Genomic DNA, 113,585 nt, shown 5'->3' on the forward strand with positions numbered 1-113,585 from the left:
TGCTGAAGGCCTACGGCATCCCCTCTGCGCCGGTGATGCACGCGCGCGATGCGCACGAGGCGATGGACCTGGCGCAACCGCTGCTGGAGCGTGGTGCCACCGTCGCGCTGAAGATCCTGTCGCCCGATATTCCGCACAAATCCGAAGTGGATGGCGTGCGCCTCAATCTGGCAACGCTGCCTGCGGTGCAGAGCGCGGCCAAGGCGATCCTTGCCCGTGCACGGCAGCTGCGGCCGGACGCCCGCATCGACGGCCTGCTGGTGCAGCCGACCATCGTCCGCCCGAAGGCGCGCGAGCTCATCGTCGGCATCGCCGACGACGCCACGTTCGGCCCGGTGATCGTGGTCGGTCGTGGTGGCACGGCGGTGGAAGTCATCAACGACAAGGCACTGGCACTGCCGCCGCTGGACCTGCGCCTGGCCCACGAGCTGATCGGCCAGACCCGGGCCTCGCGCATCCTCAAGGCCTACGGCGATGTGCCAGCGGCCGACGAGCGCGCACTGGCGCTGGCGCTGGTCAAGCTGGCGCAGCTGGCAGCAGATATTCCCGAAGTGCGCACGCTGGACATCAATCCGCTGCTGGTCGACAGCAAGGGCATCCTGGCGCTGGACGCGCGCGTGGCGGTTGCGCCGTCGCGCATCCTGCACAAAGGGCGTGGCCATCCACGCTTCGCCGTGTTCCCGTATCCGAAGGAATGGGAGCGCACCATCGAACTGTCCGATGGCGGTCGCGCCTTCGTACGCCCGGTGCGGCCGGAAGATGACGCGTTGTTCCGCGCGTTCTTCGCGCGCGTCAGCGATGAGGATCTGCGCCTGCGCTTCTTCCAGTCGGTCAAGCACTTCAGCCACGAGTTCATCGCCCGCCTGACCCAGCTGGACTACGCGCGCTCGATCGCCTTGGTGGCTATTGAGCCGCGCACCGGCGAGATGCTCGGTGCGGTACGACTGCATGCCGATGCGGACTATCACCGCGGTGAGTACGGCATCCTGATCCGTTCTGACCTGAAGGGCCATGGCATCGGCTGGCGGCTGATGGCGATCATGATCGAGTACGCCAAGTGGCTGGGCCTGGACGTGGTGGAAGGCCAGGTGCTGCGTGAGAACAGCACCATGCTGGCGATGTGCCAGAGCCTGGGCTTCAAGACCCGGCTGGACCCCGACGATCCGACGGTGGTGATGGTGACGTTGCCGGTGCAGCAGGTGGAAGTACCCGACGTCCCAGTGTGATCGACACCTCGTTCATTTCACCTTGGTGCTTCTACTGGAACCAGAACTCCTCGATAACCTTGCTGCACGACTGATCCAGCTCCAGATGGAACGATTTGCGTTCCTGCGTGGACAGAGGATCTGCAAGATCGTCCTGATGCAGCACGGCAAAACCGCGGCCGCCGGATACGGGGGGCGATGTGGCTACGAGATACGTCGTCTTATTCCAAGCCCTGGTACGCCGGACGTAGGCCTCCACGACACGTACGCATTCGGGCTGCTTCTGCGCAGCCAGTATGGTGGCTCTTACCGCCGCAGGCAGCGCGGCCAGACCATCCCTGGCGGAGGCAACACCTGAGGAGGGAGGGCAGGCCAAGCAAAGGAACAGCACAATCGTTGGCACTCTGGACATCACTCGCCTCGCAGGGACGGTAGATCCTCACATCCATCATGGCAGGATTTTCGTGGGTTATCGCAGCGGCTCGACCACCACCGCCGTGCCATAGCACAGCACTTCGGTCAGCCCGGTCATCACGTCGGTGGCGTCGTAGCGCATGCCGATGACCGCGTTGGCACCCAGCTGCCGCGCGTGCTTGACCATGTCGCGATAGGTTTCCTCGCGTGCCTGCTCGCACAGCTCGGTGTAGATGGTGATGTTGCCGCCGAAGATGGTCTGGATGCCGCCAAGGAAGTTGCCCACGATCGAGCGCGAGCGCACGGTGATGCCGCGCACCACGCCCAGGTTGCGCTCGATGCGGTAGCCGGGCAGCTCGAAGGCGGTGGTCACCATCGAATCATCGAAGCGCGCTGCGGAGGTGGTGGGAGTGCCACTGTTGTAGGGATCGGCCATGGGTGTCTGGTCGTCTTGTGGGTTTGAAGGCGCCACAATACCGCCATGACCGACCGTATTCCCCTGCTCCTCCTCCCCGGCCTGCTCAACGATGCCGAACTCTGGCGCGCACAGCTGGCCGACCTGGCCGATATCGCCGACTGCAGCGTGGGCGACCAGACCCGGGGCGAGACTTTGCAGGCGGTGGCCGAGGACGTGCTGGCGCAGGCGCCCCCGCGATTCGCGCTGGCCGGTTTCTCACTGGGTGGCTTCGTCGCCCAGCAGATCCTGCGCACCGCGCCGGAGCGCGTGCTGCAACTGGCCCTGATCGACACCTCGATCCATGCCGACTCCCCGGAACGCGCCGAACAGCGGCGCAGCCAGCGTGCCAGCGTGCGCCTGCCGGGGAAGTTCCATGGCTTTGGCGATGTGCTGATGCGCAGCTACATTGATGCCTCGCGGCTGGACGACTACGTGCTGGTGCAGCGCGTGCGCGACATGACCGCGCGGTTGGGTGCGGAGGTATTCCTGCGGCAGAGCGCACTGGAACGGAGTGACGGCCACGACGTGCTGGCCGGCTACCGCGATCCGTTGCTGATCGTCTGTGGTGCGAACGACCGCATCACGCCCTTGGCGGTGAGCGAAGAGATACACGCGCTGGTGCCGCATTCGCAGCTGGTGGTGGTGCCCGATTGTGGGCACCTCGCGCCGATGGAAAAGCCGGAAGAGGTGAGTGCAGCGATGCGGGCGTGGCTGTTGCAAGGCGAGGATTGAATCCACGCTTCTGGTAGGTGCCGACCTTGGTCGGCACGGTGTTTCATCAATCGATCAGAGGAAAGCGCCGACCAAGGTCGGCACCTACCGGTAGCGCCGGGCCATGCCCGGCGGCTTTTGCTCAATCCCAGGCCGGCGCAATGCCTTCCGGATTTGCCAGGCGATGGCCGCGGTCCAGCTTGGCGATCTGCGCCATGTCGTCCTCGGTCAGGCGGATCGCTGCCGCTTCCAGGTTGCTGGCCAGGTTCTCACGCTTGGTCGACGACGGAATGACCGCGTAGTCCTGCTGCAGCGCCCACGCCAGCGCGACCTGTGCCGGGCTGGCCTGATGGCGGCCGGCGATGGCCTGGATCACTGGGTCCTTGATCACCTCGCCGTAGGCCAGGCTCATGTACGCGGTGACGCGGATGCCGTTGTCCTGCAGGAACTTCACCAGCAGGCGGTTCTGCAGGTACGGATGGATCTCGACCTGGTTGGTGGCGATGGCATCGGCACCGAGGATCTCAATCGCCTTGCGGGTCTGGGCGATGGTGAAGTTGGAGATGCCGATCTCGCGGGTCAGCCCCTGCGCCTTGGCTTCAGCCAGCGCGGTCAGGTACTCCTCCATCGGCGTGTCGACCTTGTCGTTCGGCGACGGCCAGTGGATCAACGCCAGGTCGACATGGTCGGTGCGCAGCTTCTCCAGGCTGGTGCGCAGGCTCGCCAGCAGTGCATCGCGCTTGAACTCGGTGATCCACACCTTGGTGGTCAGGTAGATCTCGTCACGCGGCACGCCGGACTCGGCGATGGCCTGGCCGACCTCGGCTTCGTTGCCGTAGATCTGCGCGGTGTCGATGGCGCGGTAGCCGACGTCCAGTGCGTTGCGCACCGAGTCGATCACGGTCTGGTCTTTCAGGCGGAAGGTGCCAAGGCCGAAAGCGGGGACAGTCATGGGGAACTCCAAAGCGGGGGAAGGAGGTGATTGCAAAGGGTAGGGCAGGGGCCGTGTGCATGCCGGCAACGGTGCATTGCGCTCATCAATGCGCCGCCACCGTGATGCCGTCGGCGCGATCATCGATGCCGTCGCGACGGTCCAGACGGCCACTCAGCACGGTCAGGCCATACGCGCCGACCACCACCAACGCGCCCAGCCACGGCGTGTGCATCAGGCCGATGTGCTCGACCACCAGGCCGCCCAGCGACGCACCCAGCGCGATGCCGATGTTGAAGGCGGCGATGTTCAGGCCTGAGGCAACATCGGTGGCCTGCGGTGCGTAGCGCTGTGCCTGCTTGACCACATACACCTGCAGGCCGGGCACGTTGCCGAATGCCACCGCGCCCAGTGCCAGTACGGTCAGCAGCATCAGCCAGGTGTTATGGGCGGTGAAGGTCATCACCAGCAGCACCACGGCCAGCAGCGCGAAGATGCGCTTCAGCGCGGGCACCGGGCCCATGCGGTCGGCCATGCGGCCGCCCCACAGGTTGCCGATCGCCACCGACACGCCGTACACCAGCAGTACCAGGCTGACCGCGTTGGCCGAGAAGCCGGTAACGTCCTGCAGGATTGGCGTCAGGTAGGTGAAGGACAGGAAGGTGCCGCCGTAACCGAGTGCGGTGATGGCGTAGACCATCAGCAGGCGCGGCTGCGCAAGCACGCCCAGCTGCTGGCGGAAGGTGGCCGGCGCGCTCTGTGCCAGGCCGCGCGGTACGAACAGCAGGGCGCCCAGCAGCGCGATCACGCCCAGCCCGGCCACCGCCAGGAACGTGGCGCGCCAGCCCAGGTGCTGGCCGATGAAGGTACCCAGCGGTACGCCGGTTACCAGTGCCACGGTCAGGCCGGTGAACATGATGGCGATGGCACTGGCGGCCTTCTCCTTCGGCACCACGGCGGTGGCGATGATCGAGCCGATGGAGAAGAACACTCCGTGGGCCAGGCCGGTGAGGATGCGGGCGACGATCAGCGAGGTATAACCCGGTGCCATCCACGCGATGACGTTGCCGAGGGTGAACAGCACCATCAGCGCGACCAGCAGGGTCTTGCGCGGTACGCGGCCGGTGAGTGCGGTCAGCACCGGTGCGCCGACGGCCACGCCGAGCGCATACAGGGAGACCAGCAGGCCGGCCGACGGCAGGCTGACCTGCAGGTCGGCGGCGATGGTCGGGATCAGGCCGACGATGACGAACTCGGTGGTGCCGATGGCGAAGGCGCCGAGGGTCAGCGCCAGCAGGGCGAGCGGAATGCCACGGATCATGACAGTGTCCAGAGCGAAGGAAGAGGCGCAGTGTGCGCGGCCGACCTTTGCCGAAAAACCGGTCTTCACGCCAATCACTCTTGCCTGGTGGTCAATAATGGCGCCATGAAAACCACCCTCGACGAAATGCAGGCCTTCCTCGCGGTGATCGACAGCGGTTCGATCAGCGCCGCTGCCGAGCAGCTGGGGCAGACGCCTTCAGGCGTGAGCCGCGCGCTGGGCCGGCTGGAGGACAAGCTGGGCACGACCCTGCTGACCCGTACCACCCGCCGCTTGCACCTGACCGCCGAGGGCGAGGCCTACCTGCGTCATGCGCGGGCGATCATCGATGCAGTGGAATCGGCCGAGGAACAGATGGCCGCGCGCCGCGAGCGCCCTGCTGGCCGGCTGCGGGTGGATGCGGCGATGCCGTTCGTGCTGCACGTGATCGCACCGTTGGTGGCCGGCTACCGCGCGCGCTATCCGGACGTGCAGCTGGAGTTGAACAGTTCCGAGCGCTACATCGACCTGCTGGAACGGCGTACCGACCTGGCGATCCGCATCGGCCCGCTGGCTGATTCCACCCTGCATGCACGGCCGCTGGGGCGCTGCCGGCTGCAGGTGCTGGCCAGCCCGGGCTATCTCGCCGCGCACGGCGAGCCGGCCAGCGTGGCGGCGCTGGGCCAGCACACGCTGCTCAGCTTCAACGAACCGGAATCGCTGAACCGCTGGCCGCTGCCGGGCGATGCCGACGGGCAGTTGCTGGTGCGCGCGGATATCGCGGTATCCAGCGGCGAGACGCTGCGCACGCTGGCGGTGGAGGGCGTGGGCATAACTTGCCTGTCCGACTTCGTGACTGAACGCGATCGCGCGGCCGGCACGCTGGTGCCGGTGCTGGCCGCACAGACGCTGGATGTGTACCAGCCGATCCACGCGGTGTACTACCGCAACACGGCCGTATCGGCGCGGATCAGCTCGTTCCTGGATTACCTGGGTGAAGCGATGGCCGCATCGGATTACCTGCGCTGATGCATTGTCTGGGTTGCCGGCCAGCGGCCGGCACTACCGGTAGTGCCGGCCGCTGGCCGGCACACGACACAATCACGCCGCGCGCGCCAAGGCACCCTTCGCCGTCGCCGTGGTCGACAGATCGAACACATCCACCGAGTCGATCAACCGGTTCGCCTGCTGTTCCAGGCTGCGCGCCGCCGCACTCGCTTCTTCCACCAGCGCGGCATTCTGCTGGGTGGTGCCATCCATCTGGATGATGGTCTGGCTGACCTGCTCGATGCCGGCCGACTGCTCCTGCGAAGCAGCCGAAATCTCGGCCATGATGTCGGTCACGCGCTGCACCGAAGCGACGATCTCGGCCATGGTGTCGCCGGCCTGGCGCACACGCTGCGCACCGTGGCCCACCTGTTCCACCGATGCCTCGATCAGCGATTTGATTTCCTTGGCCGCTGCCGCCGACCGCTGCGCGAGCGTGCGCACTTCACTGGCGACCACCGCGAAGCCGCGGCCCTGCTCGCCGGCACGCGCCGCTTCCACCGCCGCGTTCAGCGCCAGGATATTGGTCTGGAATGCGATGCCGTCGATCACGCTGATGATGTCGGCGATCTGCCGCGAGGAGCCTTCGATCGCATCCATCGTCGCCACGACCTGGCCGACCACTTCACCGCCGTGCGAGGCCACGCTGTGCGCACCGATCGCCAGCTGGTTCGCCTGCCGCGCATGCTCGGCGTTCTGGCGCACGGTGGAGGTCAGTTCTTCCATCGATGCAGCGGTTTCTTCCAGGTTCGCCGCCTGCTGTTCGGTGCGGCGCGACAGGTCGTTGTTGCCGGCGGCAATCTCGGCGGCGGCGGTGTGGATGTTGCCCGAGGCGTGCTTGATGTCGGTGACGATCGTGGCCAGCTGTGCCGCCGTGGTGTTGGCATCGCCGGCAATGCGGGCGAACACGCCCTGGAAATCGCCGTGCATGCGTGCCCCCAGGCGACCATCGGCAATGGCACGCAGCATCGTCGAGACGTCGCCGAGGTTGTGTTCGGTGGTCTGCATCAACCGGTTCAGGCCATCGACCATCGCGCGGAAATCATGCTCGAAGCGCGCGCTGTCGCCGCGCTGGCTGAAGTCGCCTGCGGCAGCGGCTTCGGCCAGGTGACGAATCTCGCTGTTGATCGCGCCGAGGTTGGATTTGACCGCATCCAGTGCCTGGGTGATCACCGCCTTTTCGCCCGGCAGACGCTCCATGTCCAGGCTGAGGTCGCCCACCGCATAGCGGCCCATGATCGCGATCGCGCGCATCTTCACCTGGATGTGCGCATCGACCAGGGTGTTGGTGTCGGCCACCATCGTGCCGTAGGCACCGGGGAAGGCGCTGCTGTCCATGCGGTGGCTGATCGTGCCGGCGTCGTGTGCCTTGGCCATCGCAGTCTGCGCGTCGAGCACGCCGCGCACGGTGCTCTGCACGGCCTGCATCGCCTGCGCCAGGCGGCCGATCTCGTCGCGGCTGCGCACCTGCACGTGGTAGTCGAGATCGCCGGCAGCGACCGCACGCGCGGCCGCTTCCACGGCCAGCACCGGCTGCACTACGGCACGCCGCAGCCACCAGCCGAGGCCGATCAACAGCAGCACGGCCGCACCAATGGTCAGCGCGGCGCACAGCAGCAGCGTCTGCCGTGCCTGCTGCGAACGCGCGGTCACCGCGGCTTCGGCCACCTGGGTGGCCTGCGTACCCAGCGCATCCAGCGCGGTCGCCACCGGTCGGTCTTTGCCACGCACCAGTGAATCGCCGGCCGCAGGATCGTAGTCGGCTGCAGCGAAGGCCTGCAGTGCCGCGTGGTAATCCAGCTGCAATTGAGCATGCAGGCCGGAAAACGCTTGAGCCAGTTCACGCGTGCGCGCATCGGGGCTGGCGGCCAGGCCTTTGGCCAGTTCGGCAACGAGGCGGCCTTCGCTGTCGAAGGCCTGCAGGTGGTGCTGGCGCAACGCGTCATCGTGGCCGCGCAGCAGCACGTTCTTCCATTCCTGCACCTGCCCGCGGAACTCACGCTGCAGGCGCTCGGCGTCGCGGCTGTGGGCGACCTCCGGGGGGACTTCGGTGGACAGCTTCAACCAGGCAGATGCCAGGCCCGCCAGGGCACACACCAGGACAACGGCCAGACCAACAGAAACGGCGCCGAGCAGCTTCGACTGCAGCCGCGGCGCATGGGAAGAGGCTTTCATGGGACGAGATCTCGGAAGGGGTGCGATGCGGTATCGACCATCCTTTAGGTCTCTGAAGTGCGATGCGTGTCACATTCCCGTTCTGTTTAGTGATGTGAAGAATGTGTTTCATAGGACAAATGTGTCCATATGGAACGAAAGCAGACCCTCGACAGCTGGTTTAAATGTAACTATCGTAGTTACATGAAATCCGCGAATCCGCTCTCCGATGCCCTGCACGTGATGGCCCATCTGGTCGGCCAGCCCGGGCCGCGAACCTCCGAACAGCTGGCCACCTGCCTGCCGACCCATCCGGTGGTGATCCGCCGCCTGCTGGCGCAGATGCACAAGGCTGGACTGGTCCGCAGCACGCGCGGCCACGGTGGCGGCAGCCAGCTCGCCCGCGATGCGGCGACGATCACCCTGCACGACGTCTACCAGGCCATCGGCGCGCCGCCGATGGTCCAGGTCGGTACCCGCGAAGGCAGGGGCGGCTGCCCGATCCAGCAGCTGGTCAACCAGGCCCTGCTGGAGAGCGCCCGCGAAGCGCAGCGCCTGCTCGAGCAGCGGCTGCAGGCAACCACCCTCGACCAGCTTGGCGCCGACTTCGCCCGCCATCTTGCCCATCACCGTTCCCTGGAAGCTCACCATGAATCCTGATGTCCTCATCGTCGGCGGCAGCTACGCCGGCATCGCCGCCGGACTGATCCTGGCGCGTGCGCGTCGGCCGGTCACGATCATCGACGCGGGTTCACCGCGCAACCGCTTTGCCAGCCATTCGCACGGCGTACTGGGCATGGACGGCATCAGTGGCGCCGAGTTGCTGAAGAGCGCACGCCAGCAGTTGCTGGATTACCCGACCGTGCGCTGGCTGAATGCCGAAGCGGTGCGGGCCACGGCCAGCGCCGAGGGTGTGGAGGTGCATACCGCCGACGGCCAGATGCTGACCGCGCGCAAGCTGCTGCTGGCCACCGGCATCGCCGACCAGCTGCCCGAACTGCCCGGCATGGCCGAACGCTGGGGCAGCACCGTGCTGCACTGCCCGTACTGCCATGGTTACGAAGTGGGTGGCGGTTCGATCGGCCTGCTCGGCGGCCATCCGATGTCGGCCGGCAAGGCGCCGTTGTTCGCCGATTGGGGCAACGTCACCTTCTTCAGCCAGGGCTTGCCGATCAGCGACGAGGAACTGGCCGCCATGCAGCAGCGCGGCGTGCAGATCGAAACCACGCCGGTGGTCGGCGTGCACGGCGAACAGCCCACATGGCTGGAGGTCGAGCTGGCCGATGGCCGCCGCATCGCCCAGCGTGCGCTGTTCGTGCCTGCCGGGCAGGCGATGGCCACGCCGCTGGTGCAGCAACTGGGCTGCGCGTTGGTGGAAAGTCCGCTGGGCGTGCTGATCGAGGTGGACATGATGAAACAGACCTCGGTGCCGAACGTCCATGCGGCCGGTGACGCGACCACGGTCGGCAACATCACCCTGGCCATGGCCGAAGGGGTGCGCGCGGGTATCGGCGTGCACCATGCGCTGGTCGGCGAAGACAGCCTGCCGCGTTGAGCTGCTGCATCCACGCGTGGCGTGGATCTACTGAACGGTGCCGACGTTGGTCGGCACCGTCCTTGCTCAACCTTCCACGCTGGCCGCATCCAGCTGCGCCACGTCCTGCACGCTCAACGCGACGTTCGCCGCCGCCAGCAGGTCGTGCAGCTGTTCCACGCTGGTGGCGCTGACAATCGGTGCGGTGATCGACGGCCGTGCAATCTGCCAGGCCAGCGCGATCTGCGCGGCAGTGGCGTTGTGCTTGCTGGCCACATCATCCAGCGCCTGCAGGATGCGCAGGCCGCGCGGGTTCAGATAGCGCTTGACCACGGTTGCGCCACGCGCGCTGCTCTTGCCGGCATCGTCCGGCGTGCGGTACTTGCCACTGAGGAAGCCACTGGCCAGTGCGTAGTAATTGATCACGCCGATCTGCTCGCGCTGCACCAGCGGTTCCAGCTCCTTCTCGTAGCCGGCGCGGTCGTACAGGTTGTACTCCGGCTGCAGGGTTTCGTAACGCGGCAGCTTGTAGTCGGTGGACACCTTCAGTGCTTCGGCCAGACGCGTGGCGCTGTAGTTGGACGCACCGATCGCACGCACCTTGCCTGCCTCGATCAGGCGACCGAACGCAGCCAGGGTGGCTTCCAGCGGCGTGGATTCATCGTCCTCGTGGGCCTGGTACAGATCGATCACATCGGTCTGCAGGCGACGCAGCGAATCCTCCACCGCTGCATTGATGTTGTCCGGGGTTAGGCCGGGCCGCTCGGCCCACTTGGCTACTTTGGTCGCCAGCACCACCTTGTCGCGCTTGCCGCTGCGCGCGAACCACTTGCCGAGCAGGGTCTCCGACTCGCCACCCTGGTTGCCCGGCACCCACGCCGAGTACACATCGGCGGTGTCGACCAGATTGAAGCCGGCATCGACGAAGGCATCCAGCAGGGCGAAGCTGGCCTTCTCATCGGCGCTCCAGCCGAATACGTTGCCACCGAAGGCGAGCGGAGCTACATGCAGGCCGGAACGGCCCAGTTCGCGGATTGCCGTCATGGGCACGGACTCCTTGGGGGAAGTCCTTCAGGATAGAACGCGATGTGTGACCGCGCTGCGGCGCTGACCACAAAACTGTGTTCCGCGACGCGCACGCGGCTAACGTTTTGTGAACACCTGCGGCGCGGCGGCTGCTAGTCTCGCCGCATCTTCCGCTGGAGTCGCCCCGATGATTGCTGCCTCATCCCTGCGTGGTTGCCGCGTGCTGCTTGCCTCGGCGCTGCTGGTCGCCGTTCCCGCATTCGCTGCGCCGGCCACGGTCGCACCGGCAAAGATCCAGGTGTCGCCGGCGATCGATGCGGCGGTGAAGGCCTCGACCCGCGACCCGGCCAACGTCAAGCGCGACGGTTTCCGTCATCCTGCGCAGACGCTGGGCTTCTTCGGCGTGGCGCCGGAAAAGACCGTCATCGAGATCACGCCCGGCAATGGCTGGTACTCGGAAATCCTGGCGCCGCTGCTGCGCGACAAGGGCCATTACATCGCTGCGGTGGTCGATCCGCAGGCCGTGGCGGAAGGCCGCGGCCGCGACTACCAGCAGCGCAGCCGCGACAGCCTGGAAAAGAAGTACGCCGCCGCACCGGCACAGTTCGACAAGACCGCCGTGGTCGCCTACGACCCGGCCAAGCCGGTGTTCGGCGCGGCCAACTCGGCCGATGTGGTGCTGACGTTCCGCAACGTGCACAACTGGCGCAAGGCAGGCCAGGCGCAGGGCATGTTCCAGGGCTTCTTCAACGTGCTCAAGCCGGGCGGCGTGCTCGGCGTGGTCGAGCACCGCGCCAAGGCCGACGTGGCCGACGCTGACGACACCGGTTATGTGGGCCAGCAGCAGGTGATCGCGATGGCCGAGGCCGCCGGTTTCAAGCTGGATGCGCGTACCGAGGTCAATGCCAACCCGCGCGATACCAAGGACCATCCGAATGGCGTGTGGACCCTGCCGCCGACCAACCAGCATGACAAGGCGGACGACGCCAAGTACCAGGCCATCGGTGAAAGCGACCGCATGACCCTGCGTTTCGTCAAACCGTAAGCCGGCACATCGTACTGCCAGCGCGGATTCCCCACTGTAGAGCCGAGCCCATGCTCGGCTCATCGCGCACAGCGCGACGGAACGCAACAGGAGCCGAGCATTGGCTCGGCTCTACAGGTCGGTTGCACGACGCGCGGCGTGGGACAATGCCTTGCCCGCCGCCTGCCGTGCCCGTAATGCTGATTGCCTTCAACAAGCCGTTCAACGTGCTCTGCCAGTTCACCGACCGCAGCATGCCGCCGCGGCCGACATTGGCCGGCTTCGGCTTGCCGCCGCGGGTCTACGCTGCCGGCCGCCTCGACCACGACAGCGAAGGCCTGCTGCTGCTGACCGACAACGGCACGCTGGCGCACAAGCTGACCGACCCGAAGCACAAGGCGGACAAGCTGTACTGGGTGCAGGTGGAAGGCACGCCCAGTGACGAGCAGCTGCAGCAGCTGCGCGATGGCGTGGTGCTCAACGATGGTCCGACGCTGCCGGCGAAGATCGAGCGCCTCGATCCCGCGCCTGAGCTGTGGCCCCGCGATCCACCGGTGCGCTTCCGCAAGACGGTGCCCGACAGCTGGCTGGCGATCACGATCCGCGAAGGACGCAACCGTCAGGTGCGGCGGATGACGGCGGCCGTGAACCTGCCGACGCTGCGCCTGGTACGCGCTGCGATGGGGCCGTACCGGCTGGATGACCTGCAGCCGGGCCAGTGGCGGCAGATCGACTGAAAGAAAAGCTGAAAGAAAAAAGGCCGGAGGCCTTGCGGCGTCCGACCCTCGTGCAGCGTCATGGGGTCAGAGCCCTTCCTGCGGAAGAGATCCGACCCCGGCCAATCAGGCGTCGCTGCCGATATCGCTGTGCTCATCGACCACGGTGTCATTGCGGCGATCGCGCGCATTGATGCGCTGGGCCTGGCCGTTGACCACATGGCCATTGGCGGCCTTCTTCTTCTGCTGTTTGCGGTACAGCGCATAGCCCAGCAGGCCCACGCCCACGGCAGCTGCCGCGATGGTCACCGCCGGATTGCGGCGGGCGAACTTGGTGGCGACTTTGCCGCCGGTCTTCACCGCGCCGAGCGCAGCGCCGGTCTTGATCCAGTCGCTGGCCTGCGGGCCGAGGTGACGCAGGCTGCCGCCAGCGCTCTTCAGGCCATCGCCCGCGGTATGGGCCAGGTCGAGGGCGCGCTCCAGGGCGCGGTCGGTGATTACGGTCAACTTGCTCATGCGGGGGTGTCCTTGCCTCGGGTCGAAGTCCAGTGTCGCCTGTTGCCCGTAAACGGTATGTCAGTCAGGCGGGCGCGTGGTGTGACTCTACCGCAGCCATTCAGGAACGGGCGGGCTGGGGTCGGATCCCTTTCCGTTGGGAAAGGGCTCTGACCCCGGCGCGCATCCTTGGGGTCAGAGCCCTTTGCCATGCAAAGGGATCCGACCCCGCCACTCAGGTCCCGCGCGGCTTGGCCCGGTGGGTCGCCGTGGCCGTCCACGGATCGTCCGGCCAGGGGTGGCGCGGGTAACGGCCCTTCATCTCCTTCTTCACCTCGGCGTAGGTGTTCTCCCAGAAATTTCGCAGATCCTGGGTCACCTGCAACGGCCGGCCACCCGGTGACAGCAGGTGCAGGGTCAGCGGCACCCGGCCATCGGCGATGCGCGGCGTGTCGGCCAGCCCGAACAACTCCTGCAGCTTCACCGCCAGCACGGGCGGCAGCGGCTCGCCGCTTTCGCCGTCCAGCGCGTAGGTGATCGGCCGCTCCAGCCCCGACGGTACGGTGATCCGGGTGGGCGCGTGACGTTCGACCAGCTGCCGCTGCGACCACTCCAGTGGCGACTTCAGCGCTTCGCCGAAACTGGCCTCGTCCAGCGCATCCAGACGTGTCCTGCCAGCGAATGCCGGCTGCAGCCATTGCGCACGGTTGGCCAGCAATGCGACGTCACTGCAGTCGGGCAGGCCCAGCTCGGGCATCCAGCGCCGCAGCGATTCCACCCGCGCCTGCCACTGGCGCAGACCCTCGGTCCATGGCAGTGCCTGCAGGCCGAGCTCGGCAACGGCGTCAGTCAGCGCCTGCGCCGCCAGCTGCGGATCAACCCGGCCGGCCGAACGGCTGTCCATCACGATGCGGTCGAAGCGTGTTTCGCGCAGCGCGACCAGGGCGCGGCGCGTGTCATCCCAGCGCACCGCGTCTTCGGTCACGAAGCGGTCGGGCCAGCTCCTGCGCAGATAGCCTTCATCCACCGGTGCGGCGCGCAGCAGCAGCGCGTCGCGTGCCTCGAAACGCAGTTCGCTCGCCACCAGCCACGGTTCGCCCCGCAGGTCGCTCAGTTCATGCAGGCGGGCGCTGCGGCCGTTGGCCAGCAGGTAACGCAGCGGGTCGTTCGGATGCTGGAAGGCGATGCGGTCGGGGAAGGCGTGCGCCAGCAGGTCGCCCAGTTCGTGCGCCTCGATGCTGGCCGGTGGCGCGGCCTCACAGCGCAGGCGACGGCGCCACTGTTTGGCAGCGGCATCGATGGCGGCCAAGCCGCTGCGATTGGCATCGGCGGGCGCACGGCCATTACGGAAGGCCGCCAGTGCACGCCAGCGCGCGGCCAATGCATCACCGCCCTGGCGCAACGGGTCGCGGGCTTCCAGCAATGCGGCAAGATCGGCGGCCAAGGCCTGTGCGCGGGCATCGGGTGCGGCCAGCAGCATCGCGGCCATCCGCGGATGGGTGCCCAGCGCCAGCACGCGACGGCCGAGTGCGGTGATCGCGCCGCTGCTGGACAACGCACCCAGGCGCTGCAGCAGTTCGCGTGCGGCGGCCATCGGCCCGCTCGGTGGCGGGTCGAGGAAGCGCAGGTCACTGCTGCCCCAGGCGGCCAGCTCCAGCGCAAGCCCGGCCAGTTCAACCTGGTCGATCTCGGCGCGACGCTGCGGCTCCAGCCGTTGCGACTGCGGCCACAGCCGCCAGGCCACGCCCTCGGCCACACGCCCGGCACGGCCGGCGCGCTGGTCGGCCGAGGCCTGCGCGATGGCCACCACGTCCAGGCGGGTGAAGCCACTGTTGGGGTCGTAGCGTGGCTCGCGTGCCTGACCGCTGTCGATGACTACACGCACGCCGGGCAGCGTCACCGAGGATTCGGCCACGTTGGTGGCCAACACCACGCGGCGGCGGCCGTCGCTGGAGGCCTGCAGCACGCGCGCCTGCTGTTCCACCGGCAGTTCACCGTGCAGGGCCAGCACGTCCACCGCAGCGCCATCAAGATTGTCCTGCAGGCCGGCCTGCACGCGTGCGATCTCACGCTGGCCGGGCAGGAACACCAGCAGGTCGCCGGGGTGCTCGGCCAGCGCCTGCTGTACCGCGCGCCGCACCTGCAGCTCCAGTGCCTCGTCACGCCGCGCCGGGAAGTGGCTGATCGCCACCGGATAGCTGCGGCCCTCGCTGCTCAACCGTGGTGCATCGAGGAAGCGGGCCAGGCGCTCACCGTCCAGCGTCGCCGACATCACCAGCAAACGCAGGTCGTCGCGCAGCTGCGATTGCACATCCAGGGCCAGCGCCAGGCCGAGATCGCCACTGAGGTGGCGCTCGTGGAATTCATCGAACAGGATCGCGCCGACGGTTTCCAGCATCGGGTCGTCCTGCAGCATCCGGGTCAGGATGCCCTCGGTGACCACCTCGATGCGCGTGCGCGCCGATACCTTGTTCTCGAAGCGGATGCGGTAGCCGACGGTGCCGCCGACCTCCTCGCCGAGCTGGCGCGCCATGAACATCGCGGCACTGCGCGCAGCCACCCGGCGCGGTTCCAGCAGGATGATCCTGCGGCCCTGCAGCCAGGGCGCATCGAGCAGCGCCAACGGCACCTGGGTGGTCTTGCCGGCGCCGGGCGGGGCTTCCAGCACCAGCCGCGGGTGTGCGGCCAGGTGCTGCTGGATCTGCGGCAGCAGCGGGGAAATGGGGAATTGCGGGGCATTCATGTGCAAAGGATAAGGGGCCATGACGGGCACGGGTACAATGCGCGGGTTTTCCTGCCCCTGCTGCCCCCATGCATCTGATCGATATCGGCGCCAACCTGACCCACGACTCCTTCGACCGCGACCGCGATGCCGTGCTGGACCGCGCACGGCAGGCCGGTGTGGTGCAGATGATCATCACCGGTGCCAGCCGCGAGCATTCGCCGCTGGCCCTGCAGCTGGCGCAGCAGCACCCCGGCTTCCTGTACGCCACCGCCGGCGTGCATCCGCATCACGCGGTGGAGTACACCGATGAGTGCGATGCGGAGATGCGTGCGCTGCATGCCCACCCTGAAGTTGTCGCAGTGGGCGAGTGTGGGCTGGACTATTTCCGCGATTTCTCGCCGCGCCCGGCGCAGCACCGCGCGTTTGAACGCCAGCTGCAGCTGGCTGCGGACAATGGGAAGCCCTTGTTCCTGCACCAGCGCGATGCGCATGCCGATTTCATGGCGCAGATGAAGAACTTCGAAGGCCACATCGGTCCGGCCGTGGTGCACTGCTTCACCGGCGAGCGGCAGGAGCTGTTTGATTACCTGGACCAGGACTGGTACATCGGCATCACCGGCTGGCTGTGCGACGAGCGTCGTGGTGGGCACCTGCGCGAGCTGGTGAAGAACATTCCGGCCAACCGGTTGATGATCGAGACCGACGCACCGTACCTGCTGCCGCGCACCCTGAAGCCGATGCCGAAGGACCGCCGCAACGAACCGGTGTTCCTGTCGCACATCGTGGAAGAGCTGGCGCGGGACCGTGGCGAGGATGTGCAGACCACGGCAGCGAACGCCACGGCCGCCACGCGTACGTTCTTCCGCCTGCCCGACGCTGCCTGACCGGCACTACCCGTCAGCCGGGAACGCCCTGATCCGGTAGCGCCGGGCCATGCCCGGCGAGCGAAGCGGCAAGATCCGTCAGCCCTTCGCGATAGCTCGGAAACCGCGGTGTCCACTCCAGCGCCTCGCGCGTGCCGCGGCTGTCGATGCGCTTGTTGCTCTGGTAGAAGCGCCGCAACGTCGCACTGAGCGATGGATCATCCCAGGCCACTGCGGGCGGCAGGGCAAAGCCCCCCAGCTGCGCGGCGAAGGCCAGTACATCCTGCGACGGCGCCGGCTCGTCATCGCTCGGCAGATACAGCGCATTGGCCATGGGGCGGCGCATCGCGGCGATCACCACCGTTGCCAGGTCTTCGACATGCAGGCGATTGAACACCAGCCCTGGCCGCACCACGTGCCGCGCGCGGCCTTGGGACAGCTGCAGCAGCGCATTGCGCCCGGGCCCATAGAGGCCCGGCAGGCGAAATACCGCCGAGGCGATGCCGCGCGCATCCGCCAGCGTACGCCATTGCGTTTCGGCGAGTTGACGCTGCATGCCCGTGGGTTCTGTGGCATCGGCAACGCTGCTCTCGTCGATCCAGCCACCGTCACGGTCGCCATAGACCGAGGTCGACGACAGATAGCCAAGCCAACGCAATGACGCGCTGTCGCGCAACGCGTCATGCAGCAGGCGCAGTGCCGGGTCGCCCTCGGCATCGGGTGGCACGCTGCACAGCACCGCGTCGGCGTGTGTGATTGCATCGAGCAGGGCGGGTGAGCGCGCAGCGTCGGCACGCAGCTGAAAACGCTGCAGGCCATCGTCAGGCGCCGACGCTGGATCGCGCACCGTGCCTTCCACCTGCACGCCCTGGGCCTGAAGGCGCGCAGCCAACACGCGCCCACTCCAGCCCATGCCGATGATCAGTACCCGCTTCGGCAACGGGCCAGGCGTGTTCATCGGATCACACCGCGCGCTGGGCCTGGTAGGCCTGCAGGCTGCTGTAGGCCACCTGCAGAAGCAACGCTTCCTGGCCCGCGGCGCGCGCACGCGCCAGCATGTCGCCGACGATCTGAGCGGCTTCCACCTGCTGGCTCGCTTCCAGGTCGCGCAGCATCGACGCCTTCAACGCCGAACCCGCCTGGGTCAGGGTGCCACGCGCGGTGTCCTGCGCAGCGTCCGGCACGGGTTCGCCCGCGGCTTCGGCCACCGCCAGGCATTCGTCATAGAGCCCGCGCACGATGGCGTCGCCGTCGTCGGTGGCGACGATGGTGCCGATGTCCGCACGCAGCAGGCAGGTAGCCGCCGCCAGCGCGGTGAGGAACGTGTACTTGATCCACTGTTCCTGGCCGATGTGTTCGCTGGCCAGATGATCGAGATTCGCCTGTGCGCAGGCTGCAGCGAATGCCTGCACGCGCGCGGAGACCGCACCGCCATCGCGTTCGCCGAAGGTCAGCTTGGCCGGCTTGCCCAGGTGCAGCACGGCACCATCGGGCGCCTTGGTCGCACTGATGAAGCACAGCCCCCCGAGCACTGCCTCGCGACCGAAGCGCGCGTCGAGCGCGTTGTAGTGATGCAGGCCGTTGAGGATCGGCAGCACGGTGGTGCTCGCGCCCACGGCCGGTGCGATGGCATCGATCGAGCTGTCCAGGTCGTAGGCCTTGCAGCTGAGGATCACCAGATCGAACGGCGTGTCTGCAGCCAGCGTCGCCAGGGCATCTGCGGTGACATGCTGCACCGGGAACGTGGCGTCACCCACCGGGCTGCGCAGCACCAGGCCATCGCGATCCAGTTGCGCGGCGCGGGCAGGGCGCACGAGGAAGGTCACGTCCACACCCGCCTGGGCCAGGCGACCACCGAAGTAACCGCCGGTACCGCCGGCGCCGAGGATCAGGATACGCATTGCACGCTCACTGCAGTTGGGGGATTCACTGCTGTGATTGTGCCGGAGTTTGCGGCCAACGGCTGCGCCCCTCGTGGTGGTTCGCGCAAAGCGCTGTTCATGAGGTTGGCCGGGTGGGTAGGTTGCGCAGGGGGCGCCGTAAATACGTCCTTGTAGGCTCGGTCGCCGCATCCATGCGGCTCACGCCCCTGCGCAACCTACCCACCCGGCCACGGACGTGTTCCGTGTGCGTCCACCACGGAAAACAAAGAAGAAAATCAAAAGCAACAGCGGGTCGCTCCGCTCGTTTCTCGTGATCATCTTTCCAATGGATCCACATCCATCAGATCGCAAACAAAAAGAGCCGAGCATTGGCTCGGCTCTACATGATCTCCAGCCATCCACGCATGGCGTGGATCTACCGTGTCGACCAAGGTCGACATCCACCAACAGCAGCAAAGACCGCCGTTCCAACAGCATCGGGAAATTGTCGAAGGCGGGGTGGTGTCGGGTTGCGGGGTGTCCGCGCCATGGATGGCGCGGCCAAGCCTACAAGGACGTACTTGCGGCGTCCCCGCCACCCGACACCACCCCGCCACCCCACGGATAGCTAGCGTTTGACGTTGACGTTGACGTTGACGTTGCTGTTGCCGGCCAGCGGCCGGCACTACCACCGCGGGTGCAGGGCCGCAGGCCCTGCAGGACATCCTCAGCTGCGCATGCCCACGCCACGCTTCAGCAACCACAACGCCAGCGCCGTCAGCACCACCACGAAACCGATCATCAGCGCATACGCCACCACCACCGGCACGTCGCTGCTGCCCAGCAGGCCATAGCGGAACGCGTTGACCATGTAGAAGATCGGGTTCGCGTGCGTGGCCGCCTCCGCCCATGGCGGCAGCAGCTTCACCGAATAGAACACGCCGCCCAGGTAGGTCAGCGGGGTCAGGATGAAGGTCGGCACGATCGCCACGTCATCGAACTTCTTCGCATACACCGCGTTGATGAAGCCGGCCAGCGAGAAGATCGTCGCGCCCAGGATCACCGTGGTCAGCGTCACCAGCGGATGCGGAATGCGCACCGGGGTGAAGAACATCGCGATGATCAGCACGATCACGCCGACCATCAGCCCGCGCAGCACCGCACCGGCCACGTAGCCCCACAGGATCACCCAGTTCGGCATCGGGCTGACCAGCAGTTCTTCCACGTGGCGGCCGAACTTGGCGCCGAAGAACGACGAACTGATGTTGCCGTAACTGTTCTGGATCACGCTCATCATCACCAGGCCCGGCACGATGAACTGCATGTAGGTGTAGCCGCCCATGTCGCCCACGCGCGAGCCGATCAGGCCGCCGAAGATCAGGAAGTACAGGGTCATGGTGATCGCCGGCGGCACCAGGGTCTGGCCCCAGATGCGCATGATGCGGGCGACTTCGCGGCGCACGATGGTCATCAGTGCGATGCGGTTGCGCTGGCCGTCGGTCAGGACCGGGGTCGGGGTGCTGCTCATGCGGACGTCTCCTGGTTGCCGGTGAGGCGCACGAACAGTTCCTCCAGGCGGTTGCTCTTGGTACGCATCGAACGCACGCGGATGCCCGCTGCGTTCAGTGCTTCGAACACGCGGTTCAGATCCATCGCGCGCGGCATGTCGATGTCCAGCGTGTGGCTGTCGGTGGCGATCAGGGTCGCACGCTCGATCACCGGCAGCTGCGCGGGCAGGGCGCCGTCGATGTCCAGCAGGAAGCCTTCCACATCAAGCTTGGCCAGCAGTTCGCGCATCGGGCCCTGGGTGACGATCTGGCCATGGTCGATGATGGCCAGGTTGCGGCACAGGTGCTCGGCCTCTTCCAGGTAGTGGGTGGTCAGGATGATCGTAGTGCCGGCGGCGTTGATCTCCTTCAGCACCCGCCACATGTCGCGGCGGATCTCGATGTCCACGCCGGCAGTCGGTTCGTCCAGGATCAGCAGGCGCGGCCGGGTCATCATCGCGCGGGCGATCATCAGCCGGCGCTTCATGCCACCGGACAGGGTGCGGCTCATCACCTGCGCCTTCTCCCACAGGTGGGCGCGCTTGAGCTCGACCTCGGCCATCTGCTCGGCTTCCGCGCGCGGCACGCCGTAGAAACCGGCGTAGTTCATCAGGATGTCGAAGGGCTTTTCGAACAGGTTGAAGTTGATCTCCTGCGGCACCAGCCCGATCAGGCGCATGGTGGCGCTGCGGTTGCGCACCAGGTCGCTGCCGAACACGTCCACCTGGCCCTCGCTGAGGTTGACCAGGGAGCTGATGATGCCGATCAGGGTGGACTTGCCGGCGCCGTTCGGGCCCAGCAGGGCGAAGAAGTCGCCGGGGGCCACTTCCAGCGAGACCCCTTTCAGGGCCTGGGTGCCGTTGTCATAGGTTTTACGCAGGTCGCGCACGCGCAGGGCGGGCGCCGTATCGTTCTGGGAAGCCAAGCTCGAAGCCTTCGCGCCCATGGGCTGGCGCTGGAGAGGGGCGGGGAAGGTCTATTATAGAAGACCCCGAGGGCTTGCCCCGGCTACACACTGTCCCGAAAAGTCGTGCCTGTCCAATTCCCCATCAAACTGGTCGACCGCCGCATGCTGGCGCCCTCCATCGGCCATTACCAGTTCGTGCGTGACGACGGCCAGCCGCTGGATTTCCAGCCCGGCCAGTTCATCCAGGTCCATTTCAGCTACGCCGATGGCACCGAAACCAAGCGCAGCTATTCGCTGGCGACCATCCACGATCACGCGCTGGGCCCGGGCGAGGCGGTGGATATCGCGGTCAGCTTCGTCCCCGGCGGCGCCGCCACGGCCCTGTTCGAGGCGCTGGACATCGGCGGCCAGGTCAGCGCGTCCGGCCCCTACGGTCGGTTCTGCCTGAATCCGGGCGACCACAACGGCCGCTACCTGCTGATTGCCACCGGTACCGGCGTCACCCCGTACCGCTCGATGCTGCCGTTGCTGGCAACGGCGATGGCCGAGCGCGGCGTGCAGGTGGTCCTGCTGCAGGGTGCACGCAGCCCGGGCGAGCTGCTGTACAGCGAAGACTTCTACAGCTTCGCCGAAAAGCACCCGAACTTCCGGTATGTGCCGTGCCTGTCGCGGGAACTGCCGGCCGAGCCGCACCCGGATGTACACCATGGCTACGTGCAGCAGGCGCTGGCGGAATTCACACCGGACCCGGCCACCGACATCGCCTACCTGTGCGGTAACCCGGACATGGTCGACGCCTGCGCCGAAGCGCTGAAGGCGGCGGGCCTGGGCAATCCGCAGATCCGCCGCGAGAAGTACGTCAGCAGCAAGTAAACCCAAGGGTAGTGCCGGCCGCTGGCCGGCAACCCCACGAACCCGGGTAGTGCCGGCCGCTGGCCGGCAACCTCATGAACCGGAGGCGGCACCCGGCCGCCCCTGGACCATGCCTCAGTACGGCACCCAGGCATCGCGCCAGGCCGAGCCCACGCCCGGCCGGTACGCCTCGGCATTGACGTTGCACCACGCGCCTTCCGGGAACGGGCGGCAGGCGTAGAGCTTGCCGTCGCTGCTCTTCACCACGGTCTGCCCGGGCACGTAGCTGCCGATGCCGGCCGGATAGATGAAATCGAAGTCGCCCGGCGGCTGCACCGGATCGGGCACCTTCGTATCCAGCTGGAACCGATGCCCCTGCGCCAGGTAGACGCGGTTCGCCGTTGCTGAGGCAATCGGCGTGATCACACCATTCTCCAGCAGGCCGATGCGGGCATGCCGCGCGCCTGCATTGACCGCACGGGCCAACGTCAGCGGCCACTGCGTTGGCAGCGTCTGGCCAGTGGTCAGCGTGGTGTCGATGCGTTCCAGATCATTGCCGTTCGCGTTGAACACGCGCAGGGTGAGGGTCGTACCCGCATCCAGGGCTCCGCGCGCGGTGACAGGGCCGGCATCGTGCCATTGCGGCGGCGGCGTTACACCACCGCCACCCTCGAAACGCACGTCCATGCAGGTGTAGAACGCCTCGGCCGAATCCGAGCGCTGCCAGGTGTTGTAGATCAGATGCTGGCCGGTGCGCTGGGGCAACGGGCAATCCAGCTTGTAGACACCACCTTCCGACAGCGGCACGTTGCCCAAGGTGCAGAACTCCTGCAGATCCGACCAGCCCACGGGCGAACCTGGCTGCCATCCTTCGCGCGTCACATAGAACTTCCAGTCACGGGTGGCATGCGGGGCGGGCGCAAGAAATTCAAAGGTGTAGCGGCCGTTGCCATCGGCGCGGATCGGGGTGGTCGACCAGTCGGACCGATCCAGATCCAGGCCGCGGTACTTGCTGTTGCCACCGCTGCACAACTGTCCGTCCGGCACCACGGCCTGGTGATTGCCGTTGGCATTGGCCTGGTTGATGCCGGACCAGTCATAGAAGGGCTGTGCACCGCCGATCGCTTTTGCGGCGGCGCACGCCGGATTGGTCGGGTTCTCCGGATTGCCCTGGTAGCAGGCATAGACCCGGCTGCTGGGTTTGGACATGGTGCCGTGTGCCAGCGCACTGGCAGAGACGCCCAGGCCGGCGATGGCAGTCATCGCGAGAGCGAGTCGATTGAGCGGTTGCATGGTGGGGATCCTGTGAACGGTGGAAGGACCAGCGAGTCTCCACACGATGCACAGCGCCATCCATTCAACGATTCCGAAAAGCTGCAGGTTGCGACGCAATGTGCATTGCCTGCGCGAACGGGTTAACACTTCATGTTGTACCCGCGGGTCTGCATCTGCCCGATTGCAGAAGCGGGGCGGCACGTGCGCGCCGCTCCCGCTCCATCTCTCACTCACTCAGTACGGCACCCAGGCATCGCGCCACGCCGAGCCCACGCCCGGCCGGTACGCCTCGGCATTGACGTTGCACCACGCACCTTCCGGGAACGGGCGGCAGGCGTAGAGCTTGCCGTCGCTGCTCTTCACCACGGTCTGCCCGGGTACGTAGCTGCCGATGCCGGCCGGATACACATGGTCGAAGTCGCCGCCGGGCGACGGCGTGCCCGGGTCCGGCACCTTCGTGTCCAGCTGGAAGCGGTTGCCGTCCTTCAGGTACACGCGGTTGTCGGTGGCCGAGGCGATCGGCGTGATCGCGCCGTTGCTGAGCACCCCCACGCGCGCATGCTGGGCACTGGCATTGACCTTGCGGGCCAGCGCCAGCGGCCACTGCGCTGGCGCGGTCTGGCCTGCGGCGAGCGTGGCTTCCACACGTTCCACATCGTTGCCGTTGGCATTGAACACACGCAGCGCCAACGTGGTGCCGACCGGCAGCTCGGTACGCGCGGTGACCGGCCCGGCATCCTGCCACTGCGGTACCGGCGTGGTACCGCCGCCGCCTTCAAAGCGCACATCCATGCAGGTGTAGAACGCTTCGGTCGAATCCGAGCGCTGCCAGGTGTTGTAGATCACATGCTGGCCGCTGCGCTGCGGCAGCGTGCATTGCAGCTTGTAGGTGCCATCGGCCGACAGCGGCGTATTGCCCAGCGAGCAGAATTCCTGCAGGTCGGCCCAGCGCAGCGGGCTGCCCGGCTGCCAGCCGGCGCGGGTGACGAAGAACTTCCAGTCACGCGTGGCATGCGGGGCGGTGGCCTTGAACACGAAGGTGAACCTGCCGTTCGCATCGGGCTGGATCGGCGTGGTCTGCCAGTCACTGCGATCCAGGTCCAGGCCGCGGAAAGTCGGGTTGTTGCCGCTGCACAGCTTGCCGTCGGGCACCACGGCCTGGTGGTTGCCGTTGGCGTTGGCCTGGTTGATGCCGTTCCAGTCGTAGAACGCCTGCGAACCGGCCACTGCCTTGGCGGCCGCGCAGGCCGGGTTGGTGGGGTTTTCCGGGTTGCCCTGGAAACAGGCATAGACGCGGCTGACCGGGGTGATCATCGTGCCGTGTGCGGCCGCGTTGCCGGCAACGCCAACACCGGCGCCAACGAAGACGGTAGCCAACAGCAAGGGGGTGTATCGCAGAGACATGGCGCATCCTTGTGGTCGTCGAAGAGAGCGGTGACCGCAGCACCCGCGCTGTGCCACGCGACGGACGATGAGCGGTACCGCCGCGAGTATCGAGCGGCGATGCACAGCGCGAAACCTCGTCAACACCGATCCGTGACTGCGCGTGTGAAGCCTTTCCCGCAGGCTTCACGCCACACTGAACGAATGCGTTGGCGGTCACGCCTGCATCGCGGCAACGATCACGTTCGTGCGTACCTTCACGACCGTTGATTTCCTGCCCGATCCACCTGGCACGAAAAGCATCCATGCCCTGCGTTGTGCAGTTGCACGAAGGCCACCGTCGCATCGGCGAATAACCGGTCCAGGTGCGCAGCAACCTCGTTGCCCTGGCATACCAAGCCGCTCAGCATGAAGTCCGCGCTGTCATAGGCACGCACTGACATCAGCCGACGGTGCACGTAGGCAGGTACCACGCCTGCCGGCAGCACGCAGCGGGTGGCACCACGCTGCACGAAGATCGGGCCCGAGGCGCGGTAGGGCGAATGCGAGGCCAAGTGTGTGTATGGCAGCAGAAGCAGTTCCGCACCCGCAGGCGCGTCGGTCAGGCTGACCCTGCAGGGGTAGCCACCACTGTCGCCGGCGCGTCGCCGCACGATTCCCCGTGCGGCCAAGGTGTCGTCGCTGGTTTCGAAAAGCGCTTCGAACGGCTGGTGGTCGATGCCACTGAGTTGCCACGAATGCATGGAGTGTCTCCCGGATTTCCGCGCATTCTGTCGGCGCCATGGGCCGCGTGCTCGCCGTTTTCCGCCACCGGATTCGATGGCTCGCCTGGCCCTGCCCAGGTGCAACGGTCCGTGCGGCCGCCGCAAGGCGCTAAGATGCGCGCGCCGCCCTTCCTGCAGCGCCGCATGTCCCTGGATTTCCCCACCGTCGCCGTGCTTGGCTTCCTGCTCTGCGTGGGCATCGCGCTGGGGTTCTCGTTGCTGCTGGTGGTGTTGCGCGGGCAACCGGTGCTGCGGCTGTGGACGCTCAGCCTGTGGGCCCTGACCCTGGGGGTGACCCTGCTGGCGCTGCGTCCCTACCTGCCGCAGGTGCCGGCGATTCTGGCCGGCAACGCAGCGATGGCTGCCTGCGCGGTGCTGCTGCTGCGTGGCATGGCCCTGCATCTGGACCAACCCCTGCCGGTATGGCGACCGCTGTTGCTGGTAGCTGCGTTCATGGCCGGCATCTTCCTGTTCCTGGTGCCGTGGCCGAACCTGGTCGTGCGCCTGCATGTATTCAGTGTGTTCGCTGCGATCATCGACGGCTGGATCGCCTGGCTGCTGCTGCGCCAAGCCCCGCCACAGCAGCGCACCAGCTGCAGGCTGGCCGCTGCGGTGTTCCTCGCCGAGAGCCTGCTGTACGTGGTGCGCCTGTTCCTGCCCGTGGCTGCCGACGCCGGCGAGGACATCATGCGTACCGGCACGCCGATGTTCGTGACCTACCTGGCCGGGGTGATGCTGGAGCTGGCCCGTTGCTTCGCTCTGGTGCTGCTGATGGTCGAACGCATGCTGGTGGAACTGCGTCGGGCTGCGCGGATCGATGGTCTTACCGGCCTGCTCAATCGCAGCGCGGTGCTGGCGGATGGGCAGCTGCAGCTGGAACAGGCGCGCCGGCACGGTACGCCGTTGGCGCTGCTGTTGCTGGATGTGGATCATTTCAAGCAGGTCAACGATCGCTGGGGTCATCTGGCGGGTGACCACGTGCTGCAGCATTTCACCGGGGTGCTGCAGCGCTGCGCGATCGGCCGCGTGCATCTGCTCAGCCGCTATGGCGGCGAGGAGTTCCTGTTGCTGCTGCCTGGCAGCAGCGGCAATGAGGCGACGGCGCTGGCCGACGCGATCCGCCACGGCCTGCAGCAGCGTCCCGCCCTGCTCGATACCGGTCCGGTGGCGGTGACCGCCAGCATCGGGCTGGTGCTGGACGACGGCCGGACCGATCTTTCCGGCTTGATCGCGCTGGCCGACACCGCCCTGTACCGGGCCAAGGCCGAGGGCCGCAACCGCCTGGTGGCGGTGCCGACGCCGGCCTAGGACATCCGCCTGTCGCCGCCAGCGCCCGGCGCGTGTAAGTTGGGTCACATCTGTTTGGTCACATCTGCCGCGGCACACCGTCGTGGTGGACAGGAACATTCCCAGGGGAATCACGCACGATGCAACGACACCATTTCGCGCGGGCCGGATTGCTGGCCAGCATGCTGATTGCCGGCTGCAGCGCACCGCCGCAGGCAGGGTCCGACGGCGCAGGCGATACGCCCAGCCGCCGCTACGGCCAGATCGATTTCCATCCCTGCACGCTGGCCACTGAAGGCGCCAGCGCGAACGTCGAGGCGCAGTGCGCGACATTCCAGGTGCCGGAAGACCGGAGCAAGCCGGAGGGTCGCAGGATTGATCTGCGCGTGGCTTGGCTGGAGTCGGGCAACAGCGGTTCCGGCCTGCCGGACCCGGTGTTCTTCCTGGCCGGTGGCCCTGGCCAGGCGGCCAGCGAGGTCGCCGTCATCGTCGATACGGCACTGCGCCAGGTGCGCAAGCAGCGCGACATCTTCCTGATCGACCAGCGTGGCACCGGTGGCTCCAACCCGCTCAGCTGCCTGGGCGCGGATGGCAAGGAGCTGCCGATGGATGAAGACGCTGCGCCCAGCGAGGCGCTGCTGCGCGAGTACGCGGAGCGCTGCGCCGCGTCGCTGAAGGGCCGTGCCGACCCGCGCTTCTATACCACCGCCGAGGCCATCGCCGATCTGGACGCGGTACGCCAGGCGCTCGGCGCCGATACGCTCAACCTGGTTGGCGGCTCGTACGGCACCCGCGTTGCCCAGCGCTACGCTGCGGCCTATCCGCAGCACACCCGCAGCATCGTCATCGACGGCGTGGTGCCGAACGATCTGGTGGTCGGGGGCGAATTCGCCAATACCTTCGACAACGCCATCACCCTGCAGTCGGCGCAGTGCCGCAAGGATGTTGCCTGCAGCAAGCGCTTCCCGGTCGATACCCGCGCACAGCTGCGCAGCGTTGCGGACACCCTGCGCCGCACGCCGGTTACCGTCGAGTACCGCGATCCGGGCACGAATGCGCCGCGGAAGGATGTGTTGACCCCGGACAGCGTGGTCGGCCTGGCGTTCGCCTTCTCCTACGTACCGCAGTATTCCTCGCTGCTGCCACTGGTGCTGGACGAGGCCGCGCAGGGGCGTTATGCGCCACTGGCCTCGCTGGTACGCGGTGCGACCCGCAGCATGGATTTCCAGATCAACCGTGGCATGCAGTGGTCGGTGATCTGCAGCGAAGATGCACCGCGCTACCAGGCGCCGGCGGAAAGCGGAGACGCGCTGTTCGGGCCGGAAGCGGCGCGTGCGTTCTTCGCCGCCTGCCCGGTGTGGCCGCATCAGCCGGCGCCGGCTGATGCGGCAGCGCCACTGCGCAGTGATCTGCCGGTGCTGCTGCTGTCCGGCGAACTGGACCCGGTGACGCCGCCGCGTTACGCCGAACAGGTGCTCAAGGGGCTGCCGAAGGGACGCGCGCTGGTCGCCCGCGGGCAAGGCCACGGCACCCTGGCCGCCGGTTGCATGCCGCGCCTGCTCGGCCAGTTCATCGACACCACCGATGCCAAGGCGCTGGATGCCAGCTGCCTGGACACGCTGAGCTACGTGCCGGCGTTCACCTCGTTCAACGGATGGGCCCCATGATCGTCGCCGACAACCTGCACAAGGCCTTCAACACCCGCACCGGCCGTATCCAGGCGGTGGCCGATGTCGGCTTCCGCGCCGAGGATGGCCGCATCACCGGCCTGCTCGGGCCGAACGGGGCTGGCAAGACCACCACCATGCGCATGCTGTACACGCTGATGACGCCGGATGAAGGCAGCATCACCGTCGATGGCATCGATGCCGCCCGCAATCCGGTGGAAGTACGTCGTCATCTCGGCGTACTGCCCGACGCGCGTGGCGTCTACAAGCGACTGACCGCGCGCGAGAACATCGCTTACTTCGGCGAGCTGCATGGCCTGTCCGCGTCGCGCATCCGCGAACGCATCGAAGTGCTGTCGCATGCGCTGGACATGGGCGACATCCTCGACCGCCAGACCGATGGCTTCTCGCAGGGCCAGCGCACCAAGACCGCCATTGCCCGCGCGCTGGTGCACGATCCGCGCAACGTGATCCTCGACGAACCCACCAACGGCCTGGACGTGATGACCACCCGCGCACTTCGCCGCTTCCTGCTGGGCCTGCGCGAGGAAGGGCGCTGCGTGATCCTGTCCAGCCACATCATGCAGGAGGTCGGTGCGCTGTGTGACCACATCGTGATCATCGCCAAGGGCACGGTGATGGCCGCCGGCAGCGCCGATGAACTGCGTGCGCAGTCCGGCGAACCCAACCTGGAAGATGCGTTCGTGAAACTGATCGGCAGCGAAGAGGGCCTGCACGCATGAGCATGATGTCGACCATGATGACGGTGATGCGCAAGGAACTGCGCGACCTCTCGCGTGACCGCCGCACCCTGATGCTGACCCTGCTGTTTGGTCCCCTGCTGTACCCGCTGCTGATCCTGGGCATGGGCAAGCTGGCCGAAAGCCGTGTGCGCATCCAGATTGAACAGCCGCTGCAGATCCCGACCATCGGTGCCGAGAATGCGCCGAACCTGGTGCGTTTCCTGGCCGCGCAGGGGCTGAACACCGCGCCGGCGCCCAAGGATCTGGCCGAGGCGATCCGCTCGCAGGAGATCGACGTCGCGCTGCGCATCAGCCCCGATTTCAGCAAGGACTGGGCCGACGGCAAGCCCGCGCTGGTGGAAGTGATCCGTGACAGTACCCGGCGCGCCGCCGAGGTACCCAGCGCCCGCCTGCAGGCGGCCCTGGCGACCTACAACGGCCAGGTCGGTGCGCTGCGGCTGATGGCACGTGGCGTCGACGCACAGGTGGCGCGGCCGCTGGAGGTGGCTACCCAGGACATGGCCAGCGCCGAGGCCAAGCGCGGCATGATGCTGTCGATGCTGCTGCCGGTGCTGCTGACGCTGACCTCGTTCATTGGTGGCGCCTATCTGGTGATGGATGCCACCGCCGGTGAGCGCGAGCGGCAATCGCTGGAGCCGCTGCTGGCGACCCCGGGTTCGCGCAGCGCCATCGTCAGCGGTAAGATCGCCGCCGCCTGCGTGGTCGGCTTCGCCTCGTTGCTGCTGACGTTGATCGCGTTCAAGGCCAGTGCGCAGATCGCGCCCGGCAATGTCGGCCGGCAGCTCAACATGAACATCGGCTCGATGTTGCAGATGCTGCTGGTGATGGTGCCGATGCTGCTGATCGGCACCTCGCTGCTGACCTTCCTCTCGGCCGCGGCCAAGAGCATGAAGGAAGCGCAGAGCCACATGACCTGGCTGGTGCTGCTGCCGATGCTGCCCGGCTACGCGCTGATGGCCTACCCGGTGAAGAGCGAGCTGTGGCAGTACGCAGTGCCGTTCCTGTCGCAGAACCAGATGCTGTTGAAGGTGATCCGCCACGAGGCGATCAGCCCGACCATCTGGGCGGTCTACCTCGGCGCAAGCCTGGGTCTGGCCGCAGTGCTGTGGTTTGCTGCCGTGCGTCGTTACCACAACGAACGCCTGGCGATTTCCGGCTGAGCGGAACCGGTAGCGCCGGGCCATGCCCGGCGGATGCAGAACGAGGCCCGGCAATCCCGGGCCTCGTTGTTTTCAGGAGCGCGCTGCCTGCCAGGTGGTGAAGCGCTGGGCAATCACCGGCGCCAGTCGATCAAAATTTTCCCAGGTGTCTGCCGCGTGGTAGATCGAAGGGAGGTCATCTGCGAGCAGCTCGATGTAGTCATCCGGGTAAAGACAGTCATCAGCCTGGTAGTACTCCAGCGTAAATGCGTTCGCCTCGTCGTTGATCATGTCGTCCAGGAACTTGCCGTCGCACACCAGCAGGAACTGAGCGGGTGTCATGGTGCGCTGGGTCAAGGCATGCAGTTCGTCCTTCATGTCATCGACCAGTTCTTCTCCGGCCATACCCTGCAGCAACAACCAAGCCACGTACATGCCGATGTGCGTCGCACCGGCCTCGGGTGCAAGGTCGGCGGGAAAATCCCCGTCGGAATGCCAGCTGGCGTCGTCGTACTTCATCTGCCTTCCTCTTGAAATCGACAAGCAGCTTAGGTCGCGAAGAGGTACGGCGGGAGTGTTGAATGCGTCAGCCTCCCCCATAACGCGCCGGCGTCACTCCCATCTCGCGCTTGAACACGGCGATGAAGGAACTGGGCGTGTCGTAGCCCAATGACAGTGCGACGGTGGTGACCGGCTCACCGGCCAGCAATCGCGGCAGTGCCAGCAGTACGCGCAGGCGCTGCCGCCAGTGGGTCAGGGTCATGTTGGTCTCGGCCTGCCAGCGGCGGGCGAGGCTGCGACTGGACAGGCCGCTCGCTGCGGCCCAGCCCTCGACGCTGCGGGTGTCATGCGGCGCGCGAGCCAGGGCCGAGGCGATGCGACGCAGGCGGCGGTCACTGGGTTGTGGCAAGGCCAGCGGCAATGACGTGCTGGTGACAATTTCATCGGCGATTACCGCGGCCAGGCGTTCTTGCATCGCATCCAATGGCTGCCCGGACCACTGCAGTGCCCGCGGCACCGCCACCCGCAGCAGGTCGCTGGGCTGGAAGATGCGTGGTGCGCTGGGCAGGCCGGTGCAGGCCTCCTTGCTGAAGTACAGGCTCCACCCATCGAAGCTGCCGACGCTGCAAAGCGCGTGCGGGTGCTGCGGCGGAAGCCATGCCACGTGTCCGGCAGGAAGCAGCCAGTGGATGTCGCCCGCCTCGATCCGCAGCAGGCCCGTGTGCGCGCCCAGCAGTTGCCCGCGCGCGTGCTGGTGGCGGGCAGTGCGGCGTGAACCCGGCATCGCCAGCTGCGTGCCGAGCACGGCCGGACCCGCGCTGGCATCGGCCAGTGCAGGATCGATCAGGGGTGTCTGGACTGTCAGTTCTGCCATATTCATTGGCAGTTATACGGCAGAACGGTCGGAAGCGAGCGTCGACACTGGTCCTCCATTCCCCTGGAGCACGCCATGCAACCGCAGGACATCCTTCCCGATGACCAGAACGACGTGCAGGTGAACGGACTCACCGTGCGCAAGGGCAGTGTCGGCGCCTTCCTCGCCAGCGTCCGCGACTGGCAGGACCCGGCCGGTAATGCCACCACCCGTGCCGCCGCCGAAGCGGATCTGCGCAGTCTGCTGCCCGGGCTGCACGCACTGGGCCTGTTCCAGGTGCTGGCCGCACGTGATCCGGCGCTGCAACGGTTGATCGACGGCGCAGCCTGAAACGGGCAAGGCCCGGACATGCCGGGCCTTGCTTCAGAACCGCTGGGCGCGACCCGGCGCTACCGCCTTGGACATCAGCCGCCCGGTGCGAACACCAGCGTGCGGCGGGTGGTGACCGGGGCATTGACCGGCTCGAAGCGCCAGCGCTTGACCGCGTTGAGTGCTTCGCGATCAAAGACGCGCGAGGGCGTTGCACGCAGCACGCGCGCATTGGTCACCGAGCCGTCGGTGCCGACGGTGATTTCCACCAGTACTTCGCCGGAAGTGCCCGAACGCAGCGCATCGGCGGGGTAACGCGGTGCCGGCGTGCTGACCGGGCGCAGGCTTGGCGCGGCGGCGGTCGCTGCCTGGCGGGCGGCGTTGGCCTGCTGGGCAGCGGCCTGCTGCTGCTTCTGCTCGGCATCGCGGCGGGCGGCGGCCTGGCGCTCGGCTTCCTGGCGCTCGCTGTCACGACGGGCAACATCCTGCTGCGCGGCAATCTGCTTGGCCGCCTCGGCTTCCTTGGCGCGCTGTTCGGTCAGGCGCTGCTGCTCGGCCAGCTGCTTGGTGCGGTCCTCAGCGTCCTTCTTGACCTTCTCGGTCTCGTCTTCGGTGCGCTTGGCTGCAACCTGCATGCCCTTGCTCAGGCCTTCCTTCAGGCGCGGCAGGGCCGGGGCCGAGGCGTCGACCTTTTCGATCAGGGCGACCAGCCGCTGCGCTTCGGCGAAATCTTCGCGGCCCAGGTGCTGCTCGGCGGCGATCAGGGTGTAGGGCAGCAGGTCGGTCAGCGCGCTCTTCACCGAGGCGTCGTCCGGCGTCTTGTCACGCAGTGCCAGGTAATACTCGATGGCGTTGTCGCCGGCCGGGGCGTACATGCGGTTCTCGCGCAGTGCCTGGCTGGCCGATTCGCGCAGCTGTTCGGTGCCCATCGACTGCACCTTGGCGGCCACGGCCGGTGCGGCTGGCGCCGCAGCGACGGGGGCGGCGGCACCCGGCGCGGACGGAGCCGGTGTTTCTTCCTTGCCCGAGCAGGCAGCCAGGGCCAATGCCAGAGCGACCGGCATCCACCGGCGCGCGGCAGCGATCATTGCGACGTGCGACATCCTGCTCCCCTCTAAGAAGACGACGTTACGAAAAACGTAGATACGCATGGCCGGGACCGAAGGTCCGGGCGTGGCGGGGGACGTTTCCCAGCGTCACCGTCGCCTGCAGCGAGGGTGCAATCTAGCATCCCGGCCACCCATGCGTACAAGGGCCGGGAGCGGAGCCGGCAGCGGCAGTCGTGCCGCCACCGGCGTTGGCGTCAGTGCGCGGCAGCCTTGCTATGGCTGTTGGACATCAGCTTGTCGGTCCAGGCGATGCCGATCGCCGACAGGATGAACACGCAGTGGATGATGGTCTGCCACAGCACGCCGTCGGGGGTCAGGGTCGTGCAGGTATCGGGGCCGGCGTTGTAGAAGCTGGCCGATGCCGACGAAGCCGCCGCCGCCCATTGTTCCGGCTTGCACAGCGGCAGGCCGTTCAGCGGGCTGGCTGCGATGAACGTCTTCAACAGGTGGATCGAGGAGATGCCGATGATCGCCATCGCCAGCTTCACCTTCAGCACGCTGGCGTTGACGTGGCTCAGCCATTCCGGCTGGTCCGGGTGGCCTTCCAGGCGCAGGCGCGAGACGAAGGTTTCATAGCCGCCGACGATCACCATCACCAGCAGGTTGGAGATCATCACCACATCGATCAGGCCCAGCACGATCAGCATGATCTGCTGCTCGCCCATCGACACCGAGTGCGAGATCAGGTGCCACAGTTCCTTGCCGAACAGGAACACGTAAACGCACTGGGCAACGATCAAACCCAGGTACAGCGGCAGCTGCAGCCAGCGGGTAGCGAAGATCAGGCTGGACAGCGGGGACAGTAGCGGACGGTTTGCACTCATGCGGAGGATGCTGCGTTTCGGGGGAGAGGCGAGGTTACCGGCCCGCCATGACGGTGCCAAGCCAACGCACGCACTAGACTTCAGGTTCCTTTCCGTACCCCAGAGCCGCCGCCATGATCGACCTGTATTACTGGCCTACCCCGAACGGCCACAAAGTGACCCTGCTGCTGGAAGAAGCCGGCCTGGAGTACCGCATCCACCCGGTCAACATCGGCTCGGGCGACCAGTTCAAGCCGGAATTCCTGGCCATTTCCCCCAACAACAAGATGCCGGCCATCGTCGACCACGCCCCGGCCGACGGCGGCGCCCCGCAGAGCGTGTTCGAGTCTGGCGCGATCCTGCTGTACCTGGCCGAGAAGACCGGCCGCTTCCTGCCGGCCGACCCGCGTGGCCGCGTCACCACCCTGGAATGGCTGTTCTGGCAGATGGCCGGGCTGGGCCCGATGAGCGGGCAGATGGGCCATTTCAATGTGTACGCGCCGGAGAAGATCCCGTACGCGATCGAGCGCTACGACAATGAAGTGCGCCGCCTGCACGGGGTGATGGACAAGCGCTTGGCCGAGCACGCCTTCCTGGCCGGCGAGGACTACACCATCGCCGACATGGCCAGCTACCCGTGGGTTGGCGCCTACGACAAGCTGCCGGCCGACTTCGACGCGTTCCCGAACCTCAAGCGCTGGCACCAGGCCATCGCCGCCCGTCCGGCCACCCAGCGCGCCTATGCGCTGCGCACGCAGGTGAACCCGGACGCTGGCAAGCCGCTCAGCGACGAAGAGCGCAAGCACCTGTTCGGCAAGCGCTGAGGATTCAGCGCAGGCCGCTGCGCTCGCCGGGCATGGCCCGGCGCTACCATCCTTCGGTGGGGGTAGCGCCGGGCCATGCCCGGCGGATGTGCCGCGCGCGCCCTTGCATGGGCAGAAGGTCATGCTGTCTTCCCGCACCGGCTTGGTTAGGATGGAGGCTGACCGCCCCGCGCCCGCCGCGGTGACGGACCTGCCGTTTGCCGGGATCCTCCATGCGCCATCTGTTCGCCTCGCTCGCCCTCATGCTCGCCACCAGTACCGTCGCCCACGCTGAAAAACTCACCCTGGAAGCCATCACCGGCCCATTGCCGTTGTCCGGCCCGACCCTGATGAAGCCGAAGGTGGCGCCGGACGGCTCGCGCGTGACCTTCCTGCGCGGCAAGGACAGCGACCGCAACCAGCTGGACCTGTGGAGCTACGACATCGGCAGCGGCCAGACCCGCCTGCTGGTGGACTCGAAGGTGGTGCTGCCGGGTACCGAAACCCTCAGTGACGAAGAAAAGGCCCGCCGCGAGCGCCAGCGCATCGCTGCGATGACCGGCATCGTCGATTACCAGTGGTCGCCGGACGCGCAGCGCCTGCTGTTCCCGCTGGGCGGCGAACTGTACCTGTACGACCTCAAGCAGGAAGGCAAGGCGGCAGTGCGCCAGCTGACCCAGGGCGAAGGCTTTGCCACCGATGCCAAGCTGTCGCCCAAGGGCGGCTTCGTCAGCTTCATCCGCGGCCGCAACCTGTGGGTGATCGACCTGGCCAGCGGCAGGCAGATGCAGCTGACCGCTGATGGCAGCACGACCATCGGCAACGGTATCGCCGAATTCGTCGCCGACGAGGAGATGGACCGCCATACCGGTTACTGGTGGGCGCCGGACGATTCGGCCATCGCCTACGCCCGCATCGACGAAAGCCCGGTGCCGGTGCAGAAGCGCTATGAAGTCTATGCCGACCGCACCGATGTGATCGAACAGCGCTACCCGGCCGCGGGCGATGCCAACGTGCAGGTGAAGCTCGGCGTGATCTCGCCGGCGGAACATGCGCAGACGCAGTGGATCGACCTCGGCAAGGAGCAGGACATCTACCTGGCCCGCGTCGACTGGCGCGATCCGCAGCACCTGAGTTTCCAGCGCCAGTCGCGCGACCAGAAGAAGCTGGACCTGGTGGAAGTCACCCTGGCCTCGAACCAGCAGCGTGTGCTGGCCCACGAAACCAGCCCGACCTGGGTGCCGCTGCACAACAGCCTGCGTTTCCTCGACGACGGCAGCATCCTGTGGTCGTCCGAGCGCACCGGTTTCCAGCATCTGTACCGTATCGACAGCAAGGGCAAGGCCACCGCGCTGACCCAGGGCAACTGGTCGGTCGATGAACTGCTGGCGGTCGATGAAAAGGCCGGTCTGGCGTACTTCCGCGCCGGTATCGAATCGGCGCGCGAAAGCCAGATCTACGCTGTCCCGCTGCAGGGCGGCCAGCCGCAGCGCCTGTCGAAGGCGCCCGGCATGCACAGCGCCAGCTTCGCGCGCAACGCCAGCGTGTACGTGGACAGCTGGTCCAACAACAGCACCCCGCCGCAGATCGAACTGTTCCGCGCCAATGGCGAGAAGATCGCCACCCTGGTCGAGAACGATCTGGCCGATCCCAAGCATCCGTATGCGCGCTACCGCGAGGCGCAGCGCCCGGTCGAATTCGGCACGCTGACTGCCGCCGACGGCAAGACGCCGCTGAACTACAGCGTGATCAAGCCGGCCGGCTTCGATCCGGCCAAGCGCTACCCGGTGGCGGTGTACGTGTATGGCGGCCCGGCCAGCCAGACCGTCACCGACAGCTGGCCCGGCCGTGGCGACCATCTGTTCAACCAGTACCTGGCCCAGCAGGGCTACGTAGTGTTCTCGCTGGACAACCGCGGCACCCCGCGTCGTGGCCGTGATTTCGGTGGCGCGCTGTATGGCAAGCAGGGCACGGTGGAAGTCGCCGACCAGCTGCGCGGCGTGGCGTGGCTGAAACAGCAGCCGTGGGTGGACCCGGCGCGCATCGGCGTGCAGGGCTGGTCCAACGGCGGCTACATGACCCTGATGCTGCTGGCCAAGGCGTCGGACAGCTATGCCTGCGGCGTGGCCGGCGCACCGGTCACCGATTGGGGCCTGTACGACAGCCACTACACCGAGCGCTACATGGACCTGCCGGCGCGCAACGATGCCGGCTACCGCGAAGCACGCGTGCTGACCCACATCGAGGGCCTGCGCTCGCCGCTGCTGCTGATCCACGGCATGGCCGACGACAACGTGCTGTTCACCAATTCGACCAGCCTGATGAGCGCGCTGCAGAAGCGTGGCCAGCCGTTTGAACTGATGACCTATCCGGGTGCCAAGCACGGCCTGTCCGGTGCCGACGCACTGCATCGCTACCGCGTTGCCGAAGCCTTCCTGGGACGTTGCCTGAAGCCTTGATCATCATCCGGGAAGGAGCCCGCCCATGACCCTGCCGCCGCCGATTCCTGCTCCCTCCAACCTGGCCTCCGGCTGGTGGTGCCGGCATTGGCGCTGGGCGATGCCGCTGGCGGTGCTGCTGTTCCTGGCCGCCCTCGGCGGTGCCATCGCCTGGAGTGTGCTGCGCTGGACCGAGGCCGCGCACGACAGTGCGCCGATGCGCGAGGCGATGCGTCGCGCCGGCTGCAGCGTCGAACTGGTGCAGGTGTTCGGCGAACCGCTGCAGGCCGGCACGCTGCCGCTGGGCAGCATGCAGACCGCCATCAACGGCGAGCGCGATGTCGGCCTGACCGTGGCGCTGGAAGGACCGCATGCGCATGGCCGCCTGTTCGTGAAGGGCACCCGCAGCGACGACGTGTGGGATTACCCGGTGATGTACGTGCTGGCCGAAGACAAGCAGACCTTCGACCTGAGCGCGCTGGATGATGCCGAAGCGGCCGGCGAATGCGAACTGCAGGCCTGTCGCGCGCGCGGAGACTGTGCGCTGACGGTCGCGCTGTAGAGGGCGTGACCTCCGGGCGATTGTCGCCACCGCCATGAGCGCGTAGGGTGCGGGCAACCCTGTCCTGGAGTGCTCCATGAAGCCGATCGCGCTTGCCATCGCCCTGGCCCTGACCGCCGCCCCGCTGCTGTCGGCCCCACCGGCCCTGGCCGCACCGGCCGCCAAGGCTTCTACGCCGGCCAGCCCGGCCTGGGTCGCGCGCAGCAACGCGCTGGCGCAGATCCTGCTGGATGCCCAGGGCCCGTTCCAGCCCGAGGAAACCGGCTTCTTCGGCGTGCCCGGCTACGACGACAAGGTCGCCGACCTCGGCCCGGACAACGACCAGCGCTACCGCGCCGCGATGGCCAAGGCCCGCGACGAGCTGAAGGCGAAGCTGGCCAGCGAGAAGGATCCCAACGTCCGCCAGGACCTGGAGATCATGATCGCCGCCGCCAACCAGAACATCGAAGGCAGCGAGCTCAACCAGAAGTACCTGCTGCCGTGGCGCGATGCGCCGCAGAGCGTGTTCAGCGGCCTCAACCTGCTGCTGTCCGATCAGGTGCCGGCCGAGCGCCGGGCCAAGGCGGTCGATCGCCTCAAGGCCTACGCGGGCCTGCAGCCGGGTGGCACCGCGTTCACCACGCTGGCCCGCCAGCGCTACGAAGAGCGCCTGAAGGACAGCACGCTGCTGCAGCCGACGAAGATCGAAGTGCAGCAGTCGCTGGACAATGTCGAGACCTACATCACCGGTATCGAGTCGCTGCTGAAGAAGTACCAGGTCGCTGGTGCCGACGACGCGATGAAGGCGCTCGCCGCTCAGATGAAGGAGTACGCCGCATGGACCCGCAAGGAGGTGCTGCCGAAGGCACGTGCCGATGCGCGCCTGCCGGCCCCGCTGTACGCGTATCAGCTCAAGCAGGTCGGCATTGATATCGACCCGAAGCTGCTGATGCAGCGTGCGCAGCTGGAGTTCATGGAAACGCGCTCGGCGATGCGCCAGCTGGCACCGCTGGTGGCGAAAGATAAGGGCCTGAAGGTCAGTGATCCGAGCGACCCGGTGGCGGTGATCCGCGCGCTGAAGAGCGAGAAGATCGCCGATGACCAGCTTGAAGGCCACTACCGCAAGGTGATCGATGCCATCGATCCGCTGATCCGCGAACATCGCATTGTCGATGTACCGCAGCGTGCGATGCAGATGCGCCTGGGCTCGGCCGCCGAAAGCGCTGCCAGCCCGGCACCGCATTTCCTGCCTGCGCCGCTGGTCAACAACACCGGGCAGCAGGGCACCTTCGTGCTGCCGCTGGGCAACCCGGCGGCCGGTGCGGGCGCGCAGTACGACGACTTCAACTTCGGTTCGGCGGCCTGGACGCTGAGCGCGCATGAAGGCCGCCCGGGCCACGAACTGCAGTTCACCGCGATGGTCGAGCGCGGCGTGTCGCTGGCGCGCACGATGTTCGCGTTCAATTCGGTGAACGTGGAAGGCTGGGCGCTGTACGCCGAAGCGGAGATGGTGCCGTACGAGCCGCTGGACGGGCAGATGATCGCGCTGCAGTTCCGCCTGCTGCGTGCCGCCCGCGCGATGCTCGACCCGATGCTTAATCTCGGCCTGACCGACCGTGCCAACGGCGAACGCGTGCTGATCGAGCAGGTGGGTCTGTCCAAGGCGATGGCCACCCAGGAACTGGACCGTTACATGGTGCGCATGCCGGGCCAGGCGGGCAGCTACTTCTACGGCTACACCCGCATCCTCGAACTGCGCATGCAGACCGAGCTGGCACTGGGCGCGAAGTTCGACCGCCTGGCGTTCAACAACTTCCTGCTCGACCAGGGCCTGCTGCCGCCGGACCAGCTGGCCGAAGCGGTGAACCAGGTGTTTGTGCCGAAATACCAGAAGAAGTAACGGTAGCGCCGGGCCACGCCCGGCGAGCGCAGCGGAAGGGAAGAGACGCCGGGCATGGCCCGGCGCTACCCGCGGTGACCCGTGCGGGTCACCGCTGCGGTTGCGGGGTGATCGTCTGCGTCGGCAGGCGTGCCGGCGGCGCCGGGTTCGGCACCCAGATCGCCACGCCGGCCGCGCGTTTCTGCGTGGTCGGTATGCCGATGCCCACGCCACCGCCCACGTGTGAGCCGTAACTGCCGGCACCCACCGACATGCCGACCGGTGAGCCACTGCTGCCCACGCCCATCAGGATCACGCCGTTGGCACCGAGCGCAGCGGCTTCGCGCTTCAGGCGCGCCACGGCGGCATCGGTCTGGCCCTGCGTGCCGAAGCCCACCGCCGAAGACGACTCCAGCTGGGCGATTTCCTGCGAACCGGCGGGCGGCGTCGAATAGATCTGCACCTGGGCCGGATCGATCGGCGCACGGGCGCGGCCCAGCATGACCTTGGAGGTGCTGGCGCAACCGGCAACGGTCAGCAGCATGGCCGCCAAGGCGACCCAACGGATGTTCATGGCGTATACCCCTGTAGGACTGGTTCGGATCATCAGCCGGGCACTCTGAATCGGCGCCAACATCGGGGCTCGACCCATGGCCGCACGCTAGCACGGCGCCGGTGAGGTTGACGGCAACGGCGGTAGGCGGCGCTGCCGGGAACGGCTATGGTTGGGAGCACGAACAACCACGGGAGCGCGCTATGGGTGTGATCAGTCTGTTGTGGGGCGTACTGGCCCTGTTGTGGATGATCCTGGCGTTGATACCGCTGCTGGGCTGGGGCAACTGGTTCCTGATCCCGTTTGCTGCGGTCGGCGCGATCATCGCCGCGCTCGGCATCCTGTTCACCCACCCCAGCAAGCGCGGCCGGGCCTGGACCGGGCTGATCCTGAACGGCATCGTGGTGGTGGTCGGCATCCTGCGCCTGGGGCTGGGCGGCGGCGTGATCTGAGTCGGCCCCAGCCGGTGCGACAGGGCGTCGCAGGGACACGGCCGCCGGCCGGGCAGGGAGTAGAATGGGCGGCTGCGCGAGCCCCCCGCGTGCCTGTCGAACCGCGCGCCGCGCGGCTGCTCCCATGATCATTCGTTCCCGTCCCCACGGCTGGCAACTGCTGTACATCCTGCGTGGCTCCATCGTTCCGGCGATCGCGCCCAAGGTGCTGGCCATCCTCACCCTCTCCATCGCGGTCGCCGCGGTGGTGGAACTGGCGCCGCCGGTCGGCATCGAGCGCGTCTCGGTCACCCCGTTCACCCTGCTCGGCCTGGTCCTGTCGATCTTCCTCAGCTTCCGCAACAGCGCCTGCTACGACCGCTGGTGGGAGGGCCGCAAGCTGTGGGGCCAACTGGTGTTCGAATCGCGTTCGCTGGCGCGGCAGGTACAGGTGCTGCTGGCCGACGATGCGCCACGCCGCCAGCGCATCAGCTACCTGACCACCGCTTTTGCCTATGCACTGGCCGCGCGCCTGCGTGCCCGCGACGTGGCGCTGGCCGCGGTGCCATGGCTGGACGAGGAACAGCGCGGGCAGCTCGCCCAGCGCGAGAACGTGCCCGATGCGCTGCTGGCGATGATCGCCGCCGAACTGGCCCAGGCCCGTCGCGAAGGCACGCTCGATTCCATTCTTTACGTCCAGCTGGAAGAGCGCCTGCACGCGATGTCCTCGATCCAGGCCGGCTGCGAGCGCATCCTCACCACCCCGCTGCCGTTCGCCTACACCCTGCTGCTGCACCGCTGCGCATGGATGTTCTGCGTACTGCTGCCGTTCGGCCTGGCCAGTTCGCTGGGCTGGGCCACGCCGGTGCTGTCGGCGGTGCTGGCCTATGCCTTCTTCGGCCTGGACCAGCTGGGTGAAGAAATGGAAGACCCGTTCGGCCTGGAGCCGAACGACCTGCCGTTGGACGCGCTGGTGCGCACCATCGAGATCGACCAGCGCGATGCCCTCGGCGAACGCCCGTTGCCCGAACCCCTGCTGCCGCAGGGCTACCTGTTGCAATAGCCACTCCTCGGAGCCTGCCATGCCTCATCCCCATTACCGCCCGCGGCGCATGCGCCATGACGAATTCTCGCGCCGCCTGATGCGCGAGAACACGCTGACCACCGACGACCTGATCTATCCGGTGTTCGTGCACGAACCGGCTGGCCGCGTTGCGGTGCCGTCGATGCCCGGCGTGGAGCGCCTGTCGATCGAAGAACTGCTGAAGGTGGCCGAGGAAGCGCTGGAACTCGGCATCCCGGTGATCGACCTGTTTCCGGTGCTGGACGCCTCGCAGAAGTCGCTGGACGCTTCCGCGGCGTGGGCCGAGGACGGTCTGGCGCAGCGTGCGATCCGCGCGCTGAAGTCGCGTTTCCCGGAGCTGGGGGTGATGACCGACGTTGCCCTGGATCCGTACACCACGCACGGCCAGGACGGCATCATCGATGACAAGGGCTACGTGCTCAACGACATCACCGTTGAAGCACTGGTCAAGCAGTCGCTGTCGCACGCCGAGGCGGGCGCGGACATCATTTCACCCTCGGACATGATGGATGGCCGTATCGGTGCGATCCGTCGTGCGCTGGATGCCGACCACCACCTCAACGTGCGCATCATGGCCTACTCGGCCAAGTACGCTTCGGCGTTCTACGGCCCGTTCCGTGACGCGGTGGGCAGCGCGGCCAGCCTCGGCAAGGCCGACAAGAAGACCTACCAGATGGACCCGGCCAACGGTGATGAGGCGATGCGCGAGATCGCGCTGGACCTGGAGGAGGGCGCGGACATGGTGATGGTCAAGCCGGGCATGCCGTACCTGGACCTGGTGCGGCGGGTGAAGGAAACCTTCGGTGTGCCGACCTTCGCTTACCAGGTCAGCGGCGAGTACGCGATGATGAAGGCGGCGTTCGCCAACGGCTGGCTGGACGAGCGCGCCTGCGTGCTGGAATCGCTGCTGGGCTTCAAGCGCGCTGGCGCCGATGGCGTGCTGACCTATTTTGCGCCGCAGGTGGCGCGCTGGCTGCGCGAGCGCTGACAATAGCGCCCACGACAGACGGAGGAACACGCGATGGGACCTGAAATGGGTTGGATGCAATGGTTGATCTGGGGCACTGGTACGCTGGTGTTCGGGGCCATCATCGTCGGCGTGTTCGTCGCTGCCTGGCGTGCCGCACGACGGCCGCCCGAGCAGCTCTCCGCTGCCGCGCAGGTTGCCCGCGAGCAGGCCATGCCGGAGAGCGTGCAGGCCGAACTGGCCGCACTGAACCGGCGCAAGGACAACGGTCAGCTCAGCGAAGTGGAATACGAGCAGCAGCGCGCGAAGGTGCTGTCGCGCTGATCTGGTGTTCTGGTAGTCGCCAACCTTGGTTGGCGGTTTTGTTTCTGTGCCGACCAAGGTCGGCACCTACCGGAGGGGGCGGTCGGCACCCACCGAACCATCATCCACGCATGGCGTGGATCTACTACAACGCGGGTTCCAGTAGATCCACGCCATGCGTGGATGAACGCCCGCGCGATCCGTTGCCCATTACCCGTCGCAGCCCGCCACCGCCACCACCTTCGGCACTGCCAGCCGGTACACATCCACGCCACCGGCGCGTGGCGACTTCGCGGCACTGCTGGCCACCATCATTTCGCCCGGCTTTGCGTTGTCGACCACCGGCGCGCCGGTCCAGCCGCTGGCCTGGTTGAACGACAACCCCAACGGCTGCAACGCAGCGCCCGTCCACGCGCAGCCGCTGGTCCAGACCTGCGCGGTGTCACCGCTGCCACGGCTGAAGGCCACGGCGCCCGCGCTGCCCAGCCAGTCGCCGTCGGTTTCATCGGCAGCGCTGTTCAATGCCTGCAACGCCGTCGCCGGCCCGCGCGCGCCCTGCGCGTCCAGCGTGGCCACGAACAGGTCCCAGCCGGCGCCACGGCCCTGCTGACGGGCAAACAGCAGCCGCCGCCCGTCCGCGCTCAATGCCGGGCCTCGCTCCTCATGGCGACCGCCATCGCCGGCCAACGGCTGCGGGGCGCCAACGCTGCCATCGGCGGCGATCGCCGCCCGGTACAGCGCCAGCCGGCCCTCGTGACCTGCGGCGAACAGCAGCCAGCGGCCGTCGCGGCTGAAATACGGGTCGCGCACTTCGCCGGTCACCGCCAGCGGCAAGGCCTGCGCCTGCTGCCAGCGGCCGTCGATCACGCGCGCCTGCCACAGCCCCCAGCCGGCCTCGCCACGGCGGGCGAAGACGATGCGCTGGCCATCGGCGCTGATCGTGGCCCGGCCCTCATCGGCGCGGGTGGAGACCACGCCCATGCCCTCGATGCCGTACTCGTTCAACGCCATCGCCACCGGGGCAGAGAGTAGACTGGCGGCGAGCACCAGCAGGGTCGGGGCGATACGCATCATCCAGGTCCATGCACGAAAGAGCACCAGTCTAGCCAGCTTGAGGATTCCATGACCGATCGTTACGCCGTCTTCGGACACCCCGTCGCCCACTCGAAGTCGCCGCAGATCCATGCTGCGTTCGGTCGCCAGGAAGGCATCTCCCTCGACTACCGCAGCATCGATCTCCCCCCGGACGCATTCCTGGCCGGGCTGGAGGCGTTCGCCTCCGAGGGCGGTGTCGGTGCCAACGTCACCTCACCGCACAAGGAAGCAGCGTTCTCGGTGTGCACCACGCTGACCGCACGCGCGCGCCGCGCCGGCTCGGTCAACACCCTGCTGCGCAAGGGCGACCGCTGGCACGGTGACACCACCGATGGCATCGGTCTGGTGCGCGACCTCACCGACCGCCACGGCCTGGACCTGCGCGGCCGCCGCGTGCTGCTGCTGGGCGCCGGTGGTTCGGCGCGCAGCGTTGCGCCGGCGCTGCTGGATGCCGGCATCACCGAACTGGTGGTGGTCAACCGCACGCCGGAACGCGCCGACGAACTGATCGATGCCATGGGCGAGCCGGGCCGCGCGCTCAGCCGTTACTGGGACGATCTGCGCGACCTCGGAGATTTCGAGCTGATCCTCAACGCCACTTCGGCCGGCCGCGATCGCGACGCCGAGTTCAAGCTGCCGCTGTCGCTGGTCAATTCGATGACCACGGCGGTCGACCTGAACTACGGCGAGGCTGCCATTGCCTTCCTGGCCTGGGCGCGCGCCGCGCAGTGCCGCAACACGGTCGATGGCCTGGGCATGCTGGTCGAGCAGGCGGCCGAGAGCTTCCTGCAGTGGCACGCCGTACGCCCGCAGACCGACGCGGTCTACCAGCAGCTGCGCGCCGGTGCCGGTGCCTTCGCTGGGCAGGACTGATCGATGGACAGCCAGGCTCTGATGGTCTCCCTGCTGACCATGGTCGGCGTGCGCCTGCCGGTGCTGATCGCCCTGTGCGTCGGCCTGGTCTGGGTGATGGGCGCGCCGCGCGATCCGGCACGCACCGGCGCGCTGACCGGCCTGCTGCTGTTGCTGGCGTCCAGCATGGGCAGCCTGCTGGCCAACCTGGTGCCGATGTGGATGGTCAGCAAGGGTGACTTCAGTGCGATCTCGCAGCTGAGCACCGTGCTGGGCGTGGTCCACTTCGGCCTGGCGATGCTCGATGCCGTCGGCACGGTCCTGCTGGTCTGGGCATTGGTACGGCTGCTGCGGCAGCGCGCTGCGACGCCCTGACCCCGATGGTGGCCTTGGCCGCGTCGGTGGCGTTGCGGGGCGCTCATCCAGCCATGGCGCGACGCTGCTGACCCCGTTCAGCGCCCGCGCATCGGAGCCCGTGGCCGGCCATGCGACAATGGCCGGCCTGACCCCGCTACGGTAGTTCTGGCGTGACCGAAACCGTCGCCGCCCCACGCAAGCTCGATGACACCTTGAAGGACGCGATCCGCAAGGCGTACACGACGCTGCAGGCCAATACCCCCGGCTTCTCCACCCGCCGCTCGCAGAGCCAGATGATCGGCGTGGTGTCGCGTGCGCTGTCCACCAGCGGTGGCGTGGGCGTGGTCGAGGCGCCGACCGGCGTGGGCAAGAGCCTGGGCTACCTGACCGCCGGCGTGCCGATTGCCCTGGCCAGCAAGAAGAAGCTGGTGATCAGCACCGGTACCGTGGCGCTGCAGTCGCAGCTGGTCGAGCGCGATATCCCGAACTTCCTCAAGGCAACCGGCCTGGAGGCGACCATCGCACTGGCCAAGGGCCGTACCCGCTACCTGTGCACGCGCAACGCCGCCGAGGCGCATGGCGAGGGCGCGCAGAACGGCATGTTCGACGACGAGCAGCCGCTGTTCGACCGCCCGCTGGCGCCGATCGAGATGGACATCGCCAAGCGCCTCACCGTGGCCTTCAGCAACGGCAGCTGGGACGGCGACATCGACAACGCACCGGAAACCATCAGCCCCGGTCTGCGCGGGCGCATCACCACGCCGGCCTCGGGCTGTGCGGGGCGGCGCTGTGCGTACTCGGCGCAGTGCGCGGTGCTGCGTTCGCGCAACACCGTGCGTGACGCGCAGATCGTGGTCACCAACCACGCGCTGCTGCTGTCGGCGCTGTCCATTGGTGACAGCGACAACGGCCAGCCGATGATCGCCGCGCCGTCGGACATGCTGCTGGTGCTCGACGAAGGCCACCACGTTGGCAATGTGGCCATCGATCAGGGTGCGGCCAGCCTGGCGTTGGATGAAATGGCCAAGCGCACCGGCCGCCTGCAGATCCTGATTGCCGGCGCCTACCGCGCGGTCGACAAGGACCGCCTCGGCAACCTGCTGCCGAACGAAGCCATCGACGCGGCCAGCAACGTGGCCAAGGGCCTGCGCATGTTCCGCGACCACGTGGAAGCGGTGTGGATGCCGGCGCCGGCCGATGAGGAACCAATGTGGCGCGCGGCCAACGGGCGCCTGCCCGAGGCCTGGCGCGAGCCGATCGAGGCGCTGGCCGACGATACCCGCAGCCTCTACAACTGGGCGCATGCGGCCACCGCGCAGGTTGCCAAGGGCAAGCCGGACGATCCGGCGCGCGAGCGCCTGCAGCGCAACCTGGGCATGGCGCTGGAGATGATCGAGCAGCAGTACAACCTGTGGCAGGTCTGGCGCCGCGAGGACAAGGAAGGCGCGCCGCCGATGGCGCGCTGGGTGACCGCCACCCGCGATGGCGACCTGGTGCTGCATGGCTCGCCGGTGTCGGCCGCGCACGTGCTGCGCAAGCTGTTGTGGGATGAAGTGGATTCGGTGGTGCTGACCTCGGCGACGCTGACCGGCGGCGGCGATTTCCAGGCGCTGGCGATCGACAACGGCATCCCCGAAACCGCCGAGATGGTCTCACTGTCCTCCCCGTTCGACCTGCCCAACCAGGCCGAGCTGATCGTGCCGCCGTTCCCGGTCACGCCCGATGACCGCGAAGGCCATCCGCGTGAAGTGGCGCGCTACATCGGCAAGGAACTGGACTGGACGAAGGGCTCGATGGTGCTGTTCACCTCGCGCTGGAAGATGGAGAAGGTGGCTGGCCTGATGCCGGCCGCCAAGCGCAAGCAGGTGCTGGTGCAGGGCGAGATGTCGAAGACGCGCATGATCGACGAACATCTGCGCCGGGTGGCTGCCGGCGAGGGCTCGGTGCTGTTCGGGCTGAACTCGTTCGGCGAAGGCCTGGATCTTCCCGGTGAGGCCTGCACCACGGTGGTGATCACCCAGGTACCGTTCGCGGTGCCGACCGATCCGCAGACCGCCACGCTGAGCGAGTGGGTGGAAGCACGTGGCCTCAATGCGTTCAACCTGATTGCGATTCCGCATGCGTTGCGCACGCTGACCCAGTTCGCCGGCCGCCTGATCCGCACCTCCACCGACACCGGGCGCGTGATCATCCTCGACTCGCGTCTGCTGACCCGTCGTTACGGCAAGCGCATCATCGACGCGCTGCCGCCGTTCAAGCGCACCATCGGCTGACCCTCCTAAAAGGGGACGGAGGGGATTAAGTCGTTTGTGGCACTTACGACTTAATTCCCTCCGTCCCCTTTTCTGTCAATCACCGAGCAGGGCGGTGTTGCGCACGGCGCCCTTGTCGGCGCTGGTGGCAAGTAGGGCGTAGGCCTTCAGCGCGCTGGTGACCTTGCGCGGGCGCGGTGCACGCGGCTTCCAGCCACGTGCATCGGCGTCGGCGCGGCGCTGGGCCAGCGTGGCGTCGTCCAGCAGCAGGTCGATGCGCCGCGCCGGGATGTCGATGCGGATGCGGTCGCCATCCTCCACCAGCCCGATCACACCGCCGCTGGCCGCTTCCGGCGAGACATGGCCGATCGACAGGCCCGAGGTGCCACCGGAGAAACGACCATCGGTCAGCAGCGCACATTGCTTGCCCAGCCCCTTCGACTTCAGGTAACTGGTCGGATACAGCATTTCCTGCATGCCCGGGCCACCCTTCGGGCCTTCGTAGCGGATCACCACCACGTCGCCGGGCTTCACTTCATCGGCGAGGATGCCGGCCACCGCCGCGTCCTGGCTTTCGAACACGCGCGCATTGCCTTCGAACACGTGGATCGATTCGTCCACGCCCGCAGTCTTCACCACGCAGCCGTCAACGGCAAGGTTGCCGCGCAGCACGGCCAGCCCACCTTCCTGCGAATAGGCATGCTCCAGCGCACGGATGCAGCCCTCGGCGCGGTCAACATCCAGCGACGGCCAGCGCGTGGCCTGGCTGAAGGCTTCCTGGGTGGGAATGCCGGCCGGGCCGGCCTTGAAGAACGTGTGCAGGGTGTCGTTGTCGCTGCGCATCACGTCCCAGCGATCCAGTGCTTCACCGAGCGTGCTGCTGTGCACGGTAGGCACGGACGTATCCAGCAACCCGGCGCGGTCCAGCTCACCGAGGATGCCGAACACACCACCGGCGCGATGCACATCTTCGACGTGGTACCTGGGCGAGTTCGGCGCCACCTTGCACAGTTGTGGCACGCGCCGCGACAGTGCGTCGATGTGGGACAGGTCGAAGTCGACCTCCGCTTCCTGCGCGGCAGCCAGCAGGTGCAGGATGGTGTTGGTGGAGCCGCCCATGGCGATGTCCAGGGTCATCGCGTTGGCGAACGCGGCCTGGGTGGCGATGCCACGCGGCAGTGCGCGCGGATCCTCGCCGCCATACCAGCGGTGGCAGAGCTCGACGATCAGGCGGCCGGCACGGCGGAACAGCGCTTCGCGGTCGGCATGCGTGGCCAGAGTGGTGCCGTTGCCGGGCAGCGACAGACCCAGCGCTTCGGTCAGGCAGTTCATCGAATTGGCGGTGAACATGCCCGAGCACGAGCCACAGGTGGGGCAGGCGCTGCGCTCGTACTCGGCAACCTTCTCATCCGAGGCGCTGTCATCGGCGGCGACGACCATGGCATCAACCAGGTCCAGCTTGTGCTCGGACAGCTTGGTCTTGCCGGCTTCCATCGGTCCGCCGGACACGAACACCACCGGAATGTCCAGGCGCAGTGCGGCCATCAGCATGCCGGGGGTGATCTTGTCGCAGTTGCTGATGCACACCAGCGCATCGGCGCAGTGCGCATTGACCATGTACTCCACCGAGTCGGCAATGATCTCGCGGCTGGGCAGCGAGTACAGCATGCCGTCGTGGCCCATGGCGATGCCGTCGTCCACGGCGATCGTGTTGAATTCCTTGGCGACGCCGCCGACCTGTTCGATTTCGTGCGCGACCAGCTGGCCAAGGTCCTTCAGGTGCACGTGACCGGGCACGAACTGGGTGAAGGAGTTGGCGATGGCGATGATCGGCTTGTGGAAGTCGCCATCCTTCATGCCGGTGGCACGCCACAGGGCGCGGGCGCCGGCCATGTTGCGGCCGGCGGTGGAGGTGCGGGAGCGGTATTCAGGCATGGCTGGCGGAACGGGCGGGCCGTACGACGTTGGGGTCGGTTGATGATGGCGGAGTTTTTCGGTTGCTGCTGCAACCACCGGAGGTGGTCCGGCAGGGCTGCGCCCTGCACCTGCCGAATCAACGGCAACGGCGTGCATTCCGTGGGATGGCGGGGTGGGTCCGGTGGCGGGGGACGCCGTAAACCCGTCCTTGGGGGCTTGGCCGCGGCATCCATGCCGCGGACACCCCCGCCACCGGACCCACCCCGCCTTCGACAGTTGTCCGCGATCTGACAGGGTCGGATCCCGTTGCTGCACAGTGGGCTCTGACCCGATTCTTGCTGTTGGTAGGTGTCGACCTTGGTCGACACGTGTATCCACGCCATGCGTGGATGGCGCGAGGGAGAGAACGACGAAAATGAAAGATCGTTCATCTTTCCCACTTTGCCGATTCCGGTTGTTGGCCGGGATTTGGCATGATGGGGCATTGTTCCGACTTGAAGGCATGAGGCCATGAAACGTTCCCGCACCACCGCGCTGCTGCTGATGAGCGCTGCGCCGCTGCTGTTCACTGCCTGCCAGAAGGAAGAGCAGGTGCAGGTGCAGGAAGGCCTGTATACCTCGGTGGAGGCCTGCACCACGGCTACCGCCGATCCTTCTGCCTGCCGCAATGCATTTGCCGAGGCGCAGAAGAAGTCCGCCGATGCAGCGCCGAAGTACGCGACCAAGGAAGCCTGCCAACAGGACTACAAGCCTGAGCAGTGCGTGCAGCAGCACACCTCGGCCGGTACCTCGTTCATCGGCCCGATGATGATGGGCTTCTTCATGTCGCAGATGCTGAGCAACCGCGGTGGCCTGGCCCCGCAGGCGCCGGCGTCGGCGCCGGCCTACCAGGACAAGAGCGCCGGCTGGGCGCGTCCTGCCCCGGGTGGCAGCGGCGGCCTGAACACCGCCAGCGGCATCGGCGCGGGCAAGGCCGGGCTGGCCCCGGTCAGCAGCGAACCGAACCGTGCGGTGACCGCCAGCCGCAGCGGCTTCGGCAGCACCAGTGCGCGCCGTAGCGGCAGCAGCGTCGGCGGCTGATCAATCCATGCAACGTATCCGTATTGCCGAGCGCGCCCAGTGGCGGGCGCGCGCGGAGGAAGCCGGTTTCCGCTTCCACACCATCGAAGGCCAGCCGTACTGGGATGAAAGCGCGTATTACGCGTTCACCCTGCGCCAGATCGAACAGGACATCGAAGACCCCAGCGCCGAGCTGCATGCGATGGCGATGGACCTGGTTGGCGATGTCATCGGCAGCGAGCGCCTGATGGACCAGCTGGCGATCCCCGCGCATTACCGCGACTGGATCGCCGACAGCTGGCGCCAGCGCCAGCCGCATCTGTACGGGCGCCTGGATCTGGCCTACGACGGCACCGGCCCGGCCAAGCTGTACGAGCTGAACTACGACACGCCGACCTCGCTGTTCGAAGCCAGCTTCTTCCAGTGGCAGTGGCTGGAGGACCAGCGCAATGCCGGCCGCCTGCCGCAGCATGCCGACCAGTTCAATGCGATCCATGAAGCCCTGGTCGAACGCTTCGGCGAACTGGCCACGCAGCTGCCGCCGCCGCTGTACTTCAGTGCGGTGGGCAGCTCGGACGAAGACCGCGGTACGGTCGATTACCTGCGCGACTGCGCCTCGCAGACGGGCCTGCACGGGCAAGCGATCGCCATCGAGGATATCGGCCTGTCCCAAGATGGGCGCTTCACCGCGCTGGACGATACGGTGATCGGCACGCTGTTCAAGCTGTACCCGCTGGAAGACCTGATGGCCGAGGAATTCGGCCGCGCGCTGCCGGGCTCGGGCGTGCAGCTGCTGGAACCGGCGTGGAAGGCGGTGCTGAGCAACAAGGGCATCCTGCCGTTGCTGTGGCAGCGCAACGTTGGGCATCCGAACCTGCTGGAAGCACATTTCGATGACGGCAGCGCGCTGGCCTCGGGTTGGGTGCGCAAGCCGTTGTTCTCGCGCGAAGGTGCCAACATCGAGATGCACCTGGCCGACGGCAGCACGCAGCGCAGCGACGGCCCGTACGACGGTCCGGCCATCCTCCAGCGTGCGCACCCGCTCACCCGCTTCGAAGGCGGTTACCCGCTGATCGGCAGCTGGGTGATCGGCGACCACGCCTGCGGCATAGGCATCCGCGAAGACGACAGCGCGATCACCCGCGACAGCGCGCGCTTCGTGCCGCACGCGATCGTTGATGAGGCGCCGACGCGGATCTACGTCTGATGGCGTCCCCGGTGTGCAGCAACGCCGTTGGTAGATGCCGACCTTGGTCGGCGCCGTTGATTGTGTGCCAACCGAGGTTGGCAACTACCAGAGCAACGGGCCGGTAGCGCCGGGCCATGCCCGGTGTCCACGGCGCTACCGCTCAGAGCAACCCTTCGCGCTTCACCGCCAGGTAGCGTTCCACCAGCGCGGCGGGCAGCGCATCTGCGGTCACATCCAGCACCATCACCCGTTCGGCACGCAGCGCGTCATGCGCCTGCGCGCGCTGTTGCAGGTACAGCGCGGCGGCACCGGCCTGCGCGGCATCCTCGACCGTATGCACCTCGCCCTCCAGCGCGGCATCCAGCTCGCGCTCGCGCAGGCTGGCCACGCACACCAGGTGGCGGCGCTGCAGCAGGCGCACGGCAGCAAGCAGGTCTTCGATGTCTTCATCGCGCACGTTGCTGACCAGCATCACCAGCGCGCGTCGACGCTGGCGCAGTGATACTTCGGTGGCGGCGGCCAGGTAATCGGTGGCCACGGCCTGTGGCTGCAGGTCGTAGCTGGCGCGCAACAGGTGCTGCACCGTGCCCATGCCGCGCTGCGGCGCCACCCAGCGGCGCTCGCCGCCCACCGCGAACAGGCCGGCGGCATCGCCCTGGCGCAGCGCCAGGTAAGCCACCACCAGCGAGGCGTTCAAGGCATGGTCGAAATGCGAGAGCCCGCCTTCGCTGGCCAGCATGCGGCGGCCGCTGTCGAGCATCAGCAGCAGCTGCTGGTTCTTCTCGTCCTGGTACTCGCGCGAGATCAGCTTGCGCGCGCGTGCGGTGGCCTTCCAGTCGAGCTGGCGCAGGCTGTCGCCGATGCGGTACTCGCGCATCTGGTGGAAGTCGGTGCCCTCGCCACGCCGCCGTTTCACATGGGCGCCCACCAGGCGTGAGGCCTGGTCGGCACTGAACAGTGCGAAGCGGGTGAGCGGCACGAAGTTGGGATAGACCCGTACCTCCAGCGCCGGTGGCAGCGTGCGTTGCTGCCACCACAATCGCCACGGCGAGCGGATGCGCAGCTGCACACCCTCGAAGGCAAAGCGGCCGCGCTGCTGCGGCTGCACGTGGTAATGCAGCGAGCTGACATGGCCGGCCCGCAACTGCACGCGCTGCGGCATTGATTCCAGTGGCCAACCGCCCGGCACCAGATCGAACACATGCACGTGCATGGCCTGTTCGCTATGCAGGCGCAGGCCGATCTCGCGACGCACGCCCAGTGCCAGCGCTTCGGGCGCGTCGCGTTCGACGCTGGGCGACGGCCGTCGCCGTTGTCGCCACAGATCAACCAGTGCCAGCACCGCAATCAATGCGCCGGCCAGCGCCCAGCTCCAGCGCGGCAGCGGGCCGCCCAGCACCACGCCACCCAGCACAGCCCAGGCCAACAGCAACGCCAGCAGCAGCGGCGCAGGCCTCATCGGCGCGGCGCTTCGACCTTGGCCAGCAGCGCACCCAGTACGTCGTCGGCATCCTGGCCTTCGATCTGCAGCTCTGGTGCCAGTGCAATGCGGTGGCGCAGGGCAGGGCGGGCGATGTCGCGGACATCATCGGGGGTGACGAAATCACGCGCGGCCAGCACCGCCTGCGCGCGCGAGGCACGTACCAGGGCGATGCTGCCGCGCGGTCCGGCACCAACGGCGATGCCGGGCCACTGCCGGGTGGCGGCCACGATGCGCACCGCGTAGTCGATCACTTCGTCATCGACGGTGATCGCCGCGGTGGCCTGCTGCAACGCCAACAGTTCACCGGCACCGAGTACGCGCGGCACCTGGCTCAGGTCGAAATCGCTGGCGGCACGGCCGCTGGTGATCGCCGCGACCATGCGCTTCTCGTCTTCCAGCTGCGGATAGTCGATCAGCACCTTCAGCAGGAAACGGTCCAGCTGCGCTTCCGGCAGCGGATAGGTGCCTTCCTGTTCCAGCGGGTTCTGCGTGGCCAGCGCCATGAACGGCGGCGCCAGGGTGAAGGCCTTGCCTTCGATGGTGACCTGGCCCTCCTGCATCACTTCCAGCAGCGCGGACTGGGTCTTGGCCGGGGCACGGTTGATTTCATCGGCCAGCAGCAGGTTGGTGAACACCGGGCCACGGCGGATCTTGAAGCTCTCGCTCTTCGGGTCGTACACCGCATGCCCGCTGACGTCGCTGGGCATCAGGTCGGGGGTGAACTGCACGCGGCCATAGTCCAGTTCCAGCGCCTGCGCCAGCGCGCGCACCAGCAGGGTCTTGCCGAGGCCGGGCACGCCTTCGATCAGCACGTGGCCACCGGCCAGCAGGGCGACCAGGATCTGGTCAAGCACATCGGCCTGGCCGATGAAGGCGTGGCCGACGGCCTGGCGGATGGCGTCGACGCGTTCGATCAGGCGGGCGGTGGCGGCCGCCGGAAGTTCAGGGGCATCGGTCATAGCAGGGATCTCATCTGGAGCAGCAAGCGGATGCGCTCGCGCAGGGCGGAGGAATCATGCGGCGAAGGCGGCGTGAGTGCGCTGGTGACACGACTGACCGGCCATTGCAGCACTGCGGCGATGGCCTGGTCACGCGCGGCACCGTCGAGCGCGGCAGCCACGGGTGCACGCAGGCGCAGGCGATGCAGGAACAGCGCCTGCACGGCCTGGTAAAGACGCGCGCCATGGCCGAAGCGCAGCAGCAGTTCGCCACTGGCGCGGACGTGTTCCAGCAGCGAACGGCGCTCGATCACCGGTGCTGGCAGGGCACTGCCGAAGCGTTGCGCACGCGACCACAGCCAGCCGAGGATCGCCAGCAGCAGCGGCACCCACAGTGGCCAGCCCTGGTAGAAGATGCGCGCGCCCAGCGAGGGCGGGCGACTGCCGTACACCAGCCAGACCGTGCCCCGCCCATAGTTGGGATCGAGCAGGTAGCGCGTCAGGTCGCGGTGCGAGAGGTCATGCAGGCCATCGCGGGCGACGGCATCGACTGTGCGGCGGCGCGTTGATGCGTTCGGTCCTTCACCACGCATGACGTCCATGTCCGCCAGCACGTCGATGCGGCCCTTGCCGTGCGGCAGGCGCGCGAACACCAGCCCTTCGTTGCCGCCCCACCGGCGCTCGGCCGTGGCGTTGGCCTGGAAGCCCAGGCTGAAGCGCCGGCCGCCGCAGAACTCGACGTGGCTCGGATCATCGACCACGTGGAAGGGCTGGCAGTCGCTGCCATGGAACAGGCTGTCCACGCCGATCCTGTCCAGCAATGGCCCCTGCGTGCTGCCGGCATCGTCCTCGGCCGGAGGTTGCGTGCGCAGCAGCAGATGGCCACCGGTATCCACCCAATCCAGCAGGGCCTGCGCAGTGCGCGGCGGCATGTCGGCGGTGTCCTGCAGCAGCACCAGCGTATCGGTGGCGGCCAGTGGCATCTGTGCCAGGTCCAACCGCTGCCTGGACTGCACCTCGATGCCGTCGGCGCGCAGGGCCTGGCCCAGCACATACAGCGGGTTGTAGCTCGCTTCGCCCTGCGGCGGCAGCACGACGGTCTCGGTCACCTTTTCGTGCGTGCGCAGGAAAAGGATCGTCAGCGGTACCCCGAACAGGACCAGCGCGCCCAGCAGCAATGACCAGAACAGGCGCGGATTCATGCCTGCCACCCGTACTGCTGGCGCAACGTGCTGGCCAACGCGTCGAAATCGCTGCGGGCAGGCAGGCGCCCACCGTAGGCGGCGTACTGCCACATGCGCACGATGCGCGCGAACAGTTCACGGTCGGTGCTGTCGGTCAGACGCCGCGAGGCACGCAGGCACTGTGCTTCGGTCGCACCAGGCGGCAAAGCGATGCCGGTGCGCTCCACCAGCGTGCGTACGCTGGCGCGATACAACAGGGCCAGCGCCTGCCGCGGTCGTCCCTGGTCCCACAGCAGGCCGGCCTGGGTCGCCACATCCGGCGGCAGCACCACCGGCATTTCCACCTGTTCTTCAGTGACCTGCGGTGCCTGCTTTTCTTTGCGGCGGCCGGAACCGCGCAACCACGGCAGCCACAGCCGCGCGGTCAACAGCAGCACCAGCAGCAGGACACCCAGCAGCCCCCACAGGCCCCATTCGGCGATCCGGGCCAGCCACAGCTGGCCGCTCTTGCGCGCCTTGCGGTCTGCGTCGCTGCCGCTGTCCTTCTGCAGATCCTTCTTGTCTTTCTTCTTCTCGGCCGCTTCTTCGATCGGCTTCCATCGGCTGACCTGCCGCGTCGGCCGCTGCAACGGATCTTCGTAAGCGCGGTTCACGGCCTGGCGGAAGCCAGCGGTATCCATCGCCTTGTCGCCGAAGATCACCGCCGGTGTATTGGCCGGATCGTTTTCCGCAGTGGCTGCTTCCTCGGCTTCTTCAGCGTCTTCGTCTTCCTCGGCGCTGGCCGTGGCGGTCTGCCCGGCGTCCGGCGTGTCGGCGTCCTGCGCGTGCGCGGGCGCCAACGGCAGCGCCAGGGACAGCAGCAGCACCAACGAAGAGGCGATGGGCAGCAAGCGTTCGCGCAGGCGGCGCAGGGCGATTTCCACGTCCCACGCTTCCATCTGCGTGCGCCGGTTCAAGTACAGGCCGAAGCCGGCGCCCACGTAGAACGGGCCGATCAGCGCCGCTGCCAGCCAGCACAGCAGGTTGAGGCCAAGCTTGGCCCACGCAGGCGCTTCCACGCTGACCATCGCCCACGCCGCGCGCCAGGATTCGGGCAGCAGTTCCAGGGGAATGAAGATGAAGATGGTTGCGATCGCGCCCACCACCAGCACCAGCTCGAAGGCCAGGCAGATCATCGCCAGCACCAGTGCAGGGCCTGCGGCGCCGGCAGCGACCGCTCGCCGGCGAGCACCGCGCTGTGCGGGCGCATTGCCCTCCAGCAGGTTGACCGGCAGGCACAGGCTGCGCAGACCGCTGAAGCGGCGCCAGCCCAGGTAGCCCCAGAAGCCACTGCCACCCCACTGCCGCTGCGCGCGCAGTGCAGCGCGCGGACCGACCCGCTCGCCGAAGATGCCGCGCGAAAGTACGTACAGCGGTGCGCGCTCGAACAAGGGCTTGCACCACCACATCGCCAGCCAGGCCCAGCCGAAGGCATCCAGCCACCAGGCCAGCGCATTGAACAGCACGAACAACGGCGCACTGGCCAGCAGCCAGCTGCCCCACACACCGCGTGCATGGCGGCGGGTCAGCGCGGTGCCCAGCTCCATTGCTTCCCAGCTGCTGCGCGCGCGCAGCACCACGTCCAGGTGGTCAATCCGCATGGCTGCCTCCGCGTCCACCGCGCCACAGCCACAGCAGCACGCCGGCCCACAGCACACCGGCCACGCTGAACTTCACTGCAGCCGGGATTTCGGCGATGGACGACCAGAACGCTTCCACGAACGCTGCCAGCAGCAGCATGAAGGCCGCGCCCAGGCACAGCCGCGCGCCGATGCGCCCCCCTTCAACCAGCGCATCCAGACGGCGGCGGCGCCCGGGCGCCAGCAGTTTCATGCCCAGCTGCAGGCCGGCACCGCCAGCGATCACGATCGCGGTCAGCTCGAACGCACCATGGCCGACCACGAAGCGCCAGAACGGGCCACCGTGGCCGATGTGCTGCAGATGGCCGGCCACCGCGCCGATGGTGATGCCGTTGAACAACAGCACCAGCAGCGTGCCCAATCCGGCCAGCAGGCCGCTGGCGAAGGTGCGCAGGGCGATGCCGATGTTGTTCATGATGTAGTAGCCGAACATCATCCAGTCGGTGCCGCTGTCGCGGCCCAGGCGCTCGGCGGATGGATCGTACATGCGTTCCATCTCGGCGATCTGGCTGTTGTCCATCAGCAGGTGGATGCTGTCCGGGTACACCTGCACCAGCACGAAGCAGGCCAGCGCGGGCACCGCGAACATCGCCAGCGCCGCCCACATGCTGCGCGCCTGGCTGCGTACCAGCAGCGGGAAATCAGCGACCAGGAATTCCAGTGCGCGCCGCCAGCGGGTGGGTGGCGTGCGGTACAGCACGCCATGGCCGTCCTGCATCAGCTGCTGCAGACGCTGCACCAGCTGCGGGCTGTAGCCGCGTTCGCGGGCCAGCGCCAGCTGCTGGCACAGCCGTCGGTAGCGCTGTGGGAAGCTGACATCGCCGGCCTCCTCTGCACCCGGCTTGCGCCGACGCCGACGCGAGGCACCGGCGCGATGCTGCAGCCACTGCTCCAGGTCATGCCATTCCTGTTGATGGCGGGCGACGAACTGTTCCTGCTTCATCGTCGACCCAGCAACCAGTTGGCCATCGCATACAGGCGCAGCACGCCGACCTGGCCGGACGCACTGGTCAATGGCTCAGCGATGCCGGCCAGCTCCTGCTGGCGCGCGGGAGACAGGCGTGGCGCGCGCTCGGCGAAGGCCATCACTGCCGCCTGTTCCTCCGGCCGCAGCGGTTGCGGCGGGGCCAGCACGCTGTCGATGGTGGCCGGCGGCGGCAGGTAGTGCGGTGGCGAATGCACCACCATCGTGCCGGCAACCAGATCGCCCAGGCGGCGGCCATGCGGATCGAACAGGCTGCTGATCAGGCCCAGCGCGTAGCCGAAGGGCAGCATGTCCACGGTGCGCAGCAGGTTGCGGGTGATCGAAGCCATCCAGCCCACCGGTGCGCCATCCTGTGCCAGCACCCGCAGGCCAAGAACACGTTTGCCGAGGGTGCGGCCCCACAGCGCTTCGCAGACGATGGGGTAGGCCCACATCAGCAGGAACATCAGCGCCATGTACAGGCCGCGGCCGAACTCATCGAGCAGGGCCAGCGGAATGGACAGCGCGGTCAGCGCGCCGAAGCGGACTGCCAGGTCGATCAGCCAGGCCAGGGCGCGCGGCATCGGTCCGGCCGCAGGCAACTGCAGCGGCACGCCTTCCGGCGTTACCACCTCGCGGTAGGTATCGAGCATCGGCGCGGCCATCAGCGCGATGGCCGCCGAAGTGGGCGCTGGAGTCCTCTCCGGCGTGCAGCCACGGGCATGGGGGTCTCGACGGTTCCTGGTCGGGCCCAGACTTTAGCAGAGCCCGGCCACCGGCGATGCGGCCTCAGCCCAGGTACTCGTCCTTCAGCCGCACGTAGTGGTCGGCCGAATAGTGCAGCGACTCGATCTCCTTGTCGCTGAGCGTGCGCGCCGGACGGGCGGGGTTGCCCACCCACAGTTCGCCTTCGCCCACCACCTTGCCCGGGCCGACCACTGCACCGGCACCGACGAAGCCATGGCGCTCGACCCGGGCACCGTCGAGGATGCACGCGCCCATGCCGATCAGGCTGTAATCGCCGATGCTGCAGGCGTGGATGATGCAGCCATGGCCGACAGTCACGCCTTCGCCGATCAGGGTCGGGTAGCCGGCCTTGTTGTACGGGCTGTGGTGGCTGACGTGGATGATGGTGCCGTCCTGCACGTTGGTGCGTGCACCGATGCGGACGAAATTGACGTCGCCGCGGATGACCGTGCCCGGCCAGACCGACACGTCGTCGGCCAGTTCGACATCACCGATGATGGTGCAGGCCGGATCGACATACACGCGCTGGCCGAGCACCGGCATCTTGTCGCGGAAAGGGCGCAGCGGGGTCATCGGTGTCTCCAGCAGATCAGGGCAATCGCGATGATGATACGCGCTCCGCCGATGCCGACCCCGCGGGCGCCTGCCGCGACCGGGATGCTTCATGCATCCGTGTCGACCAAGGTCGACACCTACCAGAGCGGACCGCGAGTAGATCCACGCCATGCGTGGATGGCATTTGCCGATCCCGCGTTACGCCACGCGTCCGCGCCGCGCGCGCTCCAGGTGCACCAGCAGCAGCGAGATCGCCGCCGGGGTCATGCCCGGAATGCGCTGTGCCTGGCCGATGGTCTGCGGACGAACGCGCTCCAGCTTCTGCAGCGCTTCGGCTGACAACCCGCGCACGATGGCGTAGTCGAAATCGCCGGCAATCGGGGTTGCTTCATGCCGCTGCTGGCGCTCGATCTCCTCGCGCTGGCGATCCAGGTAACCGGCGTACTTCACCCCGATCTCTACCTGTTCGGCCACCTTGCCATCGGCCACGGCGGGGCCGAGCGAGGGCACCTGCATCAGCTGCGCGTAATCCAGTTCCGGGCGCTTGATCAGGTCCAGCACGTTGGTTTCGCGGCTGACTGCCACGCCGAGCGTTTCCTGTACTTCGCGGCCCAGCGCATTGGCCGGGGTCGCCCACAGCGCGCCCAGGCGGGTGCGTTCTGCGGTTACGGCGGCCTGCTTGGTTTCGAAGGCACTCCAGCGATGGTCATCGACCAGGCCCATGTCGCGGCCGGTCGGGGTCAGGCGCTGGTCGGCATTGTCTTCGCGCAGCTGCAGGCGGTATTCGGCGCGGCTGGTGAACATGCGGTACGGCTCGTTGGTGCCGTGGGTGATCAGGTCGTCCACCAGCACGCCGAGGTAGGCTTCGTCGCGACGCGGGCACCAGCCATCCAGGCCACGCACCTGGCGAGCGGCATTGAGGCCGGCCAGCAAGCCCTGCGCGGCCGCTTCTTCGTAACCGGTGGTGCCGTTGATCTGGCCGGCGAAGAACAGGCCGTTGACCAGCTTGGTTTCCAGCGAGGCCTTCAGCCCGCGCGGATCGAAGAAGTCGTATTCGATGGCGTAACCAGGGCGGGTGATGTGCGCGTTGGCGAAACCGCGGATGCTGCGCACCATCTCCAGCTGCACGTCGAACGGCAGCGAAGTGGAAATACCGTTGGGATAGATCTCGACGATGCCCAGGCCTTCCGGCTCGACGAAGATCTGGTGGCTGGCCTTCTCGGCGAAGCGCACCACCTTGTCTTCGATGGACGGGCAGTAGCGCGGGCCGATGCCTTCGATCTGGCCGCTGTACAGCGGCGAGCGGTGCAGCGCGTCGCGGATGATCTGGTGGGTCTGCTCGCTGGTGTGGGTGATCCAGCAGCTGACCTGCTGCGGATGCCCATCCACCGAACCGAGGAAGGACATCACCGGGCGCGGCGTGTCGCCGGGCTGCTCGTCCATCACGCTGTAGTCCAGCGAACGGCCGTCGATGCGCGGCGGCGTGCCGGTCTTCAGGCGGTCCACCTGGAACGGCCGCTCGCGCAGGCGCGCGGCCAGCGTGGTGGCTGGCGGATCGCCCATGCGGCCGGCAGCGTACTGGGTCGGGCCGACATGGATCTTGCCGGCCAGGAAGGTGCCGGCGGTCAGCACCACGGCCTCGGCGTCGAAACGCAGGCCAGTCTGGGTGATGACCCCGCGCACGTGGTCGCCCTCGATGACCAGGTCATCCACCGCCGCCTGGAACACGGTCAGGTTGGCCTGGCCTTCGACGATGGCGCGGATCGCCATGCGGTACAGGTTGCGGTCGGCCTGGCAGCGGGTGGCGCGCACGGCCGGGCCCTTGGAGGCATTGAGCGTGCGCCACTGGATGCCGGCGCGGTCGGCGGCATGCGCCATCGCACCGCCGAGGGCGTCGATTTCCTTGACCAGATGGCCCTTGCCGATGCCGCCGATGGCCGGGTTGCAGCTCATCGCCCCCACCGTTTCGATGTTGTGGGTCAGCAACAGGGTGCGCACGCCGGTACGGGCCGCAGCCAGCGCGGCCTCGGTGCCGGCGTGGCCGCCGCCGATGACGATGACGTCGTAGCGATGGAAGGAATCGATCATGGAGGCTGTTCAGCAAGGGGCAGGCGCGGCCGGGGGGCCGTGCCGGGGTGGCGATTTTAGCGCCAATCGGGGCAGGGACGCCGGCGCCGGTCGGCTGGCGTCGAAATCAAACCTAAAGTTGGCAGGATATTTGCAGATAACCCAATAGCACCCACCGTGGCTGGCGCCGCAGGCGCTGGTGACCGGAATTGGAACAGGGGCCGGTACAGGCGCACGGTGGGGAAGCAGAGGGGCCGGCAGTCGGGGGACTGTCCGGCCCTGTTTTTTTTGGCTTCCGGGAAAGCGTCATCCAAGCATGGCGTGGATCTACTGTCCTGGTGCCCGGGCTGCGACCAGACATGGCGTGAAAACGGCCCCCGCGCGCAGTGTCCAGGTAGATCCACGCCATGCGTGGATGCCGTTGCGGCGTCCCGAACAACAAACGGCCCCGCAGTGCGGGGCCGTTTGTCTTCAAAGGTGCCGACATCCGACAGGGCCGGAACAGGGGGGATCCAGATGTTCCTGTCGGATATCGACGCAGAGCTGTTTGGGACGTGCCCTTAACGTTTTTGTCACTTTGTGACGCGGGCCGTCACCACCTGCGTAGATTGAGGCTTGGACCGTGTGAAATGCAAGACGGAACAGCCGCAACTGTGCGCTATCTCTCTTGATCCATCGCACGCCAGGGGGAACTGTTCATCCTCGGCGCACGCGGAGCCGGAGCCGGTCGTGCCTGCGGCGGCGGCGACGGGCGCTCGACCCGCTGCGCGGGCTGCGGCGGACGACGCATTGAATCCATGTTGCGCCAGGGCGAGCCGCCATTGTTCTGGCGCGGCGGCGGCGGCGGGCGGTTCTCGCCGCCATTGCCCGGACGCGGTGGCGGGCGGTGGTTGTTGTGCGGCGGGCGGTAGATCGGCCGCTGGTAGTACGGGCCGCCGTAGCCGTAATAGCCACCGCCGTAGCCGCCATAGCCACCGTAATACGGGTAGCCGGCGTCATAGGGGTAACCATTGGGGTAGCGGTACTCCACCGACGGCGCACCGTGGTAGTAACCACCGCCGCGGCCACCGACATAGTCGTAAGTGGTGCAACCGGTCAGGGCCAGCAACAGGCCACCGGCAAGCATCAGGCGCGTTTTCATGATGGGTCCCCCCAGAGGACGGGTATGCAGGCAGCTTCAGCCGCCAGCGTTGAATCAGCCCTTAACTCCACCGCCCAGGATGAATGGCGGTGTACGCCAGCATGCTGGCATGACCGATGGCGCCCTCGCCAGCGCGGAGGCATAAGTTAATCTTGCGTCATGAGCGATTCACTGTTGCCCCGCGCTGATGACGTCCTTGCCGCCGCTGCGCGGATAGCGCCCCATGCCAGCGTGACCCCGGTGCTGCGCTCGCGCACGCTGGACGCATTGGCTGGTGCGCGACTGGCGTTCAAGGCCGAGCACCTGCAGCGGGGTGGCGCGTTCAAGTTCCGTGGTGCCTGCAATGCGGTGTGGTCGCTGGATGCCGATCACGCCAGTGCCGGTGTGGTGACCCATTCCTCGGGCAATCACGGCGCCGCCTTGGCGCTGGCTGCCCGCACGCGGGGCATCCCCTGCCACGTGGTGGTGCCCGAAGGGGCGGTGGCCGCCAAGCTGGCCAACATCGCCCGGCATGGTGCCACCCTCTGGCGCTGCCCGGCCACCATCGCCGACCGCGAGGCCACCTGCGCCAAGGTGCAGGCCGATACCGGCGCCACTCTGGTCCACCCGTACACCAACCCCGCAGTGATGGCCGGGCAGGGCACGGCCGCGCTGGAGCTGCTGCACAGTGAGGGTCCGTTCGACGTGCTGGTGGTGCCGGTGGGCGGCGGTGGCCTGGCCAGTGGGACCGCGTTGGCCCTGCAGCACGCAAGCCCGGGCACCCGGCTGGTGCTGGCCGAGCCGGCTGGTGCCGACGACACCGCCCGTTCGCTGGCAACCGGCAAGCGGCAGGAGGCATTTGCCCCGGACACGATCTGCGATGGACTGCGCACGCTGATCGGTGCACCCAACTTCGCGTTGCTGCAGGCCGCAGGTGCCGAGGTCATCGTGGTTGACGATGCCGCCACCGTGGCGGCGATGCGCCTGCTGTGGGACGTGCTCAAGCAGGTGGTCGAACCGTCCTCGGCGATCGTGCTGGCGGCGGTGCTTGCGCAGCCTGCGCGCTTCGCCGGCCTGCGCGTGGGGCTGGTGCTGTCCGGTGGCAATGTCGATCTGCCTGCCCTGCGTTGGGGAGCGCCGTGAGCCGCGGCCGCCATCGCGAACGTACCGGCCTGCTCGGTTGGTTGTGGCGGTTGTTCGTGTTGCTGGTGATCTGGCTGCTGGGCGTGACCGCCTGGATCGTCTGGGTCGGTGAACGCGACCAGGCGGCCAAGGCGGACGCGATCATCGTTCTCGGCGCGGCCGCCTATGATTCAAAGCCCTCGCCGGTGTTTGAAGAACGCATCCGCCATGGCCTGGATCTGTACGACGCCGGCTACGCGCCACTGCTGATCTTCACCGGTGGCTATGGCGGCAGCGGCGCGCGCTTCTCGGAATCGCAGGTGGCCCGGCGCTATGCGCTCAAGCACGGCATTCCCGATGACGCGATCCTCATCGAGACCGCCTCGCGCAATACCGTGCAGAACCTGGTCGAGGCCAAGCGGCTGATGGACCAGCGCAAGCTGCATTCGGTGATCATCGTCAGCGACCCGCTGCACATGGCGCGCGCGCTGCGCCTGAGCAAGGCGCTGGGTATCCAGGCGTTGGCGTCTTCCACGCCGAGCACGCGCTTCCGCAGCTTCCATACCAGCTGGCGCTTCCTGGTGCAGGAGATCTACTTCTTCCACCGTGATCTTGTGCGGCCGCCGCTGAGTTCACCGGCCAATACCTGAGCGGCTGCCGCTGCGCTCGCCGGGCATGGCCCGGCGCTACCCATGACGCGCGCCCGGTAGCGCCGGGCCATGCCCGGCGGCGCCTTCGAATCAGGTCTGCTTGCGCCGGATAGGAATCGCTGACACCGGCACGGAAGCAATGTCATGCCCGCCTTCGCGGATCGGTGCGCCCGGGTCGGGTGCCCAGGCATGGGCGTAGATCACTTCCCAGCTGCTGGGCAGCTTGCCATCGTCACGGCGCATCGGTTCGTACGCCGCCGCGGCCGCCGCAAACCGCCCGCGACCGGTCAACGTATGGCGGCGATCGACGCGTGCGTTGGTCGCGCCCATCGCGCGCAGCTCGCGCATCAACGAAGGCAGATCGTCGTAGGTGAGGGTGAACAGGTCGCGGTCGAGTACCGGGTCGCGGAAGCCGGCCATCATCAGCGCATCGCCGAACTGGGCGATCTGCGCGAAGCGGCTCACGTGCGGGCGGTCATCGGCGGCGGCGAAAGCTTCATTGAGCTCGACCAGCGTGTCCGGCCCGAAGGTTGAACACAGCAGCAGCCCACCGGGCTTGAGCACGCGGCGGAAACCGGCGAACACCGCCGGCAGGTCATCCACCCACTGCAGGCACAGGTTGCTGAAGATCACATCCACACTGTTGTCTGCCAACGGCAGCGCCGTGGCATCGGCGGCCAGGCGTTGGAACGGCTTCCACCAGCCGGCCTGGCGCTTGGCCTGGTCCAGCATCGGCAGTGCCACATCCAGCGCGATCACCTGCGCCTTCGGCCAGCGTTTCTTCATCAGCGCGCTGGCATGACCGGTGCCGGCGCCGATATCCAGCACCACGTCCGGCTTGCGCGCCTCCAGGTAATCCAGCGATTCCAGCAGCCGCGACTGCACCTCGCGCTGCAGGGCGGCGGCAGCGTCGTAGCTGGTAGCGGCGCGTGCAAAGGCGCGGCGGACATGGCGGGCATCGAAGTGGGACGGCATTGCGAAAGTCTCTTAGAACGTACCGGGGTAGGCGCCGCCGTCGATCAGCAGGTTCTGCCCGGTGAGGTAACCCGACTGTGCACTGCACAGGAAGGCGCAGGCGGCGCCGAATTCGTCCGGCGTACCGAAGCGGCCGGCGGGGATCTGCTGGCGGCGGCGTTCGGCCACAGCCTGCGCATCACCCTCCTGCCCCGCGGCGTGGGCGAAGTTGGCGCGCAGGCGGTCGGTATCGAACTGGCCGGGCAGCATATTGTTGATCGTGACGTTGTGGGCGACGGTGCGCCGCGCCAGCCCGGCGACGAAACCGGTCAGGCCGCTGCGCGCGCCGTTGGACAGGGCCAGCGTATCGATGGGTGCCTTCACCGATGACGAGGTGATGTTGATGATGCGGCCGAAGCCGCGTTCGATCATCGCGTCCACGGTGGCGCGGATCAGCGCGATCGGCGCCAGCATGTTGGCGTCCAGCGCGGCGATCCAGTCGTCGCGCTCGAACGTGCGGAAGTCGCCCGGCGGCGGGCCGCCGGCGTTGGTCACCAGGATGTCGACCTGCGGGCAGGCGGCCAGCGCGTGGGCGCGGCCCGCCTCGGTGGTGACGTCGGCGGCGATGGCGCGCACTTCAGCGGCACCGGGCAGCGCGCGCAGTTCCGCAGCCGCGGCCTGCAGCGCAGCGTCACCGCGGGCGACGATGACCACGTTCGCGCCTTCGCGCACCAGCGCCCGTGCGCAGCCCAGGCCAAGCCCCTTGCTGGCGCCGCAGACCAGTGCCCAGCGGCCGGAAATGCCCAGATCCATGCGTCAGTCCTGCAGAAGCGTTGGGAGGCTCATTGTCCGCCATCGGCCGGTGACAGGCCGGCAACGAAGTGTTGCAGAGCGGCTGCCACTTCATCGGCATGGCCGAGGAAGGGGGCGTGGCCGCCATGGGCGACGGTCAGCGACTGCCCGCCCGGTGCCAGCGCGGCAGCGGCCTGCATGGCAGCGGGAGAGACCAGGCGGTCACGCTGGCCGGCAATCCACAGGCTGGGCTTGCCCAGTGCGGGCAGGGCGCCGCGCAGGTCGGTGTTCTCCAGCAGCTGCAGGCCCTCGCGCAATGCGCGTTCGGTAGGCGCACCGCGTTCGACCAGACGCTGGCGCAGGGTGCGCAGTTCCTCGCGGGCATGCGCCGAACCCATCACGTCCAGTGCCAGGAAACGTTCCAGGGTGCCACTGAAGTCCTGCGCCAGGTCACGACCGAACTGCTCGAACACCGATGGCTCCACAGCGTGTGGCCAGTCATCAGCGCGCACGAAGCGCGGCGTGGCGGCGATCATCGCCAGACCACGCACCTTCGGCAGCGTGGCCGCCGCGTGCAGTGCGAACAGGCCGCCCAGTGACCAGCCGCACCACACCGCCGGCGGTGTGACCGCGGCAATGGCGTTGACCACGAACGGCAGACGCAGCGGCGTGCTGTCGTCTCGGCTGTGGCCGTGGCCGGGCAGGTCGACCAGATGCAGCGTGAACCGATCGGCCAGACGCTGCACCAGCGGCGCAAATACGCCGCCCTGCAGGGCCCAGCCGTGAATCAGTACCAGGTCCGGCCCATGGCCGGTCACTTCGATATGCATGGGGAACTACACGATCACTCAGGCCAGCGCCGGCAACGACGGCGGCAGCACTTCGCGCGCGGCAAAGGCCACGCGGTCGCGTGCAACGGCGATGGCTTCGACCAGGCCGCGCACCTGTTCGGTGGTGTGCAGCGCGGACAAGGTGACGCGCAGGCGCGCCTTGCCCTCCGGCACGGTCGGTGGGCGGATCGCGCCGACCAGCCAGCCGGCCTGTTCCAGCGCCTGCGACATCGCCACGGCGGTGTGGTCGTCGCCACAGAGCAACGGCTGGATCGGCGTTTCCGATGCCATCAGATCCAGCCCGTGACGGCGCGCTTCGCCGCGGAACAGTGCAATCAGATCGGCCAGCTTCGCGCGCCGCCAATGATCGCGTCGGGCCAGCCGCACCGCTTCCAGCGCGGATGCCGCCAATGCCGGCGCCATGGCGGTGGTGTAGATGTAGGGGCGTGCGGTTTCGGCCAGATGCTCGATCAGGTCTTCGCGGCCGAGCACCAGCGCGCCGGAACCACCGAGCGCCTTGCCCAGGGTGACCAGCTGCAGCGGCACATCGTCCACGCCCAGGCCGGCGGTGGCGACCGCGCCACGGCCATCGCCAAGCACGCCCACGCCATGCGCATCGTCCACGTAGAACAACGCCTGCTGCAGGCGCGCGACCAGCGACAGCGCACGCAGCGGCGCGATATCGCCATCCATGCTGAAGACACCATCGGTGGCCAGCATCGCCGCGCCATCGGGCGCATGCTTGAGCTGGCGCATCGCACCTTCCGCATCCAGGTGCGGGTAGCGGCGCAGGCGCGCGCCGGCCAGCCGCGTGGCATCGAGCAGACTGGCGTGGTTGAGCTTGTCCTGCACGCAGACATCGTTCTCTTCGCTCAGCAACGCCTGCTGCACGGCCAGGTTGGCGGCGAAGCCACTGCCGAACAGCAGCGCACGCGGGTAACCGAGCCACTCGGCCACTTCGCGTTCCAATGCGTCATGCAGCGCGTGGTGGCCGCAGACCAGGTGCGAAGCACCTGCGCCAGCACCTTCGCGCGCGGCGGCGTCCTGCAGTGCGTTGACCACGCTGAACTGCTGGGCCAGGCCCAGGTAATCGTTGCTGCAGAAGCCGGTCAGCCAGCGCCCATCGACTTCCAGGCGCACACCATCGCGACGGGTGACCGTGCGCCGCGGGCGGCGACGGCCTTGTGCATCGCGCAACGCGCGCTGGGCTTGGAGGCGGGCGGTCAGGTCGGGGCGTGCCATGGCGGCTGGATGCGGCGACGGGGCGGCTAGGGTAGCGCGTTGCCGCGACGCCTGCTTGGCCGCCGGCTCAGGCCGCGTGGGCGCAGCCGCAGCCGGGAGCATCGGCGCTGATATCGGCGTGCACGGTGCCGCCATGGTCGTGACCGCCGGCGTCCACCTGCACCGCCATCGGCTGCAGGCCCAACCGTGCGAACAGGGCCATGTCGCGCTCACTTTCCGGGTTGCCGGTGGTCAGCAGCTTGTCGCCATAGAAGATGGAGTTGGCGCCGGCCAGGAAGCACAGCGCCTGCAGTTCGTCACTCATCGCTTCGCGGCCGGCCGACAGCCGGACCATCGAACGCTGCATGGCGATGCGCGCCACGGCGATCATGCGCACGAACTCGAACGGGTCCAGCTCGGCACTGCCATGCAGCGGCGTGCCGGCGACCTGCACCAGCTTGTTGATCGGCACCGAATCGGGATGTGCCGGCAACGTGGCCAGCGCCAGCAGCAGGCCGACGCGCTGCGCGCGCGTTTCGCCCATGCCGACGATGCCGCCGCAGCAGGTCTTGAGCCCCGCATCGCGCACATGGCCCAGCGTATCCAGGCGATCCTGGTACTGCCGGGTATGGATGATCGAGTCGTAGTAGTCCGGCGCGGTATCGAGGTTGTGGTTGTAGTAGTCCAGGCCGGCGTCCTTCAACGCGCGCGCCTGCTCGCCACTGAGCATGCCCAGCGTGGCGCAGGTTTCCAGGCCCAGCGCCTTCACTCCGGCGATCATCGCAGCCACCTTCGGAATGTCACGGTCCTTCGGCGAACGCCAGGCCGCACCCATGCAGAAACGCGAAGCACCGGCCGCCTTCGCCTGGAGTGCCTTGGCCAGCACCGCGTCGGTGTCCATCAGCTTCTGTGCGTTGACCCCGGTGCTGTAGCGCTGCGCCTGTGGGCAGTACGCGCAGTCTTCCGGGCAGCCACCGGTCTTCACCGACAGCAGCGTGGAGACCTGTACCTGGGCCGGGTCGAAGTGCTCGCGGTGGACGGCGGCGGCGCGGAACAGCAGTTCCGGAAAGGGCAGGTCGAACAGCGCCTGCAGTTCGTCGTGGTGCCAGTCGTGGCGGATGGCGGTTGCCATGGCGGGACCTTGGAAGGGCTGGAGCGAGGGCGCAGTCTGGGTGGCTCGTGGCGAGCTGTCAACTGTTGCGAATATTGATAAGTTTACATTGCGTCCGAAGTTTAGACTGGGCGCTCACGCAAAGGATTGCCATGAACAACCCATTGATCGCCGTACTGAAGGCCGTGGCGGCGAACGCGCTGCAGGCGACGGCCATTGCCACTGCCTTGATGCTGACCCCCATTCCCGGCATCGCCCTGGCGACGACGCAGTGCGTGCTCCCGGCTGCCGATGGCGATGACATTCCTCCCTCGCCGCCCTCGGTGACGGGGAAGATCGTGAAGATCCACGATCACCGGCTGACGGTCCAGACCAAAGCAGGCTTGGTTCACCGCACTATCGTCAACGAGGGCACTGGTCTGTGGACGGTCTATGGCGGCGGTATCGAGGAGACCGACCTCAAGGTGGGGCAGCACGCATTGATCTGGTTGCAGGATTGCAGGCATGTGGGAAAGGGACCGCAGGTCGCAGCTGTCGTGCAGATCTGCTCGCTTGCCGCCGAAGCATGTGCAGAGCGATAAGGCATCTCGAGGAGATGAGCATGTTCAGAAGTTGCACGACCGTCCTACTGGCCATGGCCGGCGCAGGACTGATCCTTTGTTCGGCGAGGCAGGCGCAGGCCATGCAGGCAAGCACCCCGTATCCCACGGATGCCACAAGTTCCATTGGCCCGACTGCGGCACAAGTCGCGGAGAACGTGCGAATCCGCGAGGCGATCTTCAATGATGAAGGCGGCAATCCCAGGTTCGCCGACTACCCCGTGACAAAGATCTACAGCGGGCCAACCGCATCGCTGGATCTCAGCGATCCACGCGCCCGCATGTTCAGGACGCGCCTGTCTGCAGCCCTGAAGGACGGAGAGGTCGGCTTTGCCGGCGAGTACACGCTGGTGGGCTGGGGTTGCGGAACCAGCTGTGTTTCGATGACCTTCGTCAGCAAGCGCAGCGGCAAGCTGGCTACGCCATCGCTGGGTGGAGAGCTCGGCCCGATGGTGGTCAAGGTCGATCCGCACAGCGCGCTGGTAGTGGCCGAGGGCGGGGAGTTCGACGACAACTACGCAAGGACCGGCAACTTCGCGTTCTTCTACGTGCTGGAAGGACGCGCGCTCAAGTTGATCCGCAAGGTGCCGTTGCCGGTGGCACTGGGCGAGGAGTGAGCGGCTGGATGGCGTTGCAGGTAACTGCCGTCGCTACGATGCAGTAGAGCGGCCAGCGTGCACGAGCCATGCACCGAGCGGGGCATTGCGTTGAATGCCCGCCCGGCGCATCAGATCACTTCGGCATCAGTACCGTGTCCACGACATGGATCACGCCATTGGACTGCCTGACATCGGCAATGCTGATGGCGGCCTTGCCGCCCTTGGCATCAACCACCCAAAGCGCGCCGTCGTGCAGCTTCACGGTCAGCGGCTCGCCTTCCACGGTTTTCAGCGACACTGTGCCGCCGTGCTTCCTGGCGTCGGCCATCAACTGCTGCGAAGTATGGGTGCCGGCGACCACGTGGTAGGTCAGGATCTTGGTCAGGTCTGCCTTGTGCTCCGGCTTGACCAGAGTGTCGACCGTGCCTGCGGGCAGCTTGGCGAATGCCTCGTTGGTGGGCGCAAAGACCGTGAACGGGCCTTTGCCATTGAGCGTATCCACCAGCCCGGCGGCCTTCACGGCGGCCACCAGCGTGGTGTGGTCCCTGGAGTTGAGGGCGTTCTCGACGATGGTCTTGTTGGGGTACATCGCAGCGCCACCGACCATCACCGTGTCGGCGGCGAAGCTGACCGAGGCGGTGCCGCAGAGCACAGCAAGGCTGGCGGTGAGGGCGATACGTTGAAGAAGAGCGTGCATGGTGCGTCTCCTGGGTACTTCCGCCCCCGGCATGGGGGCATGGAAGGTACGCAGCAGGCAGACCAGCGGATGCACCGCCGTACCTGGAAACGCGCGCGTTGGCTGCACGGTTCAGCGATGAGACGCCGTCGTGAGTGGCCGGCCAGCGTCCGCTCCGGGCGCCCAGCGTCTGCAGTCAGCCTTGTTTGAAGACCGTTCGCTGGCCGATCGTGCTGGTCTTGCGAGCGGCGGACCGACCCAGCCCGGGAATCAGGAAATCAGCGGGGCTGCGACCATGCTTGGTCTTCTCGGCAAGCCAGCGCGGCATCCGGCCGCGGCCCGACCACGTGTTGCGCTTGTTGTCCGGATCGCGGTACTTGGCGGCTACCTTGCCGGGCCTGCGCCGTGCGGCAGGTTTTCTCGCCGGCGCCGTGGCCTCGGCGGGCGCGGTGCCGATCAGTTCCTCGATCGTGTAACCGCATTGCGCAGCGAAGGCGATCAGCTTGCGGCGGACGACGGCCACCGGGCGGCGGCTGGCGACCAGCGCCCTCCGCTGCTCGGCAGCAGTCACAAGGGCGTTCAGTTCGCGCAGGCTCAGGTGTTCAACGTCGATAGTCATGCTGCGGAGAGTCAGGACATCCCGGTTGCCTGTCAAGCAGCGCATGCCACGATCCATCACGCTGGATCGGCTCCCCCGGGCCCCGGGAACGATCGCTTGACGCGCCAACGCGCGCGCCATGAAGATCTACCCCTTCAATCCGGCCGTCAGGAATCGTCCATGTCTGGCTTCATCGGTGAACTGTTGGAAGGGGTAGCCAGCTTCGTCTCCGATGTATGGCTGCTGCGTCGGCAGCGCGCCAGCAGGGGCCGGGCGCAAAACACCTGGAAAGAAGACGCAGCGGATATCGCGCTGTTCGATATCCGGGTGATCGGGCTGTCGATCCTCGCGCTTGCTGCCGCCACACTGATGTTCTTCGTGCTCGGGCTGCCGCTCTGGATAAGTCTGGCGCCCGTCGCCGCAGGCGCCGTCTATTTCGGCTACCGATGGATCGCGCTTACGCGCGCCTGACGTCGATCCGTTCGGAGTTTCGTGCACGGCGCTGGTCGACAGTGCACGGTCCCGAAGAGGGAAAAACAAGCGGTTTTGATGAATAATCTGCACCGCCATGCATTGGACAGGTGCATCAACATCAGGATATTGCCCTGATCAGGAACAAGCGGAAGTCTGTTCCTTCTGACCCGGCTGGGACGCTGCAGGCCATTCCCATCTTTGCAAGATTGCGCTCCCAGAATGCGTGCGCTGCATGGTCCTTGCGGAATGTGGCCAGCAACCATTCCCCCGTTGTTGGCCGCACGAGGTCTGCAACCACTGCTGAAGCGATGCCTTTACCGCGATGTTTTGGAAGGATGAACAGATCCGCCAACTCTGGCACGCGCCGCCCCTGGAACTCGACGTCATCCACCTGGACGAATCCACACAGCAGGCCATCGAGCCAGAGCAGACGGGTCCACTGGGGTTCTTCCTGCAGGCGAGCCCGGACATCGGCAAGTGCGCAGTCGTAAAGACCATCGGCACGGATCTCCTCACCGCTCCAGGCAGAGGCTTCGAAGTAGTACAGCTGCATCAGTCTGAAGACCACATCCGCATCCTGCGCGGTTGCTTTGACAAGCGTCAGTCCGTCCATGCAGCAGAGATCCGTCCAGGGCAACCGTGCCCATGGTGATGATAGCTGGCGGCGGATCCGCAGGGATGGTTTGCCGCGCCCTCGGACAGCTCGGGCGTGATGATCACCCGCGATCCCTTCGATCGCGCCCGCTACCATGTGACCCATATCTCGGCCAAGCACGGTCTGGGTATCCGCGTGGTGGAGGGAAAGCGCGCGGTAGCAGGTGCGACGCAGGCTTACGGCCGCGCAAGACGCGGACCCCCAAGGGCAACGCTCCCTGTACTGACATGCATGCAGTCCCTTCACCGATGGGCTGCCTGCGCTTGCAGGGCGATGCTGCGGCATGCGCTTCCCACTGCCTTCTGTCCTCGGTGAACCACTACAGGCTGCCTTTCGCCTGCTGCTGCCCTTGCGCTGCCTGGTCTGCAGCGAGCCCGGCCACGACAGACTCGATCTTTGCCCCGCCTGCCTCGCCGAGCTGCCGTGGGCGGGTCGCGCCTGCCGTCGCTGCGCGCTGCCGCTACCGGATGAAGCCCTGCCCATCTGCGGAACCTGCCGCGATGAGCCGCCAGCGCAGACCGCGACCCATGCCAGTCTGTTGTACCTGCCGCCGGTCGATCAACTGCTGGTCCGCTACAAGTTCCATCAGGATCTGGCTGCCGGACGCCTGCTTGCGCAGTTGATGCTGCGCAACCCGCCGCCATGGTCGTGCGCGCCGCTGGTACCCGTGCCGTTGCACCGGAAACGCCTGCGTCAACGTGGTTACGACCAGGCCGCCGAACTGTGCCGCCTGCTGCAGTTGCCGACGTGGCGTGGGCTGTATCGTCGTCGCCACACCGCCCCGCAGTCCGAACGCAGCGCCGAGCAGCGCCGCGACAACCTGTTCGACGCCTTCGATGTGCGCGGCGCCGTCCCAGCGCGGCTGACCATCGTGGACGACGTGATGACCACCGGCAGTACCGTGCTGGAGATTGCAGAGACGTTGCGGCTGGTGGGCGCAGGAGAGGTGCGTGCATGGGTCTGCGCTCGCGTTCCGTGATCGCCCCTTTCATCCGCAAGGGCTAGGATGGCCATGAACCCGGATCGAAGGAGTGGTCATGAATTCCCCCTTGTCTCCTCTGTTGTCGGCCGTTGGACGCAGCTGGTGGATCCTGCTGCTGTACGGTCTGGTCGCGCTGGGCTTCGGCATCATCGCGATCGGCTGGCCGATGTCGGCCGCCATCGCGCTGGCGTGGACGCTGGGCGTGATGGCCATCGTCGAGGGTGTCATCAGTCTGCTGGCGCTGGTCACCGGTAGCAGCGGCGCCTCGCGCGGCTGGCTGCTGCTCTACGTCGTCGCCTCGCTGGGCTTCGGCATCCTGGCCGTGATCAATCCGCTGGCCACCGCCAGCGTGCTGGTGCTGTTCCTGGCGGCATGGCTGCTGGTGGCGGGTATCTACCGCATCGTCTTCGCCATTCGCGTACGCAGGCAGATCCAGGGTGAGTGGCTGCTGATCCTCAGCGGTGTGCTGGCCATCGTGCTGGGCCTGCTGTTCGCAGCCAACCCGTATGCCGGCGTGGCGGTAACCACGTTGTGGATCGGCATCGGCAGCCTGCTGTACGGCGTGCTGCAGGTGCTGGTGGCGTTCAAGCTGCGCAAGCTCCGCTGAGGTCTACTTCGCTGCGGCAGCGCGATGGGTAGCGTCGGCTGAAAGTCGACTGCGCTTTGATCCAGCCATGTGACCTCCGCGCTGCGCGCGGAGGTCGACCAAGGTCGACCGCTACCGGGAAAACCCGGCTTCGATCTCTTCCAGCGAGCGGCCCTTGGTTTCCGGCAGCCACAACGCGGCCACCAGGAAGAACACGAACGTGCAGCCCGCCCAGAACAGGAACATGCTGGCGTAGCCGTAGTGCCCCACCGTGGGCAGGAAGATCGCGGCGATGGTGGTGGACACGAACTGGTTGATCAGCAGCGCGATGCTCATGCCGTTGGAGCGGATGCGGTTGGGCATCAGCTCGGACAGCGCCAGCCATACGCACACGCCGGGGCCGACGGCGAAGAACGCCACGAACACCAGGATGCAGGTGGCGACGGCCCAGCCATGCGCGGGCGGCGGGATCGGGCCGATGCGCGCCTGCTCGATGCGCAGCGGCGCCTGCGCGGCACTGGCCGGGTCGGCGAACGGATTCAGGTGCACCGTGCGGAAGAACGCGCCGATGACGCTGTCCGGCTGCACGGTGCCGGCGCGCTCGATGCGCAGCTCGCGGTCGGTCAGGTTGTCGCTGCGCAGCGCGCGCACGTTGGTGAAGTCGCCGTAGGCGTAGGACACGGTCAGCTGCAGCGGCCGGCCCTCGCGGTCGACGCTACCGGCAAGACGCTGCCACTGCGCGTCGTCGAGTACCAGTTGCAGGCCGTCGCCACTTACCGCGGCCTGCAGCTGCGGCTGTACGTCGGCGCGGCCTCGTTCGGCCTGGAAGAACAGCGTTGCTGCGGCCAGCAAGGCAACGCAGATGCCACCGCTGCCCAGCATCAGCAGGAACTTGCGGCCCTTGCGGTCGACCAGCAGCAGCGCGACCACGGTCATCACCGCGTTGAGCAGCTTGATCGCCACGTCGGCGCCGTTGGCGACCGAGCCGGACAGGCCTGCCTGGTTGAGGATGTTCACCGCATAGGCCAGCACCGAGTTGATGCCGGTGGCCTGGGTGCAGGCCAGCACCACGCAGGCCAACACGAACGGCACCACGTAGCGACGGCTGAGCAGCGGGTCGCGCTTGCCGCTGCTGCTGCTCGACTCCGGCGCCTGGATCTGCGCCAGCGTGGGCTCGACATCGGCAGCGGGCAGCACGCGTTGCAGGCTGCGGCGGGCATCATCGATACGGCCACGGCGCACCAGCCAGCGCGGCGATTCGGACAGCCAGAAGATGCCGGCGCAGAACAGCAGGCCTGGTGCCAGGCAGGTCCAGAAGATGGTGCGCCAGGCGTGGTCCTTCACCGTGAACAGTTCCTGCGCCTGCTGTGCGACCGGCAGCGAGCGCACCGCTTCCGCGGCGGCGTCCACGGCATGCGCGTGGTACAGCCCGATCAACGCGGCCAGCACCAGGCCGACGGTCAGCAGCAGCTGGAACATCGCCGCGCCGCGACCGCGCCGCTCGGGACTGAGCACTTCAGCCAGGTACAGGGGAATGACCACGCCGATCAGGCCACCGCTGACACCCTGCAGCAGGCGTCCCAGCAGCAGCGGGGTGTAGCCCGACGCCAGCGCCATGATCGGAATGCTGGCGGTGAACAGGATGCCGGCCAGCAGCATCGCACCGCGACGGCCGATGAGGTCGGCGATCATGCCGGCGAACAACGAGGACAGTACGCTGCCCAGCAGCACCGCAGCGACGACGAAACCCAGCTGCTGGCTGCTGAGCTGCCAGGCGTGGCTGGCGGTGGCTTCAAGATAGGGCAGGGCGCCGGCGATGATGCCGATGTCGATGCCGTACAGCAGGCCACCGAGGCCGCCGATGAAGAGCAGATAGCGTACGGGCCAGCGCGGGGCGGTGGAAGCGGGTACGGCAGGTGCAGTGGCTGCGGTCATCGGCGTATTCCTGGAATAACGGGGATGGTGCGTGGCTGATGCAATGCGCTTGCGCGCTTCATGTAGAGCCGAGCGATGCTCGGCTGGCCGCGCGAAGCGCGGCGCGGACGTCGTCGATGTCGGTGCGAAAAGCAGCCGAGCATGGCTCGGCTCTACAGACGTGCGTCGCTTAGTGCAGGTCGATCACGCGGCCACCGACCACCACCTGCTGCAGACGCAGTTCCGCATCCAGTACCACCAGGTCGGCGCGGGCGTCGGGCGCAATGCGGCCGCGATCGCTCAAGCCCAGGTAATCGGCGGGGAAGGTGGACACGCGCTGCGACGCGTCAGCCAGATCCAATCCCACCTGCACCAGATTGCGCAGCGCCTGGTCCATGGTCAGCGCACTGCCGGCCAGCGAGCCGGTGGCCAGGCGCACGCAGCCGCCGCACTTGTGCACGCGCTGCTCGCCCAGCGCGTACTCGCCATCGGGCATGCCAGTGGCGGCGGTCGCGTCGGTCACCGCGTACAGGCGTGGAATCGCGCGTGCGGCCAGACGGATCACGGCGGGGTGGATGTGCTGCAGGTCGGGAATGATCTCGGCGTACTGCGCGTGCGCCAGGGCAGCCGCGGCGATGCCAGGCCGGTAGTGGTCGACGCCGGTCATGCCGTTGAACAGATGGGTGAAGCCGGAAGCACCGGCCTGCAAAGCGGCCACGCCTTCCTCGTAGGTGCCGGCGCTATGGCCGAGCTGCACGCGCATGCCGAGTGCGGACAGCGCGGGAATCAGTGCGGTGTGCTCGCCGATCTCAGGCGCCAGCGTCATCACCCGGATCGGCGCCAGCGCGTGCAGCTGCTGCACCAGCGCCACGGTCGCCTCGATCGTGCGGTTGGGTTGTGCACCCAGCCGCTGCGGGCTGATGAAGGGGCCTTCCAGGTGCACGCCGGCGATGCACGCGGCATCGGCATCGGGCGCGGCCATTGTTGCAGCAACACCCTGCAGCGCGTACTCGATCTCATCCAGGCCGGCGGTCATGGTGGTCGCCAGCAGGGTGGTGGTGCCGAAGCGCGCATGGGTGCGGGCGATGGTGCGGGCCACGTCGCCGCCCTGCATCAGGTCCACGCCGGCCGCGCCATGCACGTGCAGGTCGATGAAACCGGGCAGGATCACCGGCAGCTGCGGGTCATCGCCGCCGCTGTGGTCGTCCACCTGCAGTTGGCGCACGTGCGAATCGAACTGGACCTGGCCGCGACGCCAGCCCAGTGGGGTAAGGATGCGGCCGTGCAGGGAGCGGGTGTCGGTCATGCGGGGGGCTCGGCGATGATCACTTCGATGCCCAGCCGCTGCAGCCCCTCGCGGGTTGCCTCGTCGATGCCGGCGTCGGTGATGATGGCGTGGATCTGATCGAGGCGGGCGATGCGGTGCAGGCTGACGCGGCCGAACTTGGAGGCGTCGGTGAGCACCACGATGCGCCGCGCGCGTTCGACCATGCGGTGGTTGAGGCGGGCTTCGGCTTCGTCGTGCGTGGTCAGGCCGAACTGCAGGTCCAGGCCATCCACGCCCAGGAACAGCGTGTCGAAACTGTAGGAGTTGAGGCTGGCTTCGGCCTGGCTGCCCTGCAGCGACAGCGATTGCTGGCGCAGCAGGCCACCGGTCAGCAGCACGGTGATGCCGGCGGCGTTGGCCAGTTCCCAGGCGATGTTCAGGCCATTGGTCATCACCGTCACATCGCGATGTTCGCGCAGGTGGCGGGCCAACGTCATCGTGGTGGAGCCGGAGTCGATGATGATGTTGTCACCGGCCTGCACCAGGCGCGCGGCCGCCGTGCCGATGGAATCCTTCAGAGGCAGGTTCAGCGCATCCTTTTCATGGATGTCCTGTTCCTGCGGCGGCGTTCGCACCAGGGTGGCACCACCGTGGGTACGCGTGGCCAGCCCCTGCGCTTCGAAGTGGGTCAGATCGGCACGGATGGTCACCGCCGACACGCCGAAGCGCTCGACCAGATCGGCTACCTGCACCGAGCCGTGCTCGATCAGCAGCTGCAGGATCTGTTGCCGGCGGGAGCGGGTGTTGCGCATGGCCATTCTCGGTTTCGCAGGGAAAGGTAGAGATTAGCCGTTCGCAAGTACGGCGGCAGCCGAAGTTGCGTTGTGCTTGCGGGATCCGGCCTGGTTGGCGCTGCAGGCGCGGGCGTATTCGCCCAGGCACAGGCCGATGCGATGCTGCACCAGGGCGGTAGGCGTATTGGCCAGGGTGCCCTCGCGCACGGCGCGGTACTGCTCGGGCAGATACTGGCTGAGCAGCACCAGCGGTGGCGCGTGCCGTTCCAGGTTGGCGAACAGGGTCTGCACGGCCTGCAGCAGCGCCGGCTCGCCCCAGTAGTAGCGGCAGCGGTCGCTGAAGGAATAGCTGCGCAGCAGGCGCAGGGTCGCTTCGTCGCCCTGGTAGTAGGACTGCCAGGACTTCGGCTGGGCCACCATCACTTCGTCCAGCACCTGCGGCAGGCGCGAGCACTGTGCGGCCGGCAGCAGCTCGGCTTCGATGGCAGCCAGCGCGAACAGCGCTTCGCGGTAGGCGAAGGTGGCCGCGGGGCCGACCTTGAGGATGGCGAAATGGTCGCGCACCAGGGCATGCAGGCCACTTTCGCGCTGGTAGTCGGTGGAATGCGCTTCGAACACGATGCGCGGCTGCTGTTCGAGGAAGTCGGCCAGCTCGCTGGCGGCGGCAGCGTCGTACTCGTGCACGCTGCTGTGGTCGAAGTCCACGCCCGGCTGCACCACCATTGCCAGCACGCGCTGCCATGCATCGCGCAGCTGCGGGGTATCGAAGGCCTGCTGGTGGATGGCCAGGGTCTGTGCGGCGGCGGCCGGCGTGGTCACCTGCAGGCCACCGGCCAGCGAGGCTTCGCCACCGGGAATCGGCACTTCGGTGCCGATCACATAGACCGGCGGCGGCAGGCCGTGTTCGGCGGCGGTGCGTTCGGCGATTTCAGCCAGTTCGGCCGAACGTGCAGCGACGATGGCATCGGGCAGCGGCACCGGGTCATCGGCGCAGGACATGCTGCAGTCCAGGTGGATCTTGTGGAAACCAGCGGCAACGTAGGCTTCGATCAGCACGCGCGCATGGGTCATTGCTTCCGCAGCCGGGCGTTTCTGCCAGGCATTCGGGCCGAGGTGGTCGCCGCCGAGGATCAGGCGCTCCCGCGGGAAGCCTTCTTCATCGGCCAAGGTGCCGACGTAGTCGCGGTACTGCGGCGGGGTCATGCCGGTGTAGCCGCCGAACTGGTCGACCTGGTTGGAGGTGGCTTCGATCAGCAGCACGGTATCGTGCGCCAACGCCACGTGCATGGCCGCACGCAGCACCTGTTCATTGCTGCAGCAGACGCTGTACAGGCCGACGTTGGCACCGGCGCGGTGGGAGGCAAGCAGGGTCTGCAACGGGGACATGGTCAAGCTCCGGTCAATCAGGAAAACGAGGGTTGGCAGGCCAGCAGGGCGGCACCGCGTGCGCCACCGGCATCACCGAAGCGCGGTGGCACGATGGGCGGTACCTGCACGCCGTTGAACAGATGCGCGGCGATGGCCGCAGGCAGCAGCTGGTACAGCGGTGCGTACTGGGAAAGACCACCGCCGAGCACGATCACGTGCGGGTCCAGGGCCAGCACCAGTGCGGCGAGGCTGTGGCCAAGCAGATCGCGGTGGATGTCGAGCGCCTGTCGTGCACGCGCGTCGCCGGCTTCGGCCAGGGCGATCACCACGCTGGCATCGGCAGCGCTACCACCGAGGTGGCGCTCGATCATCGCCAGGCCACTACCGGACACGTAGCGTTCCACGCAGCCTTGCAGGCCACAGGCGCAATCGATCAGCGGCAGGCCATGGCGCTGCAGCAGGTGCCCTGGCACGCTCCAGTGGCCCCATTCGCCGGCCAGGCCGTTGAAGCCGGACAGCAGGCGTCCCTGCAGGCAGAAGCCGCCACCGGCACCGGTGCCGAGGATGGCGCCGAACATGCTGGGGTAGCCATCGGCCGCGCCGCCATGCGCTTCAGAGAGCGCGAAACACTGCAGGTCGTTGCCGAAATGCAGCGGGCGCTGCAGGCGCGCCTGCAGATCGCTCGCCACGCATTGGCCGGTCAGCGCAGGAACATTCGCGCTGAGCTGGCGGCCGCTGCGACGATCACGCACGCCGGGCAGGGCGATGCCGATGGCCGCATCGCTGCGACCCAGCGCGGCATCGGCCTCAGCGACCAGTGTCACCACCGCCTGCAGGAAGCCGTCGTAGTCACCCTGCGGAGTGGCCACGCGGCGCCGCCAGGTGACCTGCATCGCCGCATCGCACACCACCAGCTCGGTCTTGGTGCCGCCGATGTCGATGCCGTAGCAGGCGTTGGCGATCAGCTCAGCCATGGTGGATGGTGACACCCTTGACCACGCGGTTGACGGTGCCGTCCGGGAACGGATTGTCCGGGGTCAGGCCAAGTGCGGCCGAACGCTGCAGCGCGTACAGCTGCGCAAAGCCCAGCCACACCGGCGCAAGCCACGGGTCATCCAGGGCAGGCACGGTGAGCGTGTAATCATCATCGGCGCCGATATCCGAATGCGGGCCGATCGACAGTACCTGACCGGCCACGCCATCGCGGCGCAGTTCTTCCAGCAGATCCTGTTCATAGCGGCGCGCCAGCGGCTGCCCACTGCGCAGCACGACCACCAGGGTGGTGCCGTCCAGCGTGGATTTCGGGCCGTGGCGGAAGCCGAGCGGGGTGTTGGCCAGCGCCAGCACGCGGCCGGCGGTCAGCTCCAGCACCTTCAGCGCAGCTTCGCGAGCGAGTGCTTCCAGCGGGCCGCTGCCAAGGTAGATCACCCGGTTGAACGGGCGCTGCGCCAGCGCGGCCACCGGTGCGTCCCACTGCGCCTGGCCTTCGCGGGCGAGACCGGCAATCTGCTTCAGGCGTGCGATGCGCGCATCCCACGGCGAACGGTCGAACACGGTCAGCGCGGCCAGCAGCATGCAGGTCAGGCTGCTGGTCATGGCGAAGGCGCGGTCGCAGCTGGCCGACGGCATCAGCAGCGTGCAGGTGTCGGCACGGCCGGCGCCGCGACGGGCCAGTTCGCCATCGGCATTGCAGGTGATGTCGAGGAAGCGCGCGTCATCCACGTCGCTGCGCACGCGATCGACGGCGGCGACGCTTTCGGGGCTGGAGCCGCTGCGGCCGAACGACACCAGCAGGGTCGGACGGTCGCGCTGCAGGTACAGCGCCGGGTGGGTGAGCAGGCTGGTGGTGTGCACCACGCGCACGTCGGCCGGCCACTGCGCGTTGATGGCATCGGCCACCATTTCGGCGATGAAGCCGGAACTGCCGGCGCCGGTGAACAGCACGCGCTGGTTCGGGTCATTGAGGCTGTCGCCGAGGAAGGCCTGCAGGCGGTCGCGGGCACGCGACAGATCCTGTGCAAGGGCTTCCCACAGCGCCGGCTGCTGGGCGATTTCGGTAGCGGTATCGGCTCCGCCGCGGCGCTGCCAGGCGGACACATCGGAAAGCAGGGTGACGTCCATTCGGAGGTTCCAGTTGGGCCAGCGCACCATCTGCGTTTTCTTTCGAAATGTCAAATACCGAAAGTAAAAAGAAAGATATTGCGGTGCCGACTTTCCCGGTGCGGCATGCCGCTGGAAACGAAAGAAACCGCCAGATGCCGTATCGCACAATGCTTAACAGGGTGCTGCAAGCGCTTACACAAAGTATTGCAGCGCAACAACTTTCGTTTCATATAAATATATCTTCCTTTTTCCTTTCAATTTGTTGACATCTTTCGAATTGCTGCCCTAGAGTCGGCCCAACCGCTTTCGAAACGCCCGGTGAACGGGTTGGGAGTCCGTGTGGAAATCTGCGTTCGTCGTTCGCCACTGCTGCTGGCCCTGTTGCCGGCATTGCTGTCGGCGTCCCTGTCGGCCCAGGCCGCACCGGTCGGAAACCTGCGCTCGGTCAGCGCCAGTGCCAGCACCGACGGTGTAAGTGGCTGGGACCTGCAGACCGACAACGGCACCCGCATCCGCATCGAACTGCCGGCCACCGACATCATCCGCGTGCAGGCCGGCCGCAACGGCAAACTGACCGGCGCCGGCGACAAGGCCGCGCCGATCGTGCTGCCGCAGCCCAAGGCCAACGTGCAGGCGCAGCTGGAAGAAGACGCGCAGGAGATCCGCGTGCGTACCGCTGCACTGGTGCTGCATGTGCAGCGGCAGCCGCTGCGCCTGCGCTTGGAGCGCCTGGACAACGGCCAGCCCACCGCCTTGTGGCAGGAACTGCAGCCGCTGGACCTGGATGCCGCGCAGAGCGTGCAGGTGCTGTCCTCGCAGGCCGATGAAGGCTACTACGGTGGTGGCCAGCAGAACGGCCGCTACCAGTTCAAGGGCCGCGAACTGGAAGTCTCGTACTCCGGCGGCTGGGAAGAGGGCGATCGCCCGAGCCCGGCACCGATGCTGCTGAGCAGCCGTGGCTGGGGCATGCTGCGCAACACGTGGAGCGATGGCAGCTACGACCTGCGCCAGAGCGACCAGGCCACCCTGCTGCATCGCGAAGACCGCTTCGACGCCTACTACTTCGTTGGCGCCGACCTGCCGAAGCTGATCGAGCGCTACACCCAGCTGACCGGTCGCCCGAACATGGTGGCGCGCTGGGCGCTGTCCTACGGCGATGCCGATTGCTACAACGACGGCGACAACAGCAAGAAGCCCGGCACCGTGCCCGAAGGCTGGAGCGACGGCCCGACCGGCACCACCCCCGATGTGATCGACAGCGTGGCCAAGCAGTACCGCGCCAACGACATGCCCGGCGGCTGGATCCTGCCCAACGATGGCTACGGCTGCGGCTACAAGCAGTTGCCGGAAACCGTGAAGGGCCTGGCCGGGTATGGTTTCCGCACCGGCCTGTGGACCGAGAACGGCGTCGACAAGATCGCCTGGGAAGTGGGCAAGGCCGGCAGCCGCGTGCAGAAGCTGGACGTGGCCTGGACCGGCAAGGGTTACCAGTTCGCGATGGATGCCAACCGCCAGGCATTCAACGGCATCCTCGACAATTCCGATTCGCGCCCGTTCCTGTGGACGGTGATGGGCTGGGCCGGCATCCAGCGCTATGCCGTGGCCTGGACCGGCGACCAGAGCAGCAGCTGGGACTACATCCGCTGGCACGTGCCGACCCTGGTGGGTTCGGGCCTGTCCGGCATGGCCTACGCCAGTGGTGACGTGGACGCGATCTTCGGCGGCAGTGCCGAGACCTTCACCCGCGACCTGCAGTGGAAGGCGTTCACGCCCGTGCTGATGGGCATGAGCGGTTGGTCGTCGAACGCGCGCAAGCACCCGTGGTGGTACGACGAGCCCTACCGCAGCATCAACCGCGACTACCTGAAGTTGAAGATGCGCCTGACCCCGTACATGTACGGGCTGGTGCACGAGGCCGCGCAGACCGGTGCACCGCCGGTGCGAGGCCTGATGTGGGACAACCCGCGCGATCCACACGCGCAGGATGAGACCTACAAGTACCAGTTCCTGCTCGGCCGCGACCTGCTGGTCGCGCCGGTGTACCGCAGCCAGGCCGCGAGCCGTGGCTGGCGCCGCGACATCCACCTGCCTGCCGGTGGCTGGATCGACTACTGGGATGGTCGTCGCGTGCAGGCCGCCGCCGATGGCCGCCAGCTTGACCGCCAGGTGGACCTGGCCACGCTGCCGGTGTTCGTGCGTGCCGGTGCGATCCTGCCGATGTACCCGTCGATGCTGTTCGACGGCGAAAAACCCCTCGATGAAGTGACCTTCGATCTGTACCCGCAGGGCGATTCGCAGTACACGCTGTACGAAGACGATGGCAACACCCGCCGCTACCAGCAGGGCGAGTCGAGCACGCAGCTGATCCGCGTGCAGGCGCCTGCCCAGGGCAGTGGCCCGGTGCAGGTGCAGATCGATCCGGTGCAGGGCCAGTACAACGGGCAGCTGGCGCAGCGCCGCTATGGCCTGCGCGTGCTCAGCCGGCAGGCGCCGCGCGCAGTGCAGGCCGCTGGCCGTACGCTGCCCGCACTGACCGACGCGACCGCGTTCAACAGCGCCAACGAGGGCTGGTACTTCGACGCCAAGGAGCGTCGCGGCACCCTGCACGTACGCACCGCTGCGCAGGACATCCGCCAGCCGCTACAGCTGCAGCTGGACTTCGCCGTCGCCGCAGCGGCCGCCGACGATGCCTACCCGGCCGCACCGGTGCTGGGCCGCGAACTGCCGGCCGACAGCCTGCTGGTGGTCAACCGCCCGGCCGAAGAACCCGGCCATGCGTTGGAAAATGCCTTCGATGATGATCCGGCCACGTGGTTCCGCAGCGTGCGCAACCAGGCCGTGCGCACCGGTGCCCATGAGTGGGTGATCGGCTTCGGCGAACGCAGGATGATCGATGGCATCGACATCGCACCGCGCAACGACAAGAACTGGAAGCACGGCCAGGTGCGCGACTACGAGGTGTACCTGGGTGACAGCAATGGCGAATGGGGAGAGCCCATCGCCCGCGGCCACCTGCAGCTGAAGGAAGGCGTGCAGCGCATCGACTTCCCGGCCCACGCCGGCCGCCTGCTGCGCTTCCGCGTGCTGAGCGTGCAGAACCCCGAAGGTGATGGCGCCAGCAGTACCGATCCGATGGTGACTGCCGCGCAGGGCAGTGCGCGTGCCTTCGATGCGCTGCAACCGCGCGACGTCGGCCCGATTGCCCTGTCCACCTTCCACATCCTCGAACACCAGGAACCGGAGCGACCGGCCCGGCAGCGCTATCTCTCCGAGCTGCCGGTGCCGGCCGCGCTGGCCAGCCAGGTGCGCGCCGACAAGGCGTTCACTGGTGACGCCGGCATGCGCATGAACGGCCTGCAGTTCCGCCGGGGCCTCGGCGTAGCCGCCAGCAGCCGCATCGACCTGCGCCTGCAGGGTGGTTGGCGCCTGCTGCGCGCCGACCTCGGCATCGACGACGCCTGCCGCACGGCCGGTGGCCTGCAGTTCCAGGTCTGGGGTGACAACCATCTGCTGTACGACAGCGGCCTGGTGAAGGCGCCCGGTGTGGTCAAGCCTGAGCTGGATATCCGTGGCCTTTCCACCCTGAGCCTGCGCACGCTGGGTGCGCAGGGCAGCCAACCCGCCCAGGTCTGTGCCAACTGGGCCAACGCCGTGCTGATCGGCCAGGAGGGCGACTCCGCCAGCATCGTCGCCCCATGACCGCCACGTAACACCGCTCCTCCCCCGCCCATTCCGACTACGGCTTCACCACGACTGTGGGGGCCGTGGCCCGGGAGCGTTTTGCCCGCCGATCCACCATTCGCGCCGCACCCCTGCCAGGAGAGAACCCCGATGTTGCCCGCCCGCCACCACCGCCCCCCCTGTCGCTCGATCGCACCGCTGTCGCTGGCCATTGCCGGCGTGCTGCTGTCGGTCGCCGTTCCTGCCTTCGCCCAGGAGAGCAAGGACAAGGCCACCGACCTGGCCCGCATCGAGGTCACCGGTTCCAACATCCGCCGCACCGACGTTGAAACCGCCTCGCCGGTGCAGGTGATCAGCAAGCAGGACATCCAGAACATGGGTGCGCGCACGCTGCTGCAGGTGCTCGACAACCTGCCGGCCGCGCGGCCAGCGCAGCAGGATTCGCGCTCGCTGTTCACCGGCTCGGACGGCGCATCGCAGGCCAACCTGCGCGGCCTCGGCGCACAGGGCACGCTGGTGCTGTTGAATGGCCGTCGCTTGTCGTACTACGGCGCGCCAGCCGGCTTCCAGACCCAGTTTGTCAACATCGATGCGATTCCCGCCGCCGCCATCGAACGCATGGAAGTGCTGACCGACGGCGCCTCGGCCGTGTACGGCACCGACGCAGTGGCCGGCGTGATCAACGTGATCACCAAGCGCAACTTCCAGGGCGCGGAGATCAGCTTCACCAATGACACCTCCTCGCGCATCGATTCCTACGGCGAGCGCCAGGCCAGCATCACCGCCGGCTTCGGTGACCTCACCGAGAACCGCTTCAACATCTACGGCGCGGTGAACATGTACCGCCGCGACGCGATCCCGCTGGCCGACTTCTATGACAAGCGCCCGGACCAGTACTACGTCAACAACCCCAACTATCTGAACAACCTGCGCTTGGGCGTGGGCAGCAAGCCGGGCCAGTTCAACCCGGGCAGCTACTTCGCCTTCGATCCGGTCACCGGCCGCCGCGTGCAGGAAGCCGCGCCGGGCTGCCAGAACGTACTGCAGGGTGAAGCCGCCGGTCCGCGTTGCGTCTGGGAAACCTGGATGAACAACGAGATCGACGCGGGCGCCAAATCCGAGCGCAACACCGCCTACCTCAACGGCACCTTCCTGGTGGGCGACAGCACCGAGATCTTCGCCGAGGCCACCTATACCGATATCGATCTGCGTGCCAACGGCGGTACGCCGCGCAGCTACGGCACCACCACCGGCAACCCGACCAGCTGGTTCTCGCGCGATACCGGCAACAACGTCAACCAGTTCCTGTATCCGTTCCTGGGCCCGAACAACGAGTACAACCACGCCAGCCCTCAGCTGAAGGCCATGATGGGTGGCGTGGTCGGCCTGCAGTACCTGCTGCAGGATGCCGGCGCCAACTACTTCGGCCAGCGCAACACCGACAAGAGCTACCGCGTGCTGACCGGCGCGCGTGGCAACGTCGGTGACTGGAACTGGGAAACCGCATTCGCCACCGCCGGCACGCACTCGACCACCTACCAGACGATCAACGTCAACGTGAAGGGCTTCGAGAAGGCCTTCGGCCCGTACAGCATCGACCCGGGCACAGGCCGGGTGATCATCTCCGATCATCCGGCGTACAAGTTCGGCGAGATCAGCGAGGCCAACGGCGCACTGATCCGCGGCGCCTTCCCGACGTTCGACATCCAGTCGTGGACGCGCCTGCATACCCTGGACGGCAAGATCGAGGGCCCGCTGTTCAAGCTGCCGGCCGGTGACATGCGCGCCGCGTTCGGCTTCAACGCCAGCCGCGAAACCTTCTACACCCCCGGCAACGCCGACGCGGCCGCCGGCCTGATCACCCAGCAGGGTGGCTCGTGGTTCGATGGCGCGCGCAACACCTATGCACTGTTCGCGGAAACGGTGGCGCCGATCACCGAGAAGCTGGAACTGGATGCCGCCGTGCGCGTGGACAAGTATCCGAACTTCAGCGCCAACGTCGCGCCGAAGATCGGCTTCAAGTACCAGGCCTTCGACCAGCTGATGCTGCGTGGTACCTATTCCACCGGCTTCCGCGCCCCCAGCCTGGCTGAGTCCGGCAACGGCGGCGTGTATGCGCAGCTGGGTGGCTTCCGCGATGAACTGCGCTGCGCCGAGACCAACGCCATCGCCAACCTGCTGCTGAAATCGCAGCGCGGCGGTGATGTCGACCTGGGCAAGAGCCTGCTCAACGTGGACTGTAGCCGCACCGTGGCGCGCATGACCCAGCCGAACCAGAACCTGAAGCCGGAGAAGGCAAAGATCGCCACGTTGGGCTTCGTCTATGAGCCGGCCACCTGGCTGTCGGTGTCGGCCGACTACTGGTTCATCTACCGCGACAACGAGATCGTCGCCCCGGATTACCGCCGCGCCGAAGACATCATCTCGTCGTCGCGTTCGCCGATCACCGACAGCGATCGCGCCAATCTGGCGCAGCTGGCGGCGATGTGCGCCGACCCGGCAAGCGGTGTGAGCTGCCCGGGAACGCTGCCGGGCTACTCGGCCGGCAACGTGGCCAGCGTGGTGGGCCAGTACAAGAACCGCGGCAAGACCCTGATCGATGGCTTCGACATCGACGCGCGCAGCCGCTTCTCGCTGGGTGAATGGGGTGGGCTGAACATCGGCCTGGCCGCGACCATCGCCAACCGCAACCGCTTCTACATGGATGAACAGAACGGCTGGTTCTACGGCGACGTGGTGGGCTACTACAACAACCCGCGCCTGCGCGCGACGCTGAATGCCGACTGGACCTACAAGCAGGTCACCACCAGCATGTTCGTCAACTACGTGGGTGGCACCAAGTGGGCCACCGACCAGGTCGACGAAGTGAGCAACAACAAGGAAACCTGCACCGGCGGCTACCTGGCACTGCAGAAGAGCAAGTGCGATGGTGCACCGTCGTGGTGGACGGCCAACATGAGCGTCACCTGGCGCCCGGACGATGCCTGGAACCTGAGCTTCACCGTCAAGAACCTGTTCAACCGCCTGCCGTTCTACGATCCGAACAGCTTCCTGCGTGACTCCAGTGACTACGCCACCATCTTCGGTCGTGGTTACAGTGTGACCATCGGCTACCGGTTCAAGTAATTCCGTTTGCGTGACCAGGCGCGCCGGCCAAGGCTGGCGCGCCTTCAAGAGGAGAGTGTTTGCCATGAAGCGTAGGGAATTCATCGCGGCCAGCGCCGCTGTCGCCGCCAGCAGCCTGTTGCCGCAGACCCCGGCATGGGCACGTGGCCGCAAGGTGCGCCTGGCCGTGATCGGCACCGGCATGCGTGGCCTGGTGCTGCTGAAGGAACTGGTGCGCCGCGACGACGTGGAAGTCGTTGCCCTGTGCGATATCGAGCCGATCATGCTCGGTCGCGCGGTGGAGATGGTCAGCAAGGCGGGCAAGCCTGCGCCGAAGACCTACGGCCAGGACCGTGACATCAATGCATGGAAGCGCCTGCTGGAACAGAAGGGCATCGACGGTGTGATCATCGCCACACCGTGGGAATACCACGCACCGATGGCGATTGCCGCGATGCAGGCCGGCGTGGCCGTAGGCTGTGAAGTGGTGGCCGGCATCACCCTGCAGGATCACTGGGACGTGCTGAAGACCCAGCTGTCCACCGGCACCCCGTACATGCTGCTGGAAAACGTCTGCTACCGCCGCGACGTGATGGCCGCGCTGCAGATGGTGCGGCAGGGCCTGTTCGGCGAGCTGGTGCACCTGCAGGCCGGCTACCAGCACGACCTGCGCGGGGTGAAGTTCAATTCCGGCGACCCGAACCAGCCCTACGACAGCGGCGTGGAATTCGGCCCCAAGGGCTGGAGTGAAGCACGCTGGCGCACCGAGCATTCGGTGGAGCGCAATGGCGAGCTGTATCCCAGCCACGGCATCGGCCCGTGCGCGATGTATACCGGCATCAACCGCGGCAACCGCTTCACCCACATCAACGCATTCGCCACCAAGGCGCGCGGGCTGCACGACTACACCGTAGCCAAGAGTGGTGGCACCACCCACCCGAGCACCAAGGTGAAGTTCAAGCTCGGCGACATCGTCACCACCACGCTGGCCTGCGAGAACGGCGAGACCATCCTGCTGCAGCACGACACCTCGCTGCCGCGACCGTATTCGATGGGCTTCCGCGTGCAGGGCACCAAGGGCCTGTGGATGGACGTGAACCATTCGATCCACATCGAAGGCCGCAGCCCGCCGCACCAGTGGGAAGAGTTCAAGACGTACCAGGACCAGTACGAGCATCCGCTGTGGAAGCAGAATGCCGACACTGCTGCGAGTGCAGGGCACGGTGGCATGGACTGGTTCGTGATCCATGCGTTCGTGGAAGCGCTGAAGGCCAAGGCACCGATGCCGATCGACATCTACGATGCGGTGACCTGGAGCGCGATCACGCCGCTGAGCGAGCAGTCGATCGCCAACAGTTTCCAGACGCTGGAGTTCCCGGATTTCACTGCGGGTGCGTGGAAGCAGCGCAAGCCGATCTTTGCGTTTGATGGTAAGTATTGAGGTCTGCACCCTTCCACGTTGTGACGGAAACGCCGGGTACTGCCCGGCGTTTTTGTATCTGCCGTCCGTCATAGATGGCTGGCGACTATCAGAAAACTCTGAAATTCAACCTGTTCCACAGTTTCTGACTTGAATGCGTAACCCATATCGGAGATAACGTCCCCATGCGGCCACGCTGCAATCCGGAACAGGGACGATCCGAAGCAGGGCGGGAAGGGGCAATGGCTGCCCAAGCGCCTTCGTTCCTCCCGGCGCGGTAACCGCCCAGGATGGAGAACAGGGATGTTGAAGCGATTGAAGGATCTTTCGTACGCAGCGCTGGCGATGACCGCGCTGGGGTGCGTAGGTACCACTGCGGTGCAGGCGCAGGAGGTGCAGAAGAAGTGGGAGAGCTACCTGTCGATGGGCCAGCCGCGGGGCACCGAAGCTGCGGTGCAGAAGGACATCAGGGCCTTCTTTGCCCGGTATGAGGTCGACAAGCCGTTCGTCTGGGAGGTCAAGCGGCAGCGCGTGCTGGCAAGCAAGGTCATCTACGACTACCGCGCAAAGCCGGAAGCGATCGTCAGCACCGACTGGGTCTACACATACTCAGAACAGGAGTATGCATCCGAAGATCAAGTCCGCAGTGCGATCCTCGCCCTTCGCGTGAGCGATCCCCAGTGTCCGGCCACCACGCTTGTGGAGGAGGACTGGGCGGAGTTTCCGGGACTTGGGCAAGGTGACGACGGAAGCATCACTCACGAAGACAAAAAGTTTCACTACACAGCCAATTACTTCTTCGCTAGTACGCAGAAATGCAGGGAGGTGAAGAGCTGGGAGCACGCGCGGCGCGACAGAACTGCCGTGTGTCCGAACCGTTCCAGCATGAAGTGGGATGAATCCATCCAGATGTGCTCGTTGCTTCAGCAGGATGAGCCCATGATGTCGCCGATGTTCGCCTATACGAGCACTCCAATCCCGCCTCAGCAGTGTCCAGTGGGAAATCCTTGTGACCCGACAACAGGTGACAAATCCCAACCAGAACTTGATTTCGATCTCGGCTGGATCAGCTTCCGTCGCCACTATCATTCCCTTACCAATACCGCAGGCGGGGCGCTGGGCACAGGCTGGACGCACTCGCACAATCTCCGGCTTGCGGCTGCGGTGGATGACTCGACGTTCCCCCCGAGCACCGAGCTGAAAGTCGGGCTGATCGAGGGAGATGGCGGCCAGATAGCCTTCCAAAAGGTGGGAGCGCAATACGAAGCTGTTGACGGCAGTGGTGATCGTGCCATGCAGCAGGGGGGTAACTGGCTGCTATCGCGTGTCCAAGAGCGCGTTCTGTTCGATGTGGAAGGTCGCATGCAGCGCCGCGACTTCGAGGACGGCACGTCATTGGTCTATGCGCATGACGCTCGTGGCCGGCTGCTCAGCATCACCCATTCCACTGGCCGTCGTTTGGATATCCAGTACGCTGCGCCTGGCGACGATGCACTGATCTCGACGATGTCGATAGCCGGCCAACTGGTGGCGGCGTACGGATACTCCGTGACAGGCGAGTTGACCACTGTCACCTATGCTGACGGTGGAGCAAGGACCTATCACTACGAAGACACGCGCTTCCCTGGACATCTGACCGGCGTTACGGCCGAGGACAACCGGCGCTACAGTTGGTATGGCTACGATGCCAAGGGGCGGGTGACCTGTAGCCGTCATTCGGGCGATTGCACACAGGCTGACGTCGGCATTGATGGGGTACGGCTGGATTACACGACTGCCGGCCCGGTCATCGTCACCGATGCACTCGGCAAGCAGAGCACGTACGCGCTTACCGCAAGTGGCAGCAGTGGCCTGCCACGCAAGGTCAATGGCATCACCGACAGCAACGGCACCGCCGGCCGTACCTACCTCCCAGAGGGCACGGACTTCCGCCGTCGCCTGCAGTCCTCCACCGACCGACGTGGCGTGGTTACCCAGTACGCCTACACCGAGGCCAACGACCCTACGGCCGGTGCTGTGACCGTGACAACCACCACCGAAGCGTCTGGAACACCCCAGCAACGCGTCAGCGAGACGCGTGTCGCGCTCGACAGCAATCGCCTGGTGCAGCAGACCGTCGGTAACCAGGAGACCCGCATCACCCGCAACGCGCGCCTGCAGCCGACCAGCGTCACCGTGCGCGATACCACGACCAACCAGACCCGCGTGACCACGCAGAACTACTGCGAGGCCGAAGGTCCGGATTGCCCGCAGGTGGGCCTACTGCGAAGCATCGACGGTCCGCGTACGGACGTGGCCGATACTGTGACGTATGCCTGGTACACCGCCGATGATGCGGGGTGTGCGACCAACGGTACCTGTGCGTTCCGCAAGGGTGATCTGCGCAGCATCACCAGTGCGTTGGGCCATACCGTTGAAACACTCGCTTACGATGCCTTGGGGCGCCCACTATCGGTGCGCGATGCCAATGGCGTGGTGACCGACTACACCTATCATCCGCGTGGCTGGCCGACGTCGATCACCGCGCGTGGCGCCACTACTGCCGAAGACCGAAGCACCCAACTGAGCTATTGGCCCACCGGCCACGTGCAGCAGGTCACCGAGCCCGACGGCAGCAGCGTCACCTATGTCTACGACGCCGCCCAGCGGCTGACGGACATTGCGGACAGTGCCGGCAACACCATTCACTACACCCTGGACAATGCCGGCAACCGTCTGCAGGAAAATACGGTCGATGCAGGGGGGACGCTGCGCCGCACGCTGGCCCGCGTCTACAACACTCTAGGGCAGTTGACCACGCTGAAGGATGCCGGCAACAACGCCACCGGCTTTGCGTACGACGCCAATGGCAATCCGCAGTCGGTCACCGATGCTCTGCAGCGGGTGACGAGCCAGCAGTACGATCCGCTGAACCGCCTGGCGCAGACCCTGCAGGACGTGGGCGGCGTTGCTGCGGAGATCCGCTCCAGCTACAACGCCTTGGATCAAGTCACCCAGGTGACCGACCCGAAGGGGCTGCACACCACGTATGCCTACAATGGTTTTGGTGATCTGACCGGGCAGGTCAGCCCGGACAGTGGGAGTGCTACTTTCACTGTTGATGCTGCTGGCAATCGCAAGACCCGCACCGATGCGCGCGGCGTGACTGCCACCTACAGCTACGACGCGCTCAATCGACTGGTCGGTATCGCCTATCCTGATCCCAACCTGGACGTGGGCTATCACTACGACACCGCGCCAGCGGTATGTGCCAGTGACGAGCGTTTCGCCAAGGGTCGCCTGGGTCAGGTGCTGCACGCCAATGGCAGCACCGTGTACTGCCATGACCGCTTCGGCCAGGTCACCCGCAAGGTGCAGACGATCAATGGCGTGGCCAGCACACTGCGCTATGCGTACAGTAAATCTGGTCGCCTGACCGCATTGACCTACCCGGACGGAAGTGTGGCGGACTACGTACGCGACGCCCTGGGTCGTATCAGCCAGATTGGGCTGACTCGCCCGGGACAGGCCCGGCAGGTGGTGGTCAACAACGTGACCTATGCAGCCTTCGGGCCGGCGACCGGCTGGACCTACGGCAATGGGCGCCAACTGCAGCGCCCACTGGATCTGGACTACCGCCCGCAGGCGGTGCATGACCCCGCGGCAGGCGGCCTGTCACTGGGTTATGGCTACGATCCCGTTGGTTCGATCACCGAGCTGAAGAGCGGTGCAGGTTCTGAGGTGCTTGCTAAATACGCCTACGACACACTGGGCCGCCTGACCCAGACCCAGGATGGCGCCACGGGTACGCCGATTGAAACCTATGGCTACGACGCCACCGGCAACCGTACCTCACTGACCACCTCGGTCGGGACCGCAAGCTACACCTATCCGGTTGACAGCCATCGCCTGATTGCTGTGGATGGTCAGGCGCGCAACCAGGATGCCGCAGGCAACACCACCAGCATTGGCAGCAAGACGTTTGCCTACAACGATGCCAACCGCATGAATGCGGTGAAGCAGGGCGCTGCTGTAGTGGAGAGTTACGGCTACAACCATCGCGGTGAGCGCGTGCTGCGCGCACCGGCCAGTGGCAATGCGCAGGTCACGGTCTATGACGAAGCCGGGCAGTGGGTTGGCAACTATTCGGCGACCGGGCAGGCGCAGCAGCAGGCGATCTGGCTGGACAACTACCCGGTGGCGTTGATCCAGACACCAGCCGCGGGCGTGCCGGAGCTGGCGTACATCCAGCCCGATCACTTGGGTACGCCGCGAGTAGTGATCGACCCCGTGCGGGATGTCGCGATCTGGGAGTGGAGCAACAAGAGTGAGGTGTTTGGCGATCAGGCACCGGCCAATGATCCCGATGGGGATGGCGTGATGTTTGATCTGGCGCTGCGCTTCCCGGGGCAGCAGGCGACGGATGCGAGTGGCTTGTTCTACAACTACCAGCGGGAGTACGACCCGGCGGTGGGGCGGTACTCGCAGAGTGATCCGATTGGGTTGGACGGCGGGATTTCGACGTATTCTTATGTCTCGAGCAACTCGCTGGGTTCCTCAGATCCGCTAGGCTTGATGGCAAATTGCACGTGTGAGGATGGCGGAGTCAACATTGACATCCCGATTAAGTTCAGTGGGGACGGCGCAAGTCCTGAAGTGGTGAACAGAATGATTAACTCTATTGAATCCACATGGTCCGCTCCAGGATTCAAGGTCACAGTTAGTCAGCCCACGAAAGGCCGGATGAATCGAGTGGATGTTCCCTTGGGTAATGGCGTCTCCAACGTCAGAGGGGGGAGCGTCGGGACATGGTATGCAGGTGCAAGTGAATGGACGGCTGCCCATGAGGCTGGGCATCTAATGAAGTTCATGATCGATGGACGAACGGACATGTATGACGTGACGTCAACGAATCCGCGCAGCACAGCCCCCGTTCCCGGGTGGGAGGGGAACATCATGGCAGAGCATCTGGGTCTGCCTGATGATCGGGTTAGGGAGAGCATTAAGAGGAGATTAAAGTGCAAATAGAAGCCATGCTGCGCGCAGCGCTGCTGCTCTTGCCAATGCTGGGCGGGTGCAGCATCAACAAATTTCAACATACGGAATGGAGATCGGACTGGGTAGATGTTTCATCCGATGCGATCTTCCCTGGCAATTCCACGACTCTGCCGCTTGACCGCATTTCCACGCTTGATCCGGATAGTGAAGCCGCCATTGCGGAGTGGATGTTGAAGAATTCACTGGTCGCGGTATCGGCATCAGAGGTTGAAGGGAAGATCGGTTCAAGGCGGTTGAGTGGCCTGAAGCCAGCACCCGGGGAGAGCCTCTATCTCGTCAGGGCCGCTTCGGATGAAGGGAATGGCACGTTCATCGGCTACGTCAACGACAAGGGACTTCTCATCATGTATGGGGTCATGGGTGGGTGCGGCGAGCAGAAGCACCGGGTGGTTGCCGTGAGCCTGCGGGATAAGCCCGCCAACGTGTTCGGCAGATGCTCGGCGGCGCTTTAGTGCGTTGAAGAGTCGAGCAGCGGCAGGGTGCAGGTGCCCTGCCGTCGCTGCCGGATCATCCGGTAGGCGGCACGCGGAACATCAATGGAGGATCTGCGGCGTGACCAAGCATCTCGTCCTCTGTCTGGCCATTGGCCTGACCGCATGCGCTGCCCAAGAACCACGCGCGGACTCATGCCCGACAGTCGTCATCACCTATGCCGGCATCGCACGGGTGGATGGCATGACCTACGGCCGCTTCCAGATCAATCCGCATGGTTCTCGGCCACTGCAGCTGTTGCTGGCCAGCGCCGACAGACGCCTGTATGCCAGGGCAGCCACCGTAGAGGTTCGTCGGATTGACGAACAGGCGTGGCGGTCCTTCAATGTCATCCTCGAAGAAGTTGCGCCTCCGGCAGCACGGCTGTCGATCGCCCCTGGCGAGGCAATGACGGTGCTGTTCGACGGCGACGGCGCGTTTCTGCCCGGCGCGATCGGCGCTGCGGAGGAATTCTCGATCATCGTCCGCGACGTGCAGGGCTGCGCTCACCGCTCGGTTCCCTTCCAGCCTGGCGTCAACAGAGCCGCAGCGGGGGATCGGGAAGCCGAATGAATCCACGACCAGCGCGCCATGCCGTGGTGGCGGGCGGGGGCGGAAGACTGAGGGAAGATGGCGCGCCCGGAGGGATTCGAACCCCCGACCAATGGCTTCGGAAGCCACTACTCTATCCGGCTGAGCTACGAGCGCGTGGTGGAACCGCCGCGCCGTCGGCCAGGGCCGGGGCGGGCATCGCAACGCAATGAGGCGGTGCGGGATGGGCATTCTATCCAGTTTCGCCGCACAAATCTCCCCCCGCCGGCAAAGTCGGTCAGAAGGCACAGGAGTATCCTAGTGCCATGGCTGATACCCCCCTTTCCGCGCCGCATCCGGCGCCGACGCCGCGCTGGCGTCATTACTGGAGTCTGATGCGCGCCGATCGCCCGATCGGCACGCTGCTGCTGCTGTGGCCCACCTGGTGGGCGTTGTGGCTGGCTGCGGGCGGCCTGCCGCCGCTGTGGACCCTGTTCGTGTTCACCGCCGGCGTCTGGCTGACCCGCTCGGCCGGCTGCGTCATCAACGACTATGCCGACCGCTGGCTCGACCCGCATGTGGAGCGCACCAAGGCGCGGCCGCTTGCGACCGGTGCGATCAGCGGCCGGGCAGCGCTGGCGCTGTTCGCGGTGCTGATGCTGGTGGCCTTCGGCCTGGTGCTGACCCTGAACGGCCTGACCATCGCCCTGAGCTTCATCGGCGTGTTTCTGGCCGCCAGCTATCCCTACCTGAAGCGCTACACCCACCTGCCGCAGGTCTACCTGGGCATGTCGTTCGGCTGGGGCATCCCGATGGCCTTTGCCGCCGTGCAGGGCGAAGTGCCGATGCTGGGCTGGCTGCTGTATGCCGGCAACATCCTGTGGTCTACGGCCTACGACACCTGGTACGCCATGGTCGACCGCGAGGATGACCTGAAGATGGGTTCGCACTCCACTGCGATCCTGTTCGGCGATCTGGACCTGGTCATCCAGGGCGTGCTGTACGCGTTGTTCCTGGCCACGATGGCGCTGGTCGGCGTGCGCGGTGGGCTGGGCGGGTACTACCTGGCCGGCGTTGCGGTGGCGACGCTGCTGGTGGTGTACGAGTTCTGGATCTGCCGCAACCGCGAGCGCGGGCCGTGCTTCAAGGCCTTCCTGCACAACAACTGGGTGGGTGCCGCGCTGTTTGCCGGTATCGCCGTGGATCTGGCGCTGCGCTGAGACGCGCAGCCGAGCGTGGGCTCGGCTCTACAGCTGACAGTGCTTCTGTAGCGCCCGAGCCCATGCTCGGGCGGCGGCGCACAGCCCCGGGCCTCCCGCCACCTACGACCAATAGGTGGCAGACAGCCCGCACCCCACCGCCCAGAATCAGGCCATCGAACCTGGGAGGGTAGGTGATGGCTTCGACGGCAGCAGTGCAGGACGGCTGGATGGCGCGCGCAGCATTGCGCTCGGCCGCCTGGGCGGAAAAATGGTTCCCCGATGCCTACGTGTTCGCGGTGCTGGGCGTGGTCATCGTCGCCGTGGCGGCGATGGGCTTTGGCGCCACTCCGCAGGCCACCGCCAGCGCCTTCGGCGACGGCTTCTGGAGCCTGATTCCCTTCACCATGCAGATGGCCTTCGTGGTCATCGGTGGCTATGCCTTGGCTACTGCGCCGGTGGTGGCGCGCTTCATCGACTTCCTCGCCCGCGTACCGCGCACAGGTCGCGGCGCAGTGGTGTACGTCGGTCTGGTCAGCATGCTGGCCTCGCTGCTCAGCTGGGGCTTCTCACTGGTGTTCGGTGGTCTGCTGGTGCGTGCACTGGCCCGCCGCACCGAGCTGCGCATGGACTACCGTGCTGCCGGTGCCTCGGCCTATCTGGGGCTGGGCGCGGTATGGGCGATGGGCCTGAGTTCGTCGGCTGCACAGCTGCAGGCCAATCCGGCCAGCATGCCGCCAGGGCTGGTGGAGATCACCGGCGTACTGCCGTTCACCGAAACCATCTTCCTGTGGCAGTCGATTGTGCTGACCGCCGTATTGATCCTGGTTTCGTTGCTGATCGCCTGGCTGACCGCACCTGCCGCCGGCAGTGCGCGCACCGCCGAGGATTTTCCGGGTGCCGCACAGGCTGAACCGGAACCGCTGCAGCGCCGCACGCGGCCCGGTGAGTGGCTGGAATACAGCCCGTTGCTGACCGTGCTGCTCTCGTTGCTGGCCTTCGGCTGGCTGTTCAACGAGTTCGCCAACAAGCCGTTGGTGACCGCGATCGCCAACCTCAACACCTACAACTTCATGTTCATCTCGCTGGGCCTGCTGCTGCATTGGCGCCCGCGCAGCTTCCTCAACGCGGTGGCCAAGGCCGTACCGAGCACCACCGGTGTGCTGATCCAGTTCCCGCTGTACGGCGGCATCGCGATGATCCTCACCCACGCCGCCGGTGGTGATGGCGAGACCCTGGCGCATCGGCTGTCGAGCCTGTTCGTGCACGTGGCCAGCACCGATACGTTCGCGCTGGTGATGGGCGTGTATTCGGCGGTGCTGGGCTTCTTCGTGCCGTCCGGTGGCGGCAAGTGGATCATCGAAGCGCCGTACGTGATGCAGGCCGCGAACGAGTTGAAGGCGCACCTGGGCTGGGCGGTGCAGGTCTACAACGCGGCCGAAGCGCTGCCGAACCTGATCAATCCGTTCTGGATGCTGCCGCTGTTGGGCGTGCTCGGCCTGAAGGCCCGCGACATCGTCGGCTTCACCTTCATCCAGTTGCTGGTGCACATCCCGCTGGTGCTGGGGTTGCTGTGGCTGCTGGGCATGACGCTGGTCTATGTGCCGCCGGTGATGCCGTAACGGGTGCAGCGCCGAGCCCGCGCTCGATCCGCAAACCTGCCTGCGTGCTGCAGACGGGACCGAAGGGGCAGGCCCCTCTGCGCGCGCTACGCCGGTGCAGGCTGCTGAATGCGTTCGTTTCCGGCTGCAGCATGACCACATTCCAAACCCGCATGAATCCTTCAGTGGCTTGTGCCGCAAGGGCTGGCGCGGGTTCATTCACGCGCGTACACACAGGTGTAGCCCGCTCACAACGCATGGTTAACCAATCGCTGCCGACGATGGCCCCGTCCACCGCATTCCGCGCGTGGCATTTGGAGATCGGACATGGCACAGCAGAACCAGAACCCGAACCAGAAGCAGCAGGGCCAGCAGAACCAGCAGGATCAGCAGCAGGAACGCGGCCGCGACCAGCAGCAGCAACAGCAGCAGGAACAGCAGAAGCGCAACCAGAACCAGCAGCAGGGCGGGCAGGACGAGGAAGAGTGATCCTGGCAGCCGCCATCCATCACCGACGAAGCCCCGCCCCGTGCGGGGCTTCGCTTATTCGAGCACACCGATCCGCTGCAGCACCGTCGCTGCGGCCATGTCGTTGGGGTTGGTACCGGGCAGGCCCTGCGGTACGTCCAGGCCCATGCCGCGATACAGATCAACCCAATGCTGGGAGATCTCACCGGTCTGCGGGTTGCGGAAGTTCATCGGCTGCAGCGCGAACACATGGTGCGCACGGAATGCGCGTTCGATGAAGTCCGAGCAGTAGTAGCTTTCGTCGTTCAACACATAGGCGGTGTTGTACGGCTTGCCCAGCATCGTGCGTGCGGTGGCCACTGCATCGGTGATGGCATTCCTTGGCGGCGCGCGCAGGCGATAGACCACGACCTGCCGTTGCTTGCCACGCGCATCCTGGCGGAACTGGTCCAGCGTCTGCCGGCGCGAGCCCTTCTCGTCGGCATGCAGCACCTCCCAGCCCTGCGGTGCCGACGCCACCAGCGCGACATGGTCGAAGCTGGGCGCCCCTTGTTTTCCCGTCGCATCGTCGATTGCCGCGCTCAGGCCACCGTGACCCGCGGTGACGAACAGCAGGTCGCCTTCACGGACCTCGATGGCCATCGCCAAGGCTGGCCACAGGGCGGGCAGCAGCAGGCCGATCAGGAGCAGGAGGGGGCGCATGGGCATCTCGAACAGGCGGGAAGGCGCGATTGTAGGCGGCAGGATAGGATGGCGCGACCAAACCGGAATCAGGACGATCCCATGAAGCCCCGCCGTTCCCTTGCTCTGCTGGCACCGGCCCTTGGCCTTGCGCTGTCCGCCTGCACGCCTGCGCCGCAGCCAGCGCCTGCTGAGGCCCCGGCCCCTGCAGCGGCACCTGCCAGCACAGCGACGGCGGTGGAACCCGCGCCCGCAGTGGCGACCGCGGCGTGCCCCCATCCGGCGTTCGATACCTTCCTGAAGCACTTCGGCAACGAGATCACCCTGCAGGAAAAGGCAACGGCCGATCCGCTGATGGACAGCTACGTTGACGCTGGCGCCGAGCCTGAGCCGCGCACTGTGGAACGCCCGGCTGCATTGGCCGATGTCGAATGGCCGGTGATGCCCGATCCAGCCGGGCTGGCCGGGCAGGGCCGGGAGATGCAGGTGACGGCCGTGGCCGATGGGCAGATGCAGGTGCAGATCCGCACGCCGGACAGCAGCGACCAGCAGACCTACACCTTCGCGCAGAAGCCGTGCTGGACACTGGTCAAGCGTGAAGACGAGTCGATCTGAGGCCAGATCGGGACAGGCGCGGACTACCGGCGGCTGCTAGGCTCGAAGCCCGATCAAGGCACGGAGACGCCGATGCAGGCCCGCAGGATGCGCACCACTACCGTAGTCATCGCCACGCTGTGGGCGATGACCACCTCCCTCGGCGCCCACGCACAGTCGCTGCACGCCGATGACCGCGCTTACTTCCCCAGCGCCGCCGCCGAACAGGCGGCACGGGTCACCCTGGGCGAGCGCGTTGAGGCATTGCAGAGCGCCACGGCGGGCGCGCCGGCCACGCGCTTCCGCCAGGCCGAAGCGCTGCAGGCACAGTGCATGCGTCACCATGCGTATCTGCATCTGCAGGCCGCGCGCAACGCACGTGATCGTCGCCCGGCGCAGGCGCTGGATCAGGTGATGGGGCTGTGCAGCCGTATCGCCCGTACCGGCAGGGCCGCCCTGCGTGAGGCGCCGGCGGATGCCCCCTGGCTGGCGTCCTATGGATTCCTGCGCGCCCGCGCGCTGCAGGAAGGCGCGGCGCCGGCCAATGCGCAGCTGGATGATGCCGTGGATGCACTGGCCGATCCGGCGCTGGATACGTTCGCGCGCCTGCGTCGGCAGATCATGCACAGCGCGGAATTCCCGCGTATCGAAGGTGCTGGCCGCAGCTGGGATACCGGCGCCGACAAGCAGGCCCTGGCCCAGCATCCCGACCGCGCGCTGCGTGAGGCCGGCTGGAAGGGGTACTGGCAGGGCGTGCAGTCGCGCCGTGAACCGATGGCGTCGGTACTGCTGGGCCTGGTGCAGGTGAATGATGCCGCCGCGCGTCTGCAGGGCGACGGCTCGGCCACCGCACGCGGCTATCGACGCATGGGCATGGATACGCAGACGGTCGACGCGACGCTGGCGGCGATCGAGCGCCACGCGGCAGAGCGTCGTGGATACCAGGACATGCTGCTGCAGCACGCCGGGCGCAGCGGTGTGATGTCGCCGCAGTTGTGGGATACCACCGTGCCGGATGCTGGCTATACGCCACCGGTGCTGAGCCTGGAACAGCTGCGCGATACCGCTGCCGACGCCATGCAGCCGCTGGGGCCGGAGTATGTCGCCGAGCTGCGCGCGCTGCTGGATCCTGCGCACAAGCGCATGGACCTGGCCACCGTGCTGGGCAGCCGCAGCCAGGACGCGTTCCATATATTCGCACCGGACACGCCGGCGCTGCTGTTCGTGGGGCTGCGCAGCGGCGATCTGGAAAGTGACGTGGAGATCGCCCATGAAGCAGGTCACTCCATGCATGGGCAGTGGATGCTGCGCGGGCGTGCCTCGCCATTGCATCTCAATGGCAGTGCGTGGATGACCGAGGCGTTCGCCATCTACAACGAGCTGCGCTTCCGTGACCAGTTGTACCAGCAGGCGCAGGATCCGCGCGCCAAGGCGTACTACCTGAAGTCGCTGCTCGACGACATGGTGTTGCAGCTGTTTACGTCCTCCGAGGAGGCGCAGCTGGAGCAGTCGATCTACCAGGGCGTGGCCAGCAATACGTTGGGCACCGCCGACGATCTGGACGCGCTCACCGGCCAGGTGCTGGCGCGCTACGGCCAGCAGCCGCAGCGCTATCCGCAGCTGCGCAGCACCTGGATCGGCAAGCGCCTGATGTATGACGACCCGCAGTATCTGGTCAATTATCTCTATGCCGGATTGCTGGCGGTGCAGCTGTATGTGCAGGACCAGCAGGATCCGGAGGGCTTCCGCCAGCGCTATCTGACCGTACTGGGTGAGGGCTTTGACCGCGCACCGCAGGAACAGGTGGCGCAGTTGCTGGGTCATGCACCGGACTGGCCGGCACTGGTCGACGCCGATCTGCAGGTGTTCGCACAGAACGCTGCCCGGCTGCAGGCGCTGTATGCGCAGATCGAGGCAGGACAGGGCACATGAGCCGCGTACAGCAGGCGCACGTTGCCAGGCCGAGGGCGTGGCTTGCGCTGCTGCTCTGCCTGCTGCCGCTGCTGGCGTTGGCGGCAGCCCCGATCCCTGCGTTGAATGACCCGGTGGTGGACACCGCAGATGCACTGTCGGCCAGCGCCCGCACCACGCTGCGTGAGCAGGCCTTGCAGCTGCAGGCACGCAAGGGCGCGCAGCTGCAGGTGCTGGTGGTACCCAGCGTTGGCGAGGAAGGTATCGAAGCCTATGCGCAGCGCGTCTTCGACCAATGGCAGCTGGGCCGCGCCGGTATCGATGATGGCGTGCTGCTGCTGGTGGCGGTGCAGGATCGTCGCGTACGCATCCAGACCGGTTATGGCCTGGAAGGCACCATCCCCGATGCCTATGCCGCGCGCATCATCGACAAGGCGATCGTGCCGCGCCTGCGCGAGGGAGACCTGGACCAGGGCGTGCTGGACGGCACCGCGGTGCTGGTGGCGCTGGTCGATGGTGAGGAACTGCCACCCTGGGACGATTCATTGGCACGCAACGTGTTGCCGCCAGATTGGCGCACCGGGGATTCGGTTGTTGCCCTGACGTTGCTGGCGGGCTTCCTCGCCGGTCTATGGCGATCGCCACCGCGTCTGCTGGCGACCAGGACCGAAGCCGAGTTCACCGGTAACCGCCGCGAGCGGCGGCGCAAGGCACTGGCAGCCAATGCGGCGGTGCCCAGGCCGACGTGGCCGACATTGCCTGCCTGGGGCCGGCCGCTGCTGGTGACGGCGGTGATTACTGCGGGGCTGCTGTCTGCGACGCTGCTGTTGCCGCGCCACGTGCTGCCGGCGCTGTTCTTCGTGACGGTGCCCGCTGTACTGGTGGCGACCCTGCTGGGTTGGTGCTGGCGACGCAGCCGTGGCGTGCGCATCGTGCTGTACGGCATGCTCGCCGTCAGCACCGGCTTCTTCGCGGTGATGCTGGTGCGTGGCCAGTTGCCACCCAGCCTTGCGCTGCACACGCTGCTGAACCTGGCGGTCGGTATCGTTGCCATGCTGGTGTTCTTCCTGGTGCAGGCCGGTCGCGCGCGCTGGCGGAAGAACCGCAACAGCTTCGCCATCCGTTTGGTGGTGCTGGTGCTGCTGACCGCTGGATATGCGCTGGGCGCACTGCTGGCCATCGACCGTGCCGGCGACGAGAACGCCCGCGTGCTGGCGACGATCGTGTCCAGCGTGGGCACGCTGTTCCTGTACTTCATCTGGGTGTTCACCCTGCTGCCCGGCGAGAAAGCCCGCGGCGGCCGCGGTTCGTCCCGAGGCTACCGTTCCTCCTCCAGCACTTCGTCGTCCAGTTCGTCCTCGAGCAGTTCCAGCGACTGGTCCGGTGGTGGTGGCCGCAGCGGCGGCGGAGGCGCCTCGGGCAGCTGGTAGCTCAGGCCGCCTGCACCCGCCAGCCCAGCGCGGCATCGTGCAGTTCGCCGCTGCCGCTCACTTCGCTCACCTGCAGCTGCAGTCCCTGCGCGTTGGGCAGGTCCTTCTGTTCGGGGAACCAACGGCGATCAGCGGCAACCACGATCAGCAGCCCCTCGTCATCGCCCATCGGCGCGAACTGTGGCGACGGCGGGCTGATCGGTTGCAGGCCGAAGCACTGGCTGGACTGTTCGCGCACCGCATCGACATCGTGGCTGGGCAGGCCGACCTCGCTCAGGCAGGTCAGTTCGCTGCCATGGAAGGCACCGCTGCGGTCACTGGCCGGCAAGCGCCTGCGGCCGATCAGTTCCAGGATCAGGCCATCTGGACCGGTGAAATACACCGACTGCGATTGCCAGCTGCTTTCCAGAGCGAAGTAATCGAGGCCTTCGGGGTTGCGTTGAAAGGGCGTGCGTACACGCAGCCAGGTCATGGCATCGGCGAAGCGGTTGTCCGGCACATTGAAGGCCAGGTGCACGCCGCCGACCGCGTGGTCGCCCGCAGGTTGCAGCTGGATCGTGCTCCAGCCGATGCGGACCTGGTCACCGGCCACCTCCAGTTGCAGCACGTCGCGGAACCAGGCGGCAACGCGGGTGACGTCGGATACCGGCAGGGTGAGGTGCAGCAGGCGCATGGTCGATCCTCCGTGTAACGCTGGGTGCAGTGTAGTCCCGCGCACCTTCGCGTCGCGTCATCACCTGCGCAACGAATCGTTACTGCCAGCCGCAGCGTCGAGCCGTGCTCGACAGCTTCTACCGCAGTGCCTCACCGAAGAAGCGCACCGCGTCTTCCACCACCACGGCATGCGTCTGTTCCTTCGGTACCGCAGTCACACACAGCGCCTGCAGCCGCTTCTTCGCCAGCGGCGTGCACCCGGACAGGAAATCGTAGTGGCCGACACCTGGCAACGCGTGCAGTGTTGCTTTCGGAATCAGCGCCGCCGCCACATCACCGTTGGTCGCTGGTGGCGCCACCTCGTCGGCAGAGCCCAGCACGATCGCCACCGGCTGCTGCAGCGCCTTCAGCTGCTCCGGTGTGAATGCCTGCACGATGGCCGGCGCCAGCACGAACACGGCGCGGACACCGGGAATCGAACGATCATCCTGTGCGTGTTGCACGTAGGGCTGCAGTTGCGGCGATGCTGCTGCAGCAAGACGCGCCTCCATCGTATGTGTGGCCGCTTCCTGCTGCGGTCTGCACACGCCGTCGTCCGGGTGCGCCCGGCAGAACGCCAGCAGCCGCGTCATGTCCGGCCGTGCGCCAGCGCTCAGCAGTGCGGTGAAGCCACCGGCGGAATAGCCGATCACGCCCAGCCGCGACGCATCAATGTGTGGCCCCAGTTGCGGGTCGGCTTTTACCGCGGCCAGCGCGGCCTTCAGGTCGTCGGCGCGCAGCCAGGTCAGCACGCTGCCGGCCAGCGTCATCTCATCGGCGCCGTTGTTGCCCGGGTGGTCCACGGCGATCACCAGGTAGCCGGCGCGTGCCAGCGCGGTGCCCAGCCACCCCATCATGCGCGCGGTGCCGCCATTGCCATGCGACAGCAACAGGGTCGGCAGGCGCGCGCCGGCAATGGGGGCGTCCTTGGCGGCGCGCCCCACTTCGAACAGTGGCGCATCCGCTGGCCCGATGGTGAGCGGCGTCTCGTCGCTGCCTGGGCTTGCTGGGTACCACAGGGTGAAGCGCAGCACATCGCGGTGCGCGCCATCGCGTATCGCCGCGCTTTCCAGCGTTGTCACACCGTGGCGTTCACCGGCGATGAGGGGAGTCGCCGCCATCGCCATCGGCGCCAGCGAAGCCAACAGCAGGGCCAGGATCCATCGCGTCGCATGCATCGTCAGTCTCTCCGGGTCAGGCAGTGCGTTGATCGACCGGCAGCCAGATTTCCACGCCACCGTGGCCGCTGTGCTCGTCGAAGCGGGTGTCGTAGCGTTCAAGGTCCGGCGCGTTGGCCAGGTTGAGGTGGTTGGCGGGCAGATACTGGTCCAGCAGCCAGAACCAGGTCGAGCGGATGGTGGAGATATGGCCGCCATGCCACGCCACCAGGTAACGGCGCGCAGGCACATCCACCCGCTGCCAGTGTGCCGGTACCGATGGCAGTGCGTTCACCGGCAGCGCTGCGATGTAGTCGAAGCCGCCATCGTCGTCACTGTTGCAGCACACACCGAAACTGACCGGTGCCGGCGTTGGCCATTCGCGATTGAGCTGCGCCCATTGCCCGGGAATCGCACCGCCACTGTTGCGGGTGTGGCGCATGCCGATGCCGGCTACCCGGAAGGGCGTGCAGTCGATCAGCCTGGGCACTTCGCTGCAGGCCTGTGGTGCATCGTCGAGGCGGATCGCGTGCACCAGTACCAGCTCCTGCAGGCCCTGCTCGCGCACGCGCTCCGGGGTCTGCCCGAACTGCTCGCAGAAGGCACGGGTGAACGCGGCATGCGTGCTGTAGCCCGCCGCCAGCGCTACCTGCAGGATGTCGCCGGCACCGTTGGCCAGCTGCTGTGCAGCAGCGGTCAGGCGGCGTCCACGCAGGTAGCGCACCACCGACGTACCGGTGCGGGCCTGGAACAGGCGCGACAGGTGGAACGGCGACAGCCCGGCGGCTGCCGCGATGTCGGCCAGCGCCAGCGGCTTGTCAGCATGGCTTTCGATGTACCACAACGCTTTGCCTGCCGCGCTCATCGCGCTGTTCCTTGTTCGAATGCCGGGCAGCGTAACGGATCGACGGGGTGGGGCGCTTAGCAGTTCTTGCGGTGGCGGGGCTTTGCGTTTGCCGTGGTAGCGGCAGCTCTCCCCGCCCCCTTCCTGGTGGTCTTCGCGCTCGCACTGTTCATCCCGTTGCGGACGGCGCGGCCAGCCAGCTTCGGCTTCGACGACGACGCTGCCGGGTAGCACAAGCCCGGTACGGGCGGCACCCGCACCGTAACCGCTGCAACTGTCGTCTCCACGTCATCGCTGCTTCACATCGCAGCCCGAGACTGCGCGCCTTGTCCAGGTCCCACCTGGCCCTGTCGTGCCTTCCCGGAGTTCCGCCGTGCATCGTTCGAAGCTGTCGCGTTCCATCCTCCTCGCCCTTGGTCTGGTCAGCGCAGGAGGCGCGATCGCGGCAGATGCCGGAACGGCGGACACCAGCAGCAGCGGCAGCCACACCGCGCCTACCCAGCTCGACGCGATGCTGGTCACCGGTACCCGGGCCTCCAACCGCACCCAGTTTGAAACCCTGGCGCCGGTGGACGTGTTCACCAAGCAGGACATCCAGTCGGTCGACTCCACCGACCTGAAGGACGTGCTGGCGCAGCTGGTGCCGTCGTTCGTGGTGCAGCGCCTGCCGATGGCCGATGGCCAGGTGTTCGTGCGCCCGGCCACGCTGCGTGGCCTGTCGCCGGACCAGACGCTGGTGCTGGTCAACGGCCGCCGCTTCCATCGCAGTGCGCTGCTCGGCAACCGCGGCGCACAGGCCGCCGACCTGGCGCAGATCCCGACCAGTGCCATCAAGCGCATCGAAGTGCTGCGCGATGGTGCGTCGGCGCAGTACGGTTCGGATGCCATCGCCGGCGTCATCAACATCATTCTGGAAGACAGCCCGGGCACCGAGATCACCGCCGGCTATTCGCAGTACGCCCAAGGCGATGGTGCCTCGCGTGACTTCAGTGCGCGCACCGGCTGGGCGTTGGGGGACTACGGCAGCCTGGCCCTGTTCGCCGAATCGTCCAACTCCGACGCCACCTCGCGCACCCGCCAGCGTCCCGACGCCATTGCCTTCCAGGCCGCGCATCCGGAGCTGGACGTGCCCAATCCGGTGCAGCGCTGGGGCCAGCCGGAGCTGGAAAGCCGCCGCGTGGGCTTCAACCTGAAGGCCAATGCCAGCGACACCCTGGAGCTGTATGCCTTCGGCCTGTACAGCCACAGCGATGGCGTCAGCGATTTCAATTGGCGCAACCCGGATACCACCACTGGCGCGTACCGTACGACCAGCATCTTCCCGGGCTGGAACCTGCGCTCGCTGTATCCGGTAGGCTTCAGCCCGCAGTACGGCAACACGCAGAACGACCTGCAGCTGGTCGCTGGCCTGCGCGGTGAGATCACCCCCAAGCTGCGCTGGGACCTGAGCGCCTCGTATGGCCGCAACGCAATCGACTACAGCCTGAAGAATTCGATCAACGCATCGCTGGGTCCCAACAGTCCGACCGCATTCGATCTCGGTCGCCTGACCCAGACCGAGAAGAACGCCAATGCGGACTTCAACTACGAATGGGACGTGGCTGCGCTGTCGAAGCCGATCAACGTCGCCTTCGGTGCCGAGTTCCGCCAGGAGACCTACCAGGTGCGCGCCGGTGACCCTGCCTCGTATGCGGTGGGCCGTGGTGCGGCGGCGGGTCTGGAAGCGAATTCCAACGGCGCGCCGGGTTTTTCGGCCAGCCAGGCCGGGCAGTGGAGCCAGCGCAGCAAGGCCGCCTACGTGGACATGGAAGTGCCGCTGGGCGAGCGCTGGAGCATCGGCGCGGCGGGTCGTTATGAAGACTTCTCCAGCTTCGGCAGCACGGTGGACGGCAAAATTTCTGCACGCTTTGCAATCACCCCGGATGTTGCGCTGCGCGGCACCGTGTCCACCGGCTTCCGCGCGCCCACGCCGGCCCAGCTCAACACCACCAGCACCACCCAGGGGCTGGATACGCGCACGCTGCAGATCTTTACCAGCGGCCGCCTGTCGCCCAGCGATCCGTTGGCGCAGCTGCTGGGCGCCAAGCCGCTGACCCCGGAAGAATCGCGCACTGCCTCGCTGGGCCTGACCTGGCGCACCGACATGGGCCTGTCCGGTTCGGTGGATGTCTACCGCATCAAGCTCAGCGACCGCTTCAGCCAGTCGGCCAGCTTCGCCATTCCGGCCGGCACGCCCAACCCGCTGGGCTATACCTCGGTGAACTACTTCACCAACGATTTCGACACCACCACCACCGGCGTGGACGTGGTCGGCAACTACCTGCGCGATCTCGGCGCCGGGCGCATGACGCTGACCCTGGCTTACAACTACAACCAGACCCGCGTCGACAACGGCAGCACCTCGGTGGCGACCAACGAGACCCAGCGCGTGCTGTTCGAAGACCGCCTGCCCGAGCACAAGGGCAGCTTCACCGGCAACTGGGACGTCGGCGCGTGGTCGTTGATGGCGCGCGTGCGCTACTACGGCAAGTGGACCGACTCCACCGGCAACGCAGCGGGCGATATCTACCAGCAGTTCGGTGCGATGACCTTCCTGGACCTGGCGGTGGGCTATCGCATCAACGAACACCACAGCCTGCGCGTGGGTGCCGACAACGTGTTCGACCGCTACCCGGATGAAGCCACCTTCCAGGCCAGCCGTGGCCTGATCTATTCGCGCAACGCGCCGTATGACACCGACGGCGCCAATGTGTACGCGCAGTACCGGCTGACCTTCTGATGGACAGCCGCCGTCGTTCCCTGCTGCGTGCGGGTGCGCTGTTGCCGGCCGCTGCGGCGTTGTCTTCACTGCCTGCCGCAGGCGCCGCGCGTTACGCTGGGCCCATGCAGATTCCCGCAACGACCGTGGCGCCGGACGTGCTGGCCCGCGACGAAGGCTACTGGGCAACCGTGGCCAGCCACTTCGACATCACCGATGAAGTGAACCACCTGGAGAATGGCTACTGGGGCGCGATGGGCCGCGAGACGCTGGCCAGCTACCAGCGGCACACCGCCGAAGTGAATCGTGGAAACGCCTGGTACGGCCGCCGCGCGTTCCCGGCGCAGTACATGGCGGTGCATCGGCAGGTGGCTGACATGCTCGGTGTCGGTGCGGACGAGATCGCGCTGACCCGCGGCGCCACCGAGGCGATGCTGGCGTTGATCGGCGGCTACAACCGCCTGCAGCCCGGCGACCAGGTGCTGTACGCCGACGTCGACTACGACAGCATGATCAACGCCATGCGCTGGCTGCAGCAGCGTCGTGGCGTGCAGGTCGAGCGCATCGCACTGCCGGCGGTGCCAACCCATCAGCAGATCCTGCAGGCCTACGATGACGCGTTCGCGCGCCTGCCGCGCCTGAAGCTGGTGTTGCTGACCCAGGTCAGCCACCGCCATGGGCTGGTGCTGCCAGTGGCTGAGATCGCCGAGCGTGCGCGTGCGCGCGGCATCGATGTGATTGTCGATGCCGCACATGGCTTCGGCCAGATCGACTACGCGGTGCCGCAGCTGAGGGCCGATTTCGTTGGCATCAACCTGCACAAGTGGATCGGCGCACCGGTGGGCGTGGGCGCGATGTACGTACGCAAAGGGCGCGTGGCCGACCTGGATCCGTACATGGGCGAGACCGACGATGGTCGCGTGGGCAGCCGCGTGCATACCGGCACGGTCAACTTCGCTGCCTATCTGGCGCTGCCCGAGGCCATCGCGTTGCACCAGCGCATCGGCGCAGCCAACAAGCAGGCGCGCCTGCGTTACCTGCGCGAGCGGTGGACGGTGCCAGCGCGGCAGATGGCGCATATCGACGTGCTGTCGTCGGCGGATCCGGCGTTGGCCAGTGCATTGGCCAGCTTCCGCCTGCGTGGCCATACCTCGGTGGAAGACAACCTGGCGCTGCAGAAACGGCTGCTGGAGGAGCACCGGATATTCACCACGCATCGCGATGGTCTGGACTCCGGTGCCTGTGTGCGGGTGACGCCGTCGGTGTTCACCCGCCCCGCGCAGATGGATGCGCTGGTGCAGGCGCTGGCCGCGCTGGCCTGAAATCCCACCGCTTTGGTAGATGCCAACCTTGGTTGGCACCGCATCCACGCATGGCGTGGACGGGCATTGCCAACCAAGGTTGGCATCTACCGAAACAGACCCAGTAGATCCACGCCATGCGTGGATGCTCTCCGCCTACCGCTCGATCGCCGGCAACGCATCGGACAACAACAACCGATCGATCCGCCGCAGCGCGTTTTCCAGTTGCCGCCGGTCCGCAGCCAATCCCAACGACAGCCGCACTCCGCTCGCGAACGCTGCGCCCGGCGGACAGAATGCCGATGAAGGTGCGATCGCCAGGCCCTGCAGCTGTGCCGTACGCACCAGCGTGGCATCGGTCCAGGGTGCGGGCACCCGGCACCACGCATGCAGCCCATCGGCGCGCTCCAGCAATGAAGGCGCCAGCAGATACCGTGCCATCCGCGTGCGCTCGCGCGCTTCCTCGCGCACCTGCACCAGCAGCGCCTGCGCCGAACCATCCAGCAGCAGCTGGCTGGCCAGCGCGGATACCAGCGGATGGCCCATCAACCGCGTGGCACGCAGTGCGGCAGCCATCGCCTCGGCATGGGCGGCGCTTGGGCATTGCACGAACGCGGTACGCAGGCCGGGGCTGATCACCTTCGACAGCGTGGCTACATGGAACACATGTCGAGGTGCCAGCGTCGCCAGCGCAATCGGCGCGGTGACGGCCAGATGCCAGTACGGATCGTCTTCGATCGCCAGCAGGCCTTCGCGCTCCAGCACCCGCGCCAGCGCCTCTCGCCGCGAGGTGGGCACGGTCAGCGCCGTCGGGTTCTGGCAGGTGGGGTTGAGGTAGACCAGGCGCGCGCCACATTCCCGCGCCCGGCGGGCCAGCGCCTCCGGGCACATGCCCTGTTCGTCGCCCTCCACCGTGACCAGCCGCCGCCCCAGTGCCGCAGCCGCCTGCAGCAGGCCCGGATACACCAAGCGGTCGCAGAGGATCGCATCGCCCTCGCGCCCCTGGCTGACCAGGATTGCCGCCAGCGCCACCTGCGCGCCTTCGGTCAGCAGCAGGCGTGCGTCGTCCACAGTGCCCAGCATCGGCTGCAGCCAGCGCGCCGCCGCGTGGCGATCGGTCGGGTTGCCACCGCCCAGGTGATAGGTCATCAGGTTCGGCGCATTGCTGCGCGCCAGTACCGCCGCTGCGCCTCGACGCAGCATGTCCGCCAGTGCATCGGCGTCGGGGACCGGCGGCACGTTCATGCTGAGATCGACGGCCTGATCAAAACCGGCCTTGGGCGGTGCGATGAAGCTGCCTTGCGGACCACGTGCTTCGATCAGACCACGCTTGCGTGCTTCATCGAACGCACGGGTCACCGTGGTCAGATCTACACCCAGCTGCTGTGCCAATGCACGCTGCGAGGGCAGCCGTTGCCCGGGTGCCAGGCCGCCGCGATTGATGGTGCGTTCCAGCGTGTTGACGATGCGCAGGTAAATCGGGCCGCTGTGCACGTGCACGTCCTGCACCCAGCCCAGCCCTGCGACGCCAGGCCCTGCGACATCGGGTCGCGGCATGTACGGAGGATGTCGGGGCGTATCGTTGCTTCCAACGGCGGGAGCCTGTCCATAACCATCGGTCGGTTCGGACAGGTGACCGCCGTTGTTGTTTGCGGCGGCTGCGCCGGCCAGCGTCGGTGATGTCATCGCGCGTCCTCAGCGCTTGGCCTGCCACGGGCAGTAGCAGCCCACGGCAAGCAGTCCTTTCGGGCGCACGGTTTCCCCGCGCACCAGTTTGTCCAGCAGCGGTTCGACGAAGCTGTTGGCCGAATTGCAGACCATGCCGATGCTGTACGGGCCGGCGTACGCCAGGTGCCCGGTGCGGTCCCAGATCGCCACCGCCGGGCTGGCCGGAATGTTCTCGATGCCGTCAATGGTGGGCAGGTTGATCACCTTGTTGCGCAGCGGCTCGGGTAGTTCACCTTGGGCGCCGGGGCGACGGATCGCATAGAAGTCGATGCCGGCGCGGCGGTACATGCTGATCAGGTAGCTGAGGTGCGCACCGGTTTCGCGGTTGCATACGCCACACGCCGGGTCCCAGAAATGCACCACGCGGATGCGGCCGGTGTCGCCGGCCAGTTCCGCTGGCAACCGCAGCTGCGAGTCATCGAAGACGATGGCCTGTTCGGCGAACGTGGACTGCTCGCCATAGCCGAAGTACTGCCACAGGGCCGCCGCCACGCCGGCCATGAACAGGCAGGCGAGGGCGATCATCACCGGCAGCATCGAACGGCGTGGGCGCGGCGCGGCTGCGCCCATCAGGAGCCGTCCTCGCCGAACTTGTGCACGTACTGCTTGCGCATCTCGCGGCAGGAATCGGCCTGGGCGCGGCGCTGGATCTCGCTGCGCGCCGCGTCCTCGCTGCGTTGCAGGCACTGTTCGATGGCGTGGCGCTCGGCGGCCTGCACATCCACGGTCTGCGGTTGCAGGCAGACCCAGGCCAGGGCAGCCAGCATCAGCACGACGAAGCCGCCGCAGCCGGCCATCACCAGGTGGAACTTCACTTTGTCGGCGGCCATCGGCGGCACGTCCCTCGGTCCATACATTACATACAAGATATCATCTTGTATGGTTATGGCTTGCGGGGTGGTTCAGACGATCGCCGAATGCCGCGCGTCGGGCGCCTCGGACAGGATCTCGTTCAGCTTGGCCAGCGCCCCGGCCAAGGCCTCCTGGTCCACGGCCCCGCCCAGCGACAGGCGGATGGCGTTGCCCGGTGGCGGTTCTTCCACACTGAAGGCATCCGAGCTGGCAATGCCCAGGCCCTGTTCCTGCGCGGCCTGGATCAAGCGGTACTGGTCCAACCGCGGCGGCAATGGCAGCCATACATGCAGGCCGGCCGGATGGGCCTGGCGGCGGGCGGGCAGGTAGCGGGCGGCGATGGCCTGGCGCTCGCGCAGTTCCTGCTGGAAGCGCTGCACCATCGCCTGCGCCTGGCCGGTGCGGATCCAGTGCGAGGCCACGGCCACCATCGACTGGGTGGGCATCAGCGCGATCGCGCGCAGGGCGTCCAGCACCGGCTCCATCGGCTGGCCGGCCGGCACCACCAGGTAGGCAGTGCGCAGGCCGGGGGCCAGGCACTTGGACAGGGTGGAGATGTAGTAGACGGGGCAGCCAGCGTCGGCCAGCGCGGCCAGTGGCGGGGCGGCATCGCCGGCCAGCAGCCAGTAGGGATCGTCCTCGACCACGGTCAGTTCGTGCCGCCGCGCGACCGCCAGCAGGGCCTGCCGGCGCTGCGCCGACATCGTTGCCGTGGTCGGGTTCTGG

Annotated in this window: 100 protein-coding genes and 1 tRNA gene (2 of these 101 running past the window's edge); 48 read left to right on the forward strand and 53 right to left on the reverse strand. The window is 66.9% G+C overall.

Going from position 1 to position 113,585, the window contains the following annotated elements:
- A protein-coding gene (locus tag H3005_RS04400; RefSeq protein ID WP_191077620.1) for a bifunctional acetate--CoA ligase family protein/GNAT family N-acetyltransferase crosses the window boundary here: on the forward strand, positions 1-1,226 show its end. 1,495 nt of this gene lie to the left of the window's left edge; the window shows 1,226 of its 2,721 coding nt (coding positions 1,496-2,721); its start codon lies off the left edge, out of view; the stop codon is at positions 1,224-1,226.
- A gap of 448 nt (positions 1,227-1,674) precedes the next feature.
- Here H3005_RS04400 and H3005_RS04405 read toward each other — a convergent pair whose 3' ends face one another.
- Positions 1,675-2,055 carry a YbjQ family protein gene (locus H3005_RS04405; RefSeq protein ID WP_100553975.1) on the reverse strand — a complete coding sequence of 127 codons (381 nt, stop codon included), beginning with the start codon at positions 2,053-2,055 and terminating at the stop codon, positions 1,675-1,677.
- Positions 2,056-2,100: 45 nt separating this feature from the next.
- Between H3005_RS04405 and H3005_RS04410 the strand changes: the two genes are divergently transcribed.
- Positions 2,101-2,808 (forward strand): alpha/beta hydrolase, encoded by a 708-nt coding sequence (locus tag H3005_RS04410; protein ID WP_100553974.1) that lies wholly within the window; start codon positions 2,101-2,103, stop codon positions 2,806-2,808.
- A gap of 121 nt (positions 2,809-2,929) precedes the next feature.
- On the opposite strand, the gene dkgB is transcribed toward H3005_RS04410, so the two are convergent.
- Both dkgB and H3005_RS04420 read right to left on the reverse strand, forming a co-directional pair.
- Complete coding sequence (gene dkgB, locus H3005_RS04415; protein ID WP_100553973.1) at positions 2,930-3,739, reverse strand: 2,5-didehydrogluconate reductase DkgB; 810 nt, start codon at positions 3,737-3,739, stop codon at positions 2,930-2,932.
- Between the two features lie 85 nt (positions 3,740-3,824).
- Entirely contained in the window at positions 3,825-5,039 is a 1,215-nt protein-coding gene (locus tag H3005_RS04420; protein WP_108267738.1) for an MFS transporter, read from the reverse strand.
- Positions 5,040-5,144: 105 nt separating this feature from the next.
- On the opposite strand from H3005_RS04420, the gene H3005_RS04425 reads away from it, so the two are divergent.
- On the forward strand, positions 5,145-6,047 hold the full coding sequence (locus H3005_RS04425) for a LysR family transcriptional regulator (protein ID WP_191077621.1): 903 nt from the start codon (positions 5,145-5,147) through the stop codon (positions 6,045-6,047).
- 72 nt (positions 6,048-6,119) lie between these two features.
- On the opposite strand, the gene H3005_RS04430 is transcribed toward H3005_RS04425, so the two are convergent.
- Positions 6,120-8,240, reverse strand: a complete 2,121-nt coding sequence (locus tag H3005_RS04430; protein WP_191077622.1) for a methyl-accepting chemotaxis protein — start codon at positions 8,238-8,240, stop codon at positions 6,120-6,122.
- A 183-nt stretch (positions 8,241-8,423) separates the two neighbouring features.
- Between H3005_RS04430 and H3005_RS04435 the strand changes: the two genes are divergently transcribed.
- Positions 8,424-8,879, forward strand: coding sequence for an Rrf2 family transcriptional regulator (locus tag H3005_RS04435; protein WP_100553970.1), 456 nt, complete (start codon positions 8,424-8,426; stop codon positions 8,877-8,879).
- Positions 8,869-9,774 carry an NAD(P)/FAD-dependent oxidoreductase gene (locus H3005_RS04440; RefSeq protein WP_100553969.1) on the forward strand — a complete coding sequence of 302 codons (906 nt, stop codon included), beginning with the start codon at positions 8,869-8,871 and terminating at the stop codon, positions 9,772-9,774. Before H3005_RS04435 ends, H3005_RS04440 begins: the two co-directional genes overlap by 11 nt.
- 66 nt (positions 9,775-9,840) lie before the next feature.
- Here H3005_RS04440 and H3005_RS04445 read toward each other — a convergent pair whose 3' ends face one another.
- Complete coding sequence (locus H3005_RS04445) at positions 9,841-10,797, reverse strand: aldo/keto reductase (RefSeq protein WP_099819859.1); 957 nt, start codon at positions 10,795-10,797, stop codon at positions 9,841-9,843.
- Positions 10,798-10,966: 169 nt separating this feature from the next.
- Here H3005_RS04445 and H3005_RS04450 point away from each other — a divergent pair, with 169 nt between their 5' ends.
- Together H3005_RS04450 and H3005_RS04455 are read left to right on the forward strand one after the other, a co-directional pair.
- A complete protein-coding gene (locus H3005_RS04450) occupies positions 10,967-11,824 on the forward strand; it encodes a class I SAM-dependent methyltransferase (protein ID WP_089237702.1) in 858 nt (285 codons plus the stop codon).
- Positions 11,825-12,000: 176 nt separating this feature from the next.
- The gene (locus H3005_RS04455) at positions 12,001-12,540 is read left to right on the forward strand and encodes a pseudouridine synthase (protein WP_191077623.1); all 540 of its coding nucleotides are present in this window, start codon (positions 12,001-12,003) and stop codon (positions 12,538-12,540) included.
- Positions 12,541-12,645: 105 nt separating this feature from the next.
- Here the strand turns inward: H3005_RS04455 and H3005_RS04460 are convergent, their stop codons facing one another.
- Both H3005_RS04460 and hrpB read right to left on the reverse strand, forming a co-directional pair.
- Positions 12,646-13,035, reverse strand: a complete 390-nt coding sequence (locus H3005_RS04460; RefSeq protein WP_025877588.1) for a hypothetical protein — start codon at positions 13,033-13,035, stop codon at positions 12,646-12,648.
- Between the two features lie 214 nt (positions 13,036-13,249).
- The gene (gene hrpB, locus H3005_RS04465) at positions 13,250-15,757 is read right to left on the reverse strand and encodes an ATP-dependent helicase HrpB (protein WP_191077624.1); all 2,508 of its coding nucleotides are present in this window, start codon (positions 15,755-15,757) and stop codon (positions 13,250-13,252) included.
- 68 nt (positions 15,758-15,825) lie between these two features.
- Here hrpB and H3005_RS04470 point away from each other — a divergent pair, with 68 nt between their 5' ends.
- Positions 15,826-16,623 (forward strand): TatD family hydrolase, encoded by a 798-nt coding sequence (locus H3005_RS04470; protein WP_191077625.1) that lies wholly within the window; start codon positions 15,826-15,828, stop codon positions 16,621-16,623.
- Positions 16,624-16,636: 13 nt separating this feature from the next.
- Here H3005_RS04470 and H3005_RS04475 read toward each other — a convergent pair whose 3' ends face one another.
- From H3005_RS04475 to H3005_RS04490, 4 genes are all read right to left on the reverse strand, one after another.
- A complete protein-coding gene (locus H3005_RS04475) occupies positions 16,637-17,560 on the reverse strand; it encodes an NAD-dependent epimerase/dehydratase family protein (protein WP_191077626.1) in 924 nt (307 codons plus the stop codon).
- 4 nt (positions 17,561-17,564) lie between these two features.
- Complete coding sequence (gene panE / locus H3005_RS04480; protein WP_191077627.1) at positions 17,565-18,503, reverse strand: 2-dehydropantoate 2-reductase; 939 nt, start codon at positions 18,501-18,503, stop codon at positions 17,565-17,567.
- Positions 18,504-19,191: 688 nt separating this feature from the next.
- Entirely contained in the window at positions 19,192-19,992 is an 801-nt protein-coding gene (locus H3005_RS04485; protein WP_099819852.1) for an ABC transporter permease, read from the reverse strand.
- Positions 19,989-20,957 (reverse strand): ABC transporter ATP-binding protein, encoded by a 969-nt coding sequence (locus H3005_RS04490; RefSeq protein WP_191077628.1) that lies wholly within the window; start codon positions 20,955-20,957, stop codon positions 19,989-19,991. Before H3005_RS04490 ends, H3005_RS04485 begins: the two co-directional genes overlap by 4 nt.
- An 84-nt stretch (positions 20,958-21,041) precedes the next feature.
- Between H3005_RS04490 and H3005_RS04495 the strand changes: the two genes are divergently transcribed.
- Complete coding sequence (locus tag H3005_RS04495) at positions 21,042-21,791, forward strand: ferredoxin--NADP reductase (RefSeq protein ID WP_089237690.1); 750 nt, start codon at positions 21,042-21,044, stop codon at positions 21,789-21,791.
- A gap of 114 nt (positions 21,792-21,905) precedes the next feature.
- Here the strand turns inward: H3005_RS04495 and H3005_RS04500 are convergent, their stop codons facing one another.
- From H3005_RS04500 to H3005_RS04510, 3 genes are all read right to left on the reverse strand, one after another.
- The gene (locus H3005_RS04500; protein ID WP_100553964.1) at positions 21,906-23,063 is read right to left on the reverse strand and encodes a lytic polysaccharide monooxygenase; all 1,158 of its coding nucleotides are present in this window, start codon (positions 23,061-23,063) and stop codon (positions 21,906-21,908) included.
- A gap of 216 nt (positions 23,064-23,279) precedes the next feature.
- On the reverse strand, positions 23,280-24,449 hold the full coding sequence (locus H3005_RS04505) for a lytic polysaccharide monooxygenase (protein ID WP_191077629.1): 1,170 nt from the start codon (positions 24,447-24,449) through the stop codon (positions 23,280-23,282).
- A 236-nt stretch (positions 24,450-24,685) separates the two neighbouring features.
- Positions 24,686-25,171 (reverse strand): DUF1203 domain-containing protein, encoded by a 486-nt coding sequence (locus H3005_RS04510; RefSeq protein WP_191077630.1) that lies wholly within the window; start codon positions 25,169-25,171, stop codon positions 24,686-24,688.
- A 135-nt stretch (positions 25,172-25,306) separates the two neighbouring features.
- Between H3005_RS04510 and H3005_RS04515 the strand changes: the two genes are divergently transcribed.
- The 4 genes from H3005_RS04515 (at position 25,307) to H3005_RS04530 (ending at position 30,070) form a co-directional block, all read left to right on the forward strand.
- Positions 25,307-26,500, forward strand: a complete 1,194-nt coding sequence (locus H3005_RS04515; protein WP_223880049.1) for a GGDEF domain-containing protein — start codon at positions 25,307-25,309, stop codon at positions 26,498-26,500.
- Positions 26,501-26,619: 119 nt separating this feature from the next.
- Complete coding sequence (locus H3005_RS04520; protein ID WP_191077631.1) at positions 26,620-28,146, forward strand: alpha/beta hydrolase; 1,527 nt, start codon at positions 26,620-26,622, stop codon at positions 28,144-28,146.
- On the forward strand, positions 28,143-28,889 hold the full coding sequence (locus H3005_RS04525) for an ATP-binding cassette domain-containing protein (RefSeq protein WP_100462046.1): 747 nt from the start codon (positions 28,143-28,145) through the stop codon (positions 28,887-28,889). Before H3005_RS04520 ends, H3005_RS04525 begins: the two co-directional genes overlap by 4 nt.
- Complete coding sequence (locus tag H3005_RS04530) at positions 28,886-30,070, forward strand: ABC transporter permease (RefSeq protein WP_100553959.1); 1,185 nt, start codon at positions 28,886-28,888, stop codon at positions 30,068-30,070. Before H3005_RS04525 ends, H3005_RS04530 begins: the two co-directional genes overlap by 4 nt.
- Before the next feature lie 72 nt (positions 30,071-30,142).
- Here H3005_RS04530 and H3005_RS04535 read toward each other — a convergent pair whose 3' ends face one another.
- Both H3005_RS04535 and H3005_RS04540 read right to left on the reverse strand, forming a co-directional pair.
- Positions 30,143-30,568 carry a hypothetical protein gene (locus H3005_RS04535; RefSeq protein WP_191077632.1) on the reverse strand — a complete coding sequence of 142 codons (426 nt, stop codon included), beginning with the start codon at positions 30,566-30,568 and terminating at the stop codon, positions 30,143-30,145.
- A 67-nt stretch (positions 30,569-30,635) separates the two neighbouring features.
- Positions 30,636-31,424, reverse strand: coding sequence for a helix-turn-helix transcriptional regulator (locus H3005_RS04540; protein ID WP_191077633.1), 789 nt, complete (start codon positions 31,422-31,424; stop codon positions 30,636-30,638).
- Between the two features lie 75 nt (positions 31,425-31,499).
- On the opposite strand from H3005_RS04540, the gene H3005_RS04545 reads away from it, so the two are divergent.
- Complete coding sequence (locus H3005_RS04545) at positions 31,500-31,754, forward strand: hypothetical protein (RefSeq protein ID WP_191077634.1); 255 nt, start codon at positions 31,500-31,502, stop codon at positions 31,752-31,754.
- Between the two features lie 74 nt (positions 31,755-31,828).
- Here the strand turns inward: H3005_RS04545 and H3005_RS04550 are convergent, their stop codons facing one another.
- Both H3005_RS04550 and H3005_RS04555 read right to left on the reverse strand, forming a co-directional pair.
- A complete protein-coding gene (locus H3005_RS04550; protein ID WP_191077635.1) occupies positions 31,829-32,836 on the reverse strand; it encodes an energy transducer TonB in 1,008 nt (335 codons plus the stop codon).
- Positions 32,837-33,036: 200 nt separating this feature from the next.
- Entirely contained in the window at positions 33,037-33,666 is a 630-nt protein-coding gene (locus tag H3005_RS04555) for a TIGR00645 family protein (protein WP_100553955.1), read from the reverse strand.
- A 113-nt stretch (positions 33,667-33,779) separates the two neighbouring features.
- Between H3005_RS04555 and H3005_RS04560 the strand changes: the two genes are divergently transcribed.
- The 4 genes from H3005_RS04560 (at position 33,780) to H3005_RS04575 (ending at position 39,327) form a co-directional block, all read left to right on the forward strand.
- Positions 33,780-34,469: a glutathione binding-like protein gene (locus H3005_RS04560; RefSeq protein ID WP_191077636.1), complete on the forward strand. Its 690-nt coding sequence runs from the start codon at positions 33,780-33,782 to the stop codon at positions 34,467-34,469.
- A 212-nt stretch (positions 34,470-34,681) separates the two neighbouring features.
- Positions 34,682-36,907, forward strand: a complete 2,226-nt coding sequence (locus tag H3005_RS04565; RefSeq protein WP_191077637.1) for a DPP IV N-terminal domain-containing protein — start codon at positions 34,682-34,684, stop codon at positions 36,905-36,907.
- A 25-nt stretch (positions 36,908-36,932) separates the two neighbouring features.
- Positions 36,933-37,448 carry a cytochrome c oxidase assembly factor Coa1 family protein gene (locus tag H3005_RS04570; protein ID WP_191077638.1) on the forward strand — a complete coding sequence of 172 codons (516 nt, stop codon included), beginning with the start codon at positions 36,933-36,935 and terminating at the stop codon, positions 37,446-37,448.
- Between the two features lie 76 nt (positions 37,449-37,524).
- Positions 37,525-39,327: a DUF885 domain-containing protein gene (locus H3005_RS04575; protein ID WP_191077639.1), complete on the forward strand. Its 1,803-nt coding sequence runs from the start codon at positions 37,525-37,527 to the stop codon at positions 39,325-39,327.
- A gap of 88 nt (positions 39,328-39,415) precedes the next feature.
- Here H3005_RS04575 and H3005_RS04580 read toward each other — a convergent pair whose 3' ends face one another.
- On the reverse strand, positions 39,416-39,880 hold the full coding sequence (locus H3005_RS04580; protein WP_089237661.1) for a hypothetical protein: 465 nt from the start codon (positions 39,878-39,880) through the stop codon (positions 39,416-39,418).
- A 182-nt stretch (positions 39,881-40,062) separates the two neighbouring features.
- Between H3005_RS04580 and H3005_RS04585 the strand changes: the two genes are divergently transcribed.
- The 4 genes from H3005_RS04585 (at position 40,063) to H3005_RS04600 (ending at position 42,665) form a co-directional block, all read left to right on the forward strand.
- Entirely contained in the window at positions 40,063-40,311 is a 249-nt protein-coding gene (locus H3005_RS04585; RefSeq protein WP_032952021.1) for a hypothetical protein, read from the forward strand.
- 124 nt (positions 40,312-40,435) lie between these two features.
- Positions 40,436-41,353, forward strand: a complete 918-nt coding sequence (locus H3005_RS04590; RefSeq protein WP_191077640.1) for a bestrophin family ion channel — start codon at positions 40,436-40,438, stop codon at positions 41,351-41,353.
- 19 nt (positions 41,354-41,372) lie between these two features.
- Positions 41,373-42,362: a porphobilinogen synthase gene (gene hemB / locus H3005_RS04595; RefSeq protein ID WP_025877543.1), complete on the forward strand. Its 990-nt coding sequence runs from the start codon at positions 41,373-41,375 to the stop codon at positions 42,360-42,362.
- Positions 42,363-42,395: 33 nt separating this feature from the next.
- Positions 42,396-42,665, forward strand: a complete 270-nt coding sequence (locus tag H3005_RS04600; RefSeq protein WP_108265739.1) for a hypothetical protein — start codon at positions 42,396-42,398, stop codon at positions 42,663-42,665.
- Positions 42,666-42,854: 189 nt separating this feature from the next.
- Here the strand turns inward: H3005_RS04600 and H3005_RS04605 are convergent, their stop codons facing one another.
- A complete protein-coding gene (locus H3005_RS04605; protein WP_191077641.1) occupies positions 42,855-43,718 on the reverse strand; it encodes a PD40 domain-containing protein in 864 nt (287 codons plus the stop codon).
- 48 nt (positions 43,719-43,766) lie between these two features.
- Between H3005_RS04605 and aroE the strand changes: the two genes are divergently transcribed.
- The 3 genes from aroE (at position 43,767) to dinG (ending at position 47,221) form a co-directional block, all read left to right on the forward strand.
- The gene (gene aroE / locus H3005_RS04610) at positions 43,767-44,612 is read left to right on the forward strand and encodes a shikimate dehydrogenase (protein WP_191077642.1); all 846 of its coding nucleotides are present in this window, start codon (positions 43,767-43,769) and stop codon (positions 44,610-44,612) included.
- A gap of 3 nt (positions 44,613-44,615) precedes the next feature.
- On the forward strand, positions 44,616-44,966 hold the full coding sequence (locus H3005_RS04615) for a hypothetical protein (protein ID WP_108265742.1): 351 nt from the start codon (positions 44,616-44,618) through the stop codon (positions 44,964-44,966).
- Between the two features lie 152 nt (positions 44,967-45,118).
- Positions 45,119-47,221 (forward strand): ATP-dependent DNA helicase DinG, encoded by a 2,103-nt coding sequence (gene dinG, locus H3005_RS04620; protein WP_108265743.1) that lies wholly within the window; start codon positions 45,119-45,121, stop codon positions 47,219-47,221.
- A gap of 75 nt (positions 47,222-47,296) precedes the next feature.
- Here the strand turns inward: dinG and ilvD are convergent, their stop codons facing one another.
- On the reverse strand, positions 47,297-49,135 hold the full coding sequence (gene ilvD, locus H3005_RS04625) for a dihydroxy-acid dehydratase (RefSeq protein ID WP_191077643.1): 1,839 nt from the start codon (positions 49,133-49,135) through the stop codon (positions 47,297-47,299).
- Between the two features lie 492 nt (positions 49,136-49,627).
- Between ilvD and H3005_RS04630 the strand changes: the two genes are divergently transcribed.
- Entirely contained in the window at positions 49,628-50,197 is a 570-nt protein-coding gene (locus H3005_RS04630) for a DUF1190 domain-containing protein (RefSeq protein WP_089237645.1), read from the forward strand.
- 7 nt (positions 50,198-50,204) lie between these two features.
- A complete protein-coding gene (locus H3005_RS04635; RefSeq protein ID WP_100553944.1) occupies positions 50,205-51,383 on the forward strand; it encodes a glutathionylspermidine synthase family protein in 1,179 nt (392 codons plus the stop codon).
- A gap of 142 nt (positions 51,384-51,525) precedes the next feature.
- Here the strand turns inward: H3005_RS04635 and H3005_RS04640 are convergent, their stop codons facing one another.
- From H3005_RS04640 to H3005_RS04680, 9 genes are all read right to left on the reverse strand, one after another.
- Positions 51,526-52,824 carry a DUF58 domain-containing protein gene (locus tag H3005_RS04640; RefSeq protein WP_100553943.1) on the reverse strand — a complete coding sequence of 433 codons (1,299 nt, stop codon included), beginning with the start codon at positions 52,822-52,824 and terminating at the stop codon, positions 51,526-51,528.
- Entirely contained in the window at positions 52,821-53,807 is a 987-nt protein-coding gene (locus H3005_RS04645) for a MoxR family ATPase (protein ID WP_100553942.1), read from the reverse strand. The genes H3005_RS04640 and H3005_RS04645 overlap by 4 nt, the downstream gene beginning before the upstream one ends.
- On the reverse strand, positions 53,804-54,988 hold the full coding sequence (locus H3005_RS04650; protein WP_100553941.1) for a DUF4350 domain-containing protein: 1,185 nt from the start codon (positions 54,986-54,988) through the stop codon (positions 53,804-53,806). The genes H3005_RS04645 and H3005_RS04650 overlap by 4 nt, the downstream gene beginning before the upstream one ends.
- Positions 54,985-56,610 (reverse strand): DUF4129 domain-containing protein, encoded by a 1,626-nt coding sequence (locus tag H3005_RS04655; protein WP_100553940.1) that lies wholly within the window; start codon positions 56,608-56,610, stop codon positions 54,985-54,987. Before H3005_RS04655 ends, H3005_RS04650 begins: the two co-directional genes overlap by 4 nt.
- Positions 56,600-57,592: a stage II sporulation protein M gene (locus tag H3005_RS04660; RefSeq protein WP_191077644.1), complete on the reverse strand. Its 993-nt coding sequence runs from the start codon at positions 57,590-57,592 to the stop codon at positions 56,600-56,602. The genes H3005_RS04655 and H3005_RS04660 overlap by 11 nt, the downstream gene beginning before the upstream one ends.
- A complete protein-coding gene (locus tag H3005_RS04665) occupies positions 57,589-58,278 on the reverse strand; it encodes an RDD family protein (RefSeq protein WP_089237631.1) in 690 nt (229 codons plus the stop codon). Before H3005_RS04665 ends, H3005_RS04660 begins: the two co-directional genes overlap by 4 nt.
- A 124-nt stretch (positions 58,279-58,402) precedes the next feature.
- Positions 58,403-58,933, reverse strand: coding sequence for a gamma carbonic anhydrase family protein (locus tag H3005_RS04670; RefSeq protein WP_099819819.1), 531 nt, complete (start codon positions 58,931-58,933; stop codon positions 58,403-58,405).
- Positions 58,934-59,113: 180 nt separating this feature from the next.
- Positions 59,114-61,003: a tRNA uridine-5-carboxymethylaminomethyl(34) synthesis enzyme MnmG gene (mnmG, locus tag H3005_RS04675; protein ID WP_191077645.1), complete on the reverse strand. Its 1,890-nt coding sequence runs from the start codon at positions 61,001-61,003 to the stop codon at positions 59,114-59,116.
- 637 nt (positions 61,004-61,640) lie between these two features.
- On the reverse strand, positions 61,641-62,123 hold the full coding sequence (locus H3005_RS04680; RefSeq protein ID WP_191077646.1) for a hypothetical protein: 483 nt from the start codon (positions 62,121-62,123) through the stop codon (positions 61,641-61,643).
- 159 nt (positions 62,124-62,282) lie between these two features.
- Here H3005_RS04680 and H3005_RS04685 point away from each other — a divergent pair, with 159 nt between their 5' ends.
- Together H3005_RS04685 and H3005_RS04690 are read left to right on the forward strand one after the other, a co-directional pair.
- Complete coding sequence (locus tag H3005_RS04685; protein WP_191077647.1) at positions 62,283-63,245, forward strand: pyridoxal-phosphate dependent enzyme; 963 nt, start codon at positions 62,283-62,285, stop codon at positions 63,243-63,245.
- On the forward strand, positions 63,242-63,874 hold the full coding sequence (locus H3005_RS04690; protein ID WP_191077648.1) for a YdcF family protein: 633 nt from the start codon (positions 63,242-63,244) through the stop codon (positions 63,872-63,874). The genes H3005_RS04685 and H3005_RS04690 overlap by 4 nt, the downstream gene beginning before the upstream one ends.
- Positions 63,875-63,964: 90 nt before the next feature.
- Here H3005_RS04690 and bioC read toward each other — a convergent pair whose 3' ends face one another.
- The 5 genes from bioC to bioB form a co-directional block, all read right to left on the reverse strand.
- Complete coding sequence (gene bioC, locus H3005_RS04695) at positions 63,965-64,849, reverse strand: malonyl-ACP O-methyltransferase BioC (protein WP_191077649.1); 885 nt, start codon at positions 64,847-64,849, stop codon at positions 63,965-63,967.
- 12 nt (positions 64,850-64,861) lie between these two features.
- Entirely contained in the window at positions 64,862-65,641 is a 780-nt protein-coding gene (locus H3005_RS04700) for an SDR family oxidoreductase (protein WP_191077650.1), read from the reverse strand.
- 29 nt (positions 65,642-65,670) lie between these two features.
- A complete protein-coding gene (bioH, locus tag H3005_RS04705; RefSeq protein ID WP_191077651.1) occupies positions 65,671-66,450 on the reverse strand; it encodes a pimeloyl-ACP methyl ester esterase BioH in 780 nt (259 codons plus the stop codon).
- Between the two features lie 18 nt (positions 66,451-66,468).
- Entirely contained in the window at positions 66,469-67,692 is a 1,224-nt protein-coding gene (bioF, locus tag H3005_RS04710; protein WP_100553932.1) for an 8-amino-7-oxononanoate synthase, read from the reverse strand.
- Positions 67,693-67,759: 67 nt separating this feature from the next.
- Complete coding sequence (gene bioB / locus H3005_RS04715; RefSeq protein ID WP_191077652.1) at positions 67,760-68,803, reverse strand: biotin synthase BioB; 1,044 nt, start codon at positions 68,801-68,803, stop codon at positions 67,760-67,762.
- A 131-nt stretch (positions 68,804-68,934) separates the two neighbouring features.
- Between bioB and H3005_RS04720 the strand changes: the two genes are divergently transcribed.
- Both H3005_RS04720 and H3005_RS04725 read left to right on the forward strand, forming a co-directional pair.
- Positions 68,935-69,363 (forward strand): hypothetical protein, encoded by a 429-nt coding sequence (locus H3005_RS04720; protein ID WP_191077653.1) that lies wholly within the window; start codon positions 68,935-68,937, stop codon positions 69,361-69,363.
- A gap of 239 nt (positions 69,364-69,602) precedes the next feature.
- The gene (locus H3005_RS04725) at positions 69,603-69,998 is read left to right on the forward strand and encodes a hypothetical protein (RefSeq protein ID WP_223880051.1); all 396 of its coding nucleotides are present in this window, start codon (positions 69,603-69,605) and stop codon (positions 69,996-69,998) included.
- A 115-nt stretch (positions 69,999-70,113) separates the two neighbouring features.
- Here the strand turns inward: H3005_RS04725 and H3005_RS04730 are convergent, their stop codons facing one another.
- Both H3005_RS04730 and H3005_RS04735 read right to left on the reverse strand, forming a co-directional pair.
- Entirely contained in the window at positions 70,114-70,677 is a 564-nt protein-coding gene (locus H3005_RS04730; RefSeq protein WP_089237606.1) for a fasciclin domain-containing protein, read from the reverse strand.
- A 175-nt stretch (positions 70,678-70,852) separates the two neighbouring features.
- The gene (locus H3005_RS04735; protein WP_223880052.1) at positions 70,853-71,320 is read right to left on the reverse strand and encodes an H-NS histone family protein; all 468 of its coding nucleotides are present in this window, start codon (positions 71,318-71,320) and stop codon (positions 70,853-70,855) included.
- 114 nt (positions 71,321-71,434) lie between these two features.
- Here H3005_RS04735 and H3005_RS04740 point away from each other — a divergent pair, with 114 nt between their 5' ends.
- Complete coding sequence (locus H3005_RS04740) at positions 71,435-71,725, forward strand: hypothetical protein (RefSeq protein WP_191077654.1); 291 nt, start codon at positions 71,435-71,437, stop codon at positions 71,723-71,725.
- 121 nt (positions 71,726-71,846) lie between these two features.
- Here the strand turns inward: H3005_RS04740 and H3005_RS04745 are convergent, their stop codons facing one another.
- Entirely contained in the window at positions 71,847-72,341 is a 495-nt protein-coding gene (locus tag H3005_RS04745) for a GNAT family N-acetyltransferase (RefSeq protein WP_191077655.1), read from the reverse strand.
- A gap of 325 nt (positions 72,342-72,666) precedes the next feature.
- On the opposite strand from H3005_RS04745, the gene H3005_RS04750 reads away from it, so the two are divergent.
- Both H3005_RS04750 and H3005_RS04755 read left to right on the forward strand, forming a co-directional pair.
- Entirely contained in the window at positions 72,667-73,362 is a 696-nt protein-coding gene (locus tag H3005_RS04750) for a ComF family protein (RefSeq protein WP_191077656.1), read from the forward strand.
- A gap of 58 nt (positions 73,363-73,420) precedes the next feature.
- Positions 73,421-73,972, forward strand: a complete 552-nt coding sequence (locus H3005_RS04755; RefSeq protein ID WP_191077657.1) for an HdeD family acid-resistance protein — start codon at positions 73,421-73,423, stop codon at positions 73,970-73,972.
- A 111-nt stretch (positions 73,973-74,083) separates the two neighbouring features.
- Here H3005_RS04755 and H3005_RS04760 read toward each other — a convergent pair whose 3' ends face one another.
- From H3005_RS04760 to H3005_RS04785, 6 genes are all read right to left on the reverse strand, one after another.
- Positions 74,084-75,886: an MFS transporter gene (locus tag H3005_RS04760; protein WP_191077658.1), complete on the reverse strand. Its 1,803-nt coding sequence runs from the start codon at positions 75,884-75,886 to the stop codon at positions 74,084-74,086.
- A 169-nt stretch (positions 75,887-76,055) separates the two neighbouring features.
- Entirely contained in the window at positions 76,056-77,171 is a 1,116-nt protein-coding gene (locus H3005_RS04765) for an amidohydrolase family protein (protein WP_191077659.1), read from the reverse strand.
- Positions 77,168-77,944: a DeoR family transcriptional regulator gene (locus H3005_RS04770; protein ID WP_099819958.1), complete on the reverse strand. Its 777-nt coding sequence runs from the start codon at positions 77,942-77,944 to the stop codon at positions 77,168-77,170. Before H3005_RS04770 ends, H3005_RS04765 begins: the two co-directional genes overlap by 4 nt.
- Before the next feature lie 33 nt (positions 77,945-77,977).
- A complete protein-coding gene (locus H3005_RS04775; protein ID WP_100553920.1) occupies positions 77,978-79,312 on the reverse strand; it encodes a D-tagatose-bisphosphate aldolase, class II, non-catalytic subunit in 1,335 nt (444 codons plus the stop codon).
- 17 nt (positions 79,313-79,329) lie between these two features.
- A complete protein-coding gene (locus H3005_RS04780) occupies positions 79,330-80,268 on the reverse strand; it encodes an ROK family protein (protein ID WP_100553919.1) in 939 nt (312 codons plus the stop codon).
- Positions 80,261-81,415, reverse strand: coding sequence for an SIS domain-containing protein (locus tag H3005_RS04785; RefSeq protein ID WP_191077660.1), 1,155 nt, complete (start codon positions 81,413-81,415; stop codon positions 80,261-80,263). The genes H3005_RS04780 and H3005_RS04785 overlap by 8 nt, the downstream gene beginning before the upstream one ends.
- 321 nt (positions 81,416-81,736) lie before the next feature.
- Between H3005_RS04785 and H3005_RS04790 the strand changes: the two genes are divergently transcribed.
- The 6 genes from H3005_RS04790 (at position 81,737) to H3005_RS04815 (ending at position 95,684) form a co-directional block, all read left to right on the forward strand.
- Positions 81,737-85,096, forward strand: a complete 3,360-nt coding sequence (locus tag H3005_RS04790; RefSeq protein ID WP_191077728.1) for a TIM-barrel domain-containing protein — start codon at positions 81,737-81,739, stop codon at positions 85,094-85,096.
- A 132-nt stretch (positions 85,097-85,228) separates the two neighbouring features.
- Positions 85,229-88,204, forward strand: a complete 2,976-nt coding sequence (locus H3005_RS04795; RefSeq protein WP_191077661.1) for a TonB-dependent receptor — start codon at positions 85,229-85,231, stop codon at positions 88,202-88,204.
- Between the two features lie 64 nt (positions 88,205-88,268).
- Complete coding sequence (locus H3005_RS04800; protein WP_100553915.1) at positions 88,269-89,624, forward strand: Gfo/Idh/MocA family oxidoreductase; 1,356 nt, start codon at positions 88,269-88,271, stop codon at positions 89,622-89,624.
- A 282-nt stretch (positions 89,625-89,906) separates the two neighbouring features.
- Positions 89,907-94,610, forward strand: coding sequence for an RHS repeat-associated core domain-containing protein (locus H3005_RS04805; protein ID WP_100553914.1), 4,704 nt, complete (start codon positions 89,907-89,909; stop codon positions 94,608-94,610).
- The gene (locus tag H3005_RS04810; RefSeq protein ID WP_331273731.1) at positions 94,601-95,092 is read left to right on the forward strand and encodes a hypothetical protein; all 492 of its coding nucleotides are present in this window, start codon (positions 94,601-94,603) and stop codon (positions 95,090-95,092) included. Before H3005_RS04805 ends, H3005_RS04810 begins: the two co-directional genes overlap by 10 nt.
- Positions 95,093-95,192: 100 nt before the next feature.
- Positions 95,193-95,684: an adhesin gene (locus H3005_RS04815; RefSeq protein ID WP_100553912.1), complete on the forward strand. Its 492-nt coding sequence runs from the start codon at positions 95,193-95,195 to the stop codon at positions 95,682-95,684.
- A gap of 58 nt (positions 95,685-95,742) precedes the next feature.
- Here the strand turns inward: H3005_RS04815 and H3005_RS04820 are convergent.
- Positions 95,743-95,819: transfer RNA gene (locus H3005_RS04820), tRNA-Arg, on the reverse strand.
- A 149-nt stretch (positions 95,820-95,968) separates the two neighbouring features.
- Between H3005_RS04820 and ubiA the strand changes: the two genes are divergently transcribed.
- The 3 genes from ubiA to H3005_RS04835 all read left to right on the forward strand — a co-directional run bounded on the left by ubiA (position 95,969) and on the right by H3005_RS04835 (position 98,931).
- Positions 95,969-96,862: a 4-hydroxybenzoate octaprenyltransferase gene (ubiA, locus tag H3005_RS04825; protein ID WP_080149621.1), complete on the forward strand. Its 894-nt coding sequence runs from the start codon at positions 95,969-95,971 to the stop codon at positions 96,860-96,862.
- 176 nt (positions 96,863-97,038) lie between these two features.
- Positions 97,039-98,463, forward strand: coding sequence for a TIGR00366 family protein (locus H3005_RS04830; RefSeq protein WP_191077662.1), 1,425 nt, complete (start codon positions 97,039-97,041; stop codon positions 98,461-98,463).
- 306 nt (positions 98,464-98,769) lie between these two features.
- The gene (locus tag H3005_RS04835; protein ID WP_165378361.1) at positions 98,770-98,931 is read left to right on the forward strand and encodes a hypothetical protein; all 162 of its coding nucleotides are present in this window, start codon (positions 98,770-98,772) and stop codon (positions 98,929-98,931) included.
- 54 nt (positions 98,932-98,985) lie between these two features.
- On the opposite strand, the gene H3005_RS04840 is transcribed toward H3005_RS04835, so the two are convergent.
- Positions 98,986-99,612, reverse strand: a complete 627-nt coding sequence (locus H3005_RS04840; protein ID WP_191077663.1) for a YiiX/YebB-like N1pC/P60 family cysteine hydrolase — start codon at positions 99,610-99,612, stop codon at positions 98,986-98,988.
- Between the two features lie 81 nt (positions 99,613-99,693).
- Here H3005_RS04840 and H3005_RS04845 point away from each other — a divergent pair, with 81 nt between their 5' ends.
- From H3005_RS04845 to H3005_RS04855, 3 genes are all read left to right on the forward strand, one after another.
- Positions 99,694-100,206, forward strand: a complete 513-nt coding sequence (locus H3005_RS04845; protein ID WP_100553908.1) for a hypothetical protein — start codon at positions 99,694-99,696, stop codon at positions 100,204-100,206.
- 72 nt (positions 100,207-100,278) lie between these two features.
- The gene (locus H3005_RS04850; protein WP_100553907.1) at positions 100,279-102,117 is read left to right on the forward strand and encodes a M3 family metallopeptidase; all 1,839 of its coding nucleotides are present in this window, start codon (positions 100,279-100,281) and stop codon (positions 102,115-102,117) included.
- Positions 102,114-103,526, forward strand: coding sequence for a TPM domain-containing protein (locus H3005_RS04855; RefSeq protein WP_100553906.1), 1,413 nt, complete (start codon positions 102,114-102,116; stop codon positions 103,524-103,526). The genes H3005_RS04850 and H3005_RS04855 overlap by 4 nt, the downstream gene beginning before the upstream one ends.
- 1 nt (position 103,527) lies before the next feature.
- Here the strand turns inward: H3005_RS04855 and H3005_RS04860 are convergent, their stop codons facing one another.
- The 3 genes from H3005_RS04860 to H3005_RS04870 all read right to left on the reverse strand — a co-directional run bounded on the left by H3005_RS04860 (position 103,528) and on the right by H3005_RS04870 (position 106,241).
- The gene (locus H3005_RS04860) at positions 103,528-104,199 is read right to left on the reverse strand and encodes a VOC family protein (protein WP_100553905.1); all 672 of its coding nucleotides are present in this window, start codon (positions 104,197-104,199) and stop codon (positions 103,528-103,530) included.
- 118 nt (positions 104,200-104,317) lie between these two features.
- On the reverse strand, positions 104,318-105,397 hold the full coding sequence (locus tag H3005_RS04865; protein ID WP_191077664.1) for an alpha/beta hydrolase: 1,080 nt from the start codon (positions 105,395-105,397) through the stop codon (positions 104,318-104,320).
- A 16-nt stretch (positions 105,398-105,413) separates the two neighbouring features.
- The gene (locus H3005_RS04870; RefSeq protein WP_100553903.1) at positions 105,414-106,241 is read right to left on the reverse strand and encodes an AraC family transcriptional regulator; all 828 of its coding nucleotides are present in this window, start codon (positions 106,239-106,241) and stop codon (positions 105,414-105,416) included.
- 352 nt (positions 106,242-106,593) lie between these two features.
- On the opposite strand from H3005_RS04870, the gene H3005_RS04875 reads away from it, so the two are divergent.
- Positions 106,594-108,999 (forward strand): TonB-dependent receptor, encoded by a 2,406-nt coding sequence (locus H3005_RS04875; protein WP_191077665.1) that lies wholly within the window; start codon positions 106,594-106,596, stop codon positions 108,997-108,999.
- The gene (locus H3005_RS04880; RefSeq protein WP_191077666.1) at positions 108,999-110,300 is read left to right on the forward strand and encodes an aminotransferase class V-fold PLP-dependent enzyme; all 1,302 of its coding nucleotides are present in this window, start codon (positions 108,999-109,001) and stop codon (positions 110,298-110,300) included. The genes H3005_RS04875 and H3005_RS04880 overlap by 1 nt, the downstream gene beginning before the upstream one ends.
- Before the next feature lie 135 nt (positions 110,301-110,435).
- Here H3005_RS04880 and H3005_RS04885 read toward each other — a convergent pair whose 3' ends face one another.
- The 4 genes from H3005_RS04885 to H3005_RS04900 form a co-directional block, all read right to left on the reverse strand.
- Positions 110,436-111,965, reverse strand: coding sequence for a PLP-dependent aminotransferase family protein (locus tag H3005_RS04885; RefSeq protein WP_191077667.1), 1,530 nt, complete (start codon positions 111,963-111,965; stop codon positions 110,436-110,438).
- A 9-nt stretch (positions 111,966-111,974) separates the two neighbouring features.
- On the reverse strand, positions 111,975-112,577 hold the full coding sequence (locus tag H3005_RS04890; protein WP_191077668.1) for a DUF6436 domain-containing protein: 603 nt from the start codon (positions 112,575-112,577) through the stop codon (positions 111,975-111,977).
- The gene (locus H3005_RS04895; RefSeq protein ID WP_191077669.1) at positions 112,577-112,837 is read right to left on the reverse strand and encodes a hypothetical protein; all 261 of its coding nucleotides are present in this window, start codon (positions 112,835-112,837) and stop codon (positions 112,577-112,579) included. The genes H3005_RS04890 and H3005_RS04895 overlap by 1 nt, the downstream gene beginning before the upstream one ends.
- A gap of 72 nt (positions 112,838-112,909) precedes the next feature.
- Positions 112,910-113,585: the 3' end of a PLP-dependent aminotransferase family protein gene (locus H3005_RS04900; protein WP_191077670.1), read on the reverse strand. Its footprint extends 740 nt past the window's final position; only the last 676 of its 1,416 coding nucleotides appear in the window; its start codon lies off the right edge, out of view; it ends in the stop codon at positions 112,910-112,912.

Origin of the sequence: Stenotrophomonas sp. Br8 (assembly GCF_014763005.1) — a bacterium.
Lineage (GTDB): Bacteria > Pseudomonadota > Gammaproteobacteria > Xanthomonadales > Xanthomonadaceae > Stenotrophomonas > Stenotrophomonas lactitubi.

Excerpts from the sequence above, each read along its gene's own strand:
- H3005_RS04570 (WP_191077638.1), top strand. The coding sequence starts at position 36,933 with ATGACCCTGCCGCCGCCGATTCCTGCTCCCTCCAACCTGGCCTCCGGC.
- H3005_RS04890 (WP_191077668.1), bottom strand. The coding sequence starts at position 112,577 with ATGGGCGCAGCCGCGCCGCGCCCACGCCGTTCGATGCTGCCGGTGATG.
- bioC (WP_191077649.1), bottom strand. The coding sequence starts at position 64,849 with ATGCCGTCCCACTTCGATGCCCGCCATGTCCGCCGCGCCTTTGCACGC.
- H3005_RS04835 (WP_165378361.1), top strand. The coding sequence starts at position 98,770 with ATGGCACAGCAGAACCAGAACCCGAACCAGAAGCAGCAGGGCCAGCAG.
- H3005_RS04805 (WP_100553914.1), top strand. The coding sequence starts at position 89,907 with ATGTTGAAGCGATTGAAGGATCTTTCGTACGCAGCGCTGGCGATGACC.
- bioH (WP_191077651.1), bottom strand. The coding sequence starts at position 66,450 with ATGCATATCGAAGTGACCGGCCATGGGCCGGACCTGGTACTGATTCAC.
- hemB (WP_025877543.1), top strand. The coding sequence starts at position 41,373 with ATGCCTCATCCCCATTACCGCCCGCGGCGCATGCGCCATGACGAATTC.
- H3005_RS04435 (WP_100553970.1), top strand. The coding sequence starts at position 8,424 with ATGAAATCCGCGAATCCGCTCTCCGATGCCCTGCACGTGATGGCCCAT.
- panE (WP_191077627.1), bottom strand. The coding sequence starts at position 18,503 with ATGCGTATCCTGATCCTCGGCGCCGGCGGTACCGGCGGTTACTTCGGT.
- H3005_RS04600 (WP_108265739.1), top strand. The coding sequence starts at position 42,396 with ATGGGACCTGAAATGGGTTGGATGCAATGGTTGATCTGGGGCACTGGT.
- aroE (WP_191077642.1), top strand. The coding sequence starts at position 43,767 with ATGACCGATCGTTACGCCGTCTTCGGACACCCCGTCGCCCACTCGAAG.
- H3005_RS04775 (WP_100553920.1), bottom strand. The coding sequence starts at position 79,312 with ATGTCCCCGTTGCAGACCCTGCTTGCCTCCCACCGCGCCGGTGCCAAC.
- mnmG (WP_191077645.1), bottom strand. The coding sequence starts at position 61,003 with ATGATCGATTCCTTCCATCGCTACGACGTCATCGTCATCGGCGGCGGC.
- H3005_RS04870 (WP_100553903.1), bottom strand. The coding sequence starts at position 106,241 with ATGAGCGCGGCAGGCAAAGCGTTGTGGTACATCGAAAGCCATGCTGAC.
- H3005_RS04505 (WP_191077629.1), bottom strand. The coding sequence starts at position 24,449 with ATGTCTCTGCGATACACCCCCTTGCTGTTGGCTACCGTCTTCGTTGGC.
- H3005_RS04580 (WP_089237661.1), bottom strand. The coding sequence starts at position 39,880 with ATGAACATCCGTTGGGTCGCCTTGGCGGCCATGCTGCTGACCGTTGCC.
- H3005_RS04735 (WP_223880052.1), bottom strand. The coding sequence starts at position 71,320 with ATGCGCTGCTTGACAGGCAACCGGGATGTCCTGACTCTCCGCAGCATG.
- H3005_RS04645 (WP_100553942.1), bottom strand. The coding sequence starts at position 53,807 with ATGACCGATGCCCCTGAACTTCCGGCGGCCGCCACCGCCCGCCTGATC.
- H3005_RS04855 (WP_100553906.1), top strand. The coding sequence starts at position 102,114 with ATGAGCCGCGTACAGCAGGCGCACGTTGCCAGGCCGAGGGCGTGGCTT.
- H3005_RS04860 (WP_100553905.1), bottom strand. The coding sequence starts at position 104,199 with ATGCGCCTGCTGCACCTCACCCTGCCGGTATCCGACGTCACCCGCGTT.
- H3005_RS04500 (WP_100553964.1), bottom strand. The coding sequence starts at position 23,063 with ATGCAACCGCTCAATCGACTCGCTCTCGCGATGACTGCCATCGCCGGC.
- H3005_RS04850 (WP_100553907.1), top strand. The coding sequence starts at position 100,279 with ATGCAGGCCCGCAGGATGCGCACCACTACCGTAGTCATCGCCACGCTG.
- H3005_RS04555 (WP_100553955.1), bottom strand. The coding sequence starts at position 33,666 with ATGAGTGCAAACCGTCCGCTACTGTCCCCGCTGTCCAGCCTGATCTTC.
- H3005_RS04410 (WP_100553974.1), top strand. The coding sequence starts at position 2,101 with ATGACCGACCGTATTCCCCTGCTCCTCCTCCCCGGCCTGCTCAACGAT.
- H3005_RS04765 (WP_191077659.1), bottom strand. The coding sequence starts at position 77,171 with ATGACCGACACCCGCTCCCTGCACGGCCGCATCCTTACCCCACTGGGC.
- H3005_RS04680 (WP_191077646.1), bottom strand. The coding sequence starts at position 62,123 with ATGAAAACGCGCCTGATGCTTGCCGGTGGCCTGTTGCTGGCCCTGACC.
- H3005_RS04450 (WP_089237702.1), top strand. The coding sequence starts at position 10,967 with ATGATTGCTGCCTCATCCCTGCGTGGTTGCCGCGTGCTGCTTGCCTCG.
- H3005_RS04440 (WP_100553969.1), top strand. The coding sequence starts at position 8,869 with ATGAATCCTGATGTCCTCATCGTCGGCGGCAGCTACGCCGGCATCGCC.
- H3005_RS04665 (WP_089237631.1), bottom strand. The coding sequence starts at position 58,278 with ATGGCCGCGCCGATGCTCGATACCTACCGCGAGGTGGTAACGCCGGAA.
- H3005_RS04865 (WP_191077664.1), bottom strand. The coding sequence starts at position 105,397 with ATGCATGCGACGCGATGGATCCTGGCCCTGCTGTTGGCTTCGCTGGCG.
- H3005_RS04740 (WP_191077654.1), top strand. The coding sequence starts at position 71,435 with ATGTCTGGCTTCATCGGTGAACTGTTGGAAGGGGTAGCCAGCTTCGTC.
- H3005_RS04640 (WP_100553943.1), bottom strand. The coding sequence starts at position 52,824 with ATGAGGCCTGCGCCGCTGCTGCTGGCGTTGCTGTTGGCCTGGGCTGTG.
- H3005_RS04520 (WP_191077631.1), top strand. The coding sequence starts at position 26,620 with ATGCAACGACACCATTTCGCGCGGGCCGGATTGCTGGCCAGCATGCTG.
- bioF (WP_100553932.1), bottom strand. The coding sequence starts at position 67,692 with ATGGCACGCCCCGACCTGACCGCCCGCCTCCAAGCCCAGCGCGCGTTG.
- bioB (WP_191077652.1), bottom strand. The coding sequence starts at position 68,803 with ATGGCAACCGCCATCCGCCACGACTGGCACCACGACGAACTGCAGGCG.
- H3005_RS04800 (WP_100553915.1), top strand. The coding sequence starts at position 88,269 with ATGAAGCGTAGGGAATTCATCGCGGCCAGCGCCGCTGTCGCCGCCAGC.
- H3005_RS04590 (WP_191077640.1), top strand. The coding sequence starts at position 40,436 with ATGATCATTCGTTCCCGTCCCCACGGCTGGCAACTGCTGTACATCCTG.
- H3005_RS04460 (WP_025877588.1), bottom strand. The coding sequence starts at position 13,035 with ATGAGCAAGTTGACCGTAATCACCGACCGCGCCCTGGAGCGCGCCCTC.
- H3005_RS04670 (WP_099819819.1), bottom strand. The coding sequence starts at position 58,933 with ATGACCCCGCTGCGCCCTTTCCGCGACAAGATGCCGGTGCTCGGCCAG.
- H3005_RS04430 (WP_191077622.1), bottom strand. The coding sequence starts at position 8,240 with ATGAAAGCCTCTTCCCATGCGCCGCGGCTGCAGTCGAAGCTGCTCGGC.
- H3005_RS04550 (WP_191077635.1), bottom strand. The coding sequence starts at position 32,836 with ATGTCGCACGTCGCAATGATCGCTGCCGCGCGCCGGTGGATGCCGGTC.
- H3005_RS04530 (WP_100553959.1), top strand. The coding sequence starts at position 28,886 with ATGAGCATGATGTCGACCATGATGACGGTGATGCGCAAGGAACTGCGC.
- ilvD (WP_191077643.1), bottom strand. The coding sequence starts at position 49,135 with ATGCCTGAATACCGCTCCCGCACCTCCACCGCCGGCCGCAACATGGCC.
- H3005_RS04745 (WP_191077655.1), bottom strand. The coding sequence starts at position 72,341 with ATGGACGGACTGACGCTTGTCAAAGCAACCGCGCAGGATGCGGATGTG.
- H3005_RS04485 (WP_099819852.1), bottom strand. The coding sequence starts at position 19,992 with ATGAGCAGCACCCCGACCCCGGTCCTGACCGACGGCCAGCGCAACCGC.
- H3005_RS04780 (WP_100553919.1), bottom strand. The coding sequence starts at position 80,268 with ATGGCTGAGCTGATCGCCAACGCCTGCTACGGCATCGACATCGGCGGC.
- H3005_RS04445 (WP_099819859.1), bottom strand. The coding sequence starts at position 10,797 with ATGACGGCAATCCGCGAACTGGGCCGTTCCGGCCTGCATGTAGCTCCG.
- H3005_RS04510 (WP_191077630.1), bottom strand. The coding sequence starts at position 25,171 with ATGCATTCGTGGCAACTCAGTGGCATCGACCACCAGCCGTTCGAAGCG.
- H3005_RS04525 (WP_100462046.1), top strand. The coding sequence starts at position 28,143 with ATGATCGTCGCCGACAACCTGCACAAGGCCTTCAACACCCGCACCGGC.
- H3005_RS04585 (WP_032952021.1), top strand. The coding sequence starts at position 40,063 with ATGGGTGTGATCAGTCTGTTGTGGGGCGTACTGGCCCTGTTGTGGATG.
- H3005_RS04420 (WP_108267738.1), bottom strand. The coding sequence starts at position 5,039 with ATGATCCGTGGCATTCCGCTCGCCCTGCTGGCGCTGACCCTCGGCGCC.
- H3005_RS04700 (WP_191077650.1), bottom strand. The coding sequence starts at position 65,641 with ATGGATCTGGGCATTTCCGGCCGCTGGGCACTGGTCTGCGGCGCCAGC.
- H3005_RS04795 (WP_191077661.1), top strand. The coding sequence starts at position 85,229 with ATGTTGCCCGCCCGCCACCACCGCCCCCCCTGTCGCTCGATCGCACCG.
- H3005_RS04845 (WP_100553908.1), top strand. The coding sequence starts at position 99,694 with ATGAAGCCCCGCCGTTCCCTTGCTCTGCTGGCACCGGCCCTTGGCCTT.
- H3005_RS04615 (WP_108265742.1), top strand. The coding sequence starts at position 44,616 with ATGGACAGCCAGGCTCTGATGGTCTCCCTGCTGACCATGGTCGGCGTG.
- H3005_RS04545 (WP_191077634.1), top strand. The coding sequence starts at position 31,500 with ATGCAACCGCAGGACATCCTTCCCGATGACCAGAACGACGTGCAGGTG.
- H3005_RS04750 (WP_191077656.1), top strand. The coding sequence starts at position 72,667 with ATGCGCTTCCCACTGCCTTCTGTCCTCGGTGAACCACTACAGGCTGCC.
- H3005_RS04475 (WP_191077626.1), bottom strand. The coding sequence starts at position 17,560 with ATGAACACGCCTGGCCCGTTGCCGAAGCGGGTACTGATCATCGGCATG.
- H3005_RS04540 (WP_191077633.1), bottom strand. The coding sequence starts at position 31,424 with ATGGCAGAACTGACAGTCCAGACACCCCTGATCGATCCTGCACTGGCC.
- H3005_RS04655 (WP_100553940.1), bottom strand. The coding sequence starts at position 56,610 with ATGCGGATTGACCACCTGGACGTGGTGCTGCGCGCGCGCAGCAGCTGG.
- H3005_RS04630 (WP_089237645.1), top strand. The coding sequence starts at position 49,628 with ATGAAACGTTCCCGCACCACCGCGCTGCTGCTGATGAGCGCTGCGCCG.
- H3005_RS04840 (WP_191077663.1), bottom strand. The coding sequence starts at position 99,612 with ATGCGCCCCCTCCTGCTCCTGATCGGCCTGCTGCTGCCCGCCCTGTGG.
- H3005_RS04535 (WP_191077632.1), bottom strand. The coding sequence starts at position 30,568 with ATGAAGTACGACGACGCCAGCTGGCATTCCGACGGGGATTTTCCCGCC.
- H3005_RS04660 (WP_191077644.1), bottom strand. The coding sequence starts at position 57,592 with ATGAAGCAGGAACAGTTCGTCGCCCGCCATCAACAGGAATGGCATGAC.
- H3005_RS04405 (WP_100553975.1), bottom strand. The coding sequence starts at position 2,055 with ATGGCCGATCCCTACAACAGTGGCACTCCCACCACCTCCGCAGCGCGC.
- H3005_RS04685 (WP_191077647.1), top strand. The coding sequence starts at position 62,283 with ATGAGCGATTCACTGTTGCCCCGCGCTGATGACGTCCTTGCCGCCGCT.
- H3005_RS04650 (WP_100553941.1), bottom strand. The coding sequence starts at position 54,988 with ATGAATCCGCGCCTGTTCTGGTCATTGCTGCTGGGCGCGCTGGTCCTG.
- dkgB (WP_100553973.1), bottom strand. The coding sequence starts at position 3,739 with ATGACTGTCCCCGCTTTCGGCCTTGGCACCTTCCGCCTGAAAGACCAG.
- H3005_RS04880 (WP_191077666.1), top strand. The coding sequence starts at position 108,999 with ATGGACAGCCGCCGTCGTTCCCTGCTGCGTGCGGGTGCGCTGTTGCCG.
- H3005_RS04785 (WP_191077660.1), bottom strand. The coding sequence starts at position 81,415 with ATGGACGTCACCCTGCTTTCCGATGTGTCCGCCTGGCAGCGCCGCGGC.
- H3005_RS04760 (WP_191077658.1), bottom strand. The coding sequence starts at position 75,886 with ATGACCGCAGCCACTGCACCTGCCGTACCCGCTTCCACCGCCCCGCGC.
- H3005_RS04560 (WP_191077636.1), top strand. The coding sequence starts at position 33,780 with ATGATCGACCTGTATTACTGGCCTACCCCGAACGGCCACAAAGTGACC.
- H3005_RS04470 (WP_191077625.1), top strand. The coding sequence starts at position 15,826 with ATGCATCTGATCGATATCGGCGCCAACCTGACCCACGACTCCTTCGAC.
- H3005_RS04575 (WP_191077639.1), top strand. The coding sequence starts at position 37,525 with ATGAAGCCGATCGCGCTTGCCATCGCCCTGGCCCTGACCGCCGCCCCG.
- H3005_RS04730 (WP_089237606.1), bottom strand. The coding sequence starts at position 70,677 with ATGCACGCTCTTCTTCAACGTATCGCCCTCACCGCCAGCCTTGCTGTG.
- H3005_RS04720 (WP_191077653.1), top strand. The coding sequence starts at position 68,935 with ATGAACAACCCATTGATCGCCGTACTGAAGGCCGTGGCGGCGAACGCG.
- H3005_RS04770 (WP_099819958.1), bottom strand. The coding sequence starts at position 77,944 with ATGCGCAACACCCGCTCCCGCCGGCAACAGATCCTGCAGCTGCTGATC.
- H3005_RS04455 (WP_191077623.1), top strand. The coding sequence starts at position 12,001 with ATGCTGATTGCCTTCAACAAGCCGTTCAACGTGCTCTGCCAGTTCACC.
- H3005_RS04425 (WP_191077621.1), top strand. The coding sequence starts at position 5,145 with ATGAAAACCACCCTCGACGAAATGCAGGCCTTCCTCGCGGTGATCGAC.
- ubiA (WP_080149621.1), top strand. The coding sequence starts at position 95,969 with ATGGCTGATACCCCCCTTTCCGCGCCGCATCCGGCGCCGACGCCGCGC.
- H3005_RS04605 (WP_191077641.1), bottom strand. The coding sequence starts at position 43,718 with ATGATGCGTATCGCCCCGACCCTGCTGGTGCTCGCCGCCAGTCTACTC.
- H3005_RS04895 (WP_191077669.1), bottom strand. The coding sequence starts at position 112,837 with ATGGCCGCCGACAAAGTGAAGTTCCACCTGGTGATGGCCGGCTGCGGC.
- H3005_RS04565 (WP_191077637.1), top strand. The coding sequence starts at position 34,682 with ATGCGCCATCTGTTCGCCTCGCTCGCCCTCATGCTCGCCACCAGTACC.
- H3005_RS04755 (WP_191077657.1), top strand. The coding sequence starts at position 73,421 with ATGAATTCCCCCTTGTCTCCTCTGTTGTCGGCCGTTGGACGCAGCTGG.
- H3005_RS04830 (WP_191077662.1), top strand. The coding sequence starts at position 97,039 with ATGGCTTCGACGGCAGCAGTGCAGGACGGCTGGATGGCGCGCGCAGCA.
- H3005_RS04490 (WP_191077628.1), bottom strand. The coding sequence starts at position 20,957 with ATGGGCGCGAAGGCTTCGAGCTTGGCTTCCCAGAACGATACGGCGCCC.
- hrpB (WP_191077624.1), bottom strand. The coding sequence starts at position 15,757 with ATGAATGCCCCGCAATTCCCCATTTCCCCGCTGCTGCCGCAGATCCAG.
- H3005_RS04885 (WP_191077667.1), bottom strand. The coding sequence starts at position 111,965 with ATGACATCACCGACGCTGGCCGGCGCAGCCGCCGCAAACAACAACGGC.
- H3005_RS04635 (WP_100553944.1), top strand. The coding sequence starts at position 50,205 with ATGCAACGTATCCGTATTGCCGAGCGCGCCCAGTGGCGGGCGCGCGCG.
- H3005_RS04515 (WP_223880049.1), top strand. The coding sequence starts at position 25,307 with ATGCGCGCGCCGCCCTTCCTGCAGCGCCGCATGTCCCTGGATTTCCCC.